At 67.1% G+C, this 114821-nt stretch carries 96 protein-coding genes and 2 tRNA genes (1 of these 98 running past the window's edge); 47 read left to right on the forward strand and 51 right to left on the reverse strand.

Features of this window, described 5'->3' with window-relative positions; all coding sequences use genetic code 11:
* Positions 1 to 717 carry the 5' portion of a UbiH/UbiF family hydroxylase gene (locus E7V67_023175; GenBank protein ID WUR12563.1) on the reverse strand. Its footprint begins 504 nt before the window's first position, so 717 of the gene's 1221 nt are visible here — the first part of the coding sequence; it begins with the start codon at positions 715 to 717; its stop codon lies off the left edge, out of view.
* A gap of 202 nt (positions 718 to 919) precedes the next feature.
* Here E7V67_023175 and E7V67_023180 point away from each other — a divergent pair.
* Positions 920 to 995: transfer RNA gene (locus tag E7V67_023180), tRNA-Phe, on the forward strand.
* A 115-nt stretch (positions 996 to 1110) separates the two neighbouring features.
* Here the strand turns inward: E7V67_023180 and E7V67_023185 are convergent.
* The 5 genes from E7V67_023185 to E7V67_023205 all read right to left on the reverse strand — a co-directional run bounded on the left by E7V67_023185 (position 1111) and on the right by E7V67_023205 (position 12300).
* Complete coding sequence (locus E7V67_023185; protein WUR12564.1) at positions 1111 to 3696, reverse strand: beta-1,3-glucanase family protein; 2586 nt, start codon at positions 3694 to 3696, stop codon at positions 1111 to 1113.
* 278 nt (positions 3697 to 3974) lie between these two features.
* Positions 3975 to 5000 (reverse strand): substrate-binding domain-containing protein, encoded by a 1026-nt coding sequence (locus E7V67_023190; GenBank protein ID WUR12565.1) that lies wholly within the window; start codon positions 4998 to 5000, stop codon positions 3975 to 3977.
* 137 nt (positions 5001 to 5137) lie between these two features.
* A complete protein-coding gene (locus E7V67_023195) occupies positions 5138 to 5797 on the reverse strand; it encodes an SCO family protein (protein WUR12566.1) in 660 nt (219 codons plus the stop codon).
* Positions 5781 to 7112: a selenium-binding protein SBP56-related protein gene (locus tag E7V67_023200; GenBank protein WUR12567.1), complete on the reverse strand. Its 1332-nt coding sequence runs from the start codon at positions 7110 to 7112 to the stop codon at positions 5781 to 5783. Before E7V67_023200 ends, E7V67_023195 begins: the two co-directional genes overlap by 17 nt.
* Before the next feature lie 43 nt (positions 7113 to 7155).
* Complete coding sequence (locus E7V67_023205) at positions 7156 to 12300, reverse strand: RecQ family ATP-dependent DNA helicase (GenBank protein WUR12568.1); 5145 nt, start codon at positions 12298 to 12300, stop codon at positions 7156 to 7158.
* 125 nt (positions 12301 to 12425) lie between these two features.
* Between E7V67_023205 and E7V67_023210 the strand changes: the two genes are divergently transcribed.
* Genes E7V67_023210 through E7V67_023220 form a run of 3 tightly spaced genes read left to right on the forward strand, consistent with a single transcriptional unit; the run spans position 12426 to position 14873 of the window.
* Complete coding sequence (locus tag E7V67_023210) at positions 12426 to 12824, forward strand: MmcQ/YjbR family DNA-binding protein (GenBank protein WUR12569.1); 399 nt, start codon at positions 12426 to 12428, stop codon at positions 12822 to 12824.
* Positions 12825 to 12855: 31 nt separating this feature from the next.
* Positions 12856 to 14715 carry a rhomboid family intramembrane serine protease gene (locus tag E7V67_023215; GenBank protein WUR12570.1) on the forward strand — a complete coding sequence of 620 codons (1860 nt, stop codon included), beginning with the start codon at positions 12856 to 12858 and terminating at the stop codon, positions 14713 to 14715.
* A 14-nt stretch (positions 14716 to 14729) separates the two neighbouring features.
* Positions 14730 to 14873, forward strand: a complete 144-nt coding sequence (locus E7V67_023220; GenBank protein ID WUR12571.1) for a DUF2256 domain-containing protein — start codon at positions 14730 to 14732, stop codon at positions 14871 to 14873.
* 9 nt (positions 14874 to 14882) lie between these two features.
* On the opposite strand, the gene E7V67_023225 is transcribed toward E7V67_023220, so the two are convergent.
* On the reverse strand, positions 14883 to 15824 hold the full coding sequence (locus E7V67_023225; protein WUR12572.1) for an MYG1 family protein: 942 nt from the start codon (positions 15822 to 15824) through the stop codon (positions 14883 to 14885).
* A 198-nt stretch (positions 15825 to 16022) separates the two neighbouring features.
* On the opposite strand from E7V67_023225, the gene E7V67_023230 reads away from it, so the two are divergent.
* Entirely contained in the window at positions 16023 to 16598 is a 576-nt protein-coding gene (locus E7V67_023230) for an outer membrane beta-barrel protein (GenBank protein ID WUR12573.1), read from the forward strand.
* Here E7V67_023230 and E7V67_023235 read toward each other — a convergent pair.
* Positions 16595 to 17911 (reverse strand): ATP-binding protein, encoded by a 1317-nt coding sequence (locus tag E7V67_023235; GenBank protein WUR12574.1) that lies wholly within the window; start codon positions 17909 to 17911, stop codon positions 16595 to 16597. The two genes, E7V67_023230 and E7V67_023235, sit on opposite strands and share 4 nt — an antisense overlap.
* On the reverse strand, positions 17908 to 18639 hold the full coding sequence (locus E7V67_023240) for a response regulator transcription factor (protein WUR12575.1): 732 nt from the start codon (positions 18637 to 18639) through the stop codon (positions 17908 to 17910). The genes E7V67_023235 and E7V67_023240 overlap by 4 nt, the downstream gene beginning before the upstream one ends.
* A gap of 180 nt (positions 18640 to 18819) precedes the next feature.
* On the opposite strand from E7V67_023240, the gene E7V67_023245 reads away from it, so the two are divergent.
* The 3 genes from E7V67_023245 to E7V67_023255 are packed head-to-tail and all read left to right on the forward strand — an operon-like array spanning position 18820 to position 20520.
* Positions 18820 to 19248 (forward strand): DUF2147 domain-containing protein, encoded by a 429-nt coding sequence (locus E7V67_023245; protein ID WUR12576.1) that lies wholly within the window; start codon positions 18820 to 18822, stop codon positions 19246 to 19248.
* The gene (locus E7V67_023250; protein WUR12577.1) at positions 19245 to 19937 is read left to right on the forward strand and encodes a cytochrome c biogenesis CcdA family protein; all 693 of its coding nucleotides are present in this window, start codon (positions 19245 to 19247) and stop codon (positions 19935 to 19937) included. The genes E7V67_023245 and E7V67_023250 overlap by 4 nt, the downstream gene beginning before the upstream one ends.
* Before the next feature lies 1 nt (position 19938).
* The gene (locus E7V67_023255) at positions 19939 to 20520 is read left to right on the forward strand and encodes a thioredoxin family protein (protein ID WUR12578.1); all 582 of its coding nucleotides are present in this window, start codon (positions 19939 to 19941) and stop codon (positions 20518 to 20520) included.
* Here the strand turns inward: E7V67_023255 and E7V67_023260 are convergent.
* A complete protein-coding gene (locus E7V67_023260) occupies positions 20448 to 20648 on the reverse strand; it encodes a DUF2905 domain-containing protein (protein WUR12579.1) in 201 nt (66 codons plus the stop codon). The genes E7V67_023255 and E7V67_023260 overlap by 73 nt on opposite strands.
* A gap of 131 nt (positions 20649 to 20779) precedes the next feature.
* On the opposite strand from E7V67_023260, the gene uvsE reads away from it, so the two are divergent.
* Positions 20780 to 21667: a UV DNA damage repair endonuclease UvsE gene (gene uvsE, locus E7V67_023265; protein ID WUR12580.1), complete on the forward strand. Its 888-nt coding sequence runs from the start codon at positions 20780 to 20782 to the stop codon at positions 21665 to 21667.
* Positions 21668 to 21892: 225 nt separating this feature from the next.
* Here uvsE and E7V67_023270 read toward each other — a convergent pair whose 3' ends face one another.
* A complete protein-coding gene (locus tag E7V67_023270) occupies positions 21893 to 22102 on the reverse strand; it encodes a DUF2945 domain-containing protein (GenBank protein WUR12581.1) in 210 nt (69 codons plus the stop codon).
* A 60-nt stretch (positions 22103 to 22162) separates the two neighbouring features.
* Between E7V67_023270 and E7V67_023275 the strand changes: the two genes are divergently transcribed.
* Positions 22163 to 23149 carry a DUF4424 family protein gene (locus E7V67_023275; protein WUR12582.1) on the forward strand — a complete coding sequence of 329 codons (987 nt, stop codon included), beginning with the start codon at positions 22163 to 22165 and terminating at the stop codon, positions 23147 to 23149.
* Between the two features lie 23 nt (positions 23150 to 23172).
* Here E7V67_023275 and nhaR read toward each other — a convergent pair whose 3' ends face one another.
* Positions 23173 to 24072, reverse strand: coding sequence for a transcriptional activator NhaR (gene nhaR / locus E7V67_023280; protein ID WUR12583.1), 900 nt, complete (start codon positions 24070 to 24072; stop codon positions 23173 to 23175).
* Positions 24073 to 24201: 129 nt separating this feature from the next.
* On the opposite strand from nhaR, the gene E7V67_023285 reads away from it, so the two are divergent.
* The 3 genes from E7V67_023285 to E7V67_023295 are packed head-to-tail and all read left to right on the forward strand — an operon-like array spanning position 24202 to position 25953.
* On the forward strand, positions 24202 to 24561 hold the full coding sequence (locus tag E7V67_023285; protein ID WUR12584.1) for an HPF/RaiA family ribosome-associated protein: 360 nt from the start codon (positions 24202 to 24204) through the stop codon (positions 24559 to 24561).
* 24 nt (positions 24562 to 24585) lie between these two features.
* On the forward strand, positions 24586 to 25551 hold the full coding sequence (locus tag E7V67_023290; GenBank protein WUR12585.1) for a TerC family protein: 966 nt from the start codon (positions 24586 to 24588) through the stop codon (positions 25549 to 25551).
* A gap of 3 nt (positions 25552 to 25554) precedes the next feature.
* Complete coding sequence (locus E7V67_023295; protein ID WUR12586.1) at positions 25555 to 25953, forward strand: TerB family tellurite resistance protein; 399 nt, start codon at positions 25555 to 25557, stop codon at positions 25951 to 25953.
* A 7-nt stretch (positions 25954 to 25960) separates the two neighbouring features.
* Here E7V67_023295 and E7V67_023300 read toward each other — a convergent pair whose 3' ends face one another.
* A complete protein-coding gene (locus E7V67_023300; GenBank protein WUR12587.1) occupies positions 25961 to 26920 on the reverse strand; it encodes a MerR family transcriptional regulator in 960 nt (319 codons plus the stop codon).
* Between the two features lie 268 nt (positions 26921 to 27188).
* A complete protein-coding gene (locus E7V67_023305) occupies positions 27189 to 27725 on the reverse strand; it encodes a DUF2058 domain-containing protein (protein WUR12588.1) in 537 nt (178 codons plus the stop codon).
* Positions 27726 to 27902: 177 nt separating this feature from the next.
* On the opposite strand from E7V67_023305, the gene E7V67_023310 reads away from it, so the two are divergent.
* Both E7V67_023310 and E7V67_023315 read left to right on the forward strand, forming a co-directional pair.
* Entirely contained in the window at positions 27903 to 29561 is a 1659-nt protein-coding gene (locus E7V67_023310; protein ID WUR12589.1) for a M28 family metallopeptidase, read from the forward strand.
* 223 nt (positions 29562 to 29784) lie between these two features.
* Positions 29785 to 30966 (forward strand): GGDEF domain-containing protein, encoded by a 1182-nt coding sequence (locus tag E7V67_023315; protein ID WUR12590.1) that lies wholly within the window; start codon positions 29785 to 29787, stop codon positions 30964 to 30966.
* Positions 30967 to 31002: 36 nt separating this feature from the next.
* On the opposite strand, the gene E7V67_023320 is transcribed toward E7V67_023315, so the two are convergent.
* From E7V67_023320 to E7V67_023335, 4 genes are all read right to left on the reverse strand, one after another.
* Complete coding sequence (locus E7V67_023320; GenBank protein ID WUR12591.1) at positions 31003 to 31521, reverse strand: DUF805 domain-containing protein; 519 nt, start codon at positions 31519 to 31521, stop codon at positions 31003 to 31005.
* 101 nt (positions 31522 to 31622) lie between these two features.
* A complete protein-coding gene (locus E7V67_023325; protein WUR12592.1) occupies positions 31623 to 32135 on the reverse strand; it encodes a DUF805 domain-containing protein in 513 nt (170 codons plus the stop codon).
* The gene (locus E7V67_023330; GenBank protein ID WUR12593.1) at positions 32135 to 32644 is read right to left on the reverse strand and encodes a DUF805 domain-containing protein; all 510 of its coding nucleotides are present in this window, start codon (positions 32642 to 32644) and stop codon (positions 32135 to 32137) included. The genes E7V67_023325 and E7V67_023330 overlap by 1 nt, the downstream gene beginning before the upstream one ends.
* 18 nt (positions 32645 to 32662) lie before the next feature.
* Positions 32663 to 32794, reverse strand: coding sequence for a hypothetical protein (locus E7V67_023335; protein WUR12594.1), 132 nt, complete (start codon positions 32792 to 32794; stop codon positions 32663 to 32665).
* Positions 32795 to 32847: 53 nt separating this feature from the next.
* On the opposite strand from E7V67_023335, the gene E7V67_023340 reads away from it, so the two are divergent.
* From E7V67_023340 to E7V67_023350, 3 genes are all read left to right on the forward strand, one after another.
* Positions 32848 to 35139, forward strand: coding sequence for an EAL domain-containing protein (locus E7V67_023340; GenBank protein ID WUR12595.1), 2292 nt, complete (start codon positions 32848 to 32850; stop codon positions 35137 to 35139).
* Between the two features lie 304 nt (positions 35140 to 35443).
* A complete protein-coding gene (locus tag E7V67_023345) occupies positions 35444 to 36316 on the forward strand; it encodes a hypothetical protein (GenBank protein ID WUR12596.1) in 873 nt (290 codons plus the stop codon).
* Positions 36317 to 36325: 9 nt separating this feature from the next.
* Entirely contained in the window at positions 36326 to 37660 is a 1335-nt protein-coding gene (locus E7V67_023350; GenBank protein ID WUR12597.1) for a DUF4785 family protein, read from the forward strand.
* 117 nt (positions 37661 to 37777) lie between these two features.
* Here the strand turns inward: E7V67_023350 and E7V67_023355 are convergent, their stop codons facing one another.
* Together E7V67_023355 and E7V67_023360 are read right to left on the reverse strand one after the other, a co-directional pair.
* Positions 37778 to 39088 carry a hypothetical protein gene (locus E7V67_023355; protein ID WUR12598.1) on the reverse strand — a complete coding sequence of 437 codons (1311 nt, stop codon included), beginning with the start codon at positions 39086 to 39088 and terminating at the stop codon, positions 37778 to 37780.
* On the reverse strand, positions 39085 to 40191 hold the full coding sequence (locus E7V67_023360; protein ID WUR12599.1) for a mechanosensitive ion channel family protein: 1107 nt from the start codon (positions 40189 to 40191) through the stop codon (positions 39085 to 39087). Before E7V67_023360 ends, E7V67_023355 begins: the two co-directional genes overlap by 4 nt.
* 270 nt (positions 40192 to 40461) lie before the next feature.
* Between E7V67_023360 and E7V67_023365 the strand changes: the two genes are divergently transcribed.
* Positions 40462 to 42618, forward strand: coding sequence for a family 1 glycosylhydrolase (locus E7V67_023365; GenBank protein ID WUR12600.1), 2157 nt, complete (start codon positions 40462 to 40464; stop codon positions 42616 to 42618).
* Between the two features lie 125 nt (positions 42619 to 42743).
* Here the strand turns inward: E7V67_023365 and E7V67_023370 are convergent, their stop codons facing one another.
* Positions 42744 to 44666, reverse strand: coding sequence for a PAS domain S-box protein (locus E7V67_023370; GenBank protein ID WUR12601.1), 1923 nt, complete (start codon positions 44664 to 44666; stop codon positions 42744 to 42746).
* Between the two features lie 130 nt (positions 44667 to 44796).
* Here E7V67_023370 and E7V67_023375 point away from each other — a divergent pair, with 130 nt between their 5' ends.
* The 3 genes from E7V67_023375 to E7V67_023385 all read left to right on the forward strand — a co-directional run bounded on the left by E7V67_023375 (position 44797) and on the right by E7V67_023385 (position 48557).
* Positions 44797 to 45822, forward strand: a complete 1026-nt coding sequence (locus E7V67_023375) for a hypothetical protein (protein WUR12602.1) — start codon at positions 44797 to 44799, stop codon at positions 45820 to 45822.
* Positions 45823 to 45859: 37 nt separating this feature from the next.
* Positions 45860 to 45935, forward strand: a tRNA-Phe gene (locus tag E7V67_023380).
* A gap of 351 nt (positions 45936 to 46286) precedes the next feature.
* Positions 46287 to 48557 carry a hypothetical protein gene (locus E7V67_023385; GenBank protein WUR12603.1) on the forward strand — a complete coding sequence of 757 codons (2271 nt, stop codon included), beginning with the start codon at positions 46287 to 46289 and terminating at the stop codon, positions 48555 to 48557.
* A gap of 114 nt (positions 48558 to 48671) precedes the next feature.
* Here E7V67_023385 and E7V67_023390 read toward each other — a convergent pair whose 3' ends face one another.
* Complete coding sequence (locus E7V67_023390; protein ID WUR12604.1) at positions 48672 to 50966, reverse strand: diguanylate cyclase; 2295 nt, start codon at positions 50964 to 50966, stop codon at positions 48672 to 48674.
* Positions 50967 to 51211: 245 nt separating this feature from the next.
* Here E7V67_023390 and E7V67_023395 point away from each other — a divergent pair, with 245 nt between their 5' ends.
* The 4 genes from E7V67_023395 to E7V67_023410 all read left to right on the forward strand — a co-directional run bounded on the left by E7V67_023395 (position 51212) and on the right by E7V67_023410 (position 54916).
* Positions 51212 to 51709, forward strand: coding sequence for a hypothetical protein (locus E7V67_023395; protein WUR12605.1), 498 nt, complete (start codon positions 51212 to 51214; stop codon positions 51707 to 51709).
* A 230-nt stretch (positions 51710 to 51939) separates the two neighbouring features.
* A complete protein-coding gene (locus tag E7V67_023400) occupies positions 51940 to 52830 on the forward strand; it encodes a DUF2167 domain-containing protein (GenBank protein ID WUR12606.1) in 891 nt (296 codons plus the stop codon).
* Between the two features lie 2 nt (positions 52831 to 52832).
* A complete protein-coding gene (locus E7V67_023405; GenBank protein WUR12607.1) occupies positions 52833 to 53537 on the forward strand; it encodes a site-2 protease family protein in 705 nt (234 codons plus the stop codon).
* Positions 53534 to 54916, forward strand: a complete 1383-nt coding sequence (locus tag E7V67_023410; GenBank protein WUR12608.1) for a hypothetical protein — start codon at positions 53534 to 53536, stop codon at positions 54914 to 54916. The genes E7V67_023405 and E7V67_023410 overlap by 4 nt, the downstream gene beginning before the upstream one ends.
* Position 54917: 1 nt before the next feature.
* Here the strand turns inward: E7V67_023410 and E7V67_023415 are convergent, their stop codons facing one another.
* A complete protein-coding gene (locus E7V67_023415) occupies positions 54918 to 55139 on the reverse strand; it encodes a hypothetical protein (GenBank protein WUR12609.1) in 222 nt (73 codons plus the stop codon).
* 109 nt (positions 55140 to 55248) lie between these two features.
* Between E7V67_023415 and E7V67_023420 the strand changes: the two genes are divergently transcribed.
* Positions 55249 to 56613 carry a M28 family peptidase gene (locus E7V67_023420; GenBank protein ID WUR12610.1) on the forward strand — a complete coding sequence of 455 codons (1365 nt, stop codon included), beginning with the start codon at positions 55249 to 55251 and terminating at the stop codon, positions 56611 to 56613.
* An 88-nt stretch (positions 56614 to 56701) separates the two neighbouring features.
* Here E7V67_023420 and E7V67_023425 read toward each other — a convergent pair whose 3' ends face one another.
* Positions 56702 to 58327: an oleate hydratase gene (locus E7V67_023425; GenBank protein WUR12611.1), complete on the reverse strand. Its 1626-nt coding sequence runs from the start codon at positions 58325 to 58327 to the stop codon at positions 56702 to 56704.
* A 209-nt stretch (positions 58328 to 58536) separates the two neighbouring features.
* Positions 58537 to 61176 (reverse strand): aminopeptidase N, encoded by a 2640-nt coding sequence (pepN, locus tag E7V67_023430; GenBank protein ID WUR12612.1) that lies wholly within the window; start codon positions 61174 to 61176, stop codon positions 58537 to 58539.
* Between the two features lie 105 nt (positions 61177 to 61281).
* Here pepN and E7V67_023435 point away from each other — a divergent pair, with 105 nt between their 5' ends.
* Together E7V67_023435 and E7V67_023440 are read left to right on the forward strand one after the other, a co-directional pair.
* Complete coding sequence (locus tag E7V67_023435; protein WUR12613.1) at positions 61282 to 61734, forward strand: GNAT family N-acetyltransferase; 453 nt, start codon at positions 61282 to 61284, stop codon at positions 61732 to 61734.
* On the forward strand, positions 61731 to 62081 hold the full coding sequence (locus E7V67_023440) for a nucleotide pyrophosphohydrolase (GenBank protein WUR12614.1): 351 nt from the start codon (positions 61731 to 61733) through the stop codon (positions 62079 to 62081). Before E7V67_023435 ends, E7V67_023440 begins: the two co-directional genes overlap by 4 nt.
* On the opposite strand, the gene E7V67_023445 is transcribed toward E7V67_023440, so the two are convergent.
* From E7V67_023445 to E7V67_023480, 8 genes are all read right to left on the reverse strand, one after another.
* A complete protein-coding gene (locus E7V67_023445; GenBank protein ID WUR12615.1) occupies positions 62082 to 62978 on the reverse strand; it encodes an alpha/beta hydrolase in 897 nt (298 codons plus the stop codon). It abuts the gene before it with no gap.
* A gap of 88 nt (positions 62979 to 63066) precedes the next feature.
* Positions 63067 to 65520, reverse strand: a complete 2454-nt coding sequence (locus tag E7V67_023450; protein ID WUR12616.1) for a TonB-dependent receptor — start codon at positions 65518 to 65520, stop codon at positions 63067 to 63069.
* Positions 65521 to 65572: 52 nt separating this feature from the next.
* Positions 65573 to 66073 (reverse strand): RidA family protein, encoded by a 501-nt coding sequence (locus E7V67_023455; protein ID WUR12617.1) that lies wholly within the window; start codon positions 66071 to 66073, stop codon positions 65573 to 65575.
* A 9-nt stretch (positions 66074 to 66082) separates the two neighbouring features.
* A complete protein-coding gene (locus tag E7V67_023460) occupies positions 66083 to 66256 on the reverse strand; it encodes a cytochrome c (protein WUR12618.1) in 174 nt (57 codons plus the stop codon).
* Positions 66257 to 66270: 14 nt separating this feature from the next.
* On the reverse strand, positions 66271 to 66489 hold the full coding sequence (locus E7V67_023465; GenBank protein ID WUR12619.1) for a cytochrome c: 219 nt from the start codon (positions 66487 to 66489) through the stop codon (positions 66271 to 66273).
* Positions 66486 to 68075, reverse strand: a complete 1590-nt coding sequence (locus E7V67_023470; protein WUR12620.1) for a flavin monoamine oxidase family protein — start codon at positions 68073 to 68075, stop codon at positions 66486 to 66488. Before E7V67_023470 ends, E7V67_023465 begins: the two co-directional genes overlap by 4 nt.
* A 338-nt stretch (positions 68076 to 68413) precedes the next feature.
* Positions 68414 to 70180, reverse strand: a complete 1767-nt coding sequence (locus E7V67_023475; GenBank protein WUR12621.1) for a hypothetical protein — start codon at positions 70178 to 70180, stop codon at positions 68414 to 68416.
* A gap of 204 nt (positions 70181 to 70384) precedes the next feature.
* Positions 70385 to 72559, reverse strand: a complete 2175-nt coding sequence (locus E7V67_023480) for a DEAD/DEAH box helicase (GenBank protein WUR12622.1) — start codon at positions 72557 to 72559, stop codon at positions 70385 to 70387.
* A gap of 219 nt (positions 72560 to 72778) precedes the next feature.
* Here E7V67_023480 and E7V67_023485 point away from each other — a divergent pair, with 219 nt between their 5' ends.
* Positions 72779 to 73777, forward strand: a complete 999-nt coding sequence (locus tag E7V67_023485; protein ID WUR12623.1) for an alpha/beta hydrolase — start codon at positions 72779 to 72781, stop codon at positions 73775 to 73777.
* Here the strand turns inward: E7V67_023485 and E7V67_023490 are convergent.
* Complete coding sequence (locus E7V67_023490; protein ID WUR12624.1) at positions 73774 to 76650, reverse strand: EAL domain-containing protein; 2877 nt, start codon at positions 76648 to 76650, stop codon at positions 73774 to 73776. The two genes, E7V67_023485 and E7V67_023490, sit on opposite strands and share 4 nt — an antisense overlap.
* 189 nt (positions 76651 to 76839) lie before the next feature.
* Here E7V67_023490 and E7V67_023495 point away from each other — a divergent pair, with 189 nt between their 5' ends.
* The 3 genes from E7V67_023495 (at position 76840) to E7V67_023505 (ending at position 78985) form a co-directional block, all read left to right on the forward strand.
* Positions 76840 to 77550, forward strand: coding sequence for a dienelactone hydrolase family protein (locus E7V67_023495; GenBank protein WUR12625.1), 711 nt, complete (start codon positions 76840 to 76842; stop codon positions 77548 to 77550).
* A 49-nt stretch (positions 77551 to 77599) separates the two neighbouring features.
* A complete protein-coding gene (locus tag E7V67_023500; GenBank protein ID WUR12626.1) occupies positions 77600 to 78355 on the forward strand; it encodes a transporter substrate-binding domain-containing protein in 756 nt (251 codons plus the stop codon).
* Between the two features lie 186 nt (positions 78356 to 78541).
* Positions 78542 to 78985, forward strand: a complete 444-nt coding sequence (locus tag E7V67_023505) for a thioesterase family protein (protein WUR12627.1) — start codon at positions 78542 to 78544, stop codon at positions 78983 to 78985.
* 6 nt (positions 78986 to 78991) lie between these two features.
* Here E7V67_023505 and E7V67_023510 read toward each other — a convergent pair whose 3' ends face one another.
* Positions 78992 to 79489, reverse strand: coding sequence for a DUF3016 domain-containing protein (locus E7V67_023510; GenBank protein WUR12628.1), 498 nt, complete (start codon positions 79487 to 79489; stop codon positions 78992 to 78994).
* 128 nt (positions 79490 to 79617) lie between these two features.
* On the opposite strand from E7V67_023510, the gene E7V67_023515 reads away from it, so the two are divergent.
* From E7V67_023515 to E7V67_023525, 3 genes are all read left to right on the forward strand, one after another.
* Positions 79618 to 81597 (forward strand): DUF839 domain-containing protein, encoded by a 1980-nt coding sequence (locus E7V67_023515; protein ID WUR12629.1) that lies wholly within the window; start codon positions 79618 to 79620, stop codon positions 81595 to 81597.
* Between the two features lie 135 nt (positions 81598 to 81732).
* Complete coding sequence (locus E7V67_023520) at positions 81733 to 82575, forward strand: DNA-formamidopyrimidine glycosylase family protein (protein WUR12630.1); 843 nt, start codon at positions 81733 to 81735, stop codon at positions 82573 to 82575.
* Between the two features lie 127 nt (positions 82576 to 82702).
* Positions 82703 to 84211 carry a DUF3369 domain-containing protein gene (locus E7V67_023525; GenBank protein ID WUR12631.1) on the forward strand — a complete coding sequence of 503 codons (1509 nt, stop codon included), beginning with the start codon at positions 82703 to 82705 and terminating at the stop codon, positions 84209 to 84211.
* Between the two features lie 161 nt (positions 84212 to 84372).
* On the opposite strand, the gene E7V67_023530 is transcribed toward E7V67_023525, so the two are convergent.
* Positions 84373 to 86337 carry a GAF domain-containing sensor histidine kinase gene (locus E7V67_023530; GenBank protein ID WUR12632.1) on the reverse strand — a complete coding sequence of 655 codons (1965 nt, stop codon included), beginning with the start codon at positions 86335 to 86337 and terminating at the stop codon, positions 84373 to 84375.
* Positions 86338 to 86416: 79 nt separating this feature from the next.
* Positions 86417 to 86911 (reverse strand): hypothetical protein, encoded by a 495-nt coding sequence (locus E7V67_023535; GenBank protein WUR12633.1) that lies wholly within the window; start codon positions 86909 to 86911, stop codon positions 86417 to 86419.
* 193 nt (positions 86912 to 87104) lie between these two features.
* On the opposite strand from E7V67_023535, the gene E7V67_023540 reads away from it, so the two are divergent.
* Positions 87105 to 87485, forward strand: coding sequence for a hypothetical protein (locus E7V67_023540; GenBank protein WUR12634.1), 381 nt, complete (start codon positions 87105 to 87107; stop codon positions 87483 to 87485).
* 8 nt (positions 87486 to 87493) lie between these two features.
* Here the strand turns inward: E7V67_023540 and queC are convergent, their stop codons facing one another.
* Complete coding sequence (gene queC / locus E7V67_023545) at positions 87494 to 88198, reverse strand: 7-cyano-7-deazaguanine synthase QueC (GenBank protein ID WUR12635.1); 705 nt, start codon at positions 88196 to 88198, stop codon at positions 87494 to 87496.
* Between the two features lie 164 nt (positions 88199 to 88362).
* Between queC and E7V67_023550 the strand changes: the two genes are divergently transcribed.
* Both E7V67_023550 and E7V67_023555 read left to right on the forward strand, forming a co-directional pair.
* Complete coding sequence (locus E7V67_023550; GenBank protein ID WUR12636.1) at positions 88363 to 90150, forward strand: autotransporter assembly complex family protein; 1788 nt, start codon at positions 88363 to 88365, stop codon at positions 90148 to 90150.
* Positions 90150 to 94568 carry a translocation/assembly module TamB domain-containing protein gene (locus E7V67_023555; protein ID WUR12637.1) on the forward strand — a complete coding sequence of 1473 codons (4419 nt, stop codon included), beginning with the start codon at positions 90150 to 90152 and terminating at the stop codon, positions 94566 to 94568. The genes E7V67_023550 and E7V67_023555 overlap by 1 nt, the downstream gene beginning before the upstream one ends.
* 145 nt (positions 94569 to 94713) lie before the next feature.
* Here the strand turns inward: E7V67_023555 and E7V67_023560 are convergent, their stop codons facing one another.
* Positions 94714 to 94887 (reverse strand): hypothetical protein, encoded by a 174-nt coding sequence (locus tag E7V67_023560; GenBank protein WUR12638.1) that lies wholly within the window; start codon positions 94885 to 94887, stop codon positions 94714 to 94716.
* Between the two features lie 98 nt (positions 94888 to 94985).
* Here E7V67_023560 and E7V67_023565 point away from each other — a divergent pair, with 98 nt between their 5' ends.
* Both E7V67_023565 and E7V67_023570 read left to right on the forward strand, forming a co-directional pair.
* The gene (locus E7V67_023565; GenBank protein ID WUR12639.1) at positions 94986 to 95510 is read left to right on the forward strand and encodes a hypothetical protein; all 525 of its coding nucleotides are present in this window, start codon (positions 94986 to 94988) and stop codon (positions 95508 to 95510) included.
* Positions 95507 to 96409, forward strand: coding sequence for a hypothetical protein (locus E7V67_023570; protein WUR12640.1), 903 nt, complete (start codon positions 95507 to 95509; stop codon positions 96407 to 96409). The genes E7V67_023565 and E7V67_023570 overlap by 4 nt, the downstream gene beginning before the upstream one ends.
* A gap of 7 nt (positions 96410 to 96416) precedes the next feature.
* Here the strand turns inward: E7V67_023570 and E7V67_023575 are convergent, their stop codons facing one another.
* Genes E7V67_023575 through E7V67_023585 form a run of 3 tightly spaced genes read right to left on the reverse strand, consistent with a single transcriptional unit; the run spans position 96417 to position 98329 of the window.
* Positions 96417 to 97358, reverse strand: a complete 942-nt coding sequence (locus E7V67_023575; protein WUR12641.1) for a TIGR01777 family oxidoreductase — start codon at positions 97356 to 97358, stop codon at positions 96417 to 96419.
* A gap of 4 nt (positions 97359 to 97362) precedes the next feature.
* Positions 97363 to 97794 carry a DUF393 domain-containing protein gene (locus E7V67_023580; protein WUR12642.1) on the reverse strand — a complete coding sequence of 144 codons (432 nt, stop codon included), beginning with the start codon at positions 97792 to 97794 and terminating at the stop codon, positions 97363 to 97365.
* Between the two features lie 16 nt (positions 97795 to 97810).
* On the reverse strand, positions 97811 to 98329 hold the full coding sequence (locus tag E7V67_023585) for a GbsR/MarR family transcriptional regulator (protein ID WUR12643.1): 519 nt from the start codon (positions 98327 to 98329) through the stop codon (positions 97811 to 97813).
* Here E7V67_023585 and E7V67_023590 point away from each other — a divergent pair.
* Together E7V67_023590 and E7V67_023595 are read left to right on the forward strand one after the other, a co-directional pair.
* Entirely contained in the window at positions 98328 to 98594 is a 267-nt protein-coding gene (locus E7V67_023590) for a hypothetical protein (protein WUR12644.1), read from the forward strand. The two genes, E7V67_023585 and E7V67_023590, sit on opposite strands and share 2 nt — an antisense overlap.
* 91 nt (positions 98595 to 98685) lie before the next feature.
* Positions 98686 to 99570 (forward strand): PEP-CTERM sorting domain-containing protein, encoded by an 885-nt coding sequence (locus tag E7V67_023595; GenBank protein ID WUR12645.1) that lies wholly within the window; start codon positions 98686 to 98688, stop codon positions 99568 to 99570.
* A gap of 79 nt (positions 99571 to 99649) precedes the next feature.
* Here E7V67_023595 and E7V67_023600 read toward each other — a convergent pair whose 3' ends face one another.
* The 5 genes from E7V67_023600 to E7V67_023620 all read right to left on the reverse strand — a co-directional run bounded on the left by E7V67_023600 (position 99650) and on the right by E7V67_023620 (position 106741).
* Entirely contained in the window at positions 99650 to 102475 is a 2826-nt protein-coding gene (locus tag E7V67_023600; protein WUR12646.1) for an ATP-binding protein, read from the reverse strand.
* Between the two features lie 3 nt (positions 102476 to 102478).
* Entirely contained in the window at positions 102479 to 103297 is an 819-nt protein-coding gene (locus tag E7V67_023605) for a hypothetical protein (GenBank protein WUR12647.1), read from the reverse strand.
* Positions 103290 to 104699 carry a hypothetical protein gene (locus tag E7V67_023610; GenBank protein ID WUR12648.1) on the reverse strand — a complete coding sequence of 470 codons (1410 nt, stop codon included), beginning with the start codon at positions 104697 to 104699 and terminating at the stop codon, positions 103290 to 103292. Before E7V67_023610 ends, E7V67_023605 begins: the two co-directional genes overlap by 8 nt.
* Positions 104700 to 104832: 133 nt before the next feature.
* Positions 104833 to 105573 carry a DUF3108 domain-containing protein gene (locus tag E7V67_023615; GenBank protein WUR12649.1) on the reverse strand — a complete coding sequence of 247 codons (741 nt, stop codon included), beginning with the start codon at positions 105571 to 105573 and terminating at the stop codon, positions 104833 to 104835.
* A 31-nt stretch (positions 105574 to 105604) separates the two neighbouring features.
* Complete coding sequence (locus tag E7V67_023620) at positions 105605 to 106741, reverse strand: DUF3108 domain-containing protein (protein WUR12650.1); 1137 nt, start codon at positions 106739 to 106741, stop codon at positions 105605 to 105607.
* Positions 106742 to 106873: 132 nt separating this feature from the next.
* On the opposite strand from E7V67_023620, the gene E7V67_023625 reads away from it, so the two are divergent.
* Entirely contained in the window at positions 106874 to 107557 is a 684-nt protein-coding gene (locus E7V67_023625) for a hypothetical protein (GenBank protein ID WUR12651.1), read from the forward strand.
* Between the two features lie 207 nt (positions 107558 to 107764).
* Here the strand turns inward: E7V67_023625 and E7V67_023630 are convergent, their stop codons facing one another.
* From E7V67_023630 to E7V67_023645, 4 genes are all read right to left on the reverse strand, one after another.
* Positions 107765 to 109486 carry a tetratricopeptide repeat protein gene (locus tag E7V67_023630; protein WUR12652.1) on the reverse strand — a complete coding sequence of 574 codons (1722 nt, stop codon included), beginning with the start codon at positions 109484 to 109486 and terminating at the stop codon, positions 107765 to 107767.
* Positions 109483 to 110184: a HAMP domain-containing sensor histidine kinase gene (locus E7V67_023635; GenBank protein ID WUR12653.1), complete on the reverse strand. Its 702-nt coding sequence runs from the start codon at positions 110182 to 110184 to the stop codon at positions 109483 to 109485. The genes E7V67_023630 and E7V67_023635 overlap by 4 nt, the downstream gene beginning before the upstream one ends.
* 98 nt (positions 110185 to 110282) lie before the next feature.
* Entirely contained in the window at positions 110283 to 112016 is a 1734-nt protein-coding gene (gene mnmC / locus E7V67_023640) for an FAD-dependent 5-carboxymethylaminomethyl-2-thiouridine(34) oxidoreductase MnmC (protein WUR12654.1), read from the reverse strand.
* Positions 111961 to 112554, reverse strand: a complete 594-nt coding sequence (locus tag E7V67_023645; protein ID WUR12655.1) for a DNA-3-methyladenine glycosylase I — start codon at positions 112552 to 112554, stop codon at positions 111961 to 111963. Before E7V67_023645 ends, mnmC begins: the two co-directional genes overlap by 56 nt.
* Before the next feature lie 66 nt (positions 112555 to 112620).
* Here E7V67_023645 and E7V67_023650 point away from each other — a divergent pair, with 66 nt between their 5' ends.
* The 3 genes from E7V67_023650 to E7V67_023660 are packed head-to-tail and all read left to right on the forward strand — an operon-like array spanning position 112621 to position 114712.
* Positions 112621 to 113229 carry a hypothetical protein gene (locus tag E7V67_023650; GenBank protein ID WUR12656.1) on the forward strand — a complete coding sequence of 203 codons (609 nt, stop codon included), beginning with the start codon at positions 112621 to 112623 and terminating at the stop codon, positions 113227 to 113229.
* Positions 113230 to 113273: 44 nt separating this feature from the next.
* Complete coding sequence (locus E7V67_023655; protein ID WUR12657.1) at positions 113274 to 114176, forward strand: protein phosphatase 2C domain-containing protein; 903 nt, start codon at positions 113274 to 113276, stop codon at positions 114174 to 114176.
* 32 nt (positions 114177 to 114208) lie between these two features.
* Positions 114209 to 114712 carry an OsmC family protein gene (locus E7V67_023660; protein ID WUR12658.1) on the forward strand — a complete coding sequence of 168 codons (504 nt, stop codon included), beginning with the start codon at positions 114209 to 114211 and terminating at the stop codon, positions 114710 to 114712.
* Positions 114713 to 114821 lie beyond the last annotated feature (109 nt).

The following is a 114821-nucleotide window of genomic DNA, read 5'->3' on the forward strand; positions in this document are numbered from 1 at the left end:
CCACACCAGCGAGACGCGGTTGCCCGGCAGCGGCAGCAAGGCGACGATGCCGCGCGTGCAGGTGAACCACTGCAGCGCGGCGCCGTGGTGCGGCAGCTCGCACTCGAAATTGGCGACGACGCCCTTCTGGTTATACGGCTTGTAATCGAGGCCGATGTCGCACTGGCCGCGCACCCACGACTGCGCGCCGTCCGCGCCGACCACCAGCGCGGCGCGCAGCGCGCTGCCGTCATCGAGCTCGATGGTGGCGCCTTCCTGGGTCGTGCGCAATGCGACGGCACGGCCGCTGACGGCGTGCACGTTCTGGGCGAAGCGCAGCGCGGCGTCCAGCGCCTGGTTCAGGTTGCGGTCCTCGACGATCCATGCCAGCGTGTCCGCATGGGCGCCGTAGGCGTCGAAATTGATGTGGCCCGGCTGTTCGCCATCGCCCTTGACGATCATCGCATCCACCGGCGCGACGCGGGCGGCGTCCATCGCACCCCATACCTTCAGCGACGACAGCAGCGCCTGCGCGGTATGGTTGAGCGCATACACGCGCACGTCCCAGCTGGGCTCCAGCCCATCCGGCGGCGTGACCGGCGGCGGCCCCAGCAGCGTGACGCTCTGCCCGGCCTGGGCGAACGCGAGGGCGGCCGTCTTGGCGATGGCGCCGTTACCGACGATGCAGACGGCCGTCTGCACGTGCTGCTTGCTGGGTGGGGTGGATGATTTGTTCATCCGTCCATTATAGCGACCGTGGGCCATGGACGGCATCCCGATGGCCCGGCGCGGGCAGGCGACGGGCCGGAGCTGGCGGGAAGGTGGTTTGTTGCGATAAGCAACATGCCGCCGCCATGGTCATTGCTGCCACGGCAAATATCTCGGCAGATGCTCAATCACTATTGCAAACCTGCATTTGCCTGCTATAATGCGGCCTCTTGGCCTGGTAGCTCAGTTGGTAGAGCAGAGGACTGAAAATCCTTGTGTCGGTGGTTCGATTCCGCCCCGGGCCACCAAGAATTCTTGCAAACGCCACCCTCGGGTGGCGTTTTGCATTGGTGCGCCCATAAAAAAACGGCCCGTCCAAAGAACGGGCCGCGAAGTACCACCTGGAACTGCTTACTTGGCGACTTACTTGCCGATCGTGTAGGTCACGCTGACCGGCGCCGGCGTATAGATCGACGGGCTATGGCCGCCGACATCGTCATACGAGAACCCATAGGCCAGGCCGTTGTAGCTGTGCTCATGCCAGAATTTGGTGAACCAGTTGGCGATCGAGCCGGCGGGATAGAAGTACGCCGCGTCGTACCAGCGTTCGTTCGGCTGCTCGGCGACGTGGCGATTCAACGCGGCGCAGATCTGGGCTTGCAGCTGGAGCTGCTTGTTGTACTTGTCCGTGCCTGGCGTGGTGCCGCGCGCATCGTCCAGCAGGCCTTTGCCCAGCAGGACTTCCTGCGTGGTCGGCTTGCCGTAAATCTTGTAGGTATCGATGCCGTCGGTGAAGGTCAGCACGTCGTCCGGCCCCACCCGACCCGTGAACGTCGGCCAGTCTCCCACTTTCATGACCAGGTCGCGGGAACGGTACATATTCCAGATTTCGTCGATGTACGCGTCCAGGTAGCCGGCATTCGGGCCCTCGGCATTGAAGGTGGCATGGGCCGGCGCCATGATGCGGGTCGGCGCGTACGGCGCCTTGGCCAGGGCATGGAACTCGGGCGGCGTTTCCAGGATGAAGCGGGCGATCAGTTCGTCCCGCGTTTCCTTCAGCGTTTCGCCCACCGTGGCGTCGTAGCCGTCCAGGCCCTGCACGCGCAGGCGCAATGGCAGGCCGAACATATCGACGCGGGTGGTATTGACGAAGATGCCGGGGTAGTCGCTGGCGGGGCGTGGACGGTTGATATTGAACTCGCCGAAGTCGAACTGCACATCGAGATTCGGATCGGTGCTGTTTTCCAGGTTCGGGCCGGCATAGCCGGTGTTGCCATTGATGTCGCGGTTGATCTGGACCATCACAGGCTTGCCCACGCTCATATAGATGCGCGCCGACTGGATCGGTGGGATGACGATCGACTTGGCCTGCGCCAAGGTGATGGCATAGTTGGCATAAGGCTTGTCGCGGTTGGGTACGGGCACGGTGTTGTCCGCTTCCGTGACGGGAACCAGCCTGCCGCTGGCATCGGCCCGCACGAACTGGCCGGTAGCCCAGTCCTTGCCGATGATGAACCAGTAGATCTGGTCGTCGCGATACTTGCCGCCGGTGCCGTTCTCGATGTTGAACACCGTCTTGCCGTCCCACGCCGATTCGGCGTTGCTGGTGATCTTGTAGTCGGCCGAGACGACCGGCGACTCCCTGCCGTCCTTGACGGCGATCGCCTTGAGCGTATAGGTGTCGCCCTTGACCGGATCGATGGCGAACCAGACCGCGCCGTTGAACTGCGGCGAGGCCGCCGTCGGCAGGCTGCCGTCGGTGGTGTAGTGCACCGTCGCGCCAGTGGTTTCTGTCAGCATGTTGACGGCGATCCTGCTTGCATAGCTGCCGCTCGCATGCGAGAAGGTCGGCGCGGCCACCGGGCATTGCCGCGGTTGCGTATCGCAGGCCGTTTGCACGTCGAAGGTCAGGCTGGCCGGGCGCGAGGCCTGGCCGTCCGGCCCGATGGCGATCGCGCTGATCGTCACGGCCGAGTCGATGCTCAACGGCGTGCCACTATAGAGCCGCGAAGCTGCCGTCGGCGCCTTGCCGTCGAGGGTGTAGTAGATCCTGGTGCCGGCGACGGCGCCAGTGCCCAGGCCCAGCGTGACCTGGGTGCCGGCGGCAACCTTGCCGCCCACGGCCGGGTTGAACACGGGCTTCGGCACGGCGCTCGGGCAGTCGCCATCGCCGCACAGCATGTACTCGAACCAGGCCGAATCCGTGTTGCCGCCGCTGGCCGCTGTGTAGGTGAAGAAGTAGGAAATCTTCGAACCGGCCGCGATCGGGCTGATGGTCGGGCCGTTCCAGCGCTGCGCGGCCGCATCGTAGACCATGTTCTCGTCGCGCTGCGCGCCCTTGACGCCAGCCTTGGTGGTGACGAAGTAGTGGACGATGTTGGTGCCCGGCGTCGTGGGCGGCTTGTTCCAGATACGTGCCGTCGAACCATCCTCCGCCACACCATGGACCAGGCCCGCCGCACCGACCTGGTAGACCGCCGTGGCCACGGGCGACATGGCGCCGTCCTTGATGGCGATGGCCTTGATCGTCTTGCCTGGCGCCGCCACGGTGATCGCGCCGCCATACGCAGCCGAGGAAGCTGTCGGAGCGCTGCCGTCCACGGTGTAACGGATCGTCGCGCCGGCCGTGGCGCTGGCCAGTGTCACGTTCTGGGTGGTCGTGTAGTTGCCCGGTGCTGGCGTGAAGACGGGGGCATCGACCGCTAGACCGACGACGCTGGAAGCCCACGGCGTGTCATAGGCGAGACCTGCCTTGGTGTAGGTGAACGAATGATTGACGGTACGGCCAGCGCTGGCGGGCACGTCCAGTTCGTACCGTGCGCGGGCCGCGTTGTAGGTCATGAACACGTTTTGCTGGGCCCCGCCATCGACGTTGTAGTGCGCGATGCTCTGGGTGATGCCGGCGCCCTGGAACCACAGTACCGTCCTGGCGTCGACGATGGCGACGCCCGCCGTGTAATCCGCGGCTTTCGCGGGCTGGACGAATACCATGGCCAGCAGTGCCAGCATGGCAAGCACCAGCCTTCGGCATGGATCAAAATATTTGCTGTGCATATGAATGTCTCCTGAGTTTTCTCGCCGTTCGCTTTGCTGCTGTTCGGGGAAGTCATGGCCGTCACGACGCCTGCCGCGAAGGCATGCCAACAAAACCGGCGGCGCAATGCCGCCCTTGAGAAAGGCACCGCCGCTGGGAGCGGTGCGATAACGCGAACGCGATGACCTGCGCTGGATGAACGAAGCCGCCAGCGCGGCCCCGGTGGAAAAGCAAATGCTGCTCTCGGGCGCTGCTAGTGACGCACGCGCCGGGTCGACTCCCTGACGACAAGCTCCAGGGGCGGCGCGGCGATTTCGGCGCTCTCCCCCGCAATCAGTTTCAGCATGGCCTGCGCGGCCAGCCTGCCGATCTCGTACACCGGCTGGCGTACGGTGGTCAGGGGCGGCATCAGGTACGTGGAATTGGGCAGGTCGTCATAGCCGACCAATGAAATATCGTCGGGCACGCGCAGGTTGCGCCGGTACAGCGCGAGCCGGGCGCCGTAGGCCATCTGGTCGTTGGCCGCGAAGACGGCGGTAAAGTTCTGGCGCGATTCGAGCAGCTGCCCGATGGCCAGCATGCCGCCGGTTTCCATGAAGTCGGCCGGCACCACCAGCTCGGGCACCAGTGCCAGGCCGGCATCGGCATGGGCCTGGCGATAGCCGCGCAGGCGCTCGTTGGCGTCCGGATGGTCGGCCGGACCGGAAATGAAGGCGATGCGCGTGTGGCCCAGTTCGATCAGGTGGCGCGTGGCTTCGCGCGCACCCTCGAAATCGTCGACGTCCACGCTGGCCAGCCGCGGGCCGCTCAGCTGGCGTCCGGTCACGACAATGGGCAGGCGCTGCGCGTAGTCGAGCAGCTGCTCGTCGCCCAGGCGCCCGGTCAGGACGATGACGCCATCCACGCGGCGCCCCTGCAGCAGGCGCATCTTCGCTTCTTCCTCCGCCAGGTTCCAGTGGCCGCTGACGAACAGGGGCGAGTAAGGCGTGCGGCGCAAGGCGTCCTCGATGCCGCGCAACGCTTCGCCGTAGAACGGGCTTTCGATGAATTGGGTCAGGACGCCGATGGTGTAGGTCTGCCCTTTGGCGAGGCTGCGTGCCATCGCGTTGGGCTGGAAATTGAAGCGGGCGATCGTCTGCTCCACCGCCAGGCGCTTGTCCGCGCTGACCTTTGCGGTGCCGTTGAGGATGCGTGACACCGTACTCGGCGACACCCCGGCCTCGCGGGCGATCAGCTCGAGAGTCACGGCGGGCGCGGCGGTGTCGGCATCGGTCAACATGGGTTTCAATATATCGGGATTATGAAAGCGCTGTCAAACGCTTTCTCTGGAAATCTGCACGGGCAGCCCCAATTTCCTGAAAGCGCTTTCAACCTCATCGAGCGTTTGCCCGTGTGTACAGGACGGGGGAAACCGCGCTAGCGTTCCATCAGCAGCGTCTGGATATCGGTGAAGATCACGTCCGGCATCAGGTAAGCGGTCGTATAGATCTCCCGCACCCGCCCGCGCGCGTCGATCAGGAACACTTTCAGCAGGTGATTGTAGAAGCGCGTGGGACGCCCCTGCGCATCCACGTTGACCGAGACGTCCTGGCCGAAGCCGTCGATGATCGGCCGCAGCTCGGCTGCGCTGCGCGTCGTCAGGAAGTGCCAGCGCAATGGGCTGCCGGGCGCGGCGAGGTTGCCGGCGTAATGCCGCAGTGCCGTCGGCGTGTCGTTGCTGGGGTCGAACGACAGGCTGACGAAGCGCACACGCCGGGCCATTTCCGGCTTGGCCAGCAAGCGGGTGCGCAGGTCGGAGAAAGTCTGGAACGCCAGCGGACAGCCGACGGGATCGACACAATACGTGTAGATAAAGCTGAGCAGCGTCACCTTGCCCGTCGTGTAGCGGCGCAGCGGCCCGGCCGTGCCGTCCGATTCCAGCACCGCGCCATCGGCCGCCGGCTGGATCGATTCGAGCCGGTAGCTGCCGGGCGCCGGCACCGTGAATTGCTGGCGCGGGGGACTGGCCGCCAGCGCGTGCGCCAGGCCCAGGCCGGCCAGCGCAGCGCACAACAGGACGTCAGCGCGCCGGCGCACCGCGGTCCGCGATCGCGGTGCCGGAAATGGCCGCGACGCCGCCAGGCTTGGCCGTGAACTTCATGTGGTGGGCGCGCCCCAGCCCTTCCTTGGTGAAGTCGATCTTCCACTGCTCGCGCAGCTCCTTGCCGTCCCAGCTGAACAGCTTGAGGAACTGCTCGTTGTCGTTCCCCTTCTTGTCCCAGTTCGCCAGCAGGCTGCTGGTCACGTAGACGCGCTTGCCGTCCCAGCTCTGGCTGACCATGTTGACCTGCTTGCCGGTCACCTTTTCATAGACCTGCTTCGGCGCCGCCGGATTGGTCAGGTCGAACAGCCGCGTCTTGCCATCCATGAAGGTGTTGACCCACAGGCTCTTGCCGTTGGCGGCGATCGAGATGTCGACGGGCAGCGGGATCTTGGCCGGGTCGCCGATCGGGGCCACGTCGCGCGCCTGCCACTCGCCCCGTTCGTCCTGCTTGATCAGCCACAGCCTGGACGTCAGCGCCGAGGCCGTGATGGCCCAGTTGTCGCCTTCGTTCAGCGACCAGCGGATTTCCAGCGGCGCACCCGGCGTGCCCAGTACCTTCGTCGGCTTCATCGCCTTGAAGTCCCACACGACCATCGTGTTGCCGAAGTTTTTCATGGCGGCGGGGTCGGCCATCAGCTTGCCCAGGTCCATCATGTAATTCTTGTGGCCCGTGAAGCTGGAGGTCAGCATCACGTTCCTGTTGGGGTTGACGGCGATGTCGTAGCCGTAGCCATCGGCCTGTACGGCGCCCGGCAGCGCGGTCGGGATGGCGTGGCTGGTCACGTAGTCGCCCTTGTTGTTATACACCACGATGCCGGTCGCGCCGCCATGGTCGCGCGCGTTCGACAGGGTGCCGATCAGCATGCGGCCGGGGATCGGGTAAAACGTGTGCGGGCCGACGAAGCCGCTCTTTCCCGGCAGGTCCGAAATCGTCTTTACCAGCTTGGGCCGGGCGGGATTGGTGCCGACATCGAAGACGAAGATCTTGCTGTCGTCCAGGCGGCCGGCCCACAGGTAGCGGCGGTCGTCGGTAAAGCCCATGTGATGGGCCTCGCCCCGGCCACCGACGGATACCACGTCCACCACCTTGCCATACTTTGGCGAACGGGGATTGACGTCGACTGTAACGAGCTTGTCCGCACCGTCTCCCAGGCCGGGCACGCCCAGGGTCCAGACGTGCAGGTAGTCCTCCTGGCCCTTGATCAGGTTGGCCATGTAAGGGGAGTTGCAGGTTTCGTCGGCCGTCGCCGTTGCCATCGGCAACAGCAGGGCGACGAGCCAAGGAAGCAGACGACGCGACGTTTTCATGCGCATTCTCCCCGCGGTTAGAGTGAATCGATTATAGGCACGGTCAACGCTCGAACACCAGCTCGGGCATGACGATTTCCCAACAGTCCCGTTGGCAGCGCACCTGGAATTCCGGCGCGTTGTCGCACTTGCGCCAGACCAGCACCGCGCGCACCCGCGCGAGCACGCAGCGCATGCCGGCCGGTGGCTGGAAGCTCTTCGCAAACCGCCCGACGATCACGCCGCCCGCCTCCAGCCTGGCCCCCTGTTCGTCGTCGACGTAATCGAGCGGGTCGCCCACGCGCAAGGCGGCGATGGCGCGGTGCACCGGACTGTTGGCCTCCTTCCAGCCCGCAAAGCTCAGCTTCAGGTCGCGCTGGCCCGGCAGGCAGAAGCGGCGGGCCAGCGGGCCGGGGGCGGGCAGCCACGAGGTACGTGCCCGGCGCACCAGGCAGGCATGCTCGCCCAGCGCGTCGATCATCGGGTTGCCCGGGTCCATGCGGGCCAGCGTCAGCGTCGACCTGGCGCGCGTCATGGCGACGTAATACAGGCGCCGGGCCGCGTCGGGGTCCTCGCCCTGCCCGCCGCGCCAGTCGCCATCGAGCACGAACACATGGTCGAACTCCAGGCCCTTGGCGCGATGCGCCGTCAGCAGCAGCACGCCGCCCTGCTGCTGGCGGCTGGCCCGGCCCCATTCGGCCAGCCACTCCTGGAAGCGGGCCAGCGACACTTCCGCTTCCTGGGTGTCGGCGGCAAATGCGTCGACCGCCTCGCGCAGCACGGGCCACCAGGGCGAGTCGTCGCGCTGGGCCAGCCAGGCCCGCAAGTCGTCCGTCTTGAGCAAGCGCTTGCCGTTGGCCGCGCAGTGCGCGTCCAGATGAGCCAGGAACGCCTGGGTTTCACGCAGGCGCCACAGCGACGGCGCCTCCTCGTCGGCCATGCTGACCGGGATGCCGGCCGCTTCCAGGGCCGCGCGCACCGGGTCGAGGTACTTCCATTGGCGCGCGATCAGCGCCGTGCGGGCCGGATCGAGGCCGAGCGCCAGCATGCGCTTGAGCTCCGTGTAGATGGCCAGGGCCTGCTCCTGCGCGTCCTTCCCGGCCGGCAGCACCTGCACCCGGCCCTGGGTCACCGGATCGACCTGCTGCCAGGCGCCGCCGGCTGGCGCGTTGGCGCGCCGGGTATCGACACGGATCGCCTGCTGTTTCATGCGATCCCCGGCACGGCCAATCACCAGGTTGGCCGCCGCGACGATGTGCCGCGTGCTGCGATAGTTCTCGACCAGCTGCTCCTGGCGCGCCTTGTAGTCTTCTGTATAGCGGCGGATGTACTCGATCGACGCGCCGGCGAACGCATAGATGTTCTGGTCGTCGTCGCCGACGGCGAACAGGTTCAGGCGCCCGTCCTCGTCGCTGCGCTTGCGGCCGGCCAGCGCGGCGATCAGCGCATATTGACCGGGGCCGATGTCCTGGTACTCGTCGACCAGGATCCAGCGGAAGCCGGCCAGCAGCCGGTCGCGCTGCGCGTCGGCGTCTTCCGGCGGCAGGCCGCGCCCTTCCAGCAGCGCGGTCGCCTCGGCCAGCACGGCATCGAAGTCGCCTTCCTCGCCGCCGCGATGGACGAAGCTGGTGCCCACCAATCGCATGGCCAGGGCGTGGCAGGTCAGCACGGTGACGCCTCGCGCGTCGTCGCCGATCAGTGCGGCCAGGCGCTTGCGGATCTCCAGGGCCGCGTGGCGGTTATAGGCCAGCGCCAGCACTGCCTGCGGATTCTCGCGCCGCATGCGGATCAGGTAGGCGATGCGATGGACCAGCACGCGCGTCTTGCCCGCGCCCGGGCCGGCCAGCACCAGTACGTTGACGCTCTCGCGATCGTCCGCCACGATATTGCGCTGGTGCGGCGCGGCCAGCGTCTCGACGATGTCCTTCCAGGACTGCGGCGTGGTCTGGCGCGCCAGTTCGGGTTCCCTGCCCGGCAGCCAGCGCCGGCAGAACTCCTCGCGCTCGTACTGGAAATAGTCCAGCGCCAGCTGGATCGCGTCCGCCATCTGGCGCAAGCCCCGCTCGGCGTATTCGGCCATGATGTGGATCTGCCGGGTCAGTTCCTCGTAATGCTGCGCCAGCGGCAGGTAGTTGCTCTTCTCGAATTGCAGTTTCCAGTTGCTTTCCAGGTGCAAGGTCATGGCCGAACGGAAGATCGTCAGCCCCTTGTTCAGCCGCAGCACGTCCTGTTCGTGCAGCCACAGCAAGGCGCGGTCGACCAGCTTGCGCAGGTCGGTCGTCGCGGCGGCCAGCAGTGCGTCGCCGGCCACGCTGGCGGTGAGCTGGCCCACCGTGGTTTCCGCCAGCTGGTCGACGCCGCGGGCGCCCTGCGGCAGCGTGGACAGCCAATGATCGAGCAGCCGTTCGGCGGCGTCGCGGCGCCGCTCCGCGATCTGCTCCAGCCGGGGCCAGGGCCGGTTGAGGAGCACGTGCAGCGTTTCCGGGTCGGCGCCGCGCTTCAGGGTCAGGCTGCCCTTGCCGTCGCCGCCGTCGCGCCCGTCGCCCGCCAGCCCGGCAATGACCTGGCGCACGCGCTGCGGCAGCACCGCGTGGCCCTGGTCCTTCAGGCGTTGCGTCAGCAGCCGCAGGTGCAGCGGCGCGCTGTCGCCGACGCCGAAATCCGGTGCCTCCTCCTTCAGCGCGGCGATCACGGCCGCTTCCAGGACGCCGGCTTCGCGCAGGCGTTTTTTCGACGAGTTTTCCACCCCCACGTGGACGAAGGCCGTCATCGCCATGTCGTTGCTGGCGATGCCCAGGCGGTCGAACAGGAACAGGGTCTCGCGCAGCAGGTCGGCACTGAAGCCGCAGGCGGCCATCAGTTCGTCGGTGGACAGGCCCTCGTCGGCGCCCGCCGCCAGCAGCAGCTCCACCAACCGCATGCAGCGCTGCCGGTAAGCCGGCTCGAGATCGCCCAGCAGCCGCTCCGCCTCGTCGCGGTTCTTCACGCGCAGCGACGACGGGAAAATCTGCACCGCGTTTTCCTCGCGCCGTACCAGCCCGGCTTCCTCCAGCCAGGCGACGGCGGTCCGGACCCTCGTGTCGTCGGTATTGCCGTCGCGCTTGAACTTGCCCTCTTCATCCTCCTCCAGGATCTCGGCAGGCGTGGCCACCAGCACCTGGTCGCGGTCCTTCTTGCGCTGCAGCTGGCGCAGCGCCCGCAGCACGCCCTGGATATCGCGCCGCGACAGGCGCGACGCGGCCGACATGCCGTGCTGGCGCTCCACGTCGTCGGCGCAGTACAGCAGCACGCTGCGCGCCTGCGCGCGATCGCGTCCGGCCCGCCCCGCCTCCTGCAGGTAGTTTTCCAGCGAGCCGGGAATGTCCGCGTGCACGACCAGCCGCACATCCTGCTTGTCGATGCCCATGCCGAAGGCATTGGTGGCCGCGATCACGCGCAACTCGCCCTTGATGAAGGCCTGTTGCGTGTCCTTCTTCAGTTCCGGCGGCAGCTTGGCGTGGTAGGGCGCGGCGGCCATACCCTTGTCGCGCAAAAAATCCGCCAACGCGCCGACCTGCTTGCGGGTGGCGCAATAGACGATGGCGCCATCCCTGGTATGCGCCGGCAGTTCCCGTTCGATCAGCGCGGCCACATGGGCAAACTTGGTGTCCTCGGTGGTTTCCAGCACTTCGAAGTCGAGGTTGTCCCGCTTGGCGCCGCCGTCGAACAAGCGCAGTTCGATCCCCAGCTTGTCGCGGAAATGGCCGACGATGTCGGCCACCACCTCGGGCTTGGCCGTGGCGGTCAGGCACTGGATCAGTGGCATCTCCTTGCCGGGGCTGGCCTCGACGCTTTCGCGGATGAAGCGCGCCACGTAGCGATAATCGGGCCGGAAATCCTGGCCCCATTTCGACAGGCAGTGCGCTTCGTCGAAGATCCAGGCACCGACCTCGCGCTGCGCCAGCACCTTGCGCACGCTCTTGTTGCGCAGCTGCTCCGGGGCGATCAGCAGGATGCTGACGTCGCCCAGGCGTACCCGGTCGAGCACATCCGCGCGCTCGGGCATGGACAGCAGGCCGTTGATGGCCGCGCAGCCGTGGATGCCGCGGGCGCGCAGTCCATTGACCTGGTCCTCCATCAGCGCCACCAGCGGCGAGATGACGATGGACAGGGCCCCGGTGCGCACGAAGCGCGACAGCGCGGGCACCTGGTAGCACAGCGACTTGCCGGTGCCGGTCGGCAGGATGCCCAACGCATGCTCGCCGCGCATCGCCGCCTCGACGATCTCCTGCTGCAGCGGACGGCCGCTGGGGCCGTACACCGGCTCCGGCCGGAACGTGTATCCTGGGCCGAACCAGTGCCGCAGCTGACGCAGCGAGTCATGTTCGCGCTCGCACCAACGGCAAGCCGGCGAACCGCACGGCGTGTCGCGCAGCCGCCGGATCAGCCTTCCCGTTACAGGGAACTGGTACCGTACCCACGGCGGCATGACCGAATCGCCGCCCGCCACGGAGATCCACGCCAGCGCATAGGCCAGCGGCCAGGCATGGTCACGCGCGCGCGCGACCAGGTCGGCGCCCGCTTGGGCGCAGCCGGCATCGGCCAGCAGGCGCCGCAGGGCCGCCTCGGCGTCCGGCGCGTCCGGTCTTGGCGCCCCGCGTACCTCGGTAAAGAAGTGATCCAGGCCGCCCACGCCGCGCCGCTCCGTCGTCAGCCAATGCCATGCCAGCAGGAGGTCCGGCGACTCGCCGGCCATCTTCGTCAGGCTGTCGACCTGGTCGGCGAACACCTGCAGCGCCAGGCCCGCATCGAGCAGGGGGTCGTTACGGCAGTTCCCCAGCAAGCTGCCGTCGTGGTAATGCTTGACCAGGTGGTGGTAGGGGTTGCGCGGGAACGCCAGCGGATTCAGGCGCAAGGTATCGATCGCATCCTTGGCCAGCAGCCGCAGGGTGGGCTGGGCGGCACGCAATTGCGGCAGGTCGAAGGCGATCAGGTTGTGCCCAAGCACGTAGCTGGCCTCGTCGGCGAGACCGTCGAGGGCGCGCAACGCCTCGGGCAGCGTCCCGGGCGGGAAGGCGACGTCACGGCGATGCTTGCCGTGGACGCCGGCAAACCGGTGAATGCGCCCGCTGTCGCGGCCGACCTCGAGGTCGATCGAAACGACGCAGGCCGCGATCGGTTCGGGGCCGTCGGCTGGCCAGGCATGCAGGTTGAGCGTGGCGGAGGACATGGCAGAACTATGTCCCGATTAATTGAGCAATGCAACATTTGGAGATGTATCAGCGCCGGTTTATTTGTACCAGCCGCCGATGCCTCAGTTAATATAACGACAATAATGTTGAACAACCTCTTCCCATGACCGTAGACGAACTCAAGGCATTTTGTAAAACATTCGGCGGTGCGGTCGAAACGCTGCACGGCGCCCCGAGCAATATCCTCACCTATTCGGTGGGCGGCAAAAACTTCGCCTATTTCAAGACCAGCGAACCGGAACAATGGCGCTTCAGCGTGCGGGTCGCACCGGAGCGCTTTCTCGAACTGACCGACATGCCAGGCGTAAAACCGGCCCGCTACATGGGGCGTTTTCACTGGATTACCGTGGTGCGGGTCGAAGCATTCCCCGCCGAGTATTTGACGGAGCTGGTTGAATGGTCCTATCGCAAAGCGTGGGGGGGCGCTCAGCAAGGCGCGCCAGAAAAACATCGGCTAGGCGCGGCAGCAATGTTACTTGCCGAAACTGCAAGTTTGAATTAACCTGCCCGGCTGTTCTAACTATTATGTTGCCATGACCGTTGCCGTCCAGCCGCCCCGCGCCCCCGTCGTCACTTTTGCCCTGATAGCCATCAATATCGTGCTGTACCTGATCCAGGTCGCAGCCGGGCTGGACTGGCTTGACCCGAACTCCGACGACCTGGTGCGCTGGGGTGCCAACCTGGCGGTCTACTCGCTGACCGACGAGCCGTGGCGGCTCCTGACCAGCATGTTCCTGCACATCGGCCTGATGCACCTGGCCGTCAACATGTACATGCTGCTGTCGTTCGGCGCCATGGCCGAGCGCCGCTTCGGGCCGGTGCGCCTGCTGCTGGTGTACCTGCTGTCCGGCCTGGCCGGCAGCGTCGTCAGCGCCCTGTGGCATGCCGACCCGTTCAACCAGGTGGTCGCGGCCGGCGCGTCCGGCGCGCTGATGGGCCTGACCGGCGCCTACCTGGCCGACTGGCTGGTGGCCAGCTGGCACAACGATCCCCATGAAGACGTGAAGATCGGCGGGCCGCTGGTGCAGACCATCGTCATCAACCTCGTCATCGGCTCGGCCATTCCCGGCATCGACAATGCCTGCCACGTCGGCGGCCTGGTCGGCGGCTTTATCGTGGGTGGCGCCTTTGCCATGGTCTCGCCCCGTGCCAGCCGGCTGCAAAGCACGCTGGCCGGCATGCTGATCTGCGCCGGCGCGGTCGCCGCGCTGGTGGCGGCACTGCGCATCGAGCCGTCCGAAGGGCTGCAGATGCTGCGGGAAGTGCACGCCGCGGAGAAGGCCGAGCGTGCGGAGAAGGAACTGGCCGAGCGCAAGAAGAAAGAGCGCCTGGCCGCCATTGTCGAGGAACGCAAGCGCGGCCCGCGCACCGAGACGGACGAAGTCGCGGCCGGGACGTCGATCGCGCTGGAGCACCGCCCTCACAGCCTGTACCTGCTGCCGGACGCCCAGCGCGTGGCCGTCACCGCGGGCTGGAACGCGGTGCAGGTGATCGACCTGGCCGGGCGTACCGGCGGGCCGTGGATCAAGGGGCCGCGCACGCAAGGCATGATGATCGGGTGCGCCCATCCGCCCTGCTTCCCGAACAATCCGAACGCGCTGGCGCTGGCGCCGGACGGCCGCACCGCTTATGCCGCGTCGATGGAAAAGGACGGCATCGGCATCGTCGACTTGCAGACGGGGACGATGACGGGCGCGCTCAAGACCGGCAAAGTGCCGCGCGCCGTGGCGGCCGATCGAGCGGGCCAGCGTGTCTATGTGCTCAACGATGCCGACAACACCGTCGTGGCGGTCGACCTGGGCACGCGCAAGATCGCTGCCCGCTCCGCGGCCTTCGGCAAGAACCGCCTGGACGAATACCACCCGGCCGGCATCTGGCTGGCGGCGCAGGAGCGTGAAGTCTGGGTGCTCGATCAGAGCTTGTCGCGCCTGGTGGTGCTGGACGCCGCTACCCTGGCCGAAGTGGCGGATGTCAGCATCACCTCGGGCTACATGAACGGCGCCTATTTCGATGCCGCGCGCGGCAAGGCCTGGGTGGTGGGGGTGGACGCCATCGACCGGGTCGACCTGGCCAGCAAGAAGGTCGAGACGACCTCGCACTTCTGCCAGGGCGTATGGGCGGCGCCAGTCGCCATCGATCGCAGCGCCAGTCGCCTGGCCATTGCCGCCGGCGGCCGCGTCCTGGTGGTCAGCCTGCGTACCGGCTACATCGTGGCATCCTATCCGTACGACGGCAAGCCGACGGGCCTGCAGTTCGCACCGGACGGCAAGCATCTGTATGCCATCGGCACCGACCCGGAGCGCCTGACCACGCTCGACCTGGCTGTCACGGCCGAACTGGGCGCGCCAGCCGGCTCGGATGACTTGAAGTTGCTGTGTTCTACCCTGGACTGAACGAAGATGGCGCCATGAAGATGCGCAAGAAGGCCGACCTGCCCACCAAACTGTGCGCCCGCTGCGGCCTGCCGTTCAGTTGGCGCAAGAAGTGGGCACGGGACTGGGACAACGTGAAGTTCTGCTCGGAGCGCTGCCGCCGTGCCGGCGGCAGCTGAGCTGCGCACCTACGCCAGCGCCTGCAGCGCCTGCCGCGCCATTTCGCGCGCCCCCTCGTACGATTTCACCGCCGCGATAAAGCGGCCGTTGTGACAGAAAATCGCGTCCGGCACGCCGGTGACGGCGGCCAGCTCCGCGTCGCGCAGGCCCGCCCACGCTGCGGGCAAATCGGCGCGGGCCTCGAAACTCTCGGCACTGACCGGCACGGTATGCAGCAGATAGCGCTGCTCGCCCAGGCTGTGGCTGATCACGAACAGCACCTTCGGCATTTCCTTGCGGACCAGCTGGGTCCACGGCAGTGCGCTGTTCTTCAGGAACAGCACCCTGCCGCCCTCCAGCGCCTCGGACTGGCGCACCTGCTGCACCGCCAGCAGCGCGCCGACGCGGTACTTGACCGAGTTCACCAGCACGTCCGTCAGCAACGCCATCGCGCGGCGGAACTCGACCAGGCGAAACGCCTCCGCCGGCTCGCCGTAGCCCAGTCGTTGCTCGTCGAGCCAGTTCGGGTTGAAGCCCGAGATCACGGCCGACAGGCCATAGCCGCCCGGCGCGTTCTTGGCCGCGCCCACGTCCGACAGGTCCAGGTATTGCACGATATCGCTGTCGATCGCATAGGCCAGCTCGCGCGCCTTGTCCTCGGACAGCTCGTGGCCGCAGTGCGTCAAGGCGACCGAGCGCACGCACTGCCCGCCGAATTCGCGCCAGACCAGCCCGGCGCTGGCGTACGGCACGCCGCTCTGGCGCGCACCGCTGAAACCCTTCTGGTGATGGTCGAAGCGCCCGCTGGCCGGCTCCCAGACACCGCCGACGTCCACGACCAAATCGGCCCGGTCGATGATCGCCTGGTCGCGCGTCCGGACGATCTCGGCCTGCGGATACAGGATGTGCAGGACGGCGACGGCCCAGGCGTCGTCGGCATGGAACTTGCCGTTGTGAGTCACTATTAGCATGGGAAAACTAAATCTTTATTTTTTGTAAATATTCATCATACAGAGATCGGGCCGGGATTGCGATCCCCAATATATTCGCCAAGGCGCGTCGATTACCGCAAACGCGACACAAAATAATGATTTTGGGAACTTCGAATTGCATTTGTGAAAATAAACCGTTACAGTACCGCCCTTCCCAACTGACTAGAGTTTTTTGCAATGAAGAAGTTCGTATTCGCTTTCGCCTCCCTGTTCGCCCTGACGGCCGCTGCTCAGGCCCAAACGGCATCCCCACTGCGTTTCATGGTCGGCGCGGGCCTCAGCTTCGGTGGCGACAAACTGACCACCGTCGAGTTCACCGACGGTCACTCGGAAGACCTGCGGGCTGGCGGCCTGGTGTACCTGACGGCCGGCGCCGACTATCGCATCAGCGAGTCCTTCTCGCTGCAAGGCACGGTCAACTACCACGTCAACAACAGCAGCGGCGACAACGGCGACGTGCGCTTCGAGCGCTTCCCGGTCGAACTGGTCGGCTACTACCACATCAACCAAGAGTGGCGCGTGGGCGCCGGCGTGCGTTACACCAGCAAGCCGAAGATCTCCAGCAGCGGCGTCCTGGACGGCATGGACTTCAAGTTCGACAACACCACCAGCGGCCTGATCGAAGCAGAGTACTTCTACAGCCCAAAACTGGGCGTCAAGATGCGCTACGTCAACGAGAAGTTCAAGAAATCCGGCTACCGCGGTGATGTCAACGGCAGCCACCTCGGCATTTCGGCCAACTACTACTTCTAATCGCCTTTGGCTGCCGCCTGGCCTTGCGCCGGCGGCAGCGTCACCTGCGCGCGCAGGCCGCCTTCGGCGCGGTTCGACAACGTCAGCACCGCGCCGATCCCCTCGGCCAGCTCCTGCGCGATCGCCAGCCCCAGGCCGCTGCCGCCCGTTTCCGCATTGCGCGAGTCTTCCAGCCGGTAGAACGGCTGCAGCACCGCGTGCAGCTGCCCGGCCGGGATGCCCGGCCCCCGGTCCAGCACCGCGATCGTCACACCGCCGTTCGTCAGCCCGGCCACGATGTCGGCGGCGCCTGCGAATTTCAATGCATTGTCGACCAGATTCGTCACGATCCGACGCAGCGCCTGCGGCCTGGACACCAGCGGCTGCCCGACCGTGCCATGCAGCGAGACGGCCCGGCCGGCATCGGCATAGTCGGCCACCACAGCATCGAGCAGCGCATCCGGGTCGAAGCGCACCGCCGGCTCGGCCGCCGCGTGCGCGCTGCGGGCGTAGGCGATCCCTTCCTTGATCAGCGCCTGCATGGCCGCCAGGTCGGCCTGCCATCTGTCGCGTTCCGTCTCGTCATCCATCAGCTCCGTGCGCAGGCGCATGCGCGTGACTGGCGTTTGCAGGTCGTGCGCGATCGCGGCCAGCATGCGCGTGCGCTCCTGCAGGTGGCGGGCGATGCGCGCCTGCATGGCGTTGAACGAGCGGGCCGCCTGCGCCACTTCGGCCGGGCCCTCCTCCGGCACCGGCGCCGCCGCCCGGGCAGGGCTGAGCGCCTCGGCGGCCTGCGCCAGCCGGGCCAGCGGGCGGGTCGCGACGCGCACCGCCAGCCAGCACGACAGTCCCAGCACGCCCAGCTGTGCCAGCAGCAGCGCCGGCAGCCATTGCGCCAGCGGCATGCCGGCCGGCGCGAACTCGATCGCCAGCGGCGTGCCATCGCGCAGGTCGACGACGAGGCGACGCGGCCCGTCCGGCGCGGTCGCGGCCACGTCCACGCGGTAGCGCGGTCCCAGCCACCTGGCCACGCTGGCGGCAGCCGCGTCGTCCGGTGCCGCCGGACCGCGCCGGCCAAGCGGGACACCGAGGCGATAGTGGTAGTTGCGACGTTCCAGCATGGCGAGCCACGCCGCCCGTTCGCCGGCCGGCAGCCGCTCCAGCATGGCCACCGAGCTGGCCACGTCGCGTCCCATGTAGGCATACATCATCGTGCGGGACGCCGTCATGCGCTCGTACCACAGCAGGCCGAACGTCAGGGCCTGCGCCGCCACCAGGCCGCACAGCAGGATCGCGACCAGCCGGCCGAACAGCGTGCGCGGCCCGCGTATCACGGCGCCGGCTCGACGGTCGCGCAGAACACGTAGCCTTCGTTGCGCACCGTCTTGATGTAGCGCGCCGCGCGCGCACCGTCACGCAGGCGCTGGCGCAGGCGGCTGACCAAGAGGTCGATCGAGCGGTCGAAGATCTCCACGCCGCGGCCCTGCGTCAGGTTCAGGAGCTGGTCGCGGTTCAGGACCCGCTGCGGATGATCGAGCAGCACGCGCAGCAGGCGGTACTCGGCGCCGCTCAAGGCCACCATCGTGCCGTCCGCATCGAGCAGGTGACGGGCGGTCGTGTCCAGGCGCCAGTCGCCGAAGCGCAGCAGCGGCGCGCTTTCCGCGACCCGCAGGTTGGGTGGCAGCATGCGCGTGCGTCGCAGCACGGCCTGGATGCGCGCCATCAGCTCGCGCGCCGCGAAGGGCTTGGTCAGGTAATCGTCCGCGCCCATCTCCAGGCCGAGGATGCGGTCGGCCTCCTCGTCGCGCGCCGTCAGCATCAGGATCGGCAGCGCCTGGTGGCGGCCCGCCCGCAACGCGCGGCACAGGCTCAGGCCATCTTCGCCAGGCAGCATCAGGTCCAGCACCAGCAGGTCGACGGGCGTGTCTTCCAGCAACGCGCGCAGCTGGCGCCCGTCGGCGGCCAGCGACACCGTGAAACCGTTCTTGCGCAAGTAGGCCGCCAGCAGCTCGCGGATCTCGCGGTCGTCGTCGACGATCAGGATATGGTCGGAAGTAGGCATACCCAGCTTTATAGCGCATTCCGGCGGCGGCCCGGAACAGATTTATGTCGCAATGTGTCCGGCCCGGCTCTGGACAAATTGGGATGCAAAACGGCCCGGCCCTCGACACATGCCGGACACGCGGCGGGCGTCCAATGACGTCACCGGCCAAGCTGGCCGGCAACCTGACAAGGAGTCGCCATGTCACTGTCCATCCGCCTGCTCGCCGGCGCGCTTGCGCTGGCCACCCTGCCGCTGCACGCGGCCCCCCTGCCCGAACAGGGCCGCTGGATCACCGCCAGCGGCAACCTCGAAGTCGAGATCGCGCCCTGCGGCGAAGCCCTGTGCGGCACCGTCAGCAAGGTGCTGGGCAATCGTTCGATGAGCCATCCCGGCCAGCCCATGCAGGCCGCCGACAGCCGGCCCGCCCTCGGCATGCGGCTGCTGACGGACCTGCGGCCGGCTGCCGACGGCACATGGCAGGGCCGCGTCTACAACCGCGAGAACGGCCAGACCTATGACTGCGAGCTGCGCCTGGTGGCGGCAGACCAGCTGGAACTGCGGCCGCTGGGCATGCCGGCCATGGCGGGTGCGCAGACGTGGCGCCGCGCCGCGGGAGGCATGCCGTGAACGTGGACCTGCCGCTGGCCTTCTCGGCCGGCCTGCTGACGGTAGCGGCGCCCTGCATCCTGCCGATGCTGCCGATCCTGCTGGGCGCTGGGATGAACTCCGGCACGGGCCGCTGGCGGCCGGTGTTCATCGCCGGCGGCTTCGTGCTGACGTTTGCCGGCTGCGCGCTGCTGTTCGGCGCCTTCGCCGACACGCTCGGCCTGGCCCAGGGAGCCTTGCGTAATGGCGCCATCGTCCTGCTGGCGCTGTTCGGCATCTCGATGCTGTGGTCCCGTCCCTTCGAATTGCTGGCGGTCCGCCTCGCGCCGCTGCTGAACCGCATCGACATCGGCCGTCATGCGGGCCCCGGCAACCTGGGCGCCCTGGTGCTGGGCGCCGGCCTGGGCATCGTCTGGACGCCCTGTGCGGGGCCCGCGTTCGCCGCGATCCTGGCGCTGGTGGCGGCCGCGCACAGCCCGGGGCGCTCCGGCCTGCTGTTGCTCCTGTATGCCAGCGGCGCCGCCATCCCGATGCTGGCCATCGCCTACGGCGGCCAGCTGGCGCAGACGTACGTGCGGCACGTGGCACGCCATGCCCATGCGATCCGCGGCGTGGCCGGCGTGCTCATCACCGCCACCGCGCTGGCCATGTACTTCCAATACGACACCCTGGCAGCCGCCTGGCTGACCAACCTTGCATCGGAGGCCTGATATGAAGACACCCCTGTTCGCCATCGCCCTGACCGCCCTGCTGCACCTGGCGCCAGTGCAAGCCGCCACGCCACCGTTGCGCGACCGCGGTCCCGCGCCGGAACTGGCCGGCGTCAAGACCTGGCTCAATTCCCCGCCCTTGAGCTTGCGGCAGCTGCGCGGCAAGGTCGTGCTGGTCGACTTCTGGACCTACTCCTGCATCAACTGCATCCGTACGCTGCCGCACGTGGCGCGGCTGTACGAGACGTACAAGGACCAAGGCCTGGTGGTGATCGGCGTGCACACGCCGGAGTACCCCTTCGAGCGCAGCACGGACAACGTTCGTTCCGCCACCAAGCGCTTCGGCCTGACCTACCCGGTCGTGCAGGACAACGACTATGCCACCTGGAACGCCTTCAGGAACCAGTACTGGCCGGCCGCCTACCTGATCGACCAGGGCGGCCGCATCGTCCACACGCAGATCGGCGAAGGCGGTTATGCCGAGATGGATGCGGCGGTCAAGGCGCTGCTTCAGCGCCGCAGCAGCCAGATGACCAGCGAGACGACGACCGATATGACGAGGCAGGTAACGATGGGGAAGTAAAAACCGCCCCCTTCGCGCACGATGTGGATGTCGCCGGGCAGGCGGCCGAACGGCAGCTTGCCCAGCCATGGCCAGGCCAGGCCAACGGCGGCAATGAGCAGTCCGATGATGATCAAGGTCTTCTGCACGGCTTCCTCCAAGTGAGCGGCACCAGCATAACAAGAGCGGGTCAAACGTGGCGCCAGGACACGCTTGTCTGGCGCGCGCGGGCGCCGGGGGCTGCTAAGATCGGCGTCCGACCACCGTCACCGATCGCGCCATGCCACCACATCTCGGACTCGTCTGCGTCACGGTCTCGAACGAGATCAAGTACCGCACCATCACGCGCAAGCGCTTGCTGGAACAGTCGCCGGACACCCAGCAGAAGCTGCTCGACGATATCTACCGCAGCAATATCCAGGCCTTCGACACGGCCATGCGCTATTGCGAGCGCGAGAACATCGGCCTGTACCGCATTCCATCGTCGATCTTCCCGTTTGCCGACGACGACCTGGGCCGCGACCTGCTGGCCAGCTTCGCCGACACGCTGGCCCGCTCCGGCGCGCGGGCGCGCGAGCGCAACATCCGGCTCGTCATGCATCCCGACCAGTTCGTGGTGCTCAGTTCCGACAGCGAAAACGTGGTCGCCAACAGCGTCAAGATCCTGCAGATGCATGCGGACATCATGGACCTGCTGGGCCAGCCGCGCACGCCGTGGGCGCTGCTGGAAATCCACGGCGGCAAGGCCAATCGCACCGACACGCTGGTGCGCAACATCCTGGCCCTGCCGGACGCGATCCGCTGCCGCCTCGGCCTGGAAAACGACGAGTATGCGTACAGCGCGGCCGAGATCCACGAGGCCTGCGTCCAGAGCGGCGTGCCGATGGTGTTCGACGCCCACCACCACATCGTGCACGAGAAGCTGGACAGCTACGACGATCCCAGCGTGACGGAATGGTTCGACAAGGCGCGCACCACCTGGGCCGTGCCGGAGCACCAGCTGGTGCACATCTCGAACGGCCGTGAATCGTTCAACGACCGCCAGCATTCTGACCTGATCGCGACGATGCCGGCCGCCTACGCGCGCGCGCCGTGGATCGAGATCGAGGCGAAGTCCAAGGAAGACGCGATTGCCGGCCTGCGGCAGTGGCAGACGGCGGCTGGCTGAGCCGCCAAAAGCAACGCCACCCGTGGGTGGCGTTGGGGATCGAACGGCATGACGTTCAATTGAAGAACAGGTACAACAGCACCAGCACGATGCCCGGCACGCCCAGGATCCAGGCCAGGAAATATTTACCCATGATTGCTCTCCTCGTCGATGTTTTGAAAGTTGGTGAAGCCATCATCTGCCAGGACGAGCGCGCGTTCCGTACGTTACTGCACAAAAGCAAGCTTATATTTTCTTCAGCGCATCGGGCTTGTGCGCCGCTTCCGCCCCCGTCTTGTCGCTGACGACGAGGTATTCCGGATTGTCGGGCGATGCCGCCACCTCGTGGCCCTTGATACTGGTGTGCGAGGTCAGCTTTTTCTTGACCGTGCCCTGCACGGTGCCTTGCGACGAATGCCATTCCACTTTGTCGCCGGCCTTGAATGTCTGCGTCATGATGGGTTCTCCGCGATGAGATAATGGCGTCCATTTGACCATGCATTCGCTTAGCACCCCATGAAAATCCCAGTTCACCTGCGGGTCGCCGCAGGCGCCGCCGTGCTGCTGCCCGCGCTGGCCTGCGCCAACGACGGCGTGGCGGCCGTCAGCGCCGGCGGCATCGTTTTCCAGAAAACCGACGCCATCGCGATGAAAAAGGAAGTGCTGACCGTCAGCCATGACCTGATCAGCGTGGACTACGAATTCGTCAACGAGAGCGGTGCCGACGTCGAGGAAACCATCGCCTTCCCGCTGCCGGCATATGGCGCGGCCGAAAGCCCCTACCCGGACTATTATGGCCAGCCGGCGAATTTTTCCGTGACCGTGAACGGCCGGCCGGTGCCCTTTACCCCGGTGCTGCGCGCCCTTCGCGACGGCAAGGATGTGACGGCCGAATTGCGCGCGGCCGGGCTGTCCAGCGAGCGCATCGGCCTGAACGAAACGCTGGCCGGCCACCCTCTGCCGCCATTCACCGCCGCCCAGAAACGGGTGCTGCGCGAACGTGGCTTGCTGGCCGAGGGCATGGATGAACCGGACGAGCCGCAGTGGAAGGTACAGGTCAGCTACGTGTGGCGCCAGCGCTTCCCCGCCGGCGAGATCGTGCGCGTGCAGCACCGGTACCGCCCGTTCGTGGCCGGCGGCCCGGCGGCCTGGGTGCTGGACCAGGGCTTCACGCAGCGCTACTGCGCCGACGCGGCGTTCCTGAAGGGCTGGCGCCGCGCCGCCAACGGCGCCGACCACTTGGCGGCGGAGCACGTCGAATACATCCTCAAGACGGGCAACACGTGGAAGTCCGGCATCGAGGACTTCACGCTCAACATCGTCAAGCGCAAGCCGGAGGAACTCGTCAGCCTGTGCTTCCCCGGCACCTTCCGCAAGATCGACAACCTCACCTACCAGGTGCGCCTGCGCAATTTCCGGCCGGCCGACGACCTGCGCGTCTACTTCGGCAATGTCGACGGCGGCAATGGCGATCCGGGGGTGGCGCCTCAGCTTCCGCGATAAGCGCCGGTTTCTCGGTACGTCGCCTACCCCGCCAGCGTCTGCCGCGCCGCTTGGCTGATCGCCTGGGTGGCCGGATGTTTCAAGCGCCGCTCGGACGTGATCGCGTAGACCTGCTCGCGCAGGCTGGGAATCGTGCCCAGCAGGAGCACGCCATACTGGCCGCAGATGTGCTGGGCGATGGCGCCGGGCGCAAAAAACAAGCCGACGCCCGACTGGCCAAAGGCCTTGATCATCGCGCTGTCATCGAATTCCCCGACCACGTGCAGGCGCTGCACGTGGTCGTGCAGCCAGCGCATCAGGCGCGCGTGCACGGCGAAGTCCTCGCCCGGCAGCAGCAGCGGCGCACCGTTCAGACAGGCCGGGAACGGACCGTCCAGCGTTTGCGCCAGGGCTGGCGCGCCGAACACCGCCAGTTCGCTTTCGCCCAGCAGGTGGTTGTAGCCGCGCACGCTCAGGTGGCTGGGCATCGGACGGTCGGCGATGATCATGTCCAGCTTGTGCACGGCCAGGTCGGCCAGCAGCGCGGCCAGCCGTCCCTCGCGGCAGATCAGCCGGATCGGCTCGGCCAGCGCCAGCGCGGGCGCGACCAGCTGGCAGGCGACCGTCTTCGATACGGAGTCGGAAACGCCGACCCGGAACGCGGTCGCGCTGGCGGCCGACTGGTCCCTTACCGTTTCCAGCAGCGCGTCGCCGGCGCTGAAGATGTCCTCGGCATGGCGCAGGATGCGCCGGCCCGTTTCCGTCAGCTCCAGGCGGCGGCCCACGCGGCGGAACAGCTCGACCCCGAGCGTGTCCGCGAACTCCGTCAGCTGGCCCGAGATCGACTGCGGCGTCAGGTGCAGCTGCGTCGCCGCCCGCGCGATGCTGCCGCTTTTCGCCACCATCCAGAAGTAGCGCAAATGCTTGTAGTTGAGCGTGGCCATGGTTTCTCCCGGGCGTTTTTCAAGCATGCCAACACATCGATTTTCTCGATGCGTTAAGAAATTATATTCGAATTGTACGAACGATCGATCGTCCCTACCATGAAGTTTCAACCACCAAGGAGGAACATCATGGCGATGCAGATCGAGATTCAATCGAATGGCCTGGAACTGACCGACAGCCTGCGGGCCTACGTCAAGCGGCGGCTGCAGTTCGCGCTGGGCTGGTCCCTGGCGCGCCGGCTGGTCGTCTGGCTGTCCGACATCAACGGTCCGCGCGGCGGCCGCGACAAACGCTGCAAGATCCAGGTCAGCCTGCCCAACGGTCGCAAGTCCGTGCTGATCGAGGACACCGAGGAAAACCTGTATGCTGCCATCGACAGGGCGGCCGAAAGGGCCGACCACGCCGTCTCGCGCCAGCTGGCGCGCCAGCGCCGCTTCAGCCACGAGAAACTGCCGCCGGCCGACAGCGGCGGCGACACCGGACACTAACCACCGCACGCGCAGGAGAGAGCAATGGACACGATCGAGAACATCGCCACCGCCCCGATGTGGGCGGGCTTCGTCGGCTTCGTGCTGGTGATGCTGGCGCTGGACCTGTGGGTCTTCGGCGGCAACAAGGCGCACAAGGTCAGCGTGCGCGAAGCCGGCGCCTGGTCGCTGGGCTGGTTCACGCTGGCGCTGCTGTTCAACGCCGGCCTGTGGTGGTACCTGAAGGGCAGCGTCGGGCCGGAAATCGCCGAGCAGAAGGCGCTCGAATTCCTGTCCGGCTACCTGATCGAGAAGGCGCTGTCGGTCGACAACGTGTTCATCTTCTTGCTGATCTTTTCGGCCTTCCAGGTGCGCCCCGAGTACCAGCGCCGCGTGCTGATCTACGGCGTGCTGGGCGCGATCGTCATGCGTGCCGTGATGATCCTGGCCGGCGCCTGGGTGGTCAGCGAGTTCTCGTGGGTGCTGTACCTGTTCGGTGCCTTCCTGCTGGTGACGGGCGTGCGCATGATGTGGGCCGCCGACCATGAGCCGGACGTGCAGAACAATCCGGTGCTGCGCCTGGCGCGGCGCGTGCTGCCGGTGGCGCCGGGCGACCATGGCGAGAAATTCTTCGTGCGCCACAACGGCGTGCGCCACGTGACGACGCTGTTCCTGGTGCTGATCCTGATCGAGGCGACGGACCTGGTGTTCGCAGTCGATTCGATCCCGGCGATCTTCGCCATCACTTCGGACCCGTTCATCGTCTTTACGTCGAACCTGTTCGCGATCCTGGGCCTGCGCGCACTGTATTTCCTGCTGGCCGACATCGCCGACCGTTTCCACCTGCTGAAGTATGGCCTGGCGCTGGTGCTGTGCTTTATCGGCGCGAAGATGCTGCTGCTGCCGTGGGTCCACCTGCCCGTGCACGTGTCGCTGGCCGTCGTCGCCACCTTGATCGCTGGCAGCGTAGTGGCCAGCCTGTATGTAACGCGTAACCAATCGAAGGAGTAAGCAATGCGTACCTATCCGACCGACAGCCCGCGTGCTGCCGCCCGTATCCTGGCCCTGGCGATGATCGTCGACGGCGACCTGGCCCCGGCCGAACTGCGCACCCTGGCGCGCACCGGCGTGCTGGCGCAGATCGACATCGATTTCGACACCTTCCAGGAATTGATGGGAGAGCTGTGCGAGGACATGCTGATCGACGCGGCCGGCCAACGCAACGTGGAGCTGGAGCCCGAGGCGCTCGACCTGATGCTGGCTGAAGTGCGCGATGCCGCGCTGCGGCGCCGGCTGCTGGCCGCCATGTCGCGCATCGCCGATGCCGACGGCAAGCTGGCCGACGCCGAGGCGACGCTGCTGGCGCACGCCGCGGCGGCATGGTCGGGCGACCGCCTGCCGGCCGCCGCGTGATGCGCCGTCAGCCCGGTGCCGGCAGCGGCAGCCCTTCCGCCAGGGCCAGCCGCTCCATCGCGCCCTCGAGCAGGGTGCGGGCGCGGGCCGCCGCCAGTTCCAGCTCGCGATGCAGCGGCGCGTGGGACGGGCTGTCCGCCGCGCAGCGGGCGCTGTAGCGCTCGAACGATCCCACCATCAGCAGCAGGTCGGCCAGGTGGCGCGGGCATTCGCACATGACGCGATTGCCGGCCGCGGTAATGGTGGCCAGCGCGCGCTCGTCGAAGCGGGCCGGCTGCACCAGCGCCGGGCGCTCCGGCAAGGCGACGGCCTGCCCCGCCAGCGCAGCGCGGCACAGCAGCGCCAGTTCGCCCATCTCGGCGGGCACGCGCGCCACCAGGCAGCCATGCGCGCGCAGCTCGCGGATCGTGGCGCTGGCACAAAAGCGGTACAGCACGACAACCGCGCCGACGTCGGTCTGGCGCCGTGCGGCCGCGATCAGCGGCACCGCCTCCACTTCCAGCTCGGACAACTCGACGAGCAGCACGTCCGCCGCGACGCCCGCCAGCAGGGCCGCATCCTCCAGCCGGGCGCAGTGGCGCAGCACGTCCAGCCCCGGCAGGTGGCCGGAGGCGGCGATGCGCCGGCCGAGGCTTTCGCCGATGACGGCCACGCGCACCGGGGCCGAAGCGGCCGGCAGTGCCGCGCGCACACCCGTCAGTTCTTCCAGCCGGTCCATCGACAGCCCGGTCAGCGTGCCGATCGGGTGCCCCTGGTCGACCAGCTGTTTGAGCAGCGCCAGCCGGCGCACCTGCTCGGCGGTGTAGAGCCGCTGGCCATGCTCCGAGCGTTTTGTATCGGACAAGTTATAGCGCCGCTCCCACACGCGCAGCGTTTCCACGCTGAGGCCGGCCAGGCGGGCCGCCACGCCGCTGCGGTAGGCCAGCGGCGGCCGGTCGGTGCCGTCGATCGGGGTGATGTCGTTCATTTGAACCGCTCCTGAACCAGTGATGGGAGCCATTTTACGCGGATTTGTCCAGGACAAACGCACGTTTGACGCGTGATTTGGTCTTTCCTCGGTTCAATAGCTGGGCGACGGGCGCAAAAAAAGCCACCGCTCGGGTGGCTCGTGGGGTCTGTCCCTGCAAGGGACTGACCCCGAAGTTTGCGAGATTGGCGTGACATCGGCGGTGAACTTCAGGGTCAGTCCCCGCTGGGGACAGACCCCGGCTTGTTTGCCGCACCGGCCATCCGACTCACCACATCAGATCATCCGGAATCTGGTAAGCCGCATACGGATCATCCGGATCGACCTCGGTGCTGGGCTTGTTGACCCGCACCACCAGCGCCGGGTCGCGCTCGGCGATCTTGTCCGCGATGACGCGCGGGACCAGCTCCGTGTTCTCGCCCAGGCGCACGATGACGAGCCGGCCGGCCACCAGGTGCTCGCGCACGGCGCTGGAGACATGGATGCGTTCGATCTTGTTCTGGAAGGTGAAGTTGTAGGCGATGTCGCCGTTGCCCTTGCTCTGCCGGTTCTGCTGCACCATCTGCGCGATCTGCGCCATGATGGCCTTCTGCGCGGCGGCCGCGTCGCGCTGCGCGTTCAGCTCGCGCGCCCGTTCGGCGGCCTTGCGCTGCTGTTCCTGCGCGGCCAGCTTGGCTTCGTCCACGCTTTGCGTGCCCGTGCGGCGCTCCACCTTCGCCTGTTTGCTTTTGTCCTGGTTGACCAGTTTGACCTTCTTCTTGTCGACCAGGCCCGCCTTGAGTAGTTGCTCCTGCAACGAGACCATCTGCTGCTCCGTAAAAACGTGGCCGGCAACGCGCCGGCCGCAAACCGCCAGCATAGCAAATGCCCCGGCCCGCCAGCGGAAACTTTGACCTGCGCGACCAGAAAGAAGATACTTGGCAACGTTGCATTCCCGAATTCACAATTCAACATCGCAGTTCCGTATCGAGGAGAATCGTCAGTGAAGAAAGTCTTGCTGGTCACCCTGCTGGCCGCCGCGTTCGCGGCGCAGGCACAGAGCACCCCGGCCACGCCGCAGTTCGACGCGCAGCGCCTGTCGCAGCACGTCAAGGTGCTGGCGTCCGACGCGTTCGAGGGCCGCGGCCCGCATACCGCCGGCGAAACCAAGACCGTCGAATACCTGGTCGAGCAGTTCAAGGCGGCCGGCCTGCAGCCGGGCGGCGACGTCGTCAATGGCAAGCGCGGCTGGACCCAGGACGTGCCGCTGGGCCGCTTCGAGATCAAGGGCCCGGTCAAGCTGACCCTGCACGATGGCAAGAAGAGCGAGTCCTTCACGCAGGGCGAGCAGATCGCCGTGCGCGCCGCGATGAACGGTGCCAAGCTGGTCGACTTCAAGAACGCGCCGCTGGTCTTCGTCGGCTACGGCACCACGGCGCCGGAGCGCAACTGGGACGATTTCAAGGGCGTGGAACTGCAGGGCAAGCTGGCCGTCGTGCTGATCAACGATGCCGACTTCGAGACCGGCCAAGGCGATTTCGGCGGCAAGGCCATGACCTACTACGGCCGCTGGACGTACAAATACGAAGAGATGGCCCGCCGCGGCGCGCTGGGCACCCTGATCGTGCACGAGACGGCGCCGGCTTCCTACGGCTGGGCGACGGTGAAGAACTCGAACACCAATGTCATGTACGACATCGTGCGCAAGGCGCCGCGCGAAGCCCATGCGCCGATGGAGGCCTGGATCCAGCGCGACGTCACCGTGGACCTGTTCAAGCGCGCCGGCCTCGATTTCGAGGCGCTGAAGAAGCAGGCGCAGCGCCGCGACTTCAAGCCGGTGCCGCTGAAGGGCATCACGCTGTCGGCCCACTACGCGGTGGACGCCCAGGTCATCAAGTCGAAAAACGTGGCCGCCCGTATCGAGGGCAGCAAGCGGCCGGACGAAACCGTCATCTACAGCGGCCACTGGGACCACCTCGGCGTCGGCCTGCCGGACGCGAAGGGCGACCGGATCTACAACGGCGCGGTCGACAACGCGACCGGCATCGCCGCCCTGCTGGAACTGGCGCGCGCCTATGCCAAGGCGCCGGCACCGCAGCGCGGCGTGGCCTTCCTGGCCGTGACGGCCGAGGAAAAAGGCCTGCTGGGGTCCGAATACTATGCGGCCAATCCGCTGTACCCGCTGGAGAAGACGGTCGGCGTCATCAATATGGATGCGCTGAGCCCGTACGGCCCGGCGCGCGACTTCACGATCTCGGGCAGTGCCAAGCTGGACCTGCTGGACCAGCTGGTCGCCAAGGCCAGGCAGTACGACATGACCTACGCGCCCGATCCGAAGCCGGAGGCGGGTCACTTCTTCCGTTCCGACCACTTCCCGTTCGCCAAGCGCGGCGTGCCGGCGATTTCGTTCGGTTCGGGTGAAGACCTGATCGACGGCGGCAAGACGGCTGGCGCGAAGGTCGAGGAGACTTACGTGACCGACCACTACCACCAGCCATCGGACGAATGGAATGCGCAGTGGCCCTTCACCGGCATGGCACGCGACCTGGGCCTGCTGTACAGCCTGGGCCGCGACCTGGCCGACGGCAGCAGCTGGCCGAACTGGGCCAAGGACGCCGAGTTCCGCGCCGTGCGCGAGCAGACCGCCGCGCAAAGGAAATAACCGTTCCAGGCAAGGGGACTGTCCCCGGTTTTCATCCGCGGCGTGCCATCGGCGCCAGCTCCGCCATGAAAACCCGGGGACAGCCCCTGCTGCCCTGGCGGCGACTCGAATCTTTTCACGATTTGCTGTGGTGGCGTTACCAAAAGTGACAATGTGTGAGCATTAGCGCCACTTTCCACACGTATACTTGTGTACTTTCAATGAAAGATTTCACAAGGGGATCATGGACGCCTTCACGCTGATCGTCGCTTCGGGCCTGGCCGCGGGCATCATGGCGGCGACCATGTTCCTGTTGTATCGCGCCGGCTCGCGCGCCGCCGGCCTGGTGGACTGGTCGCTGGCGGGACTGCTGTTTTTCTCGTCGAACGCGGTCGCGTTCACCGCCAGCCTGACGCAGGTGCATGACGTCAGCATCGCCGCGATCGGCAACGCGCTGTATATCGCCGGCCATTTCGGCGTGCTGGCCGGACTGCGCCGCCACCTCGGCCTGAAGCCCCGTTACGAAGCACTGCTGGCCCTGGTGCTGGCGATCGTGCTGGTGCACCGCACCGAGTTCGCGCAGGCATCCGTCGCCAACCGCCTGCTCATGTTCGCGCCCGTGATCGTGTCGATCAATGGCGCCGTCGTCTGGCACATCTGGCGGCTGCCGCGCAGCGAGGCGCGTCCCGCCTACCTGCCGCTGATGGCGCTGGAACTGCTGTTCATGCTGCAGATGCTGGTACGCACCGGCTATATCGCATGGCACCGCACGACCGACCTGACGTTCATGGGCAGCCAGGCCCTGCAAACGCTGGGGTCGCTGTCCGTGTTCGTCTTCCTGATGGTCGCCGGCATGGGCTGCGCGCTGATCGTCATCCGCCACCAGGAGCTGGCACTGCGCAAGGCCTCGCTGACGGACAGCCTGACCGGCTGGCTGAACCGGCGCGCCCTGCACGACGTGGCCGAGCGCGAATGCCTGCGCACGCAACGCTCGGGGGAGGCGCTGTCGTTCCTGACGTTCGACATCGACCACTTCAAGGCAATCAACGACCGCTACGGTCACAGCGTTGGAGATAGCGCTATCCGGCACGTCACGGCATTGGCCGCGCAGGCGCTGCGCGGCTATGACGGCCTGTTCCGGCTGGGCGGCGAGGAATTCGCCGTGCTGGTCACCGGCAGCAGCGACGACACGCTGCTGCGCATCGCGGAGCGGGTACGCGACCTGATCGCGCGCACGCCCCTGTATGCGGACAACAAGGCCGTCGCGCTGACCGTCAGCATCGGGCTGGCCAGCCGCACTGCGGGCGACGGCAGCTGGGAAGATGCGCTGCGCCGCGCCGACCTGGCGCTGTACCGCAGCAAGCGCGCGGGCCGCAACCGCGTCACGCTGGACGGCGACAATCTGGATACGCCTGCCGCGGCGTAGCGGCGAAAAACCGGTGACTGTCACCGGTTTTCCTGATCAGAACACCCGGCTGTTGGCCGCGCGCGTGCGTTCGCCGATCGTTTTGTAGGCGTCCACCGCCGAATACAGCACCATGGCCAGGAACAGCCCCGGGCCGACGCACGCCAGCGCGATCGCGCCGCGGCTGTTGGGGGCCGGCGGCGCGCCGTAAGCATTCTCGCCTTCGTCTCCTTTGCCGATTGCCAGCCACAAGGTGACCGCGATATTCAACAGCGGCACCAGCAGCAGCACGCCCCACCAGCCGGCTTTGCCCAGGTCGTGCAGACGGCGGCGGGCAATGACCAGGTTGGCCGCCGCCATCAACGTGCCGACCAGCAGTTGCATCAACCCGGCGGCGACGGCCGGCCCGGCGCCAATCGCACCCAGCAGCGCACCCAGGACGATGGCGACCAACAGCAGCGCGATCATCGCGCCAAAGCTGTAGGCCAGGTAACGCACGCGGCCGATGCGGCCATGCAGCGCGAACGGCTGCGGCTGTTGCACGGCGCCGGCTGGCGCCGCAGGAAAATCGGTCAATCTCGCCTCCAGTGCAATGGTCGGGATACGGCATGCTAGCCCAAAGCGCCGGGCCGCGCCGGACGGCTGTTCCTGCCCCCCGATGGAGACGCTTGCCGGCGTCAGCGGCCGAGTGCCATCAATCCGTCCATGAAGGCCACGACCAGCGCGAGCGGCCCCAGCCACCAGCCGGCCACCGCCAGCGCGAGCAGGCTGGCGAGGACCACGGCGCCGGCCACCTTGTCGAACGCTCCAGGCTGTGCCGGCACGGGCCCGAAGCGGTTGGGCACCGCATTGCCGGGGGCGAACAGCAGGTACAGCATCGCGACGACGCCGCCGTATGGCATCAGCCAGATCAGTGCCCAGAGACCCGAACGGCCCACGTCATGCAGTCGCCAGACCGACACGACGGCGGCAGCGATCTGTTGCCAGATGACCATACCCGCGGCCATCCACACTCCCATGATGGCGACACCACCCGGGTAGGTGCGCAGCGCCAGGCACAACAGGAGCAACACCACGAGCGCACCGACAACGGTCGCGGCAAGCAGATTCAGGTAGCGCAGCCGGCCGACCCGCGCGGCGAAACGTGGCGGTGGGGGCGGCGCGGCGACGGGGGTGTGCGCCGCTTGCATCAGAAATGCCCCCAGGGATCCTGCGGCACCGGCTGAAGCAGCAGCAGGTAAGCCATGCCGGCCATTGTCAGCACCACGACGACACCCGCCAGGGCCTTGACGAGCAGGCTGTTCGCCACGGGCGGGGCGCCGTGCCGGTTCGCGCCGGCCTCCCCCGCCCCCAGGAGCAGCCACAACAGCAGCGCCACGTTCACCAGCGGAGCCAGCAGCAACAGCGCAAACCAGCCGCTGTGTCCCATGTCCATCAAGCGGCGCCGGGCCAGCGCCAGGGCGAAGACCCCCAGCAGCAGGAACGAGATCAGCGTTCCCAACAGTTGAGACAGCAATACCCACGCAGTGGCCCGCAAGGCCAGCCCGGCTGCGACACCCAGCACGACGCTGAGCCAGAACGCGGCGGCCGAGTAATTAATATAGCGCAGCCGCCCGATCCGGCCCGACCAGGCAAACAAACGGGGCGATTGCAAGGCCAGTGGCGGCGAGGAGGTAAAACTATGCAAGGTTGCTCCCATGTATTTTCGGTCTGAAAATCATACTGTTTTTGCAACTCTCCAGCCAGCGCTTTTGTCGAGGGAAGACTCGGAAACGCGCCACGGATCGGCGTCGGCAGCCAGCAACAACGGCAGCTTGTTGATGACTTTTTGGGCGAAACCACGTACCATATTTTCCACCTCGCAATATATATTGCCTTACATACACCCTCCTCGGCAGCATCGTGGCATTCAACGATATGGCGCACTGGCGCACCCAGATCTTCTCCCAACTGCTGTCGATCGTGACGGTACTGGGTATCGTCGCGGCCGTGCCCAGCGTGGCGCTGGCGCTGCACGAAGGGCTGATGGCCATCGTCCTGACCGATATCGCGGCGCTGGCCTGGCTGCTGGGCGTCTGGCGCGCGCGCTGCCTGTCGTACACGGCCCGCGTCGTCAACCTGCTGGCGATCCTGTATTTTGTCGGCGTCGGCCTGATGGTGACGGTCGGGCCGGTCAGTCAGGTCTACCTGCTGGCCCCGCCCGTGCTGGGCGCCGTGCTGCTGGGACTATGGCCCGCCCTGTTCGCGCTGGGCCTTGGTGCGGCCACCGTGCTGGCGCTCGGGCTGACGGGCCATGCGCGGCTGTACGTGACGGGCATGCCGGAACATGCGCTGGCGCCATCGCTGGTGGTCACGTTGAACTTCCTGTGCGTGGGCCTGCTGCTGACGATCTCGTCGAGCGCGCTGCTGCAGCGGCTGGCACGCTCGCTGAAGGACCTGCGCAGTCACGCCGAATCGCTGCAGCACAACCGCGACCGGCTGGCGGCCGTCAACGCCGAACTGCGCCTGACATCGGCCGCCGTGGCGCGCCTGAACGAAATGGTCATGATCGCCGAGGCGGTACCCGGTACGGCGGCCGAGCAGCCGATCACCTTCGTCAACGACGCCTTCCTGCGCCGCACCGGCTATACCCGCGAGGAGCTGATGGGCCAGAGCATGCGCATCATGCACGGGCCACTGACGGACGCACTGGAAGTGCAGCGCGTCGTCGAGGCTATGCGCCGGGTGGAATCCGTGACGGCGGAGCTGATGAACTATACGAAGTCGGGCGAGCCTTACCTCGTCGAGATGGAGATGGTGCCGTTCGCCGACGAAGGCGGTACCAATACGCACTGGGTCGTGGTGGGGCGCGACATCACGGAGCGCAAGCGCGCCGCCGATGCGATCCACAACCTGGCCTTCTACGACGTGCTGACCGGCCTGCCGAACCGCCGCCTGTTGATGGACCGCCTGGAACACATGCTGGCCAGCGCCCAGCGCGATCAGCGCTGCGGCGCCGTCATCTTCATCGACCTCGATCACTTCAAGTACATCAACGACGCCCGTGGCCACGCCACCGGCGACTCGATGCTGCGCAAGGCGGCCCAGCGCCTGACGCAGCTGGTGCGCTCGGACGACACCGTGGCGCGCCTGGGCGGCGACGAATTCGTCGTGCTGCTGCAGAACCTGGGCCGCGACCCCGATGCCGCCACCCACGCGGCGCTGGCGATGGCCGAACGCATCCGCGACGCGATCCGCAAGAGCTTCGAGATCGATGGCCAATCGTATACCTCGTCGGCCAGCATCGGCGTGGCCGTGCTGCCGCGCGGCGGCCAGACGGTGCAGGACCTGCTGCGCGAGGCCGACATCGCGATGTACCGCGCCAAGGCCGAGGGCCGCAATGGCGTGGCGCTGTTCGAATCGACCATGCGCGCCGAAGTGGAACGGCGCCTGACGATGGAGCGCGACCTGTCGATGGCGCTGGAGAACGGCGAACTGCAGATGCACCTGCAGCTGCAGGTCAGCCAGGACACCACGCCGGTCGGCGCCGAGCTGCTGATGCGCTGGCGCCGCGCCGACGGCACGCACGTGCCGCCGGACATCTTCATTCCGGTGGCCGAAGCGACAGGGCTGATCGTGCCGCTGGGTCGCTGGGCGCTGCGCCAGGCCTGCCTGGCCTGGCTGCGGCTGGACGCCGAGGGATCGGCGCTGCCGCTGTCCGTCAATGTCAGCCCGTCGCAGTTCCGCCAGGCCGACTTCGTGGCCGACGTGCGCACGATCCTGGAAGAGACGGGCGCGCCCGCCACGCAGCTGATCTTCGAGGTGACGGAAGGCCTCCTGATCGAGAACCTGGACGACACCATCGAGCGCATGCACGAACTGGCGCAGCTGGGCATCCGCTTCTCGATCGACGACTTCGGCACCGGCTACTCCAACCTCGCCTACCTGAAACGCATGCCGCTGTACGAGCTGAAGATCGACCGCAGCTTCATCCACGACATGCCCGGCGACGCCAACGGCACCGCGATCGTGCAGTCGATCATGGCGATGGCGGGCCACCTGGGCCTGCGCGTGGTCGCCGAAGGCGTCGAGACACACGAGCAGGCCGCCTTCCTGGCCGAGCACGGCAGCCCCGGCATGCAGGGCTACCTGTTTGCCCGGCCGATGCCGCTGCCGGACATGATTGCCTTGCTGGGCACCTCTGCCGATACCTAGCCTCATGACAAGCCCGTGGTGACAGGCACCTGTTTGTGCGTCTCGGACGCGCAAACAGGTGCCTGTCACCAGGGGTTTTCTCGCTATTTCTGCCGTCCGATTGAGCAATATCAAGACGGACTTTATTTTGGCGGAATCCATCAAAACGCTGGCACGAACGGACAATACCGCACGGTCGTGCTTCCGTACTCTCCCACTCCAGCCAGCAGCCTCGGCCATTTCCGCCTCCGCTGCAGTACCCGCAACACCACCGCTGCACCCACGTTTCACTCACCCAGCTTCACTTACACCTCGGAGACAAGAGATGAAATTCAGCAAGTGGAAGAGCTGCACCCTGGCCACGGCACTGGCGCTGGCCGCCGCCCTGCCGGCGCAAGCCGGCAATACCGGCCTGGCATTCGTACATGGCACCGGCAGCCAGACCAATGCCGCCAAGGACTACTGGACCCAGGAGATGATCGACTCGGTCCGGCAAGGCCTGCCGAACCAGTCGCTGTACGTCGTCGTCAACTGCGACTTCAACCAGTACATGTGGGCCAGCGCCGCCGGCGGCTGCCTGGCGGACCAGCTGCACCGCTTCATCGTCAACAACGACATCACGGACCTGGTCGTCGAAACCCATTCGAACGGCGGCAACATCATCCGCTGGATCATGTCCAATCCCACCCAGGACAGCCGCTTCCCCACCATCATCCGGGCGATCCGCTGGGTCAATGCGCTGGCGCCGTCGTCGGCCGGCACCCCGCTGGCCGATGCCGCCATCAGCGGCAACGCCTTCGAGGCGTCGGTCGGCTGGCTGCTGGGCTTCAAGAACGACGCCGTGCGCCAGCAGCAGGTCAGCTGGATGGCCAACTACAACAACACGATGCTGTACGGGACCGCCGGCCGCCCGGCGCTGCCGAAACCGTTCCACAGCGTGGTCGGCACGGACGTCGACAGCTCGCCGTTCGATGGCGACAGCTACTGCGGCGGCTACGCCGAAAACGTGGGCCTGGAAGTGACGCAGGGCTGGCTGAACAGCTGCTCGGACGGCTTCCTGGAATGCACCAGCCAGTCCGCCGCCGGCACCCGCTGGTTCTACGACAAGGATCGCACCAGCGGCGCCGAGCCGCTGTCGCACAACCAGAGCCGCCGCAAGTGCTTCGGCCTGGACGTCATTCTGCGTAACGACATCTGAGGAGCCGCCATGACCATGCAACTGAAACTGCTGGCAGCCCTGTGCTGCACCACCCTGGCCGCCCACGCCGAACTGCTGCCGCAACGCGCCGGCGACCTGACCCCGGCCGCGCTGCGTGCCGCCCCCGCGAGCGGCACGCTGGCCGCCAAGATGCCGTCGGTGACGCGCGAACCCGTGTCGTTCAGCTGGGCCTCGCGCGCCGCCGTCGCCGCGCCGCAGCCGTTCGTCGCGCAAAGCCGCGAAGCCTACTTCACGGTGACGGGCGCCGAGCTGGAACAAGGCGTCGCGCTGCCGACCACCGCGCCGCGCGCCATCGTGCGCCTGCAACCGGTGGGCGAAGCGTCGATCCGCGAGAACGAGGCGATCCATCCTTCCGCGCTGATCCTGATCGACGCGGCCGGGCGTGAGCGCAATGCCGGCGACGGCATGGAGACGCTGGTCTCGGCCGACCGCCTGGCCAAGGCCGACTTGCCGTTCGCCTCCGGCACCTCGGCGTTCCGCCTTGGCGCCGACGTCGGCAGCGGCCCGGTGCGCATGCGGGCGCAGGGCCTGAACCCGGGCCAGCGCTACCTCGTCAACGTGGTGGAGCCGGACAGCCCGCTGGCGCTGACGATGCAGACCACGTCCGCCGCCTACCTGCAGGGCCAGCAGCTGACCGTGCTGGCGCAGCTGCAGTACCTGGCCGACAAGGTCGCCCCTGGCCGCATCGACGCCAGGCTGGTGGCGCCGACGGGCCGCAGCTATCCGCTGGAATTCAAACGCGGTGCCGACGGCCGCATGGCCGCCGTCGTCGCCCCGGCTGCCGCGGATGCCGCCGAACCGGGCCTGTGGGAAGTGCAGGCGAACGTGGAAGCCACGGTCAAAGGCCAGCGTGCCCTGCGCTCGACCCGCTTCGCCGTGCCGGTGGCGCTGCCGACGGCCAGGCTGACGCGCAGCGCCGACCTGGCCGGCGAGAACGGTGCCCTGACGGTCAAGTTGGGCGTGGAGGCCGCGAGCGCGGGCCGCTATGAGGTGCGTGGCGTGTTGTACGGCACCGTGCAGGGCAGCCTGCAACCGCTCGCCGTGGGCAACGCGGCGCAGTGGGTCGAGCCGGGCCAGGCCACCATCGGCCTGCCGTTCGACGCGGCACTGCTGGCCGGCAGCACCGGCCCGTACGAACTGCGCGACCTGCAGCTGCTGGACCAGGGCCGCCTGGCGGTGCTGCAGCGCCAGCAACTGGCGCTGACGATGGCCGAGTCCGACGTGGCCAAGCTGGTGCCGCAGCGTAGCGCCGTGGCGCTGCCTTCCTCGGCACGGGTGAAGAAGGACGTGGACGCCGGCGCCGGCACGGGCGACGTCCAGTAACGGCGGCGTACAGGGGTCAGTCCCCTCGGGGACTGACCCCGAAGTTTGGCTCGCGAGTCGCCGAAGTCTGGGACAAACTTCAGGGTCAGTCCCCTGCGGGGACAGACCCTTTGACGCTCAGTCGCGCAGCCCGCTCGCCAGCCGTGGCGACGACAGCAGCTCCTTGAACGCGGCCCAGCGCTGCGCCCGCGCCTGCGCCGGGTCGGTGCTGGTGACGCGCCGCTCGACCCACGCTTTCACCAGGTCCTTGCCCAGGTTGTAGTTGATCACGTAGCCGCGCACCGCGTCGTAGAACTGCACCCGCTGCCCGGCCTTTTCCGGCGGATACAGCGCCACGTTGGTCAGCCACTCGATGGCCTGCTCGCGCGTGAAGCGCCCCTCCAGGTAGTGCATGGCGATGTCGTTGTCGGCGTAGCTCAATTGCCCCAGCAGCTTGACCAGGCTGCCGTATTGCGCCGCCAGCCTGGGATCGAGGCCGGCCAGCGGATACAGCACGTCGCGCTCGAAGGCGATCCGTTCGTCGTCCGGGAAGGCCATCTCGATGCCGTAGTTGGCGCTGCCCTCGGCCACCAGCGACATCGGCGAATACAACGGATAGACGCTGAACTCGACCCAGTTGCGCTCCTTGACGAGGGCCTGCTCCAGCAGCGCGTTGTAGACGTGGTGGCCCGGATAGCCTTCATGGCAGCCCAGGTCCACGGCCCGCTCGATATAGATCGGGAACTCCGTGTTGATCTGGATCAGGCTATGGGCGTCGCCCTTGTACCAGTTATAGCCGGACCACGGCTTGCCGGTGACGAATTCCAGCACGAAGCTCTCGTTGGCCGGCAGCTTCAGGTACTTCGCGGTGCGCTCGCGGCAAGCCGCGATGGCCGCCTCCATCACCGGTTTCAGGCGCTCCCTGGGCACCGCGAAGCGGGCCCGGAACGCCTGCACGCGCTGCGGCAGCGGGCCCTTGCCCGGCACCAGCCGGTCGATTTGCGCCAGCAGCTTCTCGTAATGCGCGCGGTCGTGGTGCGGCGTGACGGCGTCGTACAGCAGCGCCGTCTCCTCGTCGAACGTGAATTTTTTCCCGGCGAGCATGTCGACCCGGGCCGTCATCGCGCGCAGCTGCTTGCGCAGGAACTCGATGCGCAGCGCTTCGTCGGCGCTCGCGCCCTGCTTGTCCGCCAGATCGGCGATCGCGGCCTGCACGCCGGCGCGGATCGACGGCAAATCCTGCTTGTCGCGCGCGGCCTGCTCCTGCAAGACCGCCGGGCCATAGTAGGCGTCCACGTAGTCCTTGTCGTGCTGGCCCACGGCCAGCACCAGCGTGCGATAACGCTCCGCCACCTCCTGCACCGAGGCCGCCCTGGCGCTGCCGGCCAGCAGCAGCGCCAGTCCACCCGCCACCGCACCCGCGATGACCTTGACCGCCATTTTTTTCATGTCCCCTCCCGCTTGTTGGAAGCGGGTGAGTGTAGTGGAGAGGCCCCTTCGATGCAATCGAAGGGATCGCGCACGATCATCCGGGCCGGATACGCGACCTCGATGCCGCGCTCCTTCAGGCCGCGCAGCACGGCCAGCAGGATCGACTGCTGCGTGTCCATGAAGATGAAATAGTCCGGGCTCTTGATCCAGTAGACCACCTCGAAATTCAACGACCACTCGGCCAGGTCGCGCAGGTGGGCGCGTTCGAACGAAGCGGTCTGCTCGTGCGCCTCGATGATCGCCTTGATCATCGGCGGAATGGCTTCCAGCCTGGCCGGATCGGTGGCGTAGTGCACGCGCAGGATGAAGGCGGCGCGGCGCGTGAACATGCGCGTCTGGTTCAGGATGCGCGCCTTCAGGATGTCGCCGTTGGAGAAGATCACCTGGTCGCCGCCCAGGCCGCGCAGCCGCGTCGTCTTCAGGCCGATGTATTCGACGGTGCCCAGATGCTCGCCGACGATGATGAAGTCACCCACGACGAACGGCTTGTCCAGCACGATCGACAGCGATGCCAGCAGATCGCCCAGGATGTTCTGCACCGCCAGCGCCACCGCGATACCGCCGATCCCCAGGCTGGCCACCAGGGTCGTGATGTTGAAACCCAGGTTGTCCAGGATCATCAACATGAACACGACCCAGACCACCAGGCGCAGCAGGAAGTCGATGATCGCGGTGGAGGCCGCGCTGGCCACGCTTTCCGTGCCCATGGCGGCCTGGCGGTAGCGGCTGCGCCAGGCGCGCACGGCGGTATCGGCCCAGATCGCGGCCTGGATCAGCATGGCCGAGACGGCTACCCGCCACAGCCACAGCTCGTACTTGCGCGGAAACTCCAGCATCAGCGAGCCCAGGTACAGCGCCAGGATCAGGATGAAGATCGTGTAGGTCGCACGCAGCAGGCGCAGGAACCAGTCGTCCACCCGCGTCTCGCTGCGCTCGGCAACCTGGGCCAGCCGGTGGATCAGGAGGTAGCGCGCGGTGTACATCAGCACGGCGGTCGCAAACGCCACCGCCACCGCGGTGCCCCACTCCTCGATCGAGTTGCCCATGAAAACCAGCCGCATGCGTCCCCTCCAAGCTTGATCCAGCCAACCAGTTTACCGAAGCGGGCCGCGGCACCGCGCACACATGCCTGGCCATGGCCTCACCGTACTGTTCAGTTACGCGAGGCAATACGGCGCCAACGTTTTGATTTTTTCGCCATACTTCCTCCCTCGTTCGACTAGCTCACCAATAACATGAAAAATGATGACGAAATTCAAAGCCAGGTGATCGAGTTATGGGGCGGACTGGAAGCAACGGTCAACCGCGTGCGCGATCGGTATTTCAGTCAAATGGACCAGAACGGACACAAGACCCGGATCAGCGACCTGGACCGCTTTGCGGCACTGGGCATCAAGGCGATCCGCTACCCGGTCCTGTGGGAGCTGACGGCGCCGGACGGCGTCGACAAGGCCGACTGGTCCTGGGCCGACGAACGGCTGCCGGCCCTGCGCGACCTGGGTGTCGCGCCCATCGTGGGCCTGGTGCACCATGGCAGCGGCCCCCGCCACACCAGCCTCGTCGACCCCGAGTTCGCCCCGCAACTGGCCGAATACGCAGGCGCCGTGGCGCAGCGCTTTCCGTGGGTGGAGTACTACACGCCCGTCAACGAACCTTGCACGACGGCCCGCTTCGCCGGCCTGTACGGCGTCTGGTACCCGCACGGCAAGAGCGACCTGGTCTTCCTGCAGGCGCTGATCAACCAGTGCAAGGGCGTGGTGCTGTCGATGCGGGCGATCCGCGCCGTCAACCCGAACGCCAAGCTGGTGCAGACCGATGACCTGGGCAAGACCTACAGCACGCCGGAACTGTCCGACTGGGCCGATTTCTACAACGAGCGGCGCTGGCTGGCGTGGGACCTGTTGTGCGGCCGCGTGGACGAAGACCACACGCTGTGGCCATACATCCTGAAGAGCGGCATCGCCGCCGAGGACGTGCTGTGGTTCCGCGACAATCCCTGCCCGCCGGACATCGTGGGCCTGAACTACTACATCACCAGCGAGCGCTGGCTGGACCACCGCGGCGAGCGTTATCCGGCCCGCTACGTGGGCGAGCACGGCTTCGCGGACATCGAGACGGCGCGCGCGCTGGCCACGCCGACCCCGGGCATCGGCCCGCTGATGGAGGAAGTATGGGAGCGCTACGGCCTGCCGATGGCCGTGACGGAAGCCCATATCGACGCCAACCGGGAAGACCAGTTGCGCTGGCTGCACGAAGTGTGGAACGCGGCGCACGACGTGCGCAAAAAAGGCGGCGACGTGCGCGCGGTGACCGTCTGGTCGCTGCTCGGCTCGTACGACTGGAACTGCCTCGTCACCGAGTGCCGCGGCTATTACGAGAACGGTGCCTACGACCTGCGCTCGCCGCAACCGCGGCCGACGGCGCTGGCGCGCCTGATGCAGGAACTGTCGACGGGCCGCACGCCGTCGAACCCGGTGCTGCAGGGATTGGGCTGGTGGCGCCGGCCGGGCCGCTTCCTGTGCCCGCCGGTGGCGACCAGCGCCACGGTGGCCGCCCTTCCCGCCGAACGCCACACGGCGCAGCGTCCCGTGCAGCCGATCCTGATCAGCGGTGCCACCGGCACCCTGGGCAGCGCGTTCGCCCGCATCTGCGAGGAACGCAACCTGGCCTTCCGCGTGCTGACGCGCCAGGAGATGGACATCGCCGACCCGGCCTCCGTCGAGGCGGCCATCGAGCGCTACAAGCCCTGGGCCATCGTCAACGCGGGCGGCTACGTGCGCGTGCACGACGCGGAACAGGACAGCACCGGTTGCATGCGCGCCAACGCGCACGGTCCCGTCGTGCTGGCGATCGCCTGCGCGCGCCACCAGGTTCACCTGCTGACGTTCTCCAGCGATCTGGTGTTCGATGGCGGCAAGGGCGGCCCGTACGTGGAAAGCGATCCGGTCGCGCCGCTGAACGTCTATGGCCAGAGCAAGGCCGAGGCGGAACGCCGCGTGCTGGCGGTCAATCCGGACGTGCTGATGGTGCGCACCAGCGCCTTCTTCGGCCCGTGGGACCAGCACAACTTCGTCACGCTGGCGCTGCAGGCGCTGAGTGCCGGCCGCCCATTCGCGGCCGCCGACGACCTGGTGGTCTCGCCGACCTACGTGCCGGACCTGGTGCAAACCTGCCTGGACCTGCTGATCGACCGCGAAAGCGGCATCTGGCACCTCAGTAACGGCGAAGCGCTCAGCTGGGCCGAGCTGGCGCGCCGCGTGTGCGCGCTGGCTGGCGTGGACAGCGCCGGCCTGGACGCGCGGCCATCGGCGGCACTGGACTATCCGGCCGCACAACCGCGCTTCTCGGCGCTGGCCAGCGAACGGGGCAACCTGATGCCGACGCTGGATGACGCCTTGCAGCGCTACCTGCAGGCGGTGGCCGAAGTGCGCGAGGAAGGCGATACGCACGTGGGAGCGGCGCAGGCCGCGCATTACGGCGGGGTTTGAGATCAGCGCTGCAGGTCGGCAGGAACCGGCCTGCACATCTCGTCAAACCCGCAGGTGGCAGGCACCGATCTTCGAGTCATTCGACTCGAAGATCGGTGCCTGCCACCATGAGTCGCGCTGCAAATTCAGCTGGTGGCCCGCAAATGCCGCGCCAGGTCGGCCAGCCGGTAAGGCTTACCGACGAACGAGAACTCCGCACTGCCCGGCTCCTCGTGCTGCAGCGCCGCCTGTGGGTAGCCGGATGCGATGATGATCTTCATGGCCGGGTGGCGTGCCCGCGCGGCGCGCGCCAGTTCCAGGCCTGTCATCCCGTTCGGCATCATCAGGTCCGTGAACAGCACGTCGATATCGTCGTCGCGCTCCAGCACGCGCAGCGCCGCCACGCCGTCCGGCGCCGTCAGCACTTCGTACCCCATGGTCTCGAACAGCTCGCAGGCTACCGCCATGACCAGCTTGTCGTCTTCGGCGATCAATACGCGTTCGCTGCGCACGGCCGGCAGCCCGGCATCGACCGGCCCCGCTTCCTCGACGGCCGGCAGGTACAGGCTGATCGACGTGCCCTTGCCCACCGCCGTCTCGATGACGACGTCCCCGCCCGACTGCGCGATGAAGCCGTACACCTGGCTCAGGCCCAGGCCCGTGCCCTTGCCGACCGGCTTGGTCGTGAAGAACGGCTCGAACGCGCGCGCCACCACCTCCGGCGCCATGCCGGTGCCGGTATCGCGCACGGTGACGCACACATAGCGACCGGCCGGCAGCCCGCCCACCTGGCTGGCGGCCAGCACCACGTTGCGGGTTTCCAGCGTCAGCGTGCCGCCGTCCGGCATCGCGTCGCGCGCGTTGACGACGAGGTTCAGCAGGGTTGCCTCGAAGCGGGCCTCGTCGACGGAAACGCTGGCCAGGCGCGGTGCCAGGTCGAACAGAAAGGAAACCTGCGGGCCGCCGGCGCGGCGCAACACCGGCTCGAACGCGCCCACCAGGGTGTTCAGCTGGTGGGTGGCGGCCGCCAGCGGTTGCTGGCGCGCGAACGACAGCAGCTGCTGCGTCAGCAGCGCGCCTCGTTCGACGGCGCGGCGCATGCTGTCCAGCACCCGGTTGGCCGTGCTGCCCGGCTGCTGCGCATGCAGGATATCGATCCCGCTGGACAGCACCGCCAGCAGGTTGTTGAAGTCGTGCGCGATGCCGCCCGTCAGCTGGCCGATCGCTTCCATCTTCTGCGCCTGGAACAGCGCATTGCGGGTCTGCTCGAGCGATTCGGCAGCCTTGCGCTGTTCGGAGATGTCGCGCGTGATCTTGGCGAAGCCGATCAGCATGCCCTGTTCGTCGCGGATCGCATCGAGCACCGCGTGGGCAAAGAAGTGGCTGCCGTCGCGCCGCACCCGCCAGCCTTCGCTCTCGTGGCGGCCCGTGCTGCGGGCCGTCTCCAGCGCCAGCTCGGGCAGGCCGGCCGCGCGGTCCTCCTCGGTGAAGAAGCGGCTGAAATGCGTGCCCACCACCTCGGCTTCGCTATAGCCCTTGATACGCTGGGCACCGGCATTCCAGTTGGTGATCAGGCCCTGCGGCGACAGCATGAACAGCGCGTAGTCGGTAACGCCCTGCACCAGCAGGCGGAAGCGCTGCTCGCTCTCGCGCAGCGCTTCCTGCGCCGTCATGCGTTCGGTCGTGTCACGCGTGATCTTGGCGAAGCCGACCAGCGTGCCGTCCGGCGTGCGGATCGGATCGATGACGATGCTGGCCCAGAAGCGGGTGCCGTCCTTGCGCACGCGCCAGCCCTCGCCTTCGAAGCGGCCCTCCTCGCGCGCCGTGCGCAGCGCCAGCTCGGGCAGGCCGGCGGCCCGGTCCTCATCCGTATAAAAGCGCGAGAAATGGCTGCCGATGACGTCCTGCGGCGCATAGCCCTTGAAGCGCTGCGCGCCGGCGTTCCAGCTGCTGACATGGCCTTCCGGATCCAGCATGTAGATGGCGTAATCCGTGATGCTGGACACGAGCAGCTCGAAGCGCTGCTCATAGCCGCTGCTTGCGGGGGGCTTGACGGTCTCGTTATTCATCTTTTCCTGTTAGCCAGTCATTGTCGGCTGCAATGGTCCGCCTCGATTCTCGCCAATTGTAACGCCATCCGTGCGGTGCGCCGGTACGTTACCGGCTACCATGCAGGGATCGGTTTTCCACCACACTGTCATGTTGCGCCACCCGTTTGCGATCCTGCCGATGTTGCTGGCCCTGGCGGGGTCCAGCCTGCCGGCGCCGGCCCAGGAGCCGGTGCCGAACGTGGTCGTCACGGCCACGCGCGATCCCGTCGACAAATCCTACCGCAAGATGGTGCGCGGCATGGAACGTTTCGCGCGCCAGCAGGCGGCGCTGGCGCCGGGCGCCAAACTGCGTTTCCGCCTGCTGCCGCGCCTTCCGGGCACGCGCATGGAGGGCATCGCGCTGAAAGTCGTCGGCGACACGGTCACGCTGCCGGTCGACGTCGCCCCGGACAACAGCTTTACCCTCGCACGCGACGAGCGCGCCTGGCGCGAGGACGCGGCCCTGGTGGCCAACCGCCGCACCACCAGCATGACGTGGCGCGCGGACGTGCGCAGCCCCGGCGTGCCGGATGGCATGCGCCGCCTGGGCGACCTGCGCCTGGAATGCCTGGTCGGCATGGAGGCCGGGCTGGTGTCGAACAACGCCCACCTGTTCAACTGGCTGTCCGACTTGCTGACGGACCCCGACAAGGTGTGCGGCACACCGGACGGCAACTACCTGTTTTTCACGGAGCGCCCCGTGTTCGCCGTGACGCTGCATGCCGGCGCGCGCAGCGCCCAGCTGCCGCCGCGCTTCCTGTACGCCGGCGGCAGTCAGGCCCCGGCCGACCTGCCCTATTGCGACTGCCAGGTGCTGCTCGATCGCAGCTACTACGCGCCGCTGTGGCAGCGCGACTGGCCGGACGACACGCTGCTGTCGTTCGAATACATGGACGAGCCGGCGCCGCCGAACGCGCCGTCCGCGCCGGGCATCGTTCCAGGCCTGGACCGCGCGCAAGTGCGCGCGGCGCTGGGTGCCGGCACGGAAGTGGCCTTCGGCAGCGGCGTGCAGGCGTGGCTGTATCCGCCCGTGCAGCGTAAAACAGAGCCGGAGCAGATGCAGTACCTGGTGCTGTTCGGCGCGGACGGCAAGGTGTTGAAAAGCCGCGCCGTCCTCGCGTTCAAAAGGGACTAGGCAAAGCTGCAACCATGCTGCTATAATTGCGCGCCTTGGCCTGGTAGCTCAGTTGGTAGAGCAGAGGACTGAAAATCCTTGTGTCGGTGGTTCGATTCCGCCCCGGGCCACCAAGATATCTGACCAAACGCCGATCCTTGCGATCGGCGTTTTGCATTGTGGACTACGCAATGCCCGCGCCGGCCTGCCGCGGCGCCGGTGGAACCCGCGGCACCGCGTCCCCCACTCATGCACATCCGTGCGCGGTCTCCCGACCGCCAGACGTTTCCCGCCGCGTTCCAGCGAACGCGGTCGATCGTGTGCAATCCGTGGACCAATCAGATGCCGACTCCCCCGCTTCCCCCCGCTGCTTATTCCAGCTCATCAATATCCCAACCGGGATACCAGGCCCCCGCGCCGACGCGGGCCGCCCGCCGAAACGACAGTTATCCCCCGGCGCAACCGGTCCCGACGAAATGAAGAAAATGCGTGCGCTGGAGCGCAGCACGTCCAGCGAACTGCAGAAGCAGTTCAATAATGTATCGCTCGAAGGTTACAAGCAAACGCTGACCGCCGCGCACGACCATGTCGTAAAAAGTAAAGAGGCATTCCAGCAGGACGACAATCTTCACGTCAGCAGCGCGGCCACCATGCTGGACAGGACACTGTGCCTGGCGAGCAATTTCAATCAAGCCGGCTCCCTGCTGTCCAGTGTCGCGGAGGAAAATAACCACGCAGGTCACTATATCCGCAGCTTCGATCACGACCTGCTGATTTCGAACAAGTCCGATCAACGCCCCGTGACGAACCTCGTGGCGAGACCGAAAGGGGATGCGAAGGCGCTCGCGGCAAATGTCGGCCGCATTCCCAACGTGCCAACCCTGGAGCTCTCCCGGGTGAAGGGCCGGCTGACAGCCGAGCCCTTGCAACGGCGTCCCAAGGCCAGCTCCGCCGCCAATGCCGAACTGTACGATGCATCGCTGGCATACCGGACAGCGTTGTCGGACCATGTCGCCAAGCAGCTGGACGGTGCGAAACGCATCAAGGTCGATGTGTACAACGCCTACCCGGCCGTGATGGTGCATTTCGATGCCAGGTCGCTGCTCCAAGGCTTCAGATCGGGCGCAGACCTGAGCACCCCGGCGGCATCGTTCAATGAATTCCTGATGAGCCATTACCTGGGCATCGTCAACGCCGAAGCGGCCAAGATGGGGCTCGATACGGCGACCGTCGAGCGTTCCAGTTTCGGGCACCTGACACCGTCCGTCGCCGCGACCGGGGAGAGCTTCCGCATCAATCTCGGCATGATGCCGCCCGCCTATGCGGAAGCGCACATCAAGGCCCTGGCTTTGCTCGACCAGGAGCTGGACAGCTTCGCCACGTCCCTCACGCAGAACCATGGCGTCGATCGAAACAAATTCGCAGGCTCGGTACACAGCGGCGATCTGCAGCGCGACCAGAATATCTTGCAACTCGCGTTCACAAAAGTGGAAAGCCAGGGAAAAACGCTGATGACCAGCGCGACGCGCACGCTGAAAGCGAGGAACGCCGTGGACGCCGCGTCCTTCCGGCAGCATACCGGCCCTGCCGCGGCGAACCCGATCGGCGCCACGTTGAGCACGCTTTTTTCCTACGTCACGGTCGCCGAGGATGGCAAGGTGAGCACCAGGGCGCCCGAAGCCACCTATACGATGCCCCGCGCCGACGCGCCGGCCGCGGCCGCGACAGCGGCGCCGGGCGATGCCGCTCAACCGCTGGCAGCTTCTTACCGGAATTACCTGGATAAGTTCAGCAGCCAGCTTGCCACCGTCGCGCAAGCCGGCACGAACCCCACCACCAGCAAGCACATCAGGGCCCTCGCGCAAACGCTGACTTCCAAGAACCCCGATATCGCTACCGCACTGGACGTGGCGAACCAGCTGCTGATGGTGCACACGCTCGACACGATGAAAGCGAAGGCGGCGGCGGTAAAGGACAACGGTGACAACAGCGCATCACACGTCGACGGCGACGCCATGGACGTGGACAAGGCGGAGTACGACCTCGGCCACGGCAGCGACTCCGAGATCGAGGACGACGCCAGCATCGAGGGCCACGCCATCAGGGGAAACAAGATCATCACGCACAACGGCATGCGCAGCCTGCTTGGCGCAACCGATTCGGCACGCGCGTTATTGTTCGCCGGGCGCGGCGATGTGCAGATCGCCTACGAACATCCGTACTATGAAACGCAGAATGCGATCAAGAAGACCCGCATTCGCGTCGAAGAAAACAAGGACAAGAACTCGGAAGCGAAGATCGTCATCAAGGATATCAATGCCTGCATCACAGACGGCGAAGCCAAGACGTCTGCGCCCCTGGCTGAAGCTTTTCCCGATGCGCGCGCCTGGATCATCGATACGACGAGCGCAACGACAGATCAGATGCGCAGCATCTACCAGCAGTTCACGAAGGCAGACAATGCCGAGTTGCTGTACCTGGCGTCCAGTGGCCTGAAAAACGAGCAGGCCGGCGCGGACCAGAACAATTACGGCACGTTGCGCGTGTTTGCCAAGGCGGGCGACGGCGAGGCGAGCAAACAACGGGTGGGGGAAGTGCTGGGCGCGATCGCGGGCACCGACCGTGGACTGGCGCAGTTCTCGCACGAGCACCGCAGAACGATGAAGGCGATGGGCCTGGTGCCGACCAACCAGAGTATCGTCATGCCGGTGCGCAGCGACGTCGTGATGGCCGAGGCGCCGTTCGGCACCAGTTGATGGGGGGCGCGAGCGCCAGGCACGTCACGGGCGCTTCGTGGACGCGACCCCGTCGAGCCATCGACCTTCAAGCCGTTCACGGTAAATGATGCTTTGACCTCTGCAGGACCGCCCTCACTGGTGCGCCACCCGAAAACAATTGCGCCCCGCCCGCTTGGCATCGTACATCGCCTGGTCGGCCGCCTTGACGAGCGCCTCCGGCGTCATCCCGGCTTCGAACCAGGCGACGCCGATGCTGGTCGTGACCGGCAGCGGCGCCCCCGCCAGGTCGAACGGCGCCGCCATCGCGGCCACCAGCTTCTGGGCGATGACGACGGCGTCGCCAGCTTCGTTCAGGCCCTCGGCGATCAGCACGAACTCGTCGCCGCCCAGGCGCGCGATGAAGTCCGCCTCGCGCAGTACCGAGCGGATGCGCTGGGCGAACAGGCGGATGACGCTGTCGCCCACGTCATGGCCGTGGGTATCGTTGATCTGCTTGAAGCGGTCGATGTCGAAGTACATCAGCGCCAGGCCGTGGTGCCGCTGCGCGCGTTTCACGGCTTCCTCCAGCTGGTTGTTGAAGTAGCCCCGGTTCGGCAGCCCCGTCAGCGTGTCGAAATTGGCGCGGCGGAACAGCTCCTCTTCCATGTATTTGCGCGCCGTGATGTCTTCGGTGACGGCCAGTACGCCCATCACCTGGCCCCGGTCGTCCTTCAGCGGGATTTTGCTGGTCTCGATCCAGCACGCTTCGCCGTCGTGGCGCACGTCGCGCGCCTGCATGCGCATGCGTGGCACGCCGGAGCGGATGACCTCCAGGTCCACCCGCCGGTAGTAGTCGGCCATGTCTTTCCAGCGCAGGTCGGCGTCGGTCTTGCCGACCAGCTGGTCCACGCTGTGCAGGCCGGCCGCCTGCAGCAGCGAGCGGTTGCCGCCCTGGTAGACGCTGTCGACGTCTTTCCAGAACACGCTCTGCGGGATATTGTCGAGGATCGCCTGCAACATCTGGCGCGACGCATGCAGCGCGGCCTCGGCCCGCTTGCGATCCGTGATGTTCTCGGCGAAGCCCAGCACGTGGCTGATCGTGTCGCCCGCGCTCATCGGAATCAGGACGACCGACAGGTCGGAGCGCCGTCCATCCGCGCTTTCCACCTGGTGCGTGGTCGCGACAGTATTGCCGGCCAGAACCTCATCGAGAGAGCGCGCCATGGCCTGCCGGTCCGGCCCGGCGATGAACTGCTCGACCGGCATGCCGGACAGCGCTTCGCGTCGCACCCCCAGTTCGCGCGCCATTTGCTGGTTCGCCTGCAGGAAACGGCGCTGCGGATCGAGCGCGAACACGGCAAAGGGATGGTGTTCGAAAAAGCCGGCAAAGCGTTCGCTGAAGTCGCGTACCGCGCGCTTGCCCGACGCGTAGCGCGGCCAGGCCACCGCCGCGTAGCTGGCGATCAGCGTCAACAGCATGCCGACGGCGAATACCAGGGCCGCCTCGTTCAACGCATCCGCCGCCAGTTGCGTGCGCTTGGCATAGAAATACATCAGCCAGGTACGCTCGCCGAAGCGCAACGCGGCCCGGTGCGCCAGCACGTGGCTGCGGTCCGTTTGCAGCGCATGCCCGGCGCCGTCGCCATCGAACACCAAGTTAGCGGCGGAGACGTTGCCGTCGAACACCTCGAGGTCGAACTGCTGCGCGAGCCGGCCGTCGTCGAAGGTTCCGAACAACTGCCGCACGTACAGGGCCGAAAAGATGAAGCCGCCCAGGGCTCCCGGCTCGCCGCGTGCGGCCGCCGCGGGCGGCTTGCGCACCGGCGCGAAGATCAGCACCACGGGACGCTGGCCGGGGTCGCGCAAGGCGGTGTGCAGTTCGGTGGCGACCGGCTCGTCGGTCGCGGCGGCCCGCTGCATCGCGCGCCAGCGCGCCGGCACGGCCCCGAAATCGATGCCCCGCAGGCGCCCCACCCGTAACGGATCGAGCGCATGCTGGCCGTACAGCAGCGGATAGTAGTCGCTGGCACCGCTACGTGGCTCGATCACTTGATAGCCGGGGAACGTGTGTGCCGTTTCGGCCTCGAAAGCGGCCAGCCGTGCCGCCGGAACGCGCGGCAGGTACCCGAACGAACTCATGCCCTCCAGCCGGTCGAACACGCGGCTGGCCTTGATGTAATTGTCGAATTCCTCGGGCGAGATGGCGTACGAAGCGCTGAAGAACGCCGCCAGCGCCCGTGTCGCGCTGACGTATTGTTCCAGCCGCTGGCGCAGCAGCGATTCGTACTGGGCAGCGGCATCCCCCAGCTGGTCGAGCTGATGGGCTTCGCTGCGCTGCCAATACCACTGGCAGGCGTAACCCGACAGTGCCAGCCCGGCGGCAAACACCAGCGCGGGCACGCCCATGCGGCCGGCCGTGATCCTGATGAATTCTGCAAACGACGCCATCGAATCTCCACCATTGCAAGACCGGCTTTCCGTTTCGGTCGTCTCGTGGAGGCTACGCGCTTTTTGTGCGGGATGGCGCGGCGTCGCGTTCTTCGTGCCGACAGGATCGCTATGCCGCGCTGCAACATATATTTGCCGAATGTGACATTTGGAGAGATTTGCTCAGACACACTATCTGTAGAATATTGCGCAAACATCACAAAAATTGCCTCAAGGCATATAATCACACTCCACCAAGGGAAATCATGAAAAACCTGATCATCGCGGCTGCCGCACTCGCACTGACCGGCTGCGCCTCCATTACCGGCAACAAGGCCCAGCCGCTGACCGTTACGACCACGTTCGAGAACAAGGAAATCGCCGGCGTCAGCTGCACGCTGTCGAACGACGCCGGCAACTGGACCGTCACGACACCCGGCACCGCCACCGTCAACAAGAGCACGGCCGCACTGGTGATCAACTGCAAGCAGGACACGCTGATCGGCAACTCGAGCCTGGAATCGTCCGCCAATGTGAACGTCTGGGGCAACATCATCGTGGGCGGCGTGATCGGTTATGTGGTCGACCGCCAGACCGGCGCCGGTTTCGACTACCCGAACACGGTGGCAGTGGCGCTGCGTCCGATCGGCACCCCGGCAGCTCCGGTGGCACCAGCCGCCGCGCCGGCGGCACGCACTACCGCGACCGAGACGGCGCCGCAGGCCGCTGTGCCGGGCCGCGCCGTCGCCGGCGCGCCGCTCTGATGTACGCGGCAGCGGCGCCCTTGCGCGATCGCTGACAGCCAAGGCCGGGTCCAGACCCGGCCTTTTTTTCACCCGCCGCCTCCCTCATTATTTGTCGAATGTGACATTTGGCGAGAATATGGCGGCAACTGTTGCGTAAAATCGCGGATCCACTTCCATTCGACCTGCGTCCGGCGCGAACGTTCGAACCTTCGCCAGCGGAATCGCGGGCATTTTATTGTCAAACTATCATGATCCTCTTCCGCTCCCTCCTCTGCGCGGTGTTCAGCCTGTTGCTGGCCGCTTCCCCGGTCCAGGCCGGCGACACGACGCCGCAACAACTGCTGGCCTCGCTGAAATTCCAGGAAGGGAAAATCGCCCTGCCCGGCGGCATCGCCACGCTGGACCTGCCGGCCGGTTTCCGCTATCTGCCGCCGGCCGACGCGGGCCGCCTGCTGTCGGAAGGCTGGGGCAATCCGCCCGGCATCGAGACGCTGGGCATGATCGTGCCCACGGCCGTCAATCCGCTGACGCGCGAAGGCTGGGGCGTGGTCGTCACCTATGAGAAGGAAGGCCACGTCAAGGACGACGATGCGGACAACATCAAGTACGACGAACTGCTGAAGTCGATGCAGGAATCGATGCAGGAAGCCAACGAGGACCGCAAGAAACAGGGCTACCAGGCGATGACGCTGGTAGGCTGGGCCGAGGCGCCGCATTACGACAAGGCCAGCCACAAGCTCTACTGGGCCAAGGAACTGCACTCGGAAGGCGACAAGGAAAACGGCCTGAACTACAACATCCGCGTGCTGGGCCGCGAAGGCGTCCTGGTACTCAATGCGGTGGCGAGCATGGATCAGATCGGCCAGATCCGCAAGGAGATGAAGACCGTGACGGCGTTCTCCGATTTCACGCCGGGCAACCGCTATGCCGACTTCGACGAGAAGACCGACAAGGTGGCGGAATACGGCCTGGCGGCCCTGATCGCCGGCGGCGCCGCGGCCAAGCTGGGCCTGTTCGGCAAGCTGTTCGCCGTGCTGTTGGCCTTCAAGAAGCTGATCATCGTGGGCCTCGGCGCGCTCGGTGTCGGCATCGCCAAGCTGCTCGGCCGCAAGCGCAAAGTGGACCTGTCCAAGTCCTGACGATGGCCAAGCTGCTCCTGTGGCTGTTCGCGGCCGGCAAGATGGGCAAGCTGCTGACGACGGGCGGCACGATGCTGTTGTCGCTGGTCGTCTACAGCTGGGTGTTCGGCTGGCGCTATGCCGCCGGCTTTGTGCTGCTGCTGTTCGTGCACGAGATGGGGCACTACGTGGCCGCGCGCAACCGCGGCCTGAAGGTGGGCACGCCCGCGTTCATCCCCTTCGTCGGCGCCTGGGTCGCGCTGGAGGACTTGCCGCATGACGTGGAAACGGAAGCCTATATCGGCATCGCCGGCCCGCTGGCCGGCACGCTGGCGGCGATGGCCTGCTATTTCGCCGCGCGCGACAACGACAGCCAGCTGCTGCTGGCGCTGGCCTACTCCGGCTGCATGCTGAACCTGATCAACCTGATCCCCTTGATGCCGCTGGACGGCGGCCGCATCACGGCCATCGTCTCCCCCAAGGTATGGCTGCTGGGCGTGCCGCTGCTGGCGGCGCTGTTCTTCTACCGGCCCAGCCCGATGCTGATCCTGGTCGGCCTGCTGGCGATCCCGCAGCTGAAGGCGGCCTGGCGCGGCGACCCGGGCCCGACGCCGGCCTACTATGACGTCAAGCTGGAAACCCGCGTCAACTACGGCGTGCTGTACTTGGGCCTGGTCGCCTTCCTGGCCGTGATGAGCTACAGCATTCACGACATGATCCGCACATGATGACACGACGTACCGGCCTGCCGAAGTACCTCACGGCCCTGGCGCTGGCCCTGGCCCTGGTGGCCTGCGGCGCACCCGCCACGCCGCCCAGCGGGCCATACGCCCGCTTCCTGAAGGGTGACGAAAGCGTGCGCAAGGTGTCGCAGGAAGGCCCGTTCACCCTGCTCGACATCGACTACAGCACATGCTGCGGCTATCTGTTCGGCGCGCAGCTGGACTACCAGCGCATCCTGTACCGCGACAAGGTGCTGGTCAAGAAGGTGGAACGGGTCGAGCCGTTGCGCGGCTTTGGCCGGCCGGCGCTGGTCTGGCCGGTGCCGCTGGGCGACGGCAAGCTGCAGGTGCTGTCCGAGCATGGCGGCAAGGCGGCGTTCGATACCGTCGATCTCGGGCTGTACAGCCATGACGGCGAGGACGGCTACTACCATGGCTACCCGATCGCGCCGGGCGTGCGCTACTTCCCCAGCAATGGCGGCGTGCTGCTGTCCGGCTTTCCGCTGCGCGTACAGAAGCTGCCCGCGGGCCTCGACTGCTGCACCGGTCATATCGGCCAGTTGGCCGGCACGGCGCCGGACGGCAGCGCCTACGCCTACGCGGATTCGCGCAAGGAACCGGGCGCCATCCTGGTCGTCGATGCTGACGGTACCAAGCGCGAACCGGTGCCGCTGCCGGTGACGCCGACGACTGCTTCGGCGCATGACCTGAGCCCGCATACACCGCTGCTGCGCTGGTTCCAATCCTCGTTCGCCTGGACGAAGAACGCACAGGGCAAGTGGAACGCGGCGCCCGTCACGGCCGCGCCGCAGGGCAAGGGCGTGGCGGCGGAGGACGTGTTCCTCGACGTGCCGGCGGGCTACCGCCGCTGCTTCGCCACCGATAACGCCAGCTGCGAACCGGGCTGGCGCCTGCTGCAGGCAGGCGAGCTGCCTACCCTGTTCAAGGACGGCTACGTGCCGCCCTACAGCTACGCGCCACCGCAGGGCATGCGTGCGTTCGGCGCGCCGGTCACGGCGCTGATCGCCAGCCGGATCGGCTACGGCGGCACCGGCTATTACCTCTACGTCGACGCCAGCGCGGAGCAGGTCGTCGCCACGTTCACGCGGCGGCTGCGCGAACGCAAGCTGCCGTTCGTACGGGTGGACGAATGTCCCCGCACCGAATACGGCAATCCCGACTGCGCGGCGCAACTGGGCGAGCGGCTGGGCTGGCGCCACAAGCTGGACTACTCGCTGGAGGGAGCGCTGCGCTGGCGTCCCGAAACCGGCGCGATGTTCGTGCTGCCGACCATCGCCGTCGCCATCGTGGCCGAGGAAGGCGGCGGAACGCGCGTCAGTACCCTGGCGCGCTACCCGGCGCCGCCGCCGATGCGCGACAACTGATCTATTTGCGCCGCGCCGGCTGCGCCGCCTGCGCGGCCGTGTAGATCGCCTTGGCGTCGGCGTGGGCCTGGTCGACGTTGCGCAGCTTCTCGTCGTCGTCGTGGCGCACGAAGAAGTCCGCGTCCTGCGCCCGCATCACCAGCGTGATCGCCTGCTTCTCTGTCACGTTGTATTTCTCGAAGATCAGCGTGGTGACTTCGTCCAGGTATTCTTCGTAGGTCATGGCGGTTTGCGCTCGCGGTAGGGATCGAACCGGGCATTCTAGCGCAGTGCGCAGGGATGGCGGCTCTTGCGGTATGCTTGGCGTCGCCATTCACCGCATAAGGAAACCCATGTCCCGCTTCATGCAGCCCGCGGCAGCCGCCGTCCTTCTGTCCGCCTGCGCGATGGCCGCGGCGGCACCCGCCGATGCCGGCCTTCCCAAGCGCCAGGCCGGGATCGACGCCATCGTGCGCGAGATCTCGCCGCAACGCATCCACGGCTACATCGAAAAGCTGGTCGGCTTCGGCACCCGCCACACGATGTCGGAAACCGAATCGGAAACGCGCGGCATCGGCGCCGCGCGGCGCTGGATCAAGGCGGAACTGGAGCGCTGCGGCGCCGGCAAGCTGCAGGTGACGTTCGACAGCCACCTGCATCCGGTCGCGCCGCGCCTGTCGAAGCCGACCGAGATCGTCAACGTCGTGGCCACCCTGCCCGGCAGCCAGGCACAATCGAAGGACCGGGTCTACGTGGTGTCCGGCCACTACGATTCGCGCGTGACGGACGTGATGGACTACACCAGCGACGCGCCGGGCGCCAACGACGACGCCTCCGGCACGGCCGCCGTGATGGAAATGGCCTGCGTGATGGCCAAGCGCCAGTTCGACGCAACCCTGGTCTTCATGGCCGTGGCGGCGGAAGAGCAAGGGCTGTTCGGCGCCGGCCACTGGGCCGAGCAGGCACGCAAGAACAACGTCGACGTCGCCGGCATGTTCACCAACGACATCATCGGCAGCTCGGTCAACGAGGACGGCAAGCGCGACAACAAGCAGGTGCGCCTGTTCGCCGAAGGCATCCCGGCCCTGAAGGAAGTGCCGGACGCGCTGCGCACCTTGATCCAGACCGGCGGCGAGAACGATTCGCCGTCGCGCCAGCTGGCGCGCCACGTCAAGGAGACGGGCGAGCGCTACGTGAAGAACTTCAAGGTCACGGTGATCCAGCGGCGCGACCGCTACCTGCGCGGTGGCGACCATATCCCGTTCCTGGAACAGGGCTACGCGGCGCTGCGCTTCACCGAGCCGGCCGAGGATTTCCGCCACCAGCACCAGGACCTGCGCAAGGAAGGCGGCACGGAGTACGGCGACCTGCTCAAGTTCGTCGACACCGACTACACGGCGCAGGTGGCGCGCGTCAATGCCGCCGCCCTGGCGTCGCTGGCGCTGGCCCCGGCCGCACCGCGCGACGTCAAGGTGCTGACGGCAAAGCTGGACAACAAGACCGACCTGGCCTGGGCCGCCAATGCGGAGCCGGACCTGGCCGGCTACCGCGTGGTGTGGCGCGAGACCACGGCGGCCAATTGGCAGGGCGCCAAGTTCGTCGGCAACGTCACGTCGTTCCGCAGCGAGCTGTCGAAGGATAATGTGTTCTTCGGCGTGCAGGCCGTGGACAAGGACGGCAACGTCAGCCCGGCCACTTATCCCTTGCCGCAGCGTTGAAAGAAACCCGCAGGTGACAGGCACCGATCCGCGGGCCTTGCGGCCCGCGGATCGGTGCCTGTCACCATGGGTCTCGCCTGCGTTCCCTTCAGCGCAGCGCCACCTCCACGGCCGCCAGCCCGACCTTCGGGTCAAGCAGGCCGTGGTAGATGTCCGGAATCTCGCGCTCGATGCCCAGCAGCGCGTAAGTCGCCAGCATCGCGCAGCGCACCGAATACTCCACCGTAAACACCACATCTTCCTCCATCTCGACGAACTGGCCCAGGAAGGCGAAGTTCTCCGTGCCGCGCGGCAGCACGGCCGGACGGTCGCCGGGCGCGCGGCAGGCGAACAGCGCGGAGGCATACGGCAGCATCACGGTGGTGACGTCGGTCGTTTCCAGCACGTGCTCCAGGATGTCGTCGCAGCCCAGCTGGCGCACCAGCTCCGTCAGGATTTCGCGGCCCGTCGCTGCGCTCATCGGCTTCTTCACGTAGTCGCCGTCGTTGTCGATCTCGAAGCCATACCCCCACAGCGTGGTCCAGCCCTGCGGCAGGTCGGGGAAGTGCGGCTGGTGCGGCACGACGATCGACAGGTGCCAGCCCGATTCGAACCACGTCATCAGCGCGCCGGTGCCGGGGGCGTTGCCGGTGTAGGCCTCGATACGGCGCAGCAGCACGTCGTCGCGCATCGTCAAGGTGAACGACTCCCACTTGTGCTCGTCGACGTTGCCGTAGAACGCGGCGGGCCGGCCGAAGTCGGGCGCCTTGCGCGCGATGTTCTGCCACAGCGACCAGCCGTGATCGCGCCGGTCGCGGATCAGTTCCGGCACGCTGTCGTTGCCGCCATAAGTGGAATCGGATGTGATCGATCCCAGCGTGAAGAATGCCAGGTCGCCGGCGCCCAGCTCGATCGCGCCGCTGCCCGCCGCCGTCTCGATGGCCAGGCGCGTGGCGCGCCGCATGCCGTTCACGTCGGTGGCGAAGTCGGCATCGACCACGCGGGTGCCGAAGCGTACGTCCACACCCTGCGCCGTCAACCAGCGCTGCAGCGGCACCACCAGCGAGTCGTACTGGTTGTACACAGTGCGCTTGACGCCGGCCAGCGTGTGAATACGGGGGAACTCCTGCACGAAGCGCAGGAAGTAGCGGCGCAGTTCCACCGCGCTGTGCCACTTCTGGAACGCGAACGTGGTGCGCCACATGCGCCAGAAATTCGTCTGGAAGAAATGCTCGTCGAAGAACTCGTCGATGCGGCGGCTGCCGATCAGCGCTTCCGGCAGCGCCAGCAGGCGCAGCATCTGGGCCCGGTTGGCGATCGAAAAGCCCAGCTGCGCGGCGTCCACGACCTGGTGGGCGCGGTCGATCAGCCGCGCCTGCGCATGCGTGCGCACTTCCTCGTTGAAGCGGCGGCATTCCTCGCGCACCGAGATCGATGCATCGCCGCGCGCCGGGATCGTGGCGAACAGGTCCCACAGGCACAGATAGGTTTCGTCGGTCAGCATGCGGCCGCCGCGCGTGACCCAGGCGTGCTGCTTCGGTTGCAGCGGCGCGGCCGCGCCATCGAGCGAGCCGCCGGGCAGCGCGGTCTCTTCGAGGATGTGGATGTTCTTAGCGGGCACCTTGCCGTCGCGGATCGCGAACGCCGCCACGGACATGCCGGCGATACCGCCGCCGACGATCCACAGTTGCACGCTGGCGGGGTCGATGTTCTTGTTCAGGAGTGGCGCTTTCATGCTGGACCTCTTTCGTTCGGTGGACTGCCTGGCTTGGCCAGGGACAGGTCGATGCTACCGATCGTGTCGTTGGGTCAACATTGATCCAGATCAAAACGCCTGGGGTAAAACTAGAGGGGGTGCTCGGGTGAGCAGACGAGACCCCTGGTGACAGGCACCTATCTGCGGGTCTCCGACCCGCAGATAGGTGCCTGTCACCACCGGGTTTATTACTCCAGCGGCACGGTCAGCGCCTGCCGGATCGCCACGCAGCGGCGGTCCTCGTCGTGCTGGGCCAGCAGCGTGCGGCGGGCGCCGGCCGACAAGGTCGTGTACTTTGCCGCGGCATCGGCCAGCCGCTGCACGCTGTGCGGCGTGCAGGCCGCCGGAATCAGGCTGGCCGCATAGGCACGCATGAAGACAGGGCCGGTGCTCTTGTCCAGCTCCGGCAGTTGGGCCAGGCGGCGCTCGGCCGTCTGTTCGGCCAGTTCCGCCTGCGACGCCGGGTACAGGTTTTCCATCGCGGTGCGGATGCGCCCGAACGGCAGCTTGGTGCGCGGATCGCCGATCTGGCCCAGCCACTCGGTCTTGACCTGCGGGTCCGGCCGCACCACGCTGGCCGCCAGCGCGGCGGCGGCCCCGGTGTCCGACTTGTCGCGCTGCTGCTCCGCCGCCAGCAGCGCGGTGCTGCCCGGGGCGTCGCGTTCGACCAGCTTGCGCACGATCGTCCAGCGCACGTCCTGGCTGACCGTCACGCCCTGCGGCACGCCGCGGCCGGCCAGGAGGCCGGCCAGGCGGGCCAGCGCTTCCGGGCTGCCGGCCAGGTCGATGTAGGCCGTCAGCCAGCGGCGCTTGAAATTGGCGTCGGTGCCGCTGCGCACGCCCTGCCACGCCATGTCCTCCAGCGCCTGCGTGGTCTTGCGCGTGTAGGCCGCCCGCGGCGCCATGCGCTGCAGGTAGGCGTGCCCGCCACGCACCTTGTCCAGCACATTGCCCAGCAGGGCGTAATCCGTCTCGCGCGGCGCGTTGTTCAGCGCCGTCTGCAGGAATTCGTTCAGGGGGAGCGCACCGTCGCGCACGCCCTCCCACATGCTTTGCCACAGCATCGCGCGCAGCAGGGGGTCGGCGACCTTGCTGACATTGCCGCGCGCCGTGGCGAACGAGCGCTCGTCCAGCTTGACCTTGACGAAGCCCCAGTCCTGGTAGTTCGGGTAGACCAGGTCCGGGCATGGCGCGCCGTGCAGCGCCGGCACGTCCGTAAGCGCGCCCTGGTACGTCACCGGCACGTTGCGCTCCAGCTTGACCGCCTTGCCCTTCGCATCGAACAGCGCCACCTGCACGCGCTGCTCGCGCAGCACCGGATAGGCCTGCGGCGCCGTTTGGCGCAGCGCGAACGCCTCGACCTTGCCGGCCTTGCAGCTGTACTCGGCCGCGATGGTGTTCACGCCCGGCTGGTACAGCCACTGCTGCGTCCAGGGTCCCAGGTCGCGCCCGGCCGCTTCGCCCAGGCTGCCGATGAAGTCCACCAGCCGCGCATTGCGGAACTGGTACTTGACGAGGTAATTGTGCACGCCCTTGCGGAACGTCTCCTCGCCCAGCAGGTGGCGCAACTGCTTCAGGGTCGAGGCGCCCTTGGCGTAGGTAATCGCATCGATATTGTCGAAGGCGTTGGCGGTCGTCGGCACCGGCACCTCGATCGGGTGCGTGCCGGGCGAATCGTCCTGGCGATAGGCGCCCGCCTTGGCATTCGAATAAAAATACTGCCAGGCGTTCTTGAACTCGGTCGCTTCGGCGGTGCCCAGGGTGCCCATGAAGGAGGCGAAGCTCTCGTTCAGCCACAGGCCGTTCCACCACTGCATCGTCACCAGATCGCCGAACCACTGGTGCGCCATCTCGTGCATGATGACGCTGGCCAGCGCGTGGCGCTGGTCGGTCGTCATCTTGTCCTTGTGCAGGAAGCGTGCTTCGGCGAACGTGATCGCCCCGGCGTTTTCCATCGCGCCGTACAGGAAGTCCGGCACCAGCAGCTGGTCGTATTTGTCGAACTGGTACGGGATGCCGAAATACTCGTCGAAGAACGCCAGCCCCTGCTTCGTGTAGGTGAACCATGGGGCCGGGTCGATCTGCGCCGCCACCGACTGGCGCGCGAACAGGCGCATCGGGTACTTGGCGCTGCCGTCTTCCCAGATCTTGTACGGCCCGGCGTGCAGCGAGAAGTTATAGGCCGACAGCTTCTTCGTGACCGGGAAGGTCCAGCGCTTGCCGCCGTCGGCGTCGCGCACCGACGATTCGCGCGTGGTCGAGACCACGACCCAGTCGGCCGGCGCCGTCACGTTCACCTGGTAGGTCGCCTTCAGGTCGGGCTGGTCGAACAGCGCGAACATCTGGTGCGCCGCGGCCGGCTCGAAATGCGAGTAGGTGTAGACGCGGCCATCGACCGGGTCGACCATGCGGTGCAAACCTTCGCCATTGGTGCTGTGGGCCCGCTCGTAGCTGACGACGACCTCGTTGCGGCCCGCCTTCAGGTCGGCGGCGGCCAGGGTGATGAACCAGTTGTTGTATTGCGGCGCGACGGTCTTGCCGTTCACGGTCAGCGCCTTGATCGTGGCCTTGTCCAGGTCCACCGTCAGCGCCTCGGCGGCGTCCTTCAGGTCGAAGCGCAAGGTGGTGGTGGCGGCGAAGGTTTCCTTGCCCGTCAGCGTGAAGTCGAGCACGTACTCCACGTTCGACACGCGCGCGGCGCGCGCCTCGGCGTCGGCCTGCGCCAGCCAGGCGTTGTCCGGGCGCGTGGCTGCCTGCGCGGGCAGCGCGCCCGCCACCAGGGCGGTACCGAATGCGAGGGCAACAGCTTGCGAGATCAGCGATTTCATCGTTATCCTTTTGGGTGGCTTGCCCTCAGTCGGCCCCGAGTGAGCGGCGCGGGGATGATACCATCGGAGCCACCGAATAAATCGTTGAAAAGCCCCTGTCCAACTATGCAGATATCCTTTGAAACCGCCGACCAGCCGGACGTCCACGCCCTCATCGCCGAACTGGACGACTACTTGTATTCGCTCTACCCCGCCGAGAACGTGTATGCGCTGGACGTGGCCTCGCTGACGCAGCCGAACGTGCTGTTCGCCGTCGCCCGCGCCAACGACGGCGCCGCGCTTGGCTGCGCCGCGGTCGTCGTCACGCCCGCCTACGGCGAAGTCAAGCGCATGTACGTGCGTCCGGCGGCGCGCGGCCAGGGCGCGGCGCGCCGGCTGCTGGAAACCCTGGAGGCGCGCGCCCGCGCCGAGGGCTGCACTTCACTGATGCTGGAAACCGGCCCCACGATGCCGGAAGCGCTGGCCCTGTACGAACGCCTCGGCTACAAGCACCGCGGGCCGTTCGGCGATTATCCGGACGATCCGCTGTCCGTCTTCATGGCCAAGGCGCTGGCATGAGCGACAGCCTGCACGACCTGCGCGCGCGCACCCGCGCCTTCGCGGCCGAGCGCGACTGGCAGCAGTTCCATACGCCGAAGAACCTGGCGATGGCCTTGTCGGTGGAGGTGGCGGAACTGGCCGAGCATTTCCAGTGGCTGGCCACGGGCGCGCCCGCCGAACTGGACGAGCGCAAGCGCGAGGGCGTGCGCCAGGAGCTGGCGGACGTGCTGCTGTACCTGGTGCAGCTGGCCGACCGGCTGGACGTCGACCTGCACGCGGCGGCGCTGGAGAAGCTGGCGCTCAACGCGGCCAAGTACCCCGCGGCGCAGGTGCGCGGCGATGCGCGCAAATACGACGAATACTGATTACAAGCCGAGCGCCTTGCGGATCTCCCGCCCGACGATCGCCCAGGCCGGCGACGTCGCCGCCACCTCGTCGTAATGGCTGGCGCCGGGCAGCACGATGACTTCGGCCGCGTCACCGGCGGCGCGGGCGCGGGCAGCATAGGCGGTGCCGGTGGACGGCGGCGAGACGATGTCGTGCTCGCCGTGGATCAGCACCGTGCGGATCGCGGCCGGCAGCATCTCGGCCGGCGACGTGTCCGCGAACACGTCCGGCCGCGCGGCCGTCGGCTTGCCCGCCAGCTGCGCCGTGTCGCGCTCGCAGCTGCTCTTGATCAGCGCCGCCTGATTGCGCAGGTCGGCCAGGCCGCCCAGGCTGATCACCGTCGGCAGCGCCAGCGGGTCGCGCGCATGCGCCGGGCTCCATGATGGCAGCCGGTGGCGCGACGCGGCCCATTGGGCCAGGTGGCCGCCGGCGGAATGGCCGACGGCCACGATGCGCGCCAGGTCGAGCCGTTGCGCCGGCGCCTCCTGCTTCAGGCGGTCGATGGCGGTGGCGATGTCCTGGTAGGTGCCGGGATAGCCGCCGCCCGTTTCGTCATGACGGCGATACTCCACGTTCCACACCGCGATGCCCTGCGCCTTTAGCGCGCCGGCCATGTTGCGCATCTGCGTGATGCCGCCGAATTCCACCGTCCAGCAGCCACCGTGGATCAACACCACGACCGGGAATGGCCCGTTGCCGGCAGGCCGGAACAGCTCGACGAACTGCGAGGGCGCCGGGCCATAGGCGATGTGCGCGTCGGGCTGCGGCCCGGTCAGGGCCAGGTAGTCCTGCAGCGACATCGGCGCTGACACGGCGGCGCTGGTCAGCAACGTGCCGGCGGCGGCCAGCAGGGAATGGCGGATCGGCTTGCGCATGGCTTCCTCGGCAGTGAAAAAGGGCAGAGCGCAGCATACCGCGCCCTGCCCCGCATGGGAATAGCCGTGCCGAGCGCGAACCGTCGCTTCAGAACTTGAAGCTGGCCCGCGCGTAGTAATAGCCGCCGTTGATGCCGAATGGCGAGAACGACGGATAGATCGTGACGGCGGCGTTGTTCAGGTCGGCCCGGTACGTGGCCAGCAGGTCGGCGTTGACCTGGTCGGGGTACTGGTTGAACAGGTTGTTGGCGCCGGCCGAGACGGTCCAGTGGTTGTTCACCTTGTAGCTCAGCTCCAGGTCGGTGATGGCCGTTGTCTTGATCTCGTTCTTGAAATACGTGCCGCCGTCCGGCGACTCGTGGTTGTAGGACTTGCCGTAGATCGCTTCGCGCAGGTTGACGGTCCACGGCCCCAGCTTCCACAACGCGCCCAGGTTGACGCGGGTGCGCGGCGAGGCCGTTTCCAGGTTCGAGATCGCCGTCCTGTCCAGCAGGCTTTGCGGCGCCAGCTGGGTCGGCGCCTGGTTGATCTTCGTGACGCGCACCTGGTTGTAGTTGGCCGCCAGCGACCAGTCGACCCGACCCAGGTCGCCGTAATTGCTGTTGACGGTGGCGACCAGCTCCACGCCGCGCGAGCGGGTGTTGACGGCGTTCGAGAAGATGTTGATGCCGGTCTCGCTGACGGTGGGATCGAGCACGTTGCCGTTGGCGAGGATCGCCGCCACGACGGCTGGCGAGTTGACGGCACCGCCGGAGCCGTACAGCGCGCCGCTGCCGACGATGCGGTCGCGGATCTTGATCTGGTAGGCGTCCAGGGTCAGCGAAACGTTGCTGGCCGGGTTCAGCACCAGCCCCGCCGACAGGTTGGTGGACGCTTCCGGCTTCAGGCCGTCGATGCCGACCAGGCGCGCGCCGGCGGAGTTCGGCGCCAGCTGCACGAACGCGCTGGTGGGCGAGACGTTGGTGGCCGAGTAGTACTGCTCCGCCAGCGTCGGCGCCCGGAAGCCGTTGCTGTAGGTGCCGCGCACGGCGAACGTCGGCGTCACGTCGTAGCGGCTGGTCAGCTTGCCCACCTTGGCGTTGCCGAAATCGCTGAAGTGCTCGTAGCGCGCGGCCAGGTCGACCGTCAAGCCGGACAGCGGGAAGCTGATGAAGTTGGCGTAGACGGCCTTGTTGTTGCGGCTGTACTTGCCGGCGTCCGTCAGCGAGAAGCCGGGATAGGACTGCGAACCTTCCTTGTAACGCGAAGCCGGGTCGCCGGCGACGATTTCGTAGCGGTCGACGCGGTGCTCCAGGCCCAGCGCGAAGGTGGACGGCTTGTCCCAGCCCATCCGCACTTCGCGGCTGACGTCGAAGTTGTTGGTCCACTGGCTGGCGATGAACTCGCCGGCGGCGAACGAGGTCGGCGTGGCGCCGGTGTCGTTGTACAGCGAGACGTTGGCGCTGTCCTCGACGCCGATCTTGGCCTCGTCGCGGCCGTAGGTGGTCGACAGCTCCCAGTGCCAGGCACCGCCGATCTTGCCGCGCGCCCCGGCGGTGACGGCGTAATCGGTTTCCTTCATCGTTTCCTTCGGATCGAAACCGAGCGGGTAGACGGCCGGCAGCCGGCTGGGCATGCGGTAGTTCTCATGGGCGCGGGCGTGCTTGCGGCCGGCGGTGGCGAAGGCGTACAGCGCGGTGTCGTCGTCGATGTCGTAGCCGGCGTTCAGCGCCAGCGTGTGCAGGTGATACTGTGCGTCGCCGGAGATCTTGTTCAGGTATGGGTAGCCGGGCGCCTGCAGCAAGGGCTGGCTGGCCAGGTTGGCCGGATCGAGTACGCGCGGGTCGATGCCGCCTCGGTCGCTGTAGCCGTGGTAGCGCGATTCGGCGGTCAGGCTGATGAAGGCGTTGGTCATTGGTGCGAAGCCGATGTTGGCGGTGCCGTCGCCGGTGTTGCCGCCACCGTCGCCATAGCGGCCGCCGTTGACGTTGCCGGACAGGCCCTGGTTGTTCGACTTCAGGATGATGTTGACGACACCGGCGATCGCATCGGTGCCGTACTGCGCGGCGGCGCCGTCCTGCAGCACTTCGATATGGTCGATCGCGGCGACCGGGATGTAATTCAGGTCGGCCGCCGCGCCACCCTGGTACGGCCCGCCCAGCACGGCCAGGTTGGCCGTGCCGTGCCGGCGCTTGCCGTTGACGAGCACCAGCGTGTTGTTGGGCGACAGCCCGCGCAGCCGGGCCGACAGCGTCAGGTTGGCGGTGTCGCCGCCGAACGCCTGCGCCGTGAACGACGGGATGTTCTGCGCGATGGCCTGGATCAGGTCCGGCTGGCCGGTGCGCTGCAGCGATGCGGCATCCAGGACCTGGATCGGCGAGGCGCTGTTTTCCGCTTTCAGCCCGCTGGCGCGGGTGCCGGTCACGATGACGGCGCCCACCGTGGCGGGCGCGCCGGCGGCGCCGACCACCTCCGTCTGCGGGTCGGCGGCGGGTTCGGCCAGGGCGAGCCCGGTGTGCAGCAGCATCGCGGTGGCGCTGGAGGTGAGGATGGCCTTGTGCATTGCGTGGTCCTTTATTCTTGTTGACGGAGTGGAAACGGGTGCAGGGACAGCGTTACTTCCTGGCGGCGACCACCTCGATCTCCACCAGCCAGCCGGGCGAATTCAGGCCGGCCACCTGCATCACGGCGCGCGCCGGCAGGTTGGGCTGCGGCCCGGGCTGGGCGCCGGCGCCGAAGAACTGGGTATAGGCCTCCATGAAGCCCTTGATGTCGGCGCGGCCGCCCTTGGCGGGGTCGCCCACCAGGAACACCTGCATCTTGACGACGTCCCCCATTGCCAGGTTCATCGATTTCAGGATCTCGTCGATTTTCTTGAGCACGCCCATCGTCTGCGTCCGGGTGTCGCCATAGGCGGCCAGCGAGTCGGGATGGGCCGCCTTGTCGACCACCGGCGGCACCTGCCCGCTGATGAAGTGGATCGTCGCGTTGGGCGGCAGCGTGACCGCCTGCGCGATGGGAAAGTCGGAACCCGGGATCTTGTGGCGCACGATGTCCTGGGCCTGGGTGCCGGCGCTTGCCAGCAGCAGCGTCATGGCGATGGCGGTGTTTTTCATGATTCCCTTTCAGTGTTTGTTGGACAATTGGCGTGCGGCGAACTGCGTCGCCTTCAGCTCGGCGCGCAGCGTGGCCACCTGCTGCTCGGTCAGCGCACCGGCGCCGTTGCCCCAGCTCGAGCGCACATACGTGAGCACGGCGGCGATATCGGCATCGGACAGGCTGGCGGAAAAATCGGGCATGCCGCCGCGCCCCTTCAGCAGCACAGTGGCGGGGTCCTGCGCGGGCCCCTGCACCTGTCTCTTATACAGAACGCGTTGCCGGCCAGCGCCGGGAACGCGCCCGGGATGCCCTTGCCGCTGGCCTGGTGGCAGGCGGCGCAGCTTTTCTGGAACACGGCCTTGCCGTCCGCCTCGGCGGCGGTGGCCGACATCGCGAACACGGCAAAAGCCAGGGTGGCTGCGATGCGTTTCATGCGCTGGCCCTTTCATGCAGGCGCACCAGCTGCTGCCAGGCCGATTCGATGGCGCCGGCCTGCCAGCCCGTCAGGTAGCTCAGGTGTTCGCCGGCCAGCAGCACCCGGCCCTCCCCTTCCAGCAGCAGCGGATAAGCGGCCTTGCGGCTTGCGTCGGTCCACTCGGCCCAGCCGCCCAGGTTGTACTGCACCCGATGCCAGGCGACCGAGAACGCGCTGTCGAACGACTCGCGGTAGGCCGGGAAGATCTTCTCGCCGGCCGCCAGCGCGAATTCGGCCCGCTCGGCGGGGCTGAGCGCGCTGGTTTCGATGGCCGCCGTCTGATAGTTGTAATACCCCAGCAGCACGCCCTTCTTCTTCTGCCAGCCGGACGACGGCAGCGAGATCGTGTTGATGCCCGGGATGTCGGTCAGCACGTGGCCGCCGTAGATATGGTCGTCCTCTTCCCAGAAACGACGCTTCATCTGCAGGCCGATCTTGCCGACGGGGGCATAGGCGACCGCCTTGATGGCGCCCTTGAACTTCTCGGAAAAATCGGTATCGACCATGCGCAGCACCGACAGCGGCAGCGTGCACAGGCAGTAGTCGGCCGCCACCGTTTGCGCCTTGCCGCTGGCGCTGTCCTTGAACGTCACCATGACGCTCCTTTCGCCATGGCGGATCGCCTGCACCTCGGCGTGGTAGCGGATGAAGCGGCCGACCCGCTTCTCGAACGCCTTGGGAATCTGGTCCATGCCGCCCACCGGCTGGAACATCGTGTTCTGCATCGGGTAGTCCTGCACCGCGCTGTACACCTTGCCGACGCCCGCCGCCAGCAGCTCGGAAAAGCCCAGCGGGTCGGATGGCGTGCCCGGCCCGGGGTTCATGCCGGCGCCGGGATTGACGGCGAAACCGCGCCCCGTGCGGCCCTTGTAGCGCAGGTCGCCAGCGCTCAGCTGTCCCTCGTGCGCCAGGTAGTCCAGCAGCGCGCGCTGGTCGTCCACCGACAGCTGCTTGTCGAGCAGGTGGTCCTGCACCGACTTGGCCAGCAGCTCGGCAACGTGGCCGCGCAGGTCCGCCTTGACCTGGGCGGGACGCAGGCGCTGCTTCGCCAGCGGACCGCCGTTCTCCAGGTAGACGAAGGCGTGGTCGTTATCGTTCACCATCACCTCGAGCGGCACCTCGAACAGGCGCGTGTAGTGCAGCGTGGACTGGTGGTGCAGCGGGATGCGCCACGGGCCGTGGTTGATGTACTGGCCGTCGTCGAACGCGCAGCGCTGCGTTTCGCCACCCAGCTCGGTCAGCTCGAAGCCCTTGCGCGCCGTCTGGCAACGCCCGCCGGCAAAGGCGCGCGCCTCCAGCACCTGCACGCGGTAGCCCAGCTTGTTCAATTCATAGGCGGCCGTCAGTCCCGCCAGTCCGGCGCCCAGGATGACGACGGACTTGCCCTTGCCGCTGCCGCTCAGTACCGGCGGCGTCGCCGTCGTCGAGGCGATGCCCATGCCCCATGCATTCATCGCGTTCAGCAGCAGCCCCGTGCCACCGACCGCGGCGGCACGGTACAGGAAGCCGCGCCGCGTCACCGATCCCACCGTTCCACTTTCCATCAGAGCCCCTCCAGGCGGTTGAAAATCCTCTTGCTTGCATGAAGGTACAAAAGCAATCGATGTGCCATTGGCCGGTTCGAACGCACTGATTTCGATCGAACGAATGAAGTCGCTTCGCGACGGCGATGACGTGGCGCTGCGCGGCCCCGGCGCGGGCAAGCGTCGTCAGCACTTTGTTCGATGTGCGCGGACGCCCGCAACTGTGTTCGCCACTGCTCCCATTTGCCGCCCTGCACCACGGTGGCGCGAGAAACATGGCGGGGCTCGGCGCCAAAAAAAACGCGCCCGAAGGCGCGTGAAGAAAGGGTGGATGCCACCCAACCGAAGGAACCTGTGGATCAGCTGACGAAACCGCCGACGATGCGTGCGTAGCTGGCGTACGGGCCGGCCGGCGCCGGCCCGGGCCGCATTGCCGGCATCACGGCCAGCGGGCGCTGCACGCTGCCTGGCTCGGTCACGTGGCAGCGGTGAAACTGCAATGGCGTGGCCGGATCGAGCAGGTAGGCGCTGTCGACGTTGGCCAGGTCGCAGGCCAGGCGTACCGTCCAGCGGCCGCGCAGGCGGGCCCGCTCGAACCAGCGTTCCTCGACGGCGCGCGCGCAGCTGTAATATGTGTCGTGCAGGCGAATCCCCTCTGGCGTGACGAGCGCCTCGTGCACCGGCAGCAGCAGGCAGTGCACCAGGTCTTCGCGGTACTGCTTCAGTGCCGCGCCGCGCTGGCGCATGCCCCAGTCCCACAATTGCAGCGGGGCCGGCCCAGCGGCCGCCGGCAGCAGGTTGTGCTCGAGCGCCGCATCGATGACGAGGCGGGAGAACTGGTCGATATCGAGCACGCCGTCCAGCGCGCCCAGCTGGGCACCGGTGGCCGGAGCCTGCAGCGGCAGCAGTGCGCAGCGCCGTTCCAGCGCCGCACGCCACGGCAGCGTTTCGTTCTCCGGCGTGCCGCTGATGCAGCGCACGCCGAAGTTGTTGCGCAGCGCGCCGCCGCCGTCGAGCGGTCGCAGCGCCCCCGGCACGACCAGCAGCTCGGGCAGGTGGCGGCACGGCCAGTCGGCGGCCGCGATGGGCCGTCCCAGCCGCTCGCAGGCGCGTGCCTTGTCGGCCGCGCAGTGAGCCAGAGCCAGCACGGCCTGCTGCCAGGACGGCTGTTCCAGGCTGATGTACAGGCCGGCGACCATGCCGCTGAAGATGTCGCTGGCCACGTACACCACCGGGCGGCCGACCAGCCGGTCCCGGTCGCCGCGGGCGACCAGGCACACGTCCGCACGCACGGCATCGAGCCGGAACGCGGCACCGGGCTTGCCGCTCTGCGCCACTGCCGCATCCGGCGGCAACGGCAGCGGCCGCCCCGGCGGCTGTAGCACCTTGTCCTGCTCCAGCCAGTAGCCGAACTGGCCGAAGCTGGGCGCGCCCTCGGGCTGCGCCGCGCGGGTCACACGTCCCGTGGCCGCATCGATGGCACGGCGGCAGAAGAAGTCGCCCAACATCGCGTCATACAGCGTGCGGCGCGACTGGTAGGTCACGCCGGTGGTGGCGGCCACGCGGAAGATGCGCCGCATCGCCTCGTTGACGTTGACGCCGGGCGGCGCGCCGTCCTTGCGCGGCCGCCCACGCTGGATGCCCGCCGTGGACGCGCGCGTCTTGCCGCGCGCGCCGGAGTTGCCGTAGTCGGGCAGCAGCGCGTTCGGGGTCTGGCCGCGCTGCCAATAGCGGCGCAGGTAGCGGTAGATGGTGGGATGCGAGATGCCATGACGCTCGGTGTAGGCGGCGATCAGCTGGCCGCGCCGGCGCGCCTGGTAGATGCCCGGTTCCTGCGCCGTCAGCTCGGCCACGATCTGCCAGGCCCGGTCGCGCAGCTCGACGTGCCGTGGCGGCAGCGCGGCCTGGTCGGCGGCGACGAGATACGGGTCTTCCGCCAGCCGGTTCGCGCGGCCGACGGCGACGTCGTCCTCCAGTGTGGCCAGGCGCACCTGCCGGGCCTCGCAGGCGCGCGCCGCGACGTCGAACACGTAGGCACTGCCGCGGTCCGGCGCGATCCACAGGATGCGGACGATCCGGCGCGGCGACTCGTACTGGAGTAAATCGTTACGCAATAGTGTACGCATGAGCATCTGTCCCCTCGACGAAGGTAATGCAGATGCTTATGCAAGTTCCGGGCCAATGCCTGGACGGCAAAACGCCCGGCGCGGGGCCGGGCGTTTTGCCATGTTGGTGCACCAAGCACCGCGACGTCGCACGAAGCACCGGTGACAGGCACCGATCTCGGGGCGGAGGCCCCGAGATCGGTGCCTGTCACTTGGGGTTCAACCTCAGCGCTTCGCCTTCGGCTTGCCGGCCACGGGCTTCTTCGGCGGCGTGTGTTTGGCCGTCTCCGGCGGCATCGCGTCGGCCAGGCTGATTTTGAGCTGCTGGCCGCCGACCCACACCTTGCCCAGGTGCTGGAAGATCTCCGGCGGCATTCCGTCCGGCATTTCCAGCATCGAGTAGTCGTCGAAGATCTCGATGCGGCCGATGTAGCGCGCTTCCAGGCCGCTTTCGTTGGCGATGGCGCCGACGATATTCGATGGCGTGGCCGCGTGCTTGCTGCCCACCTCGATGCGGTAGGGCCGCATCGGCAGCGTGGCCTTGCCCGGTTTTTCCTTTTTCTTCTTCGGCGGCGCCTCGTCTTCCGTCAGCGCCGATTCGACGATGGTATCCAGGTTCGGCTTGCGCTCGGCGGCCGGCTTGCGCTCGACCGGCTTGCGCGCCGGTGCCTCGGCTGGCGCGGCGGCTTCCGGCGCCGCCTCGCCATCGCGGCGGATGCGCAGCATGCGGCCAGCCACGCGCACGCCGGTCAGCAGTTGCAGCTTCTCGGCCGGCAGGTCGGCCGGCATGTCCAGTACCGTGTAGTCCTCGAAGATTTCGATGCGGCCGATGTGCTTGGAGTCGACGCCACCCTCGTTGGCGATGGCGCCCACGATATTGCCCGGCTTGACGCCATCCTCGTAGCCCACTTCGATGCGGTAGGTCGCCATGCCCGGTTCCGGCTCGCGGTGGATCCGTTCCTTCTTCGGCAGCGCTGGGCGGTCGGCGCGTGGGGCGCGCTCGCGCTCCGGCCGTTCGCCGCGCTCGGCGCGCTCGGGCCGCACGCCATCCTCGTGCCAGCCCTTCTCGGCCTTCTTGTCCAGCAGCAGGGGCGTGTTCCCGCGCGCCATCATCGCCAGGGCGGCGGCGATCTCGGTGGCCGGCACGTCGTGCTCCTGCTCGTATTCCTCGACCAGCTGCTGGAATTGCTCCAGCCCGCCCTGCGCCAGCGTGGCCGTGATCTGGTCCTTGAAGCGGGCGATGCGCACGTCGTTCACGGCCTGCAGGGTGGGCAGTTCCATCTGCTTGATCGGCTGGCGCGTGGCGCGCTCGATCGATTTCAGGAGGTTGCGCTCGCGCGGCGTGATGAACAGGATCGCCTCGCCGCTGCGGCCGGCGCGGCCGGTGCGGCCGATGCGGTGCGTATAGCTTTCCGAGTCGTACGGCACGTCGTAGTTGACGACGTGGCTGATGCGCTCCACGTCCAGGCCGCGCGCGGCCACGTCGGTGGCGACCAGGATGTCGATCTTGCCGTCCTTGAGCTGGCCGATGGTGCGCTCGCGCGCGGCCTGCTGCATGTCGCCGTTGATGGCCGCGGCCGAGAAGCCGCGCGCCTGCAGGCGCTCGGTCAGCTCTTCCGTGCCCAGCTTGGTGCGGCTGAAGATGATCATGCCGTCGAACGGCTCGGCTTCCAGGATGCGCGTCAGCGCGTCCAGCTTGTGCATGCCGGAGACCAGCCAGTAGCGCTGGCGGATGTTTTCCGCCGTGCCCGTCTTGGCGGCAACGGTCACCTCCTTCGGATCGTTCAGGTAGGTGTTGGCGATGCGGCGGATCGGCGCCGGCATCGTGGCCGAGAACAGCGCCGTCTGGCGGTCTTCCGGCGTCTCCTGCAGGATGCGCTCGACGTCGTCGATAAAGCCCATGCGCAGCATCTCGTCCGCCTCGTCCAGCACCAGCGTCTTCAGCTTGGACAGGTCGAGCGAACCCTTGTCCAGGTGGTCGATGACGCGGCCCGGGGTGCCGACCACGACGTGCACGCCGCGACGCAGCGCCGACAGCTGCGGGCCGTAGCTCTGGCCACCGTAGATCGGCAGCACGTGGAAGCCCGGCATGTGGGCGGCATAGCGCTGGAAGGCCTCGGCCACCTGGATGGCCAGCTCGCGCGTGGGTGCCAGCACGAGCGCCTGCGGCGCGCTCTGGCGGATGTCGATACGCGACAGGATCGGCAGCGCGAACGCCGCCGTCTTGCCCGTGCCGGTCTGGGCCTGGCCCAGCACGTCGCGGTTGGCCAGCAGGTGGGGAATGGTGGCGGCCTGGATCGGGGACGGCGCTTCGTAGCCGACCTCCTTCAATGCCTTGATCAGCGGTGCGCTGAGCTCGAGATCGGTAAACAGAATGGGTTCCTGGGTTGTTGCAGTCATTGCGGCTCTCGCTAGAATTATCGGGAACGACGCCGGCTCATGGTGGTGCAGGTTCCCTATTGTTCGAATCGCCCCATGCGACAGAAAGGGCGTAGTTTACTCTGTTCCGGCCAGACTGGCGGAACTGTTCGGAATGCCCGTTGCCGAACCGTTCGGCACAGTTGCCGCATTTGCACTACTATCTGGCGCTCCGTCCCCCGAAACAGCCGAGAGAGAACCATGCTTCGATCCTTGTCCGTCGCCGCCCTGGCCGTCCTGCTGGGCGGCAGTGCCAGCGCCGCGGCCTACGGCCCGGAATTGCAGGGCTTCCGCTATCCCTATCCGCTGCAGCAGTTCCGCTTCAATTCGCAGGGCCAGACGATGAAGATGGCCTACATGGACGTGCGGCCGAAAGGTGCCGGCAACGGCCAGGCCATCGTCCTCCTGCACGGCAAGAACTTCTGCGGTGCCACCTGGGAAGCGTCGATCGCCGCGCTGGCCGGCGCCGGCTGGCGTGTCATCGTACCCGACCAGATCGGCTTTTGCGCCTCCACCAAGCCGCCCCATTACCAGTACAGCTTCCAGCAGCTGGCCCAGAACACGATGGCGCTGCTGCGCAAGGCGGGCGTGACGAAGTTCGCGCTGCTCGGCCACTCCACCGGCGGCATGCTGGCCACCCGGTTCGCGCTGATGTATCCGCAGGCCGTCTCCCACCTCGTCATGGTCAATCCGATCGGGCTGGAGGACTGGAAGGCGCTCGGGGTACCGTACCGCAGCGTCGATGAATGGTTCGAGCGCGAGCTGAAACTGACGGCCGACAGCGTGCGCAACTACGAGAAAAGCACCTACTACATGAACCGCTGGAAGCCGGCCTACGAGAAATGGGTGGACATGCTGGCGGGCCTGAACGCCGGCCCGGGGCACCAGATCGTCGCCTGGAACTCGGCCCTGATCTACGACATGATCTATACCCAGCCCGTGGTGCACGAATTTCCCAACCTGAAGGTGCCGGTGACCTTGATGATCGGCGACGGCGACACCACGGCCATCGGCAGCGACATCGCGCCGCCCGAACTGAAAGCGAAGCTGGGCAACTACAAGGTGCTGGGCAAGGAGGCGGCGAAAAAGATCCCGCAGGCGCACCTGATCGAGTTCCCCAACATGGGCCACGCGCCGCAGATGGAGGACCCGGAAGCGTTCCACCGGGCCCTGCTGCAGGCACTCGAACCGGTCCGCTAGCGATGTAGCGCTACCCCCAGCGGCACGCGCTCGCCGGCGGCCAGGCGCGCCTCGTTCTCGTCCAGCACCGCGCCGAACGCGGTGGCGGGCACGGGCCGGCTGAAATAATAGCCCTGCATCTGGTAACAGCCATGCTCGCGCAGGAACGACAGCTGGTCCAGCGTCTCCACCCCTTCCGAGATCACCTGCAGGTTCAGGTTCGCCGCCAGCGCGATGATGGTGGTGACGATGGCCGCGTCGTCCGGGTCCACCGTGAGGTCGCGCACGAAAGCCTGGTCGATCTTCAGCACGTCCACCGTGAAGCGCTTCAGGTGGGCCAGGCTGGAGTAGCCGGTGCCGAAATCGTCGATGGCCAGCTTGACGCCCAGCTTCTTCAACTGGTGCATGACGGCGATGGCATGCTCGACGTCGTTCATGACGAGGCTTTCCGTCAGCTCCAGTTCCAGGCAGTCCGGGTCCAGGCCGGCTTCCCTCAGCACGTCCGCCACGCTGCCGACGAAGTCGCGTTCGGCCATCTGCCGTGCCGACACGTTGACGGCCACGCGCAAGTTGCGCCGGCCCTCGCACTGCCAGGTGCGTAGCTGCTGGCAGGCGCTGCGCAGCACCCACGCGCCCATCTGCAGGATCATGCCGGTCTCCTCGGCCACGGGGATGAAGCGGCCCGGCGCCACCATGCCCATCTCCGGATGCTGCCAGCGGATCAGCGCTTCCATGCCGACGATGCGGCCGCTGCCGATATCGACCTGGGGCTGGTAGTACAGCACGAACTCGCGCCGCTCGAGCGCCTGGCGCAGCGCGCTTTCCATCTGCACCCGCTCGCCCAGCTGCTCGCGCATCGCGTGCGTGTAGAACTTGTAGTTGTCGCCCCCCAGTTCCTTGGCGCGGAACATGGCGATGTCGGCCCGCTCCAGCAGCATGGTCGGGTCGCCGCCGTGCTCGGGGTAGATCGCCACGCCGGCGCTACAGGCGATGAAGGTTTGCTTCTCGTCCAGCACCAGCGGGCCGTTCAGGCTGGCCAACACGCGCTGCAACTGCTCCACCGAAGGCTTGCCCGCGCCCTCTTCCGGCAGCAGCATCAGCGCGAACTCGTCGCCGCCCAGCCGTGCCAGCGTGTCGATCGGGCGTACTGCCGCCTGCAGGCGTTCGGCGACGTGCTGCAGCAACCGGTCGCCGGCCTTGTGCCCCACCCGGCTGTTGGTGAACTTGAAGCGGTCCAGGTCGATCGACACCACCCACAGGCTGTGTCCGCGCGCGGCCGACTGGGCGATGTTCTGCTGCAGCCGGTCATGCAGCAGCACGCGGTTCGGCAGGCCGGTCAGCGCATCGTGCGTGGCCTGGTGGTGCAGCTCCGTCTCGTAGGCCTTCATCGCCGTGATGTCGTGCTGAATCGCGACGAAATGCGTGACGGTGCCATGCTCGTCGCGCACCGGCGATACGTAGGTCTCGCTCCAGAACAGCGTGCCGTCCTTGCGGTAGTAGCGCAGGGTGGCATTGCCATCGCGCTGCTCGCGCAGCGCCGTGCGGATCGTCTCGGCGCCCGGCTGGTCGACGTCGTCGCGGTACAGCAGCCGCGGGTTGCGGCCCATGACCTCGGCCGCCGCGAAGCCGGTGCTGCGCTCGAAGGCCGGGTTGACGTAGACGATCGGGTAGTCGTCCTGCGCCGCCACGATCAGGATGGCGTTGCGGCTCGACTCGATCGCCCGTTCGCGCAGCAGCAGGTTGCGGTTGGCCTCGGCCAGCTGCGTCGTGCGTTCCTCCACCCGCTGGGCGATGGCGCGATGGCGCGTGGCCAGCGTGTGCACGTAGGCCGTGCCCAACAGGGTGGTCAGGATGCCCAGCACCAGGGTGGACAACGAGGCCAGATGATCGGCCACGAGAATATCGTCGCTCATGCTGGCCACCACGTGCCAGGTGCGCCCGGCCACCTCCAGCGGCACGTCGAGCGGCGCCGGTGGCCGCTGGTACAGCCAGGACAGCGGCGGCGCCAGCGCCGCGCGTCCCCCTTCCGGCGGCGGCGCGTAGTACACCAGGGTCTGGGAGGAGCGCTCCGGCCCCGCATACACGTGCAGGCCGACGCCCTGGATGCGCTGCGCCTGCTGGTGCACCTGGTGCAGGCCCGAGGCCATCAGGATCTTGCTGACCATCTCGGCCGGCAACAGGGTCACGGCCGTCTCGCCGACCAGTGCGGCGCGACGCGCGTCCACGTCGGGCAGCGCCACGTCGAAGCGATACACCGGCATCGAGATCAGCATGCCGACGGTGGAGCGGGCCTGTGCCAGGGTCACGAGCGGGCTGGCCGTCGCCAGGCCGGTATCGTAGGCGCGTTGGCGCGCCACCTCGTCGGCCGAGGAATACAGCGAGTCGAGCCCCAGCGCCGGTTCGTTGCCGCGGTACGGCTCGATGTATTCGATCACGCGGTAGCGCGGGCGGTCGCCGGCCGGCACCACTTCGCCGTCGCGGAACTCGGTCACGCGGGCGCCCAGCGCCTGCCGGGCCAGCGAGGCTTCCATCGCCGCGCGCTCGTCGGCGCGGATGAAGCGCATGAAGCTGTAGCCCAACACGTAGGGATAGCGATCCAGCAGCGGCTGCGTGAAGCGGCGGAATTCGTCGCGGCTGACGTCCGGCTGGCTGACGAACAGCTGGTTGACGGCGCGCAGCCCGTCGATGGCGTTGTTGATGCCTTCCTTCAGGGCGAACTCGCGCACGTGCGCGCGCTGGGAAAAGGCGAGCACGAGACGGTCCTGCTCCAGCCGGCTGACGCCGGTGAACAACAGGCCCGTCAGCACCGAACCGCACAGCAGCGCCAGGGTGGCCGCGACGGGCCAGCGCCGAACAGGCTGTCGGCTGAGTTGAGTATCGGAAATCTGGGCCACCTTTTGACGAGATGGTTGGTACGAGAAGGGTAGCATGGTTTAAGCATGCTGCCGCGCCCTGACGGCAGCCCCGGCACTGCCGCGGTACACGACAGTGGCGCGCGTGGTACGGCGTTGGCCGCTATACTGCGCCGATGCCTGCGGGGCGCCGGTGCCCCTCCCGACCAACCACCGTACAAGGAGAATGCTTTGGACAGCAACACCCAATGGATCGACGTGCAAGGTGAAGACGGCACTTTCCAGGCCTACCTGGCCCTGCCACGCGGCGGCAGCGGGCCTGGCATCGTGCTGATCCAGGAAATCTTCGGCGTCAATGCGCACATCCGCTCCGTGGCCGAGCAGTACGCGGCCGATGGCTATGTCGTGCTGGCGCCCGACCTGTTCTGGCGCCAGGGCGCCCATATCGAACTGGGCTACGACGACGCGGACTGGCAGAAGGCCGCCCAGCTGAAACAGAAGACCGACACCGGCAAGGCCGTGGCCGACGTCGCCGCCACCGTGCAGGTGCTGCGCGAGCGCATCGGCGCCGACCAGAAAGTGATGTCCATCGGCTACTGTTTCGGCGGCCTGCTGTCCTACCTGACGGCGGCCAATGGCACGGTCGACGCGGCCGTGGCCTATTACGGCGGCGGCATCCAGAACCAGCTCGACCGGGCCGACGCCGTGACGATCCCGCTGCTGCTGCATTTCGGCGGCAAGGATCAGCACATCCCGCCAGATGCCGTGAAAAGCATCGCGGAAAAGTTCGGCGACCGCGACAACGTGGAGCTGCACATCTATCCGGACGCCGAACACGGCTTCAACTGCTCGCACCGGTCCACCTACCACCAGCGCGCTGCGGCCGAAGCGCGCGGGCATACCCTGCTGTTCCTGAGCGAAAATCAGGAAGCGCGGCAGTAAGGGCCGCAAGTTTCCTGCTGAGCTGACGCGGCTGGGCTAAAATTCGCCCATGACCCGTTTGCCCATCCTGCTCCGCCGGTGTGTGCTGGCCGCATGCCTGCTTGGCGCAGCGTGCGCCGGCGCGGCGCCGCTGCGCGTGGGCGGCTTTGTCGTGGCACCGTTGATCGTTGGCACGGCCGACGCGCCGCTGCGGGGCGCGCTGCGCGAGTTCCTGGAACGGCGGGTCGTCAGCCAGGGCGTGCCGCTGCAATGGATGCCGCCGACGTCGCTGCGCCGGGCCATGGAAAGCCTGCGCAACGGCACGCTGGACGTGCTGCTGCTGACCAGCGGCGCCACCGACCGCGGCCCCGGCATCGGCACCTTCGGCTGGACCTACCTGCGTACCCGGCCGCACCTGGCGGTGCGGCGCGACAGTCCGCTGCAACGCGTGCCCGCGTTGCCGGCGCTGGCCGGCATGGAAATCGGCTGGGTGGCCGGCTCCGCCATCCCGCCCGGGCTGGACCGGGTGGACATCCACTGGCAGACGCTGGCCGTGACGGACTGGCAGGCTGCCAACCTGCGCAAGCTGCGCGCGGGCCGGCTCGATGCCGTGTTTTTCGAGAACGAATATTCGCCCCGATACTACGCGCGCCAGGAAGGCGTGCCGATCCGGCTCGTGCGCCTGCCGATGCCGGAGCGCCGTTTCTTCATGGCGTATTCGCTCAAGGCCGACCGTGCCGACATCGCCCGCTTCGACCGTATCGCCGCGGCCGCGTTTTCCGACGAGCAATTCCGCCACTTCCTCGACCGCTACACGATCCGTTAAACGGCTGAGTGCGTGTCCGTACAGACCGGCCGCGTCCCGGCTGGCATAGTGGTCCTGCCGGGCGGCGGCCCTGACGGGCCTCCTCGACGCCAGCACCGGCATGGGTCGCGCCTCCCCGGGCGCGATCCCTCCTGGCCCGCAGCGGCTACAATGATGCTATTTGCGGGCGCCGCGCGCCTTCTCACCATGGCCAGACTCAAGCTTGAATTTCCCGAGGACCAGTTCTGCTTTTCGACGCAGCTGACGGTGCGCGTCACCGACATCAACGGCGCCAATCACCTCGGCAACGACTCGATGATCTCGATGATCTCGGAAGCGCGGGCGCGCTTCCTGTACGACTTCGGCGTGCGCGAGACCGAGGCCGACGGTACCGGCATCATCGTCACCGACCTGGCCACGACCTACCGGGCCGAGGCGCACGCGCGCGACCAGCTGCTGTTCGAGGTGGGCGTGATGGACTTCAACAAATACGGCGGCGACATCACGTTCCGCATCACCCGCCCCAGCGACGGCAAGCTGGTCGCCATGGCCAAGTCCGGCTTCGTCTTCTTCAATTACCGGCACAGCCAGGTCGTGCCGATGCCGGACGACTTCCGCGCCAAGTTCCCGCGCGTGAACTGGCTGGACTAGGTCCGCTCAGCGCCTGCTGAGGCGGGTGTCGGCGACAGCCTTATGGAACCAGTCGTCGATCATCTGCTTTTCGTAACGCAGCGCGTCGCTGGAAAAATAGCGGTTCATGCGTTGCTGGTACATCATGTTCGACACCTCGTCGGTACCGCCTTTCACCACCTTGCCGTCCTGCTCGAGCGACCAGTTCACCGTCATGCGCGGCCAGTCGGCGCCGCCGCGCATGATGCGGATCTCGTCCACGGCCCAGCGGCGCGGCTCCAGCCGGCCGGCCAGGTCGAAGTCGGTGATCGTCACGTTCAGCACCTGCCCGGGCGCCAGTTCCTTGCCCAGGCTCACGAAATGCGCGCTGAGATCCTTCAGGATCTGGTCGCGGTCGCGCTCGGCGCGCGGCATGTCGAGAAAGTCGTCCGGCTTGACGTAGCTGACCGTCACGCCTGCCTGCGCGGCGCCGGCCAGCAGGGCCAGCGCCGGTACCAGGCACTTCAATACGTTGCGTGCTTTCATGATGGGTCCTTTCCAATCCAATGGCTTCACTATACGCCGCCGGCCAGGCGCAATGGTTTCCGCTGTCACGAAGGTGTAACAAGTCGCAACTAAGATGCGGGCATTCTTAACAACCCAGGATAGCCTTCATGTCCGAGCATCACGATTCGTCCCGCCGCCGCATCCTCAAATTCCTGTCCGGCGCCCCCCTGCTGCCGCTGGCTGGCGCCAGTACCGCCGCCTCGCTGCTGTCGGCTTGCGGCGGCAGCGACGATGCGCCGCTGGTGACGACGCCGGTGACGCCGGTCACGCCACCGCCCACGGTCACCTCGGTCACGTTCGGCGCGATGCCGGCCCCGGCCCTGACCGACGCCGCCAAGATGGCGACGACTTCGGTGGGTTCAACGCTGTCGGCCACCTACAGCGACGGCACCAAGCAGAACTACACGCTGAAATACGAGACATTCTTCATCACGGGCGCCATGGTGCCGAACGGCAGCGGCGGCACGGTCCTGGCCGGCGGCTACTACGACATCAACAACAAGCCCATCCTCGACAAGACGGACGCCGGCCAGCGCCAGTTCTTCTCCGACTGCCCGGACGGCAGCTCGCTCTTGAAGCTGGCCAACGCCAAGGTGGACGGCGTCAAGGGCAATCCGGTATTTGCCGTGGTGCAGTTCGAGTACACCAGCAAGAACGTCAAGGGCGATTCGATGTACGGCATGCTGCCGTCGCCGATCGCCATCCTGACGCTGGACCAGGACAAGACCACGGGCGCGCTGTCGCTGGTGAAATACCACAACGTGGATACCAGCCCGGCCAACGGCCTGTGGATCACCTGCGGCGCCAGCCGCTCGCCGTGGAACACCCACCTGTCCAGCGAGGAATACGAGCCGGACGCCACCGTCGTCGACAGCGACACCCAGTTCCAGGGCTTTTCAAGCAACCTGTACGGCGATCCGAAGAAGGCGAATCCGTACCACTACGGCCACTTGCCGGAAGTGACCGTCAATCCGGACGGCACCGGCAGCATCAAGAAGCACTACTGCCTGGGCCGCATCTCGCACGAGCTGGTGCAGGTGATGCCGGACGAGCGTACCGTGCTGATGGGTGACGACTGGACCAACGGCGGCCTGTTCATGTTCGTCGCGGACAAGGCGCAGGACCTGTCCGCCGGCGCGCTGTACGTCGCCAAGTGGAACCAGAAGACGGCGGAGAATGGCGGTTCGGCCGACCTGAGCTGGATCCTGCTGGGCAAGGCCACCAGCGCCGAAGTCAAGGCGCTAGCCGACAAGCTGAAGGCGGCCGACATCATGAGCGTCAAGACGAGCGACCCGGCCGATGCGTCATACACCAAGATCCCGTACAGCGGCAAGTCGAACTGGGTCAAGCTGAATCCGGGCATGGAAAAAGCCGCCGCGTTCCTGGAAACGCACCGCTACGCCGCGCTCAAGGGCGGCAGCCTGGGCTTCACCAAGATGGAAGGCACGACCGTCAACGCCAAGGACAAGATCGCCTACTCCGCCATCGCATCGATCGGCTCGGCGATGAAGGACGGCTCGGGCGGCATTTCGATCAAGGGCCCGAGCGCCGGCGCCGTCTACGCGCTGAACATGAAGGGCGGCCAGAAGGACACCACGGGCGCCGCCATCAACAGCGAATGGGTGCCGGTCGACATGGCGGCCGTGCCGGCCCTGCTGTCGGAAGACCTGGCCACGCCGGACGCGCTGGGCAACAAGGCCAACGCCGACAAGGTCGCCAACCCGGACAACATCAAGTTCTCGGAAAAGCTGCGTACGCTGTTCATCGGCGAGGACTCCAGCACGCACGTCAACAACTTCCTGTGGGCATACAACGTCGACACCAAGAGCCTGGTGCGCGTGCTGTCGAACCCGGCCGGCGCCGAATCGACGGGCCTGCATGCCGTCGACGACATCAACGGCTTTGCCTACATCATGAGCAACTTCCAGCACGCCGGCGACTGGGACGTGTCGAAAGACGCCAGCGGCAACCTGAAGGGCCTGCACGCCAAGGTGGCGAACACGCTCGACCCGCTGATCAAGGCCAACTACCGCGACGGCTATGGCGCCGCCGTCGGTTACCTGACGGGCTTGCCGGTGCTGGGCTGATCCAACCGTGTCCTGATGCGTCGGTTTCACGACCGCCGCTGATCCTTTGCCGCAGACAGCGCAAGCTGCCTGCGGTTTTTTTATTGCAAAAGAATTGGGGACAGACCCCATTTTTGCGGCAACATTTCCCGGAAAATGGGGTCTGTCCCTATTTTATGTGCGTGCGCGCACTGCCCGCTCGGGGCTGCCGTTCCAGACTGCGCCTATCGTTGTTTTGCGGAGCGCAGCATGCCGGAAGGTCCCTCTCTCGTCATCCTGAAGGAACTGGCCAAGCCGTATGAGGGCCGTACCATTGCCCAGGCGCATGGCAACAGCAGCGCCGTTCCGTTCGACGAGCTGCCCGGCCAGCCGATCCTTTCCGTGCGCACCTGGGGCAAGCATTTCCTGATCGAGCTGCCGCTCTACAGCCTGCGCGTGCACTTCCTGATGTTCGGCAGTTACCGCATCGACGAGCGCAAGGAAGACAGCCCGCCGCGGCTGTCGCTGGCCTTCGAGGAAGGCGGCGAGCTCAATTTCTATACCTGCTCCGTCAAGACGATCGAGGGCGACCTCGACGAGGCCTACGAATGGCAGGCCGACGTCATGGCGGATGAATGGAAACCCGCGCTGGCGCTGAAAAAGCTGCGCGCCATGCCCGATACCCTCGCCTGTGACGCGTTGCTGGACCAGACCGTGTTTTCCGGTGTCGGCAATATTATTAAAAATGAAGTGCTGTTCCGGCTGAAAATCCACCCGCTATCGACGATCGGCGCCCTGCCTGCGACGAAACTGCGCGAGCTGGTCAAGCAGGCCCGCCAATACAGTTTTGAATTTCTCGAATGGAAAAAGGCCTACGTGTTGAAACAACACTGGCTGGCACATACGAAGCGCATTTGCCCTCGCTGCAATATTGCACTGCATAAGGCACATCTCGGCAAGACCAAACGCCGGACCTTCTGGTGCGAACGCTGCCAGAAAAGATACGGCGAGGTGTTGTAAAGCCGTAGCGAAACTTTTATTACCCGTTGTTAATACCACCAGGCGCAGCTACAATCAAATCGCCGCGCCTCATGACCGCGTGGCGCCATGCCCCAGTCCCTCGCGTCCACTAGCGGAAATTCGCCTTATGTCATTCCTGTCCTCAGCCTCGCCCAAGCTGCCTCCCTGGAAAGTATTATTGGTCGATGACGAACCCGATATCCACGACATCACGAAGCTGACGCTGACCCGCTTCCGGCTCGACGGCCGCGGCCTGACCTTCCTGCACGCCTACAGCGGCGCCGAAGCCAAGGAAGTGCTGGCGCGCGAAAAGGACATCGCCCTGGTCTTCCTGGACGTGGTGATGGAGCGCGAAGACAGCGGCCTGGAAGTGGCGCGCTGGATGCGCGAGGACCTGGACAACCAGTTCACCCGCATCGTGCTGCGCACCGGCCAGCCCGGCCAGGCGCCGGAGGAACGGGTGATCGTCAACTACGACATCAACGACTACAAGGAAAAGACGGAGCTGGACCGCACCAAGCTGTTCACGACGACCTTTGCCGCGCTGCGCGCCTACCGCGACATCATGAAGGTCGAGGAAGCGCGCCAGCAGCAAATGCACTACCGCGAAGGGTTGGAGCGCGTGATCGCGGCCTCCGCGCACATCTTCCAGCAACGCAATCTGAAGGACTTCGCCAACGGCCTGCTGCAGCAGGTCGTGGCGCTGCTGCGCCTGGAGACGAGCATGCTGCTGCGCCTGCGCGCCGCCACCGCCATCACGGGCGAAAGCGACTACGAGGTGCTGGCCCGCATCGGCGAGGACGAGGAATCGCTGCTGACGCCGGCCCTGCTGGCCCAGCTGGACGACGCCAAGAGCAACCGCATCTCGCGCATCGAGGGCGACACCTATGTCGGCTACTTCCCCAACGATAACAGCGGCAAGGCCTCGCTGCTGGTGTTGAAGGGCGTCGAAGAAATCTCCGAGGTCGATGCCAAGCTGCTGGAAATCTTCTGCGGCGGCGTCGCCATCGCGTTCGACAACATCCTGCTGAACCAGGAGATCACGGACACCCAGGCCGAGCTGATCCTGCGCCTGGGCGACGTCGTCGAATCGCGTTCCAACGAAGCGGGCAACCACGTGCGCCGCATGGCCGAGGTCTGCCACATCCTGGCCAAGGCGGCCGGCCTGCCGGACGACGAGACGGCGGTGCTGAAGCACGCCGCGCCGATGCACGACATCGGCAAGATCGCCACGCCCGATTCCGTGCTGCTCAAACCCGGCAAGCTCGATGCGGCCGAATGGGAAATCATGAAGCAGCACCCGACGGTCGGCATGTCGATCCTGGACGGCTCGCAACGCCCGATCCTGAAGGCGGCCGCCGTCATCGCCCACCAGCACCACGAGAAATACGACGGCAGCGGTTATCCGCAGGGCCTGAAAGGCCAGGACATCCACCTGTACGCGCGCATCGTCGCCGTGGCCGACGTGTTCGACGCCCTGATGCACAAGCGCTGCTACAAGGACGCGTGGCCGGTCGAGAAAGTGACGGAGCACCTGCGCGAAGTGGCGGGCCACCACCTCGACCCGCAATTCGTCGAGCTCCTGATCCAGAACATCGACCAGGCGCTGGCGATCAACGAGCGCTTCCCGGACTAAGCTTCCCATTCCAACAACAGCCGGGCTCGTGTCCAACCGCGGGGTCAGTCACCTCAGTGGGACACGAGCCCGGCTGTTTTTACGATACACGCTCCAGCCCGTGTCAGCTTTGGTGCCTGACCCCGATGTGCGACACGGGCTCGGCTGGTGTGACTGCCGGCTCAGGCGGCGGCCTTGGCCTTGCGCTGGTCGCGCGGGAAGCGCAGCTGGTAGTGCAGGCCCATGCCTGGCGCGCTGTGCACCTTGATGGTGCCGCCCAGCGGGCCGGTGACGAGGTTGTACAGGATATGCGCGCCCAGGCCGCTGCCGCCGCTGCCGCGCTTGGTGGTGAAGAACGGGTCGAACAGCTGGGCCAGGGTGGCCTGGTCCATGCCGATGCCGTCGTCGCTGTAGTCGAACTGGACATGGTCGCCATCGAGCTTGCCCGTGATGCGGATCGTGCCGCCATGGTCGTCGTCGAAACCGTGCACCAGCGAGTTGACCACCATGTTCGTGACGATCTGCGACACGGCGCCCGGGAAGCTGTCCAGCTGGATGTCGGCCGGGCAGTTTACCTCCACCTTGACCGGCTTGCCCTTCAGCTTGGGCTGCAGCGACAACAACACCTCGTCCAGGTACTTGGCCAGGTTGAAGTTGCGGATATTGTCGGACGACTGGTCCACCGCGACCTGTTTGAAGCTGCGTACCAGCGCGGCCGCGCGCTGCGTGTTGGTCGTCATGATGCGCAGCGACTGGTCCACCGTGTCGAAGAAGCCGTTCAGGCCCTCCTCGTCCAGCTGGCCGGCCGCCAGGTCTTCCTTGACCAGCTTCAGTTCCTGCACCAGGTGGCTGGTCGCCGTGACGCAGATCCCCAGCGGCGTGTTAATCTCGTGCGCGACGCCGGCGACGAGGCGCCCCAGCGAGGCCAGCTTCTCCTGCCGCACCAGCTCGGACTGCGCCGCCTGCAACTGCTGCAGCGCGGAGTTCAGCGCCGCGTTCTGTTCTTCCAGCGACGCCTTGGCGCGGCGGATCGCCCGGTCCGACTGCATGCGTGCCAGCGCCACCGCGACGTGGCTGGCCATGAAGGCCAGGATGTCGAGGTCATACTGGGTATAGATCACCGAGTCGTCGTAGCTCTGCACGATGATCACGCCATAGGCCTGCTCGCCCAGCAGCATGGGGGCACCCATCCAGCTGGCGATGTCGCGGCTGCCCAGCGGCGCGTCGATCTCGCCCGCCTCGACCAGCTCCGTGTAGCGCACGGCATCGAGCAACTCCGGCCGCTTGTGCCTCAACACGTACGAGCTGGCGCCCTGGCCGAAGCGGAAACGCTTCACGGGTGCCTCGGCATGCTTCTCGTCGACGAAGTAGGGGATGCTGATCTCGTTGGTTTCCGGGTGGTACAGCGCGATCAGGAAGTTGCGTACCGGGATCAGGCTGCTGATGATCTCGTGCAGCCGGGCCGGCAGTGCGCCCGAATCCGAGGCCGATGCCGACAGGCTGGCGATCTCGTACAGCGCCCGCTGCAGGTCCTCGGCGCGGCGCCGCTCGGCCACCTCGTGCTCCAGGCGCAAGGTGCGCTCGCGCACGGCGCGCTCCAGCCGGTCCATGCTTTGCAGGCCCTGCAAGGCGGACGACACGTGGTTGGCGATCAGGGCGAACAGCGCCTGGTCTTCCTCGCTGAAGGTGTGCCGCGCATCGTAGGTCTGGATGACGATGGCGCCCAGCGCCTGCTGGTTGTGGTCCAGCAGCGGGCAGCCCATCCAGTGTTCGGACACGGTGCCCTGCCCGATCAGTTCACCATGGCTCTGGCGCGAGATGTGCTCGGCGGCCGTCATCACGAGACGCTGCCGGTTCATGATCACCCAGGCCGTCGGCGACTGCTCCGGGGATGCCAGTCGCACCACCTCGTCCGGATCGGGCGCGGCGTCCACCTCGTCCACGTAGTAGACGAAGCGCACCGCATGGGGATCGCCGTCACGCTCGTTCAGCGCCACGTAGAAGTTGGCCGCGTACATGATACGGCCCAGCGCCCCGTGCACGGCACGCAGGAACTGGACGATATCGGTGCAGCTGGTGGACAGCTGGCCGATTTCCAGCAGCATGGATTGGACGGCTTCGAGACGGCGCAGGCGGACTTCCATCATATTCCCTGAAATTAATGCATCCGGGCAATATAACAGGGCCGCCAGGCGGAAGCCAGCCACGGCTTCCTAAAAGCAACACTCAGCGGGGTTTGCGGAATCCGTCTTCGATCCAGTCGCTGGCGCTGGTGGGGCTCAGCTTGAAATCCGGCCGCACCCGCACCGATGCCAGTTCGTCACCGTACTGATCGACGGCGGACAGGATGGCGTAGGCGTCGTCCTCGTCCGGCACGATGTCCAGCTTGACGGTGACGGGGCCGTCGTCGGTCGTGACCCGCACGTTCTTGTGCAGCCTGGCGTGCAGTTGCTGCTCGTGGCGGCGCAGCACCTCGTTGGCCGTCTTGACCAGCGTATGGAAGGCCGAGATGTCGAGCGGCTTCGGGTTCTTCTTGTCGCGCCCCATCGTCCAGGGACCGACCAGCGCCGGTTCCGGTTCGCCGTCCTTGATCATGGCGACGGCCCAGCCGTCGTCGTCCTCGTTCTTGATGACGCGGGCCGTCCAGCCCTGCCCCTGCCAGACGCGATCCTCCTGGATCAGGGCGTCTTCCTGTTCGTGCGGTTCGTTTGAATCTTGCATGCTGCGATGTCCTGGGAAAGGCCAGCATCATAGCAGTTGGCGGCATATTTTTCGCGCGCCGGCGCGTTGATGCCGCTCAGGCGCGTGCACGGCACTTCACGCCGCCGAATGCGCCGTCCGTCGCAATCCGTTCGCCCGGCCCGAGCCTGCCACGTACAGTACCACCATCGCACAACGCCCTTCGGAGCCCATCATGAAAAAGCTGCTTGCCGTGACCCTGATCGTCCTGCTGTCGATCGCCGCGCTGAACGCCATCGACGCGCACGACTGGTACTTCCACATCGACGACGATGAAGTGGGTGGCCCGTTCGGCGCACTGCTGGGCATGTTCTTCGCGGGCGGCGGCATCCTGCTGGCCACTTTGATCGTGGCGGCCGTCGGCATATTCCTGTGCTTCCTGTTCGCCGGCCTGGGCGTGCTGGTGGTGGTGGCGCTGGCGCTGGCCAGCCTGCTCGTGGCGGCGCTGCTCGCGCCGCTGCTGCTGCCGGTGCTGATCCCGCTGGGCATCCTGTGGTACATCGTCCGCCGCAACCGCGCCAAGCGCGTCGAGGCGCTGAAGGCGGCCGCCGTATAACCCTGCCGTCAGGCGCGGCGCGCGGCATACTCCCGGTAGCCGCGTGCCCGCAGCGCACAGGCCGGGCACTCGCCGCAGCCATAGCCCCAGTCGTGCAGCGCGCCGCGCTCGCCCTTGTAGCAGGTGTGGGTGTCGGCGCGGATCAGGTCCACCAGCGCCTGGCCGCCCAGGCGCTCGGCCAGCTCCCAGGTCTCCGCCTTGTCGAGCCACATCAGCGGTGTCTCGAGCTTGACCCGCGTATCCATGCCCAGGTTCAGCGCGACCTGCAGCGCCTTCATCGTGTCGTCGCGGCAGTCCGGATAACCGGAAAAATCCGTCTCGCACATGCCACCCACCAGCACGTTCAGGCCGCGGCGATAGGCCAGGGTGGCGGCGACCATCATGAACATCAGGTTGCGCCCCGGGACGAAGGTGTTCGGCAGGCCGTTGGCCTGCATCGTGATCTCGATATCCTCCGTCATCGCCGTGTGCGACAGCTGCTTGATCAGGCCCAGGTCGATCATGTGGTCCTCGCCCAGCCTGGCCGCCCAGTCGGGCCGCTGCGCGCGCAGCTTGCCCAGCAGCTCGGGGCGCATGGTCAGCTCGATCGCATGGCGCTGGCCATAGTCGAAGCCGATCGTTTCCACCCGCGCGTAGCGGTCCAGGGCCCAGGCCAGGCATGTCGTCGAATCCTGCCCGCCGCTGAACAGAACAAGGGCCGCATCGCTTTTCATATTGCTATCTTCCTATCAAACAGAACGCCTTCCGGGCGGGTGTTATCGGAACGCCATCGCGGCGGTTTATCCAGTACCATCCACATATATTCACTCAACCGTTGCCGCAGAGTGCAACCCACCGGAAGAAAACACGAATTTTGGCATATGTCGCGACAAAAGTAATGCAGCGGGTAGCGCTCGCCTGCGCCGCACTGGCCCTGCCGCTGGCCGTGCTGGCCGCCGACGGCTTGCAGTACAACGTGCGCATCAACGCCCCCGGCGATCTGGACGACCTGCTGGAGGAAAACCTCGACCTGCTGCGCTATCGCGGCAATCCACGCACCGACCGCGAGCAGTTGCGCCGCTTGGTGCGCACCACGCCGGCCCAGGCCAAAACGCTGCTGGCCACGGAAGGCTACTACAGCCCGGAAGTGACGGTACGGCTGGACGACAGCGACGGCACGCCCAACGTGACCGTCGACGTCACGCCGGGCGAACCGGTGCTGGTCGGCGCCGTCGAGATCGTGCTGAACGGCTTCGAATCGACGGGCGAAAATCCATTCGACAAGGCAGCGCTGCGCGCCAGCTGGCCGCTGCCCGAGGGGGAAGTGTTCCGCCAGGAGGACTGGGAACGGGCCAAGCGCGCCATCCTGCGCGCCGTCGTGCAGACCCGTTATCCACGCGCCCAGCTGACCGAAAGCGTGGCCACCGTCGATCCGGAAACGCGCCGCGCACTGCTGCGCGTGGCCCTGGACAGCGGGCCGGAAATGCGTTTCGGCGAACTGAAGATCGAAGGGCTGAAGCGCTATCCCGAATCGATCGTGCGCAACCTGAACGTGATCCAGCCCGGCGACGTGTATGACGAAGCGGCGCTGCAGGCCTTCCAGGCCAAGCTGCAGGACACCGGCTATTTCTCCGGCGTCGAAGTCAGCGCCGACCTGAACGCGCTGATCAGCCAGCAGCGCGACGCGGCGGCGGACAAGCAGGCCGGCACGCCGCAACCGGCCACGATTCCGCCGCTGCCGCTGCTGGTGCGCGTGGTGGAGAACAAGCGCAAGAACGCCAGTGTCGGTGTCGGTATCTCGACCAACACCGGCGCGCGCACGTCGGTCGCGTACGACGATCTCGCCATCTGGGGCCTGCGCATGAAAAGCGCGCTGACGCTGGAGCAGAAAAAGCAGAACGCGCATGCGGACTTCTTCTTCCCCACCACGGCCGACGGCTACAACGACAGCTTCGGCGCCGCCCTGAACCGCGAAGACATCGAGGGTGAAACGATCCGCAGCGCCTCCGTGTACGGCAAGCGCGCCTGGGGCACGCCGCAACTGGAGCGCAGCATCTCGGCCGAGTACCTGAACGAATCGCGCAGCGTGGCCGGCGCCGAGCCCACGCATGCCGCCAGCCTGCCGTTCACCTATGCCGTCACGTGGCGCAAGCTGGACAACCTGATCTTCCCTACCAAGGGCTATGTGCTGAACGCCACCGCGGGCGGCGCCGTGCTGCCGATCCTGACGGACGAGAAATTCATCCGTGTCACGGCGCGCGGCATCACCTACCGCCCGCTCAACGCGAAAAACCTGTTCATCTTCCGCGGTGAACTCGGCGCGCTGAAATCCGGCAACAAGCACGGCGTGCCGGCCACCTACCTGTTCCGCGCCGGTGGCGACAATTCCGTGCGCGGCTACGGCTACCAGGAGCTGGGCGTGCGCGAAGGCGATGCCACCGTCGGCGGGCGCTACCTGCTGACGGCCAGCGCCGAGTACCAGTACTGGTTCAAGCCCAACTGGGGCGCCGCCGCGTTCTACGACACCGGCAACGCGGCCGACTCGCTGTCCGGCATCCACCCCAAAGCGGGCTACGGTATCGGCGCGCGCTACAAGAGCCCCGTGGGGCCGATCAACGTGGACCTGGCCTACGGCCATGCCGTGCGCAAGGGCCGTCTGCACTTCTCTCTGGGATTCACCTTCTGATGGCCGGCACCGACAATCAAGACACCACGCCCGAGACCGCGCCAGCCGCACCGAAGCCGCGCCGCTGGCTGCGCCGCACGCTGATCGGGGCCGGCGTCACCGTCGTCGTGCTGGGCGGCGCCGTCTGGCTGCTGGGCCGCGAAACGACGCTGCAGCAGATCGCCCAGCGCGTGGCAAAGGCTTCCGGCGGCTCGGTCACGCTGACGGGCGTCACGGGCTCGCTGTACGACCACATGCACATCGGCCGCCTGGTCTACAAGGGCAAGGGCAGCACGATCACGGCGGACAATATCGACGTCGACTGGTCACCCCTGCAGTTCTTCTCCAGCGGGATCGAGATCAGCAAGCTGCGCGTGGCCAATGTGCTGGTGCAGAGCACCGGCCCCTCTGAACCGCTGGTGATGCCGACGACGCTGGCGCCGCCGTTCCGCATCACGGTGGCGGACGCGGGATTGACGAAACTGGTCATGCTGGACGAAAAAGGCGGCCGCAACGAAGTGAGCGCCATCCACGCCGCCCTGTTCGGCGACAAGAGCCGCTGGCAGCTGAAGAACGCCACGGCCCTGACGCCGATCGGCAAGCTGGCGGCCGATGCCACCATCGGCGCGCAAAAGCCGTTCGCGCTGGAAGGCAAGGCCAGCCTGAGCGAAGTACATTACGCGCCCGGCCAAGCGCCGGCCCAGCTGGCGGCGGCCGTCACCGGCAACCTCGGCCTGATGACGGTGGCCGTCAAGGGCACCTCGGCCAATGCCAATGGCGACGGTGTCGTCACGATCGCGCCGTTCGACAAGATCCCGCTGCGCACGGCGGACGTGCGCGCCTATGGCGTCGACCCTTCCCGCTTCCAGTCGGCCTGGCCGAAGGCCACGCTGAACATGGAGCTGAAGGCGCAGATCGGCAATGGCCAGAACGTCTCCGGCAACCTGGCGCTGACCAATACGGCGGAGCCGGGCCCGATCGACCAGGGCCGCCTGCCGCTGCGCGCCGTCACGGCGCGCCTGGGCGGCACCTTGACGGTGGCCACCCTGGACACGCTGCTGATCGACCTGGGCGCAGCGGGCAAATTCACCGGCGGCGGCAACGTCCGCCGCACGGGGCCGGAAGGCGGCATCGAGACGGCCGAGTTCAAGCTGCACACCGACCGCATCGACCTGCACGCGCTGCACGGCAGCGCCAAGCCGACGGCCATCGCCGGCGACATCACGGCCCGCAGCACGGGCGAGAAGCAGGCCTTCAACGTCAACCTGGCGGAAAGGAACCTGCGCCTGATGGCCCAGGCCACGCTGGACGGCGCCATCGTCGACATCACGCAGGCGCGCCTGCAGGCGCAACGCGGCAGCGTGAACCTGACGGGCCGGGTCAGCCTGAAGGACGACAAGCCGTTCAAGCTGGCCGCCACCGTCGATCACTTCGACCCGTCCGCGCTGGGCGCCTTGCCGCAAGCGGACCTGAATGCGGCGCTGAACGCGGCCGGCAAGCTGGTGCCCTCGTGGAACCTGGGTGCCGACTTCACGATCCGCCCCAGCCGCCTGTTCGGCCAGCCGCTGGCCGGCAGCGGCAAGTTGCGCGCCGACGCGCAGCACCTGACGGACATCGCCGCCACGGTGGTACTGGGCCAGAACACGGCGCAACTGGCCGGTGACTTCGGCCTGCCGTCCGAAAAGCTGAACTGGAAGGTCGATGCGCAGCAGCCCTCCGCCGTGCGTGCCGACCTGGCCGGCGCGGTGAACGCGAGCGGCGTCGCCACCGGCGGCTATGCCGCGCCGCGCACGTCGTTCGATGCGCAGGCGCGCGGGCTGGCGATGACGGGCGCCAAGGTGCGTGCCCCGGAAAGCCTGATCCGCGCCTCTGGCCAGTTCGCCCTGGCGGGCAAGAACAAGCAGCCCGAAGTCACCATGACGGGCAGCGCCAGCAAGGTCAACCCGGCCGCCTTTGCCGCCGAGGCGCCGACCGGCAGCATCAATGCGGAGTTCAGCGGCAGCGCGCGGCTGGCGGCCGACTGGCGCGCCAACGTCGATGCCAAGCTGCTGCCCGCTTCCACCCTGCAAGGCGCGCCACTGGCCGGCTATGCCAAGATCAACGGCAACCACGTCCACGTCGACAACGCCGACGTGGACCTGCGCCTTGGCCCGAACAGCCTGCAAGCCAAGGGCGCGTTCGGCGCGCCGCGCGACCGGCTCGACTGGAAGCTGGACGCGCCGCAGCTGTCCAGCCTCGGGCCCGGTTTCGGCGGCGTGCTGCGCGGCTCCGGCACGGCCGGCGGCACGATGGACAAGCCGCAGCTGTCGTTCGGCCTGGAGGGCAACACGCTGCGCTTCCTGACGCAGCACCAGATCCGCGCCCTGAAAGCCACCGGCACCCTGGGCAACGTGGAAGCGCTGGTGGCCGATATCAACGTGACCGGTTACTCGTCGCCCTCGCTCACCCTGGACCGCGCCCGCTTCCAGAGCAGCGGCACGCGCGCCGACCATAGCTTCGTGCTGACGGCGGCCAATCCCGATTTCGACGCGGCCATGCGCATCCACGGCGGCTTCGCCGTCGACACGTGGACGGGCGCCATCGAGACCTTGCAGAATCGGGGCCGCTTCGCGCTGAACCTGCAGGCCCCGGCGCCGCTGCGCATCGCGGCACCGAAGGGACGCGGCGTGATGGGCCTGGCGGCGCCGGAACAGATCGCGCTGACCAATGCCGTCATCCGCCTGCCCGATGGCAGCGTCCGCGTGGAGAATCTGGAAAAGAACGGCACCCGCTGGAAGAGCCGGGGCGTCGCCGCCGGCGTGCCGGCATCCTACCTGGCGCAGCTGTCGAGTGCCTGGCGCAACAACGTCAAGTCGGACCTGACCCTGGGCGCCAACTGGGCCGTCGAACTGGCGGCGCCTGTCGCCACCGGCGCCGCCCCGGCGCTGGACGGCTCGGTGCAGGTATTCCGCGAAAAAGGCGACATCACCGTCACGGGCGGCGACAAACCGTTCGCGCTCGGCCTGACGCAGCTGCAAGCGGGCGTCAACGTGGCGGGCAACACGCTGCGCATGCAGATGGCGCTCGAAGGCACCCGCGCCGGCCAGGTCAAGCTGGCCGCGGCGGCGCAGCTGCGCAACGGCCGCATCCCGAGCGACAGCCCGCTGAATGCAAGCGGCAGCATCAACATTCCGTCGATTGCCTGGCTGGCGCCGCTGGCCGGCATGGAAGGCCTGGAGCTGGACGGTGCGCTCAAGGGCGCCCTGGCCGGCAACGGCACCGTTGGCGCGCCGTCCCTGAACGGTGACGTGACGGGCACGAACCTGGTCGTCAACTGGGCCGAACAGGGTGTGCGCCTGCGCAACGGCCAGTTGCAGGCGGCCATCGCGGGCGACCGCCTGGCCGTGCAGCGCCTGCATTTCGAGGGCCGCACGGGCCGCGCCGACGCCGAGGGCTGGGCGCGCCTGGCCAATGGCGAGGCCACGATGCAGCTGAAACTCACTGCCGACAAGCTGGAAGCGCTGTCGCGCCCCGACCGCACCCTGGTGCTGACGGGCGAGAGCTCGCTGGTGCGCGACGCCAGGCGCTTCCAGCTGAGCGGCAAGTTTCGCGCCGACCGTGGCGACATCGAGCTGCCATCCGAGAACACGCCGACGATCAGCGACGACGTCGTCATCCTCGGCCGCAGCAAGCCGACGATCAGGGAGGCGGCCGAATCGATGCCGCTGAACGTCGACCTGGAAGCGGACCTGGGCGACGACTTCCGCCTGCGCGGCAAGGGGCTGGACGCCTACCTGGCCGGCGCCGTGCACGTGCGCATGGCCGACCGCCGGCCGCCGCGCGTGAATGGCAGCATCCGCGTGGTCAGCGGCACCTACGCGGCGTATGGCCAGAAGCTGGCGATCGAGCGCGGCGTCATCAACTTCACGGGCGCTTACGACAACCCTGGCCTGAACATCCTGGCCGTGCGCAAGCGCCCGGAAGGCACGGAAACATCGGAGACCAACGTCGAAGCCGGGGTCGAGGTGCGCGGCACGGCACTGGCGCCGCAGGCGCGGCTGGTATCCACGCCGAGCGTGCCGGACAGCGAGAAGCTGTCCTGGCTCGTGCTGGGCCACGGCACGCAGGACATGGCCGGCAACGAGATGGGCCTGCTCAGCACCGCCGCCGGCGCGCTGTTCGGCGGCAAGGGCGGCGGCAGCCTGGCCAACAAGGTGGGCCTGGACGAGCTGGGCGTGGCCCAGGGCAAAGGCAACGGCAACGCCAAGGGACTGGAAAACACGGTGGTCACGGTGGGCAAGAAGCTGTCCTCACGCGCCTACCTGAGCTTCGAGCAGGGCGCGGGCACGGCCACCTCGCTGGTCAAGCTGCGCTACAAGCTCAACCCGCGCATCACGCTGCAGTTGCAGACCGGGACCAACAATGCGCTGGATGTGCTGTACACCTGGGCGTTTGATTAAGACTACGCGGCTCGAGAGGCAATGGGGTCTGTCCCCGCAGGGGACTGACCCCGAAGTCAGTCTGCAATTCGCTGACTTGGCCGACAAACTTCAGGGTCAGTCCCCGATGGGGACAGACCCTTGCGTCAGCGGCTCACAGCGGCAATCACTGCAAGCCCACTTCAGGCTTGTGATCCGGCACCGGATCGTCCTGTTCCAGCGGGCTGTTGGGATGATGCGGGTGGGCCGGCTGGGGGTCGGGCATCGGCTCGTCCACGGGCACCGGCAGGTCCGGCGCCCGGTGCGCCTCGATCCAGCGGCCGGTCGTCATTGGGTCCATGGTTCCTCCTGTCGTCGAAGATAACAAGTTATCACGTCCCCCGATCGGGCGCCGCAGCGTTACAATTTCACCCCTTATCCGTTTACACATCCGTCACCGTGCAACTGACCACCTTCGCGCTGCTGCTGCTGATTCCGCTGCTGATCTGGCGTATCTATTCCCGCGTCAAGCGCCTCTTCGTGCGCCAGGAATCGCTGCTGTGGAAGCACGTCCTGGGCGCCACCTTGTTCCCGCTGCTGTTGCTGACATCGGCCATCTCGCTGCTGCCGGACGTGTTCGCATTGTCGTGCCTCGCCGCCGGCGCGCTGGGCGGCGCATGGCTGGGCGTGTTCGCGCTGAAGAAGACGCGCCTGGAGAACCTGGGCCGGCGCTTCTTCTTCAAGCCGTACGACCGCTTCGGCATCGTGCTGTGCCTGCTGTTTGCCGCGCGCGTACTGCAGATCGGCGTCGAGATCTATATCGCGCGCCAGTCCGAGGTGCCGCAGCCGATCTCCCAGGAGATGGTGCTGCACGACCCGCTGTCCGTCGTGCCGTTCGGCCTGCTCATGGCCTACCTGGCCGCCTTCTCGATCGGCATGTTGCGCTGGCGCCGCGCGCAACCCGCGCTGCCGGAGGTCGAATGATGTCGCTGCTGCCGCACGAACCGCGCATCGTCGACACGGCCCACCAGCAGGTGCTGACGGAACGCTGCCTGCTGCCCGAACTGCCGGCGCTGCGCACCCTGTTCCTGCACCTGCGCGGCACCATCGATGCGACGCTGGCGCCGCGCCAGCCCGTCAAGCTGGGCAAGCCCTACCCGCTCGGCTGCTGTGCCGAGATTTCGCTGGCGCTGCAGCAGGCGCTGCGCGACCTCGATCCCACCCAGTTGCCACCGGCGGCAGTTGCCGGCCACGCCGCGCTGGCGCGCTTCCAGGCGGCAGGCGGCACGTCGCGCCGCGTCTGGGGTTACCAGCGCGGCCGTGGCATGCGTCATGCGCTGCTGATCGGCACGCTGCTGATCGACGCGGCGCAGGACAGCAGCGACGCCAGCCTGGCCCCGGTCGCGCTGACACCGTTCGCCCAGGCCGGCCTCACGCCGCTGCGCGACCATCGTCATTTCGCGCTGCTGGCCGCGGCCGAATGGCAGGCGCACGTGTATCCGAACCACGTGCTGCCGGCACTGGCGCCGTATGCGCCGCTGATCGTGCTGGTCCCTGGCGGCAGTGTGCGGCTGGAGGCCGATGTGCACTACATGCTGGCGCTGGCACGACGCGGCGGCTTTGCCTCCAGCGCGGCGGTGCTGGCGATGCCGGCCATGACGCCGGCGCTGTTCGGCGCGATAGCGAATGTGCTGGCGCAGGCCGGTTTCGAGGTGGCCGCCGATGCGCCGCAGGGCCGGGCGGCGGCGCTGGACCTGTGCCGGCAGTATCGCGATGCCGGCACCCGGGACGCCGATGCCCGGCACGAGGCGACGTTGACGACGCTGGCGCGGGCCAATCGCGCGCTGCAGGTGCTGCAGGTCGCGGCCCGTCCGGCCGGCTGAGCGGCGCTTACAACAGCGCGCCCAGCGCCTCGGCCAGGTCCGGGTAACGGAACGCGAAACCTTCGTCTTGCAGCCGGCGCGGCACGACGCGCTGGCCCTCCAGCAGCAGGTCGGCCTGCTCGCCCAGCAGCAGGCGCACGGGCCAGCCGGGCGTCGGCAGCAAGGCGGGTCGGTGCAAGAGCCGCGCCGCCGTCTGTACGAACGCCTGCTGCGTCGTGCATTGCGGTGCCGTGACGTTCCATGCACCCTGCACGGGTAACTCGGTACTGCGCCGGGCAAGCCACGCCAGCGCGGCCACCAGGTCGTCGATATGCACCCACGACAGGCTTTGCCGGCCGCTGCCCATCCGCCCGCCCACGCCCAGGCGCACCGGCAGCAGCATCGGCGGCAGGGCGCCGCCATGCCCCAGCACGAGGCCGAAGCGGGTACAGGCCACCTGCACGCCATATTGCGCGGCGCGCCCGGCCGCCGCTTCCCACTCCTGGCACAGCTGCGACATGAAGACGGGCTGCGGCGGACTCGCTTCCGTCAGCACGGCGGGGTCATCCTGGCGCTGCACGCCGTAGTAGCCGATCGCGGAGGCCGACAGCAACAGGCGCGGCTTGCTGGCGGCGCCGGCGATCCACTGCACCACTTGCCCGGTCAGCCCGACCCGGCTGGCGCGCAGCACGGCCTTGCGCGCCGGCGTCCAGCGCGGCCCCAGGATGCGCGCACCCGCCAGGTTGACGATGACGTCCACGCGCTCGCCGAGCGGCAGCGCCGCCATGCTGCCGATGCAGCGCACGGCGTCGCCCAGCAGGCGTCGGGCCCGGGCCGTGTGGCGCGTCAGGGCGATGACGTGCTGGCCGTCGGCCAGCAGGGCCGCCACCAGCCGGCGGCCGACGAAGCCGGTGGCGCCGGTAACCAGTACGGTCTGACCCGACGCGCCGAACGACAGGGCGGTGTCCATGGCCTTACCCTTTCAGCCAGGGACTGCCGGGACGGCAGACATTGTCATCGCATTGCGGCGCTGGCGCCGGTGACGACAAGCCGAGCAGGCGCGAAATGCGGTAGCGATGCCGCGCGAACTGCACGTACGCCCACTCCAGCGGCGGGCGCAGCATGCGCACGCGCAGCGGCAGCACCATCCAGCCCAGCCCGACCAGCGCGTAGGCCGCCTGCATGCTGTCCAGGCCGCGCAGCACGCGGCCGTCGCGTGTGACGGAGTGCAGTTGCGCCTGCAAGGCCGCCATGTCGGCGCCCGGCGGGAATTCGCTGAAGCCAGGCGCCGCGATATCGATGAAGGCCAGCGCGCCGCGCCGGTCGCGCCCGCGCAGTGCGTTGACCTCGGCACGGCAGAAGGCGCAGGCGCCGTCGAAATAGATCGTCAATGCGGGTGTGTCCATTTGAGGGTCCTCGTGGTTACAGCAGTTTCGCCACCTTGCCACCCATCGACAGCAGGCGTTTCAAGGTGGCCGGCGGCAGGTGCTTGTAGTCGTCGTAGCTGTCGGTCAGCATCTCGAGGAAATCCAGCACCTGCGCCATGCGCTGGCGCGTCGCATCCTCCATGCCATGATCCTGTTCCGCCTCGATGGCGCACTGGCGCAGCACGGTCAAGGTGGGATCGATCTCCCGCCGCTTGCGCTCCTCGACGATGGTGCGGAAGATCTCCCACACATCCTGCAGCGCGACGAAGTGGTCGCGCCGGTCGCCCAGCACGTGCGTCACTTTCACCAGCCCCCAGCTCTGCAGCTCCTTCAGGCTGTTGCTGACGTTCGAGCGCGCCACGCCAAGGGTATCGACGATGTGCTCCGCATGCAGGGGCGCGTTGGCGAGAAAGAGCAGCGCATGGATCTGCGCCACCGTGCGGTTGACGCCCCAGCGGGTGCCCATCTCGCCCCAGTGCAGGATGTATTTCTGTTCGGTCGGGCTCAACGGCATGATTTCCTTTATTTCTGTTTATACAGAAATTATAGACCTTGCGAGACGGGAGTCAAGCTTCCAAGTAACCGGGACCCGCGCCGCGCTGCGCGTCACCGAAGCGCAATTGCATGCGGCGGTGCAGAGCGATGGGCTGACGGTGGCGGCATATCATCTGCCCAGAAAAATGCCTGCTCAACACCCGTTTGCCCCGCGTCATAGCTGGTTCACTATCCGCTATCAGCAAGCCGAGCCACTAACAATACTGGTTCAGTACGGACGGTAACCGCCCCCCTGGCGGCTGCCGGTGCTCGTATGCAGCCGACGCCCACTGGGATGTGCACCGGCTGGCCAACCACTTGCACGAGGAGTCAGCGATGAAAACAATGCTACGGGGAGCAGTATGCACGGCAGTACTGCTGGTGTGCGCGGCGAGCGCGCGCGCCGATATCACGGTCACGGGGAAATATATCCAATTCGGCGTGAATGACGGCGGCTCGCTGATCGACTTCAACACGTTCACGGGCCTGCGCTTCGATCCCACCGGAGGGGGGCACTGGGATCAGAGCATCGACTTCCTGACGCCAGGGACTCCGTTCGCCTTCTATTCGATTGGCGTCGGCGGCAGCTTCGCCGTCGCCGGCGGTGGCAGCCCGAACAACCCCTTTACCAGCGTGACAGGGGGCTATACGAACGGCATGGAAAGCTTCACGATCACTTCAGGCGGCCACTACAACGGACTCGACATCTCCCAGGTCATCACGTTCAGGACGGACTCCAGGGTCATCCACAGCGATGTCCTGCTGACGAACTCCAGCGGCGGCGACCTGAACAACGTCGTCTATGCCGTAGGCCTCGATCCGGACCAGGATTACAACCGCTACGGTACTTATGACACCTATAACTTCGTGCACAATCAGGGATACAACGCTTCTGTTTTGGCGATTGGACCGGTGTCTGGGTATTCAGTAACATTGACCAATACGAGCGGGCGGGAGAGCGCGGTGGCTAGTGTGCGAAGAGACTGGAGCATCAATCCGTACACGCTGAGTAATGCGGTCGACGATGGCCATGGCGACAACACGATCAACCTGGACTACTGGCTGGGATATATGCCGGCAGGACGGCAGGCTTCGCTGAGTTATGACTACACGCTCGCGCCAGTGCCCGAGCCAGCCACGCATTGGATGCTGACGGGAGGCTTGGGCTTACTGGGGTGGACGGTGTGGCGGCGGCGAGCCGGTGCCAGCCGGCAGGAATGAGCGGAGGACTGCATCGGCGCTCCAGTCGGAGCGTCGATGCCGGTCGCCGGCCCTCCGCCGCCAAGGGGCGCGAGCTGGATCAGGCGGCAGCCTGCTCCGGCTTCCTCCGCTGCAGCACGAAGATCGGCTGCGCCCATTGCGTATCCTTCTTTTTCTTGCTCGTGATGAGCGTCAGTTCGGAAGGGTCGTAGACGTCCGTGTTGTGCGTCAGCGGCGTCGTCATCAGGTATTGGGCGTCGGTGTTCTTCAGGAACTCGCCGACCAGCTGGATGTTGCGGATGTCCAGGTGGGCGAACGGTTCGTCGATGAACACGAAGCCGCCGGAACCGTCTTCCGACTTCAACAGGCCGATCAAGAGCACCAGTGACTTCATGACCTGCTGGCCGCCGGACGCCTCGCCGTCGTTCATGCCGATCACGCCCTTGCCGTCGAACTTGAAGCGCACGTGCAGGCCGGCCTGGGCCAGCAGCAGGTCGTCGTTCTCCAGCTTGACGGGGTCGGCGCTGACTTCGATATTGGCCAGCTCGCCCAACTCCTTGATGTTCTTGGTGTATTGCTTGATCGTGTAGCGCAACCGCTCGATGTAGGCACCACGGGCGTTGGCGGTCGCCTCGATCGCGCGGTTGTTCTGGTAGCGGCGCTCTTCCGTTTCGACCTTGCGCGAGGACAGCTGCTCGTTCAGGCGCTGGTACTGGTCGATGACGGTCGCATCGAGCTCCCAGTCGTCGCGCGCCAGGCTGGCCTGCAGGCTGGCGATGCGCAAATCCACCTGGTGCGCGTTCTGGTGCTGCGCCACCAGGGCCTGGCGGCGCGCCGGCCGGCGCCAGGCACCCGGCAGGTGGCGCCACTGGCGCCGCAATGCCAGCAAGGCGCGGGCGTGGTCGCTGCGCTGCTCCAGCTGGCGCTTGTAGTTCAGGCGCATGCCCGCTTCCGCTTCCGACAGCGCCATGCGTGCCGACTGCCATGCCGAATCGGCGCGCGTGCGCGCCACCGTGGCATTCTTCATCAGGCCCTGCAGCTCGCCCAGGCGCGTGCCCACTTCCAGCCGCTCGGAACGCAGTGGCACGGCCGCGCGCGCGGCTTCGTCGAATTCGTCGGCGCGGGCCGACAGCTCCTTGACCGCATCCACGCCCGCCACGCGCGCCTTCAGCGCGCTGGTTTCGGAAGCGAGTTTACTGATCTGCAGCGTGAACTTGTCTTCTTCCGCTTCCAGCGCCGGCAGGTTGCGCGCGATGGCTTCCTGGCGCTGCGTGCGGCCGGCCGAACCGAAGCGGTAGCGCGACACCTCGACGAACAGCGAGCGGCCACCGCGGCGTTCCTTGTGGTAGGCGTCCGGCGTGATCCATTCCTCGATATTGCCCAGGCGTGCGCCTTCTTCCACCGAGTCCACGCGCGTGATGCGCGACAGCTGGTCGATCAGCCATTCCGGCGCGCGCGCCGTGAAGCGCACCACCGACAGCAGGCTCTGGTTCTTCGGCTCGTGCGCCTTGACGCATTCGGGCACGATGAAGTGGCGATAGCGTTCCTTTTCCGCCAACCGGTACGCGGCCGACGCGTCGGAGGCGTTCTCCAGCAGCACCACGGAGGCGTAACCGCCCAGCACACCCTCGACGGCGCCCTGCCATTTCGGGTCCGTCACCTCGACGATATCGGACAGCATCGCGTGCGCGATATTGGCATCGCGCAGCGCGCGGCGCATGGCGCGCACATTGTCCGGCTCCGGCATCGCGGTCTTGCCCTGCAGCGCGGCGATCGTCGCCTTGTCGGCCGCGATGCGCGACGACACCGCGTCGCGCGATGCGCGCAGCTTGGCCAGTTCCGCTTCCTTCTCTTCCAGCTGCGCGGCCACATCGGCCACGTCGGCGCCGGCTTCGGCGGCCAGCTTCTGCAGGCGCGACTTCTGTTCGATCAGGCTGTCCAGCGGTTTTAGTTTCGCGTTCAACAGCGACAGGCGGCTTTGCAGCGCGGTCGATTCCTGCTCCAGCACCGTCTCCTGCTGCTGCGCATCCTGCAACAGCTTGGCCTGGCGCTCGACGTCCTTGCGCTTGTCCAGGATGATCTGGTCGACCTGGGCCAGCGGCTTCTTCGCCTCGCGCAGCTGGCGGCCGATGTTGTTGGCCTTCTCGCGCGCCTCGTGGTACTCCAGCGAAGGCAGCACTTCCTCCTGCAGGTTGCGCCGCTCCTTGTGCAGCGTTTCCCACTGGTGGTAGTTGGCCACGCGCAGGCGCAGCGCTTCCAGGTTGGCGCGCGAGCCGTCCAGCTCCGCCTCGAAGCGTTTCAGTTCCTCTTCCGTGTCGCGCTGGTGGCGCTTGGCCTCGTCGTAGGCGTCCAGCACTTCCTTGTCGCCGAACACCTGGAACACCAGGTCCAGCAGTTGGCGCGGCGCGTATTCGCACAGCTTGTCCGTCTCGCCCTGCTCCAGCGCCAGCACCTTCGCCATTGCCGGCGACAGGCCGGCTTGCGCCAGGCGCTTGCGATAGTTTTCCACGCCGAGCCAGTCGTTCGCTTCCGTCACTTCCTCGATCTCGACGTTTCCCGGGCGCATCAGGTACTGGCGCTTCCAGTCGCCGCCGTTCTTCTGGATCTGGCAGAACAACGTGACCTCGTCCTCGGCGAAATAGCCGCTGGCGCGGAATGGCCGGTTCGACAGCTGGCGGCCGGACGGCTTGTTGTCGACCACGGCGCGCAACCAGGCGCTCTGCTGGCCCGAATGGCGCGCATAGTGTTTATAGGTGCGGCCCATCGAGCAATCGAGGCCGAACAGCGTGCGCAGCGCGTCCAGCAAGGTGGTCTTGCCGGAGCCGTTCTGGCCCGCGATCGTGATGATCTTCGCGTCGAGCGGGATGTTCTTGATGCGCTGCCAGTAATCCCAGTGGACCAGTTCGAGCGATTTGATGTGGAACATGGGTCAGCCTTCGTTCGGTGTTTCGGGGGTTGCGGCACTGTCGTCGCCTTCGGCGGCGGCGCGGGCGGCGGCGGCATCCAGCACGGCCGCTTCCACTTCGCGCGCCATCGTGGTGGCGTTGCGCGCGGCCTGGCCGGCCCGTTCGGCATCGGCGGCCGCTTCGGCCAGCGCGGCGCGCGGGATATGCACGATCTGCGCCGGCGCGCGCTTGAACACGTCGGCCAGCGCGCCGTTGATGATGCGTTCCTTCAGCAAGTCGGTGTCCATCAACAGGTCCAGCAGCGGGCCTTCGACGATGATGTCGCCGCGCCGCTCGATGAAGCCCAGCTTGGACAGGATGCCCAGGTTCATGTCCATGCGCGTCTTCTTGCCCAGCTTGTCGCCGAAGTCGGCCAGCAACGCCTTGTACGGGATGCCGATCGAGGTGTCTTCCGCGCGCGGCACCGGCTTGTCGGTGCCGAACATGTCGTTCTGGTCGTCTTCCGCGTGCTGGTGCGTCTCCTGGCGCTCACGCTTGGGCAGGATGATCAGCGCCCACAGCACGACCAGCAGGGCGACGCCGTCGCGCGCCAGGCCGAAGTTATTGTTCTGCCACGTGTCGCGCGCGCCGAAGATCTTCGGTTCGATCGTGCGGTGCAGCGCCAGCGTGACGTGGTCGGCATACACGTTGTCCAGCAGTTTCAGGCCGGTCGCCAGCAGGCGTGCGTCCACCTCGGCGCGGAACTGCTCGTCCGACAGCGCGCGCTTGACCAGCTTGTCGTCGCGGCGCAGGGTCTGATGCGTCAACAGGCGCGCGATCAGGATTTGGGAATCGTCATTCATCGGCCTTGCCGCTTTCCAGGTCTAGTGAGAGGGAGGCCAGCGTCATGGCCGCGACCTCGAGGTCGGGCAGCTGCACCATCGTGTCGGTCGGGGTGAAGGTGATCGGCAGGCGCGCCAGTTCGGCCGTGGCGCCCTGCAGGCTCGCCTCCGAGACGTCGCCCAGCAGCGGCAGCAGCGAGGCGCGATACGACGCCACCGCGAAGCTGGCCGGCAGCAGCGACTCGTGCGCCGGGATCTCCTTCGGCGATTCGGCCGCGATGCTGGGGAAGTTGTTCAACGTGGCGAAGTCGGACAGGCGCGCCAGCCAGTCGTCCAGTTCCTTGGCCATCGCCGGGGTGTCGTTGATCGTGGTCGGCGCATCGGTGCCGGACGGCAGGCCGCCCACGGCGGACGTCACGCGTTCCGTCAGCAGCTCGGTTTCGGCCACGTCGATCATCTCGGCCGGCGTGATGAACAGCGGCTTCACGGGCTGGTCGATGGCGTCGTCGGCCAGCGAGGCCAGGTCCTCGTGCGCCAGCAGCCAGCGCTTGATGTCGGTGGTGGACAGGCCGGACTGGCCCAGGTGCACGCGCTGGCGCTCGATCTGGTTCAGCGCGCGCGAGAACATGCCCTGCATGTTCAGGAGCGCGCTCTGGGCCCGGCCGATCGCCTGGGCGGCGCGGTGGGTGGCATGGTCGGCGTTCTCGTCGCTGGTGATCGCCCGCAGGATCTCGCTGCCCTTTTCCACCCAGTCGCACGCGGTGTGCCACTTGGCCTGCGATTCGCGCAGGCGGAATTCGGAACCGGACGCGATAGCGTCGCGGAACTCCTCGGTCAGGTCGACCAGCCGGCCCAGCAGGTGCTGCAATTGCTCCACCGTGACACCGCCGATCGCCTGCGCGCCGGCCACCTGCGACAGCAGGAAGCCCATCTCGGCGTTGTCCTCGTCCTGCGCGGGCGCCAGCAGGCTGTCGATGGCCGACAGCACATTGCGCGCCATCGGCGTGACGCGGTAGACGCCCTGCTGCGCGTCCCATGCCAGCAGCTGGTTCGAGCGCAGGCGCGTCAGCACGGTTTCCAGGCTTTCCGGCAGCAGGTAGGCCAGGCGCGTATTGATGTCGGCACGCGAGAAGGCGGACGTCGTGGTGTCGTTGGCCAGCTCGCGCAGCACCAGCAGGCGCACCAGCACGCTCTCGAAGCCGCCATGGAACAGCGCCGTGAACACCTGCAGCAGCGGCTGCGCGCGCTTCAGGTGGAACACTTGCTCGATTTCGTCGACCGAAACGTGGGGCTGGAAGTGCGCCTGCAGCGCGGCATTCTGCTCGTGCTGCTGCGAAAGGTCCAGGTGCTCCGTGGGGGTCACATCGGCAGCCGAGGCTGCGGTCGCTGCGTTGCTTGCTGCCTTGTTTGCGGTTGTACTCATTCTGCTCCGGGGGTATCTGGCCGGCCCGGTGCAAGTTTGACATCGCCTTGCGGTCCCGAGCGGGGGCGTCAGTATACCAGTTCCGGGATGCAAACCCGCACGGAATGGCAGGTAGTCACCGTGGGTTCCCGGCTTATTTTTTGATGACCTTGTCGAGAAGTTGCTCGAAGGAATCCCCATCCTCTTCGGTGAAGACAAGGCGCACGGGATACCACTCCAGCCCCGGCGCCAGCCACAGGTCGACCTGCTGGCCCTGTTTAGACTTCGGCGGCGCCTTGCTGAAGTGGACCGCCTTGACGCCGCCCTGGCCCGTCTGCACCGTCTCGCTGCCCACCACCTTGAACGTCCACGTCTCGGCGCTGCGGCGGCCGGCCACGTAGATCGACCATTCCGAGCCGGGCGTGAACTTGTCCGGCGTCGCGCGGGCGAATGCCGCCAGCTGCCACGGGGCGCTGCTGCGATCCTGCTCGCCACCCTTGAGCGGCACCGACTTGTCGTTGTCGGCAAAGTCGATGACTTTGGTATCGCGCTTGAACGTCGTGGTGCCGGCACCCTTGCGGATGCGCTTCTCGAAATAGCTCTCCGGCGCCAGGCCGTACGCGTCGATGCCGCCCTCGCTGCGGTATTCCAGCACCTTGCCGAAGATGCCGGAGCGGGCTTCCGTCAACAGCGTGTACTTGCCGCCGCCCTGCTGCCACGTGATCGTGCCGTTGCCGGCCAGCGGAATGCCGTGGCTGTTGGCCTTGACGGAATACACCAGCTCCGCCGAAGGCGGCAGGTTGAATGGCCGCTTCACGCTCGGATGGTCGTCGTCGGCCTGCGCCGTGGCCGCGGCCAGTGCCGCGATGAGTGTCAGTGCTGTCTTGCTACGCATTTCTGGTCCCTTGTTGCTGATCCCTATTCGTTTACCGCGGCCGCACAATCTTCGTGACCGTCTGCGTCGTCACGGCGCCATTGCCCTCGGTGTTCCGGATCTGCACCGGATACCAGTCCAGGCTGGGCGCCAGCCAGATGTCGAGCCGGGCGTTGTAGCTGCCCGGCTTGGGCGGTCGCGCCAGCCGCCACGTGACCAGGCGCCCCATCTTCGTCTCCAGCTCCTCCTCGCCCACCAGCTGGAAGCGGTAGATCGTAGCGCCGCGGTCCTCGCCCACCTGGATGTCGATGTCGCCGGCGAACTGGTTGACGTCGCCGCGACCGATCGCGGCCAGCTGGAACGGCACCGTGGCCTTGTCCTGCGCACCCGCCAGCATCGGCACGCTGGCGCTGCTGGCCGAGAACGTGATGCGCCGCTCGTCCGGGTGGAAGTGCGTGGCCGTCATCGAGCGGGTACGGCGCTTTTCCGTCATCGTCACCGGGGCGATGCCGGCGTCTTCGATCGTGCCCTCGCTGGTCAGCGCCAGCAGGTCGACGCGCGCGATCAGCATGCTGATGCCCACGTTCAGGCCAACCTTGTAGGTGCTGCCGTCCGTCTGCCAGCGCATGTCGGCGACGCCGGACCACTTGCGCCCGTCCGCATCCGTGCGTTTCACCTCCAGCTCGAACGCGGCAGGCGGCGGCACGTTGACGCGGAAGCGCCGCCCGGTCGCCGGTACTTCGGGGGGCGGCGCGGCCGCCGCTGGCGCGGCCTCGGGTGCGGGGGCTGGCGGCTCCGGTGCGGGCGCCACCGCCGGGGCCGGTGCGGGCGCCGGCTCGGCCGATTGTAGCGCGGCTGCGTCGCCGGGGTCGCCGCCTTGCCCGGCCGCGCCCGCGCCATCGTCCACCGGTGCCGCGCTGGCGGGGGCCGGTTCGGGCTTGGGCGCCGCGCGGCGCGGCGGGCGCGGCGCGGCCGGCGCCTCGCTGGGCGCCTGTCGCTGCACCGTCTCGGTGCGGACGGGCAGCGCCAGCCGCAGTTGCGCGCTGACGGTGGGCGGCGTGGCGGGTTCATGGTCCGCCATGCCGATGCGCGCCGCCAGCCAGTCGATCGTGATGTAATGCAGCATCAAGGTCAGCGCGCCAAGCAGCAGCGTGCGGCGGTGCCGGCTGAGGAAGGATTGCGACGTCATGGCGCTAGTGTAGCGCCTGCGCCCGTCCCTTGCCTTTCGCTAGGGGCAAGTTTTTGGACAGGCGGCTTGACAATCTGCTACGCTAGGCGCGCCCCGCCTTTCCCCGTCTGCGAAAGACATCAGGAGACCAAGATGAGCACACCGCAAATGCCAAATATCCCCGGCGCCGCCGCGATGACGGATACGCTGGATTTCGTGAAGAACCTGTGGGGCAGCATGGGCGTGCCCGGCATGTCGCTGCCCAGCATCGCCACCCCCACCTTGTCGGTCGATGAACTGGACAAGAAGATCAACGACCTGAAAGCCGTCGAATCGTGGCTCAACCTGAACACGGCCATGCTGCGCAGTAGCATCCAGGCGCTGGAGGTGCAGCGCAATACGATCGCCACGTTGAAGACGATGGGCCAGACGATGGCCGAGGCGATGCAGCAGTCGGGCCGCCACGACGCCAATCCCTACGCCGCCGCGTTCTTCCAGCACCTCGACCCGGCCAAGGGCGCCGGTGCCGCCAAGCCGGCTGCGAAGCCGGAGGGCGATGACGCGAAGGCAGCGCCGAAGCCGGACGCCGCCACGGCCGCAGCCGCGCAGATGGCCAATCCCGGCGCATGGTGGAACCTGCTGCAGGAGCAGTTCAAGCAGGCCGTGAATTCGGCGATGGTGCCTGACCAGGGCGGCAAGGCCTCGCCGACGGCGCCGGTGGCGACAGCGCAGGACAACAGCGTGCCGCCGACTGTCGCGGAAGGCGAGACGGATGCCGCGGCGGCGGCGCGCAAGCCGGCCGCGAAGAAGGCGGTGGGGCCGAAGCCGAAGGAGTAAGGGTTGGGGACTGTCCCTTCGGGACTGTCCCCGGTTTTTATCCGTGGCGGCGACAAGACATTGCGCTGCGTACCGTCAGCCAATCGGTTCGAGCCAACATAGAAAACCGGGGTCATGGAGCTGGCCTGCAGGCCAGCTCCGCTTCGCCGGCGAAGAGCATGCTCCTCGAAACCCCGGCTACGCTCCCCAGGGGGACAGACCCCAATGTCACGCCGCGGGCTCCACCCCGCGCAACGCATCGATCTCGGCATCGATGGCCTCCGGTGTCTGCGCCCGTCCCGGGATCAGCATCTGCAGCTGCTCCACCAACTGGGCGAAACGCTGCTGGCCGGCGGCCAGCTCGTCCACGTGCATCAGCACCCCGTTCGCCTCGATCATCAGCGCTTCGTCGTAGCCGTGCAGCTGCATGTGGTTGATCAGCATCTGCGCGGAGTTGAACAGGATGCGCATATTGTCCGGCAGGCGCACGCGCGCGTCGCGCATCCATTCGACGGCTTCGGCCAGCTTGCCGGTCTTCCACAGCAGCACGCCCTTGTTCATGATCTCGTTCGCTTCGCGCCGGGCCGCGGCGATGTATTCCATGCCCTCGTCGCCCATGCGCGCCTTGTCGAAGATCTTCTGCACCTCTTCCAGCAGCACGGGATTGTCGTGGTTGTTGCGGATCACGTGACACAGCAGCTCCACCGGCGCGTCCTTGACGCCGACGGCGAACAGCAAGGTCGCCATCTCGATGCAGGTCGCCGTCTGCGGCCGCTTCGGTTCGCGTTCCAGCAGCGCTTCCAGCTCGTCGCCGGACTTGCGCGCGCGGCGGAAGTCGCCGCTCTCGTGGTAGACCAGGCCCTCGGTGATCTTGCTGCGCAACTGCACCAGGTCGCCGGGAAAATCACGTTGGGCGGCCGCCAGCAGGCGCAGCGCCTCCTTGATGTCGCCTTTCTGGCCGCACACGCGCGCCATGCCGAGATACGCGTCGACCGTGCGGGCGATCGAGTATTCGCCGATGGCGATGCACTTGCGGAAGGCGTGTTCGGCCAGCTGCACATTCCCCAGCCGCAGCGCCGTGTTGCCCAGGCTGCGCTGGCGCGGCACGGAATTGGGCGACAGCTTGGCCGCCTTTTCCAGCACGCCGCAGGCGTCCTCGTGCCGGCCCAGCAGGGTCAGCGCCGCGGCCAGCTGGTCGTAGGCATCGATATAAAAACGGTTTTCCGCGATCACGCCCTGGAACATCTGGCGCGCCGCCTCATGGTCGCCGTTGGCCATGCGGATCTTGCCCAGGCCCGTGCGCGCCCAGTTGTACTCGCGCTCTTCCAGCAGGCGCTCGTAGACGGCGCGCGCCTTGTCCGGCTCGCCCGCCTTCAGCAGCAGGGTTGCCTTCATGCGCATCAGGTCGATCTCGTGCACCTTGTGCTGCGCCACCTGGGCGTCGCACAGCTTGGCCGCGCGCAGGTAGTCCTTCTCGATATACGCGGCGTCAATCTCGCGAAACACCTGTTTTTTGTGCCAGACGCGGTTCAGGCGCGTCAGCAGCACCCCTTCCGTGATCGGCTTGATGATGTAGGCGTCCGGCTGGTGCTCGGCCGCGCCCATCACGGACTCCACGCTTTTTTCGGCGGAGACCATCAGCCACACGCTGCTGGGGATCATCAGGTTGCGCACGCGCGCTTCCTCCAGCACCTGCTGGCCGTTCTTGCCTTCGCCCAGGTTGAAGTCGCACAGCACCACGTCGTAGTGGGTGCGCAGCAGCAGCGTCATCGCCTCGCCGCCGGACGAGGCCTGGTCGATGTGCTTGGCGCCGATATTGCGCAGCGATTCGCGCAGCAGCTGGCGGATGCCGACGAAGTCGTCGACGATCAGGTAGCGTTTCTCGGCCCAGTCGACGTCGGCGATGTCCGCGCTGGGTGCGCCGCTGGCCGTGATGTAGGTGGTGGTCATGGCAATGTCAGCACGAAGCGCCCGCCGCCCAGCGGGCCGCCGTTCTCCAGGCGGATGGCGCCGGCGACCTGGCGCCGCTTGTGCATGCGCGCTACCTCGCTGGCGAAGAACAGTCCCAGGCCGCTGCTGTTGGTCAGGAAGTTGACGCCCTGGCCCACCAGCGCGCCCGCCTCCAGCATCGACGGCGGGAAGCCCATACCGTTGTCCGCCACGGCCAGCTCCAGCAGGCCGTCGCGCTCGACGATCGTCAGGCGGATACGGTCGCGCGTGTAACGCACGGCGTTGTTGACGGCATGCGCCAGCACGCCGATGACGAGGTCCTCGTCGAAGGTCCACAGCAGGTCAGCGGGGAACTCCAGCTCCAGCGCGATCTGCTTCGATTCCAGCAGCACGCGCGCCTGCCCGGCCACCTGCTGCACCAGCTCGCGCACGGGCACCGTGTTCGGCTCGAACGGGTAGGTGGGCTTGCCCACTTCCTTGTACAGCGCCAGCAGCTGCATCAGGTTGTCGGACAGGCGGCGGGTCTGGTACAGCATGTGCGCCATCTGCGGATAGGCGGGGTCGCCCTGCTCCGGGCCCTTGCCGTGGTCGAGCAGGTTCTCCAGCGTGCCACCCAGGACGCTGATCGAATTCTTCATGTCGTGCACGGTGGACGCCAAGAACATGAACAGCTCGGGCGAGCCTTTGTGATCATCCATCCTGCATTTCTCCAACGGGAATTTGTCGGAGGCATTATATCGCGATGCCGCAAGGCAACATTCACGAAAACGGCCCGCAAGCCCTGAAAAATCAATGCTTATGGCGCGCTTGCGACACTCGGCAGGCCCTGGCGTTTGCGCTCTTTCAACAAAAACCGGGCCGGGTCCAGCGCCGCCGCCAGGCTGGCTTCGACCGGCAACGGTTCGTCCTCCAGCATGGCGGCCAGCAGCTCGGCCGCCAGCGGCGCCCAGATCAGCCCACGCGACGCATAGCCCAGCAGCGCATGCAAATTCGGCAAGCGTGCCACGTCGCGCAGCCGCTCGGGCCGGCCCGGCGCCCCGTAATCGGGCAATGCGCCCACCAGCGGCAGCCGGTCCGGCGCCATGCAGCGCAGGCCGACACGCCCCTGCAGCGGCAGGTCTTCCGGCACGCGCGCGGGGCCCAGGATCTCGCGCGCCCGCGCCAGGTTTTCGGCCTGGCTGGCCGGGCGCAACACGCGCTCGTCATCCTTGTCGTAGGTGGCGCCCACGCTGACGATGCCGCCCACCGGCGGCGTCATGTAGGCTTCGCGGCAGATCACCAGCGGCAGCGCGGCAAAGTCGGCGGCGGCCACGTGCGTGACCTGCCCCCGCATCGTGTACAGCGGCAGCGCGGCCGTCTGCGCCAGGGTCAGCGCGCCGGCACCGTTGGCGACGATGGCGTGGGCTGCGCTGGCCAGTACCGTGCCGTCGGCGCCGATGGCGTGCCACCGGCCGTCGCGCCGTTCCAGGCGCACCGCGGCGGCGCTGAATACGCGGCGCAGCCGGTCGCCGCAAGCGGCCAGCATGGCGCGGCAGATCGAGGCCGGGTTGGCCCAGCCACCCTGTTCGAACAGCCAGGCGCCATGCGGCGTGGCGCCTCCCAGCAGCGTGGCGGCGGCGCCGGCATCGAGCCAGCGCACGAACTCCTGCGGATAGCGCCAGTGCTCGACGATCTCGCGCTGCAAGGCGGCATGGTCGGCGTCGCGCGCCAGTTGCAGCACGCCGCACTGGTCGCCCAGCATCGGCTCGCCTGCCGGCGCCAGCCCGCCCAGGCGTTGCCAGTGGCGCAGCGCGTACAGGTAGGCCGCCCGGGTCAGCCGGGTCGGGATATTGTCGTCGCGCGACAGCAGCGGCATGAAAATGCCGGCCCGGTTGCCGGAGGCTTCCGTGGCCGGTTCGGCATGCCGTTCCAGCAAGGTCACCTGCCAGCCGCGCGCGCACAGCCGCTCGCAGGCCGCGCTCCCGGCGACGCCGGCGCCGATGACGATGGCGCTGCGCTCGGGCGGCACGGGCCGTGGCGCCTGCGGCTTGCGGCCGGTATAGCGCGCCTCCAGCCAGCCGGATTCGCCGCCCTCCTGCCAGGAGAAGCCGGCCGCACGCAAGCCGCGGCGCCACGTGTCGCCGCCATCGCACACCGCCAGGCGCGCGCCGGGCAGCGCCAGCTTGCCCAGCAGGCGCGGCGACGCCAGTGGCGTGGGCACGAAGAACTCGTCGACCCGCGCCGTCACTTCGCCCAGGTTGGTGTCGACGTCGCCCAGCAGGAGGTCGAGCGTGGTGCGGCCGCCGTCCAGCTCCAGGCGGTGCAGCCCCGGCACGGCGGTCGGCCAGGCGGCGCGCAGCTCGGGATCGGCAATCGCCTGGGGGGCCGGCAGTTCGGCCAGCAGCGCGATGTAGTGCAATGGCGCGCCGGCGGCACGCGCCGCGGCCAGCTGCTCGCCATGGCCGAAACCGGTGCCGAGGACGACGCGGCGCATGTCAGCGTGCCAGCGCGGCGCACGCGCGCTGGCGGAAGCAGCCGGCGGCGTGGTCATTGACCATGCCGATGCCCTGCATGTAGGCGTAGACGATGGTCGAGCCGACGAACTTGAAGCCCCGTTTCGCCAGGTCCTTCGAGATGCGGTCGGACAGCGCCGTCTTGGCGGGAAATTCGCCGCTGTTCTGCAGCGGCTTGCCGTCGACATAGGCCCACAGGAAGCTGTCCAGCGTCTGCCCTTCCGCGCGCAGGCGCAGGTAAGCCTGGGCGTTGGCAATCGCCGCCGCCACTTTCAGGCGGTTGCGCACGATGCCGGGGTCGGCCAGCAGCTGCGCCACCTTGTCCGGGCCGTAGGCGGCGATTTTCTCCGCGTCCCAGCCGTCGAACGCGGCGCGGTAGGTCTCGCGCTTGTTCAGGATGGTCTCCCACGACAGCCCGGCTTGCGCGCCTTCCAGGTTCAGCATCTCGAACAGGCGCAGCTCGTCGTGGCAGGGCACGCCCCATTCCTCGTCGTGGTAGGCCAGGTAGCGGGGATTGGCGGGATTGGCCCAGCGGCAGCGCTGGGGTGGGGCGGACGGTTCGGCGTGATTGGGCATGGTCGTGCGCGACGTTTCGGAGTTTCGCAGTATAAAAGAATCCAGACACCAGACAGGGGAATTGGCATGGCCGCTACCGAAACATCCGACGCCACCGCTGAGCTCAGCGGCGCCCACTGGGTGCAGCGTTTTCCCGGCAGCCGCTCGCCGGAGGACCTGGCGCCGCCGTTCCGCGAATCCGTGCTCGCCTTTCTCGACGCGATGGCGAAAGCGAACATCCGCGTGCGCATCGCCGCCACCCTGCGGCCGCGCGAGCGTGCCTACCTGATGCACTGGAGCTGGAAGATCGCCCGCGGCAAGGTCGATCCGGCCGACGTGCCGGCCATGACGGGCGTGCCGATCCGCTGGGTCCACCCGAACCCGAAGGACAGCGTGCGCGCCGCGCAGGACATGGTGGGTGCCTTCGGCATGAGCGGGCTGCGCACGGCGCCCGCGCTGATGTCGCTGCACATCGACGGCCGCGCCATCGACATGACGATCTCCTGGCGCGGCGTGGTGCGCATCCGCGACGCCGCCGGCAAGGAAGTCATCCTCGACAAGCTGCCCCGCTCCGGCATGAACCCGCAGCTGATCGCCGTCGGCAAGACCTACGGCGTGATCAAGTTCGTCGGCGGCAGCAGCGACAAGCCGCACTGGTCGGCCACCGGGCGCAAGACGCTGGGGCGCAATGCCTGAGACGCGGTTAGAATTGCCGGATTGATCACTTCCCGGGAATCACCATGGACATCGCGTCGCGCGCGGGCAAGCTGGCGATCGACAGGGTCTGTATTGACACCGTTTGCGACGGCGCCAGCGCCGGGCACAACGAAGACCTGGTCGCCGTATTCGAGCAGGATGACATGACCGACGTGCTGGTGCTGGACGGCGCCACTTCCGTGGCCGACGTCGACTACGTCGACCTCGGGCAGGGCGACGTGACGTGGTTCGTCCACGAATTCCGCCGCTGCCTGGCACCGCACCTGCGGCGCGACCGCGCGCAGGGCGACAGCGCGCTGCTGGCCCTGGCCGACGTGCGCGCGGCCTACCGCGCCCGCACCGAAGAGGGCGCGGTGCCGCCCTACGCCTGGCCCATCGCCGCCCTCACCTGGTTGCGCTTCCTCCATGCCGGCGAAGGCTGCACGCTGCACGCCTGGTGCGTGGGCGACTGCAAGACGCTGCTGTTCGACGGCGACGCATCCATCAACGATCTCGACCCGTACGTCAATCCGCAGGAGGCCATTCTGCAGACGCAGATCGCGGCGCTGGCGCAGTCCGGCATCGTGGACGGAGCGGCGCGCAAGGCCGCCTTGCTGCCGATGCTGCGCGAGCGGCGCGTGGAACAGAACATGGCGCTTGCGCCCACGATCCTGTGTCTGGCGCCGCAAGGTCCGATCGCCGCACGCACGTTCACCGTGCCGCTGGCGCCCGGCGCCGCCGTCATCGCGATGACGGACGGCTTCTGGCGCCTCGTCGATCCCTACCGTTTGCTGACGGCTGGCGAGCTGGCGCGCCGCTGCGTGGCCGACGGCGCGGCCAGCGTCCTGGCGCGGTTGCGCACCTTCGAGGCGGACCAGGGCCGCGCCGACAGCCTGGCCGTCAAGCGCGCCGACGACGCCGCGGCGGCCGTGTGCCGGGTGCACTGACATCGACCACCCAACCATGTACAGGAGTTTCCATGCAATTCGAAGCACGATTGGAATGGCAGCGTAACGGCCAGGATTTCCTCGACCAGCGCTACAGCCGCGCGCACGAGTGGATCTTCGACGGCGGCCTGCGCGTGCCGGCGTCCTCGTCGCCGCTGTCGGTGCCGCTGCCGATGTCGGTGGCGGACAATATCGACCCGGAAGAGGCATTGGTCGCGGCCACGTCCAGCTGCCACATGCTGTTCTTCCTGTCGATCGCGGCGCGGCGCGGTCATGTCGTGGAAAGCTATACCGACAGCGCGGTCGGCCTGATGGAGAAGAATGCCGAGGGCCGCGTGGCGTTCACCAATATCACGCTGCGTCCGCAGATCGTGTTCGGCGGCAGCGCCTGGCCCAGCGAAGAGGAAATCGCCGCGATCCACCACGAGGCGCACGAGAAGTGCTACATCGCCAACTCGCTGAAGGCGGAGATCACCATCGAACCGGCCATCGAGCCCGATGGCAGCGACGAGCTGCCGGAGCAGACGCTGGGTTGACGTAGCCCGCGGTGCCGCTGTCGGCTTGCGAGAAGTTCGTGGTGACTTGCTCGCGCCGCTGACTGCTTTCGAAGGGTCTGTCCCTGCAAGGGACTGACCCCGAAGTTCG

Source organism: [Empedobacter] haloabium (genome assembly GCA_008011715.2).
Classification (GTDB): Bacteria; Pseudomonadota; Gammaproteobacteria; order Burkholderiales; family Burkholderiaceae_D; genus Rugamonas; species Rugamonas haloabia.

Excerpts from the sequence above, each read along its gene's own strand:
- E7V67_023185 (WUR12564.1), bottom strand. The coding sequence starts at position 3,696 with ATGCTGGCACTGCTGGCCATGGTATTCGTCCAGCCCGCGAAAGCCGCG.
- E7V67_023190 (WUR12565.1), bottom strand. The coding sequence starts at position 5,000 with ATGTTGACCGATGCCGACACCGCCGCGCCCGCCGTGACTCTCGAGCTG.
- E7V67_023200 (WUR12567.1), bottom strand. The coding sequence starts at position 7,112 with ATGAAAACGTCGCGTCGTCTGCTTCCTTGGCTCGTCGCCCTGCTGTTG.
- E7V67_023205 (WUR12568.1), bottom strand. The coding sequence starts at position 12,300 with ATGTCCTCCGCCACGCTCAACCTGCATGCCTGGCCAGCCGACGGCCCC.
- E7V67_023210 (WUR12569.1), top strand. The coding sequence starts at position 12,426 with ATGACCGTAGACGAACTCAAGGCATTTTGTAAAACATTCGGCGGTGCG.
- E7V67_023215 (WUR12570.1), top strand. The coding sequence starts at position 12,856 with ATGACCGTTGCCGTCCAGCCGCCCCGCGCCCCCGTCGTCACTTTTGCC.
- E7V67_023220 (WUR12571.1), top strand. The coding sequence starts at position 14,730 with ATGAAGATGCGCAAGAAGGCCGACCTGCCCACCAAACTGTGCGCCCGC.
- E7V67_023225 (WUR12572.1), bottom strand. The coding sequence starts at position 15,824 with ATGCTAATAGTGACTCACAACGGCAAGTTCCATGCCGACGACGCCTGG.
- E7V67_023230 (WUR12573.1), top strand. The coding sequence starts at position 16,023 with ATGAAGAAGTTCGTATTCGCTTTCGCCTCCCTGTTCGCCCTGACGGCC.
- E7V67_023240 (WUR12575.1), bottom strand. The coding sequence starts at position 18,639 with ATGCCTACTTCCGACCATATCCTGATCGTCGACGACGACCGCGAGATC.
- E7V67_023245 (WUR12576.1), top strand. The coding sequence starts at position 18,820 with ATGTCACTGTCCATCCGCCTGCTCGCCGGCGCGCTTGCGCTGGCCACC.
- E7V67_023255 (WUR12578.1), top strand. The coding sequence starts at position 19,939 with ATGAAGACACCCCTGTTCGCCATCGCCCTGACCGCCCTGCTGCACCTG.
- uvsE (WUR12580.1), top strand. The coding sequence starts at position 20,780 with ATGCCACCACATCTCGGACTCGTCTGCGTCACGGTCTCGAACGAGATC.
- E7V67_023270 (WUR12581.1), bottom strand. The coding sequence starts at position 22,102 with ATGACGCAGACATTCAAGGCCGGCGACAAAGTGGAATGGCATTCGTCG.
- E7V67_023275 (WUR12582.1), top strand. The coding sequence starts at position 22,163 with ATGAAAATCCCAGTTCACCTGCGGGTCGCCGCAGGCGCCGCCGTGCTG.
- nhaR (WUR12583.1), bottom strand. The coding sequence starts at position 24,072 with ATGGCCACGCTCAACTACAAGCATTTGCGCTACTTCTGGATGGTGGCG.
- E7V67_023285 (WUR12584.1), top strand. The coding sequence starts at position 24,202 with ATGGCGATGCAGATCGAGATTCAATCGAATGGCCTGGAACTGACCGAC.
- E7V67_023290 (WUR12585.1), top strand. The coding sequence starts at position 24,586 with ATGGACACGATCGAGAACATCGCCACCGCCCCGATGTGGGCGGGCTTC.
- E7V67_023295 (WUR12586.1), top strand. The coding sequence starts at position 25,555 with ATGCGTACCTATCCGACCGACAGCCCGCGTGCTGCCGCCCGTATCCTG.
- E7V67_023300 (WUR12587.1), bottom strand. The coding sequence starts at position 26,920 with ATGAACGACATCACCCCGATCGACGGCACCGACCGGCCGCCGCTGGCC.
- E7V67_023305 (WUR12588.1), bottom strand. The coding sequence starts at position 27,725 with ATGGTCTCGTTGCAGGAGCAACTACTCAAGGCGGGCCTGGTCGACAAG.
- E7V67_023315 (WUR12590.1), top strand. The coding sequence starts at position 29,785 with ATGGACGCCTTCACGCTGATCGTCGCTTCGGGCCTGGCCGCGGGCATC.
- E7V67_023325 (WUR12592.1), bottom strand. The coding sequence starts at position 32,135 with ATGCAAGCGGCGCACACCCCCGTCGCCGCGCCGCCCCCACCGCCACGT.
- E7V67_023330 (WUR12593.1), bottom strand. The coding sequence starts at position 32,644 with ATGGGAGCAACCTTGCATAGTTTTACCTCCTCGCCGCCACTGGCCTTG.
- E7V67_023335 (WUR12594.1), bottom strand. The coding sequence starts at position 32,794 with ATGGTACGTGGTTTCGCCCAAAAAGTCATCAACAAGCTGCCGTTGTTG.
- E7V67_023345 (WUR12596.1), top strand. The coding sequence starts at position 35,444 with ATGAAATTCAGCAAGTGGAAGAGCTGCACCCTGGCCACGGCACTGGCG.
- E7V67_023350 (WUR12597.1), top strand. The coding sequence starts at position 36,326 with ATGACCATGCAACTGAAACTGCTGGCAGCCCTGTGCTGCACCACCCTG.
- E7V67_023355 (WUR12598.1), bottom strand. The coding sequence starts at position 39,088 with ATGAAAAAAATGGCGGTCAAGGTCATCGCGGGTGCGGTGGCGGGTGGA.
- E7V67_023360 (WUR12599.1), bottom strand. The coding sequence starts at position 40,191 with ATGCGGCTGGTTTTCATGGGCAACTCGATCGAGGAGTGGGGCACCGCG.
- E7V67_023365 (WUR12600.1), top strand. The coding sequence starts at position 40,462 with ATGGACCAGAACGGACACAAGACCCGGATCAGCGACCTGGACCGCTTT.
- E7V67_023370 (WUR12601.1), bottom strand. The coding sequence starts at position 44,666 with ATGAATAACGAGACCGTCAAGCCCCCCGCAAGCAGCGGCTATGAGCAG.
- E7V67_023375 (WUR12602.1), top strand. The coding sequence starts at position 44,797 with ATGTTGCGCCACCCGTTTGCGATCCTGCCGATGTTGCTGGCCCTGGCG.
- E7V67_023385 (WUR12603.1), top strand. The coding sequence starts at position 46,287 with ATGCGTGCGCTGGAGCGCAGCACGTCCAGCGAACTGCAGAAGCAGTTC.
- E7V67_023390 (WUR12604.1), bottom strand. The coding sequence starts at position 50,966 with ATGGCGTCGTTTGCAGAATTCATCAGGATCACGGCCGGCCGCATGGGC.
- E7V67_023395 (WUR12605.1), top strand. The coding sequence starts at position 51,212 with ATGAAAAACCTGATCATCGCGGCTGCCGCACTCGCACTGACCGGCTGC.
- E7V67_023400 (WUR12606.1), top strand. The coding sequence starts at position 51,940 with ATGATCCTCTTCCGCTCCCTCCTCTGCGCGGTGTTCAGCCTGTTGCTG.
- E7V67_023405 (WUR12607.1), top strand. The coding sequence starts at position 52,833 with ATGGCCAAGCTGCTCCTGTGGCTGTTCGCGGCCGGCAAGATGGGCAAG.
- E7V67_023410 (WUR12608.1), top strand. The coding sequence starts at position 53,534 with ATGATGACACGACGTACCGGCCTGCCGAAGTACCTCACGGCCCTGGCG.
- E7V67_023415 (WUR12609.1), bottom strand. The coding sequence starts at position 55,139 with ATGACCTACGAAGAATACCTGGACGAAGTCACCACGCTGATCTTCGAG.
- E7V67_023420 (WUR12610.1), top strand. The coding sequence starts at position 55,249 with ATGTCCCGCTTCATGCAGCCCGCGGCAGCCGCCGTCCTTCTGTCCGCC.
- E7V67_023425 (WUR12611.1), bottom strand. The coding sequence starts at position 58,327 with ATGAAAGCGCCACTCCTGAACAAGAACATCGACCCCGCCAGCGTGCAA.
- pepN (WUR12612.1), bottom strand. The coding sequence starts at position 61,176 with ATGAAATCGCTGATCTCGCAAGCTGTTGCCCTCGCATTCGGTACCGCC.
- E7V67_023435 (WUR12613.1), top strand. The coding sequence starts at position 61,282 with ATGCAGATATCCTTTGAAACCGCCGACCAGCCGGACGTCCACGCCCTC.
- E7V67_023440 (WUR12614.1), top strand. The coding sequence starts at position 61,731 with ATGAGCGACAGCCTGCACGACCTGCGCGCGCGCACCCGCGCCTTCGCG.
- E7V67_023445 (WUR12615.1), bottom strand. The coding sequence starts at position 62,978 with ATGCGCAAGCCGATCCGCCATTCCCTGCTGGCCGCCGCCGGCACGTTG.
- E7V67_023450 (WUR12616.1), bottom strand. The coding sequence starts at position 65,520 with ATGCACAAGGCCATCCTCACCTCCAGCGCCACCGCGATGCTGCTGCAC.
- E7V67_023455 (WUR12617.1), bottom strand. The coding sequence starts at position 66,073 with ATGAAAAACACCGCCATCGCCATGACGCTGCTGCTGGCAAGCGCCGGC.
- E7V67_023460 (WUR12618.1), bottom strand. The coding sequence starts at position 66,256 with ATGCCCGATTTTTCCGCCAGCCTGTCCGATGCCGATATCGCCGCCGTG.
- E7V67_023465 (WUR12619.1), bottom strand. The coding sequence starts at position 66,489 with ATGAAACGCATCGCAGCCACCCTGGCTTTTGCCGTGTTCGCGATGTCG.
- E7V67_023470 (WUR12620.1), bottom strand. The coding sequence starts at position 68,075 with ATGGAAAGTGGAACGGTGGGATCGGTGACGCGGCGCGGCTTCCTGTAC.
- E7V67_023475 (WUR12621.1), bottom strand. The coding sequence starts at position 70,180 with ATGCGTACACTATTGCGTAACGATTTACTCCAGTACGAGTCGCCGCGC.
- E7V67_023480 (WUR12622.1), bottom strand. The coding sequence starts at position 72,559 with ATGACTGCAACAACCCAGGAACCCATTCTGTTTACCGATCTCGAGCTC.
- E7V67_023485 (WUR12623.1), top strand. The coding sequence starts at position 72,779 with ATGCTTCGATCCTTGTCCGTCGCCGCCCTGGCCGTCCTGCTGGGCGGC.
- E7V67_023500 (WUR12626.1), top strand. The coding sequence starts at position 77,600 with ATGACCCGTTTGCCCATCCTGCTCCGCCGGTGTGTGCTGGCCGCATGC.
- E7V67_023505 (WUR12627.1), top strand. The coding sequence starts at position 78,542 with ATGGCCAGACTCAAGCTTGAATTTCCCGAGGACCAGTTCTGCTTTTCG.
- E7V67_023510 (WUR12628.1), bottom strand. The coding sequence starts at position 79,489 with ATGAAAGCACGCAACGTATTGAAGTGCCTGGTACCGGCGCTGGCCCTG.
- E7V67_023515 (WUR12629.1), top strand. The coding sequence starts at position 79,618 with ATGTCCGAGCATCACGATTCGTCCCGCCGCCGCATCCTCAAATTCCTG.
- E7V67_023520 (WUR12630.1), top strand. The coding sequence starts at position 81,733 with ATGGGGTCTGTCCCTATTTTATGTGCGTGCGCGCACTGCCCGCTCGGG.
- E7V67_023525 (WUR12631.1), top strand. The coding sequence starts at position 82,703 with ATGTCATTCCTGTCCTCAGCCTCGCCCAAGCTGCCTCCCTGGAAAGTA.
- E7V67_023530 (WUR12632.1), bottom strand. The coding sequence starts at position 86,337 with ATGATGGAAGTCCGCCTGCGCCGTCTCGAAGCCGTCCAATCCATGCTG.
- E7V67_023535 (WUR12633.1), bottom strand. The coding sequence starts at position 86,911 with ATGCAAGATTCAAACGAACCGCACGAACAGGAAGACGCCCTGATCCAG.
- E7V67_023540 (WUR12634.1), top strand. The coding sequence starts at position 87,105 with ATGAAAAAGCTGCTTGCCGTGACCCTGATCGTCCTGCTGTCGATCGCC.
- queC (WUR12635.1), bottom strand. The coding sequence starts at position 88,198 with ATGAAAAGCGATGCGGCCCTTGTTCTGTTCAGCGGCGGGCAGGATTCG.
- E7V67_023550 (WUR12636.1), top strand. The coding sequence starts at position 88,363 with ATGCAGCGGGTAGCGCTCGCCTGCGCCGCACTGGCCCTGCCGCTGGCC.
- E7V67_023555 (WUR12637.1), top strand. The coding sequence starts at position 90,150 with ATGGCCGGCACCGACAATCAAGACACCACGCCCGAGACCGCGCCAGCC.
- E7V67_023560 (WUR12638.1), bottom strand. The coding sequence starts at position 94,887 with ATGGACCCAATGACGACCGGCCGCTGGATCGAGGCGCACCGGGCGCCG.
- E7V67_023570 (WUR12640.1), top strand. The coding sequence starts at position 95,507 with ATGATGTCGCTGCTGCCGCACGAACCGCGCATCGTCGACACGGCCCAC.
- E7V67_023575 (WUR12641.1), bottom strand. The coding sequence starts at position 97,358 with ATGGACACCGCCCTGTCGTTCGGCGCGTCGGGTCAGACCGTACTGGTT.
- E7V67_023580 (WUR12642.1), bottom strand. The coding sequence starts at position 97,794 with ATGGACACACCCGCATTGACGATCTATTTCGACGGCGCCTGCGCCTTC.
- E7V67_023590 (WUR12644.1), top strand. The coding sequence starts at position 98,328 with ATGATTTCCTTTATTTCTGTTTATACAGAAATTATAGACCTTGCGAGA.
- E7V67_023585 (WUR12643.1), bottom strand. The coding sequence starts at position 98,329 with ATGCCGTTGAGCCCGACCGAACAGAAATACATCCTGCACTGGGGCGAG.
- E7V67_023595 (WUR12645.1), top strand. The coding sequence starts at position 98,686 with ATGAAAACAATGCTACGGGGAGCAGTATGCACGGCAGTACTGCTGGTG.
- E7V67_023600 (WUR12646.1), bottom strand. The coding sequence starts at position 102,475 with ATGTTCCACATCAAATCGCTCGAACTGGTCCACTGGGATTACTGGCAG.
- E7V67_023605 (WUR12647.1), bottom strand. The coding sequence starts at position 103,297 with ATGAATGACGATTCCCAAATCCTGATCGCGCGCCTGTTGACGCATCAG.
- E7V67_023610 (WUR12648.1), bottom strand. The coding sequence starts at position 104,699 with ATGAGTACAACCGCAAACAAGGCAGCAAGCAACGCAGCGACCGCAGCC.
- E7V67_023615 (WUR12649.1), bottom strand. The coding sequence starts at position 105,573 with ATGCGTAGCAAGACAGCACTGACACTCATCGCGGCACTGGCCGCGGCC.
- E7V67_023620 (WUR12650.1), bottom strand. The coding sequence starts at position 106,741 with ATGACGTCGCAATCCTTCCTCAGCCGGCACCGCCGCACGCTGCTGCTT.
- E7V67_023625 (WUR12651.1), top strand. The coding sequence starts at position 106,874 with ATGAGCACACCGCAAATGCCAAATATCCCCGGCGCCGCCGCGATGACG.
- E7V67_023630 (WUR12652.1), bottom strand. The coding sequence starts at position 109,486 with ATGACCACCACCTACATCACGGCCAGCGGCGCACCCAGCGCGGACATC.
- E7V67_023635 (WUR12653.1), bottom strand. The coding sequence starts at position 110,184 with ATGGATGATCACAAAGGCTCGCCCGAGCTGTTCATGTTCTTGGCGTCC.
- mnmC (WUR12654.1), bottom strand. The coding sequence starts at position 112,016 with ATGACCACGCCGCCGGCTGCTTCCGCCAGCGCGCGTGCGCCGCGCTGG.
- E7V67_023645 (WUR12655.1), bottom strand. The coding sequence starts at position 112,554 with ATGCCCAATCACGCCGAACCGTCCGCCCCACCCCAGCGCTGCCGCTGG.
- E7V67_023650 (WUR12656.1), top strand. The coding sequence starts at position 112,621 with ATGGCCGCTACCGAAACATCCGACGCCACCGCTGAGCTCAGCGGCGCC.
- E7V67_023655 (WUR12657.1), top strand. The coding sequence starts at position 113,274 with ATGGACATCGCGTCGCGCGCGGGCAAGCTGGCGATCGACAGGGTCTGT.
- E7V67_023660 (WUR12658.1), top strand. The coding sequence starts at position 114,209 with ATGCAATTCGAAGCACGATTGGAATGGCAGCGTAACGGCCAGGATTTC.